The 115,343-nt window shown below is 41.6% G+C and carries 107 protein-coding genes, 2 tRNA genes and 1 pseudogene (1 of these 110 only partly in view); 59 read left to right on the top strand and 51 right to left on the bottom strand.

Annotated features, from left to right (window positions below; genetic code table 11):
* The first annotated feature begins 471 nt into the window (after positions 1-471).
* On the top strand, positions 472-999 hold the full coding sequence (locus tag ACR5KR_RS09975; protein ID WP_445626718.1) for a hypothetical protein: 528 nt from the start codon (positions 472-474) through the stop codon (positions 997-999).
* 103 nt (positions 1,000-1,102) lie between these two features.
* Here the strand turns inward: ACR5KR_RS09975 and ACR5KR_RS09970 are convergent, their stop codons facing one another.
* Positions 1,103-1,552 (bottom strand): YlqD family protein, encoded by a 450-nt coding sequence (locus ACR5KR_RS09970; RefSeq protein ID WP_322670207.1) that lies wholly within the window; start codon positions 1,550-1,552, stop codon positions 1,103-1,105.
* Positions 1,553-1,594: 42 nt separating this feature from the next.
* Entirely contained in the window at positions 1,595-3,571 is a 1,977-nt protein-coding gene (locus ACR5KR_RS09965; protein WP_448266380.1) for an AMP-dependent synthetase/ligase, read from the bottom strand.
* 273 nt (positions 3,572-3,844) lie between these two features.
* Here ACR5KR_RS09965 and ACR5KR_RS09960 point away from each other — a divergent pair, with 273 nt between their 5' ends.
* The gene (locus ACR5KR_RS09960; RefSeq protein WP_445626720.1) at positions 3,845-4,090 is read left to right on the top strand and encodes a hypothetical protein; all 246 of its coding nucleotides are present in this window, start codon (positions 3,845-3,847) and stop codon (positions 4,088-4,090) included.
* Positions 4,091-4,611: 521 nt separating this feature from the next.
* Here ACR5KR_RS09960 and ACR5KR_RS09955 read toward each other — a convergent pair.
* Positions 4,612-5,583 carry an RsmB/NOP family class I SAM-dependent RNA methyltransferase gene (locus ACR5KR_RS09955; protein ID WP_448266379.1) on the bottom strand — a complete coding sequence of 324 codons (972 nt, stop codon included), beginning with the start codon at positions 5,581-5,583 and terminating at the stop codon, positions 4,612-4,614.
* Between the two features lie 185 nt (positions 5,584-5,768).
* Between ACR5KR_RS09955 and ACR5KR_RS09950 the strand changes: the two genes are divergently transcribed.
* The 4 genes from ACR5KR_RS09950 (at position 5,769) to ACR5KR_RS09935 (ending at position 13,292) form a co-directional block, all read left to right on the top strand.
* Positions 5,769-7,187 (top strand): DUF2157 domain-containing protein, encoded by a 1,419-nt coding sequence (locus ACR5KR_RS09950; protein ID WP_448266378.1) that lies wholly within the window; start codon positions 5,769-5,771, stop codon positions 7,185-7,187.
* A 177-nt stretch (positions 7,188-7,364) separates the two neighbouring features.
* Complete coding sequence (locus ACR5KR_RS09945) at positions 7,365-8,075, top strand: GDYXXLXY domain-containing protein (protein ID WP_445626723.1); 711 nt, start codon at positions 7,365-7,367, stop codon at positions 8,073-8,075.
* Between the two features lie 816 nt (positions 8,076-8,891).
* Positions 8,892-10,256 carry a hypothetical protein gene (locus tag ACR5KR_RS09940; protein WP_448266376.1) on the top strand — a complete coding sequence of 455 codons (1,365 nt, stop codon included), beginning with the start codon at positions 8,892-8,894 and terminating at the stop codon, positions 10,254-10,256.
* A gap of 495 nt (positions 10,257-10,751) precedes the next feature.
* Complete coding sequence (locus tag ACR5KR_RS09935; RefSeq protein WP_448266374.1) at positions 10,752-13,292, top strand: CPBP family glutamic-type intramembrane protease; 2,541 nt, start codon at positions 10,752-10,754, stop codon at positions 13,290-13,292.
* A gap of 170 nt (positions 13,293-13,462) precedes the next feature.
* Here ACR5KR_RS09935 and ACR5KR_RS09930 read toward each other — a convergent pair whose 3' ends face one another.
* Positions 13,463-13,873, bottom strand: a complete 411-nt coding sequence (locus tag ACR5KR_RS09930; RefSeq protein WP_322732803.1) for a universal stress protein — start codon at positions 13,871-13,873, stop codon at positions 13,463-13,465.
* A gap of 89 nt (positions 13,874-13,962) precedes the next feature.
* Between ACR5KR_RS09930 and ACR5KR_RS09925 the strand changes: the two genes are divergently transcribed.
* The 3 genes from ACR5KR_RS09925 to ACR5KR_RS09915 all read left to right on the top strand — a co-directional run bounded on the left by ACR5KR_RS09925 (position 13,963) and on the right by ACR5KR_RS09915 (position 16,894).
* Complete coding sequence (locus tag ACR5KR_RS09925) at positions 13,963-15,165, top strand: phosphoglycerate kinase (RefSeq protein ID WP_448266372.1); 1,203 nt, start codon at positions 13,963-13,965, stop codon at positions 15,163-15,165.
* A 103-nt stretch (positions 15,166-15,268) separates the two neighbouring features.
* Entirely contained in the window at positions 15,269-15,886 is a 618-nt protein-coding gene (locus ACR5KR_RS09920; protein ID WP_448266370.1) for an NUDIX hydrolase, read from the top strand.
* Positions 15,887-16,015: 129 nt separating this feature from the next.
* A complete protein-coding gene (locus ACR5KR_RS09915) occupies positions 16,016-16,894 on the top strand; it encodes a TauD/TfdA dioxygenase family protein (protein WP_448266368.1) in 879 nt (292 codons plus the stop codon).
* Positions 16,895-17,224: 330 nt separating this feature from the next.
* On the opposite strand, the gene ACR5KR_RS09910 is transcribed toward ACR5KR_RS09915, so the two are convergent.
* Both ACR5KR_RS09910 and ACR5KR_RS09905 read right to left on the bottom strand, forming a co-directional pair.
* Positions 17,225-19,399 carry a protein kinase domain-containing protein gene (locus ACR5KR_RS09910; protein WP_448266367.1) on the bottom strand — a complete coding sequence of 725 codons (2,175 nt, stop codon included), beginning with the start codon at positions 19,397-19,399 and terminating at the stop codon, positions 17,225-17,227.
* Positions 19,400-19,443: 44 nt separating this feature from the next.
* Positions 19,444-21,144, bottom strand: coding sequence for a protein kinase domain-containing protein (locus tag ACR5KR_RS09905; RefSeq protein ID WP_448266365.1), 1,701 nt, complete (start codon positions 21,142-21,144; stop codon positions 19,444-19,446).
* Positions 21,145-21,313: 169 nt separating this feature from the next.
* Between ACR5KR_RS09905 and ACR5KR_RS09900 the strand changes: the two genes are divergently transcribed.
* The gene (locus ACR5KR_RS09900) at positions 21,314-22,828 is read left to right on the top strand and encodes a phenylacetate--CoA ligase family protein (protein ID WP_448266364.1); all 1,515 of its coding nucleotides are present in this window, start codon (positions 21,314-21,316) and stop codon (positions 22,826-22,828) included.
* Between the two features lie 24 nt (positions 22,829-22,852).
* Here the strand turns inward: ACR5KR_RS09900 and ACR5KR_RS09895 are convergent, their stop codons facing one another.
* Entirely contained in the window at positions 22,853-23,554 is a 702-nt protein-coding gene (locus tag ACR5KR_RS09895) for a transposase (protein WP_448266363.1), read from the bottom strand.
* Positions 23,555-23,798: 244 nt separating this feature from the next.
* On the opposite strand from ACR5KR_RS09895, the gene ACR5KR_RS09890 reads away from it, so the two are divergent.
* Positions 23,799-24,077 (top strand): hypothetical protein, encoded by a 279-nt coding sequence (locus ACR5KR_RS09890; RefSeq protein WP_448266361.1) that lies wholly within the window; start codon positions 23,799-23,801, stop codon positions 24,075-24,077.
* Positions 24,078-24,192: 115 nt separating this feature from the next.
* Complete coding sequence (locus tag ACR5KR_RS09885) at positions 24,193-24,333, top strand: type II toxin-antitoxin system RelE family toxin (RefSeq protein ID WP_448270151.1); 141 nt, start codon at positions 24,193-24,195, stop codon at positions 24,331-24,333.
* A 19-nt stretch (positions 24,334-24,352) separates the two neighbouring features.
* On the opposite strand, the gene ACR5KR_RS09880 is transcribed toward ACR5KR_RS09885, so the two are convergent.
* From ACR5KR_RS09880 to ACR5KR_RS09870, 3 genes are all read right to left on the bottom strand, one after another.
* Positions 24,353-24,550 carry a hypothetical protein gene (locus tag ACR5KR_RS09880; protein ID WP_448266360.1) on the bottom strand — a complete coding sequence of 66 codons (198 nt, stop codon included), beginning with the start codon at positions 24,548-24,550 and terminating at the stop codon, positions 24,353-24,355.
* A 58-nt stretch (positions 24,551-24,608) separates the two neighbouring features.
* A complete protein-coding gene (locus ACR5KR_RS09875; RefSeq protein ID WP_448266359.1) occupies positions 24,609-26,531 on the bottom strand; it encodes a HEAT repeat domain-containing protein in 1,923 nt (640 codons plus the stop codon).
* A gap of 71 nt (positions 26,532-26,602) precedes the next feature.
* On the bottom strand, positions 26,603-28,135 hold the full coding sequence (locus ACR5KR_RS09870) for an NACHT domain-containing protein (protein WP_448266358.1): 1,533 nt from the start codon (positions 28,133-28,135) through the stop codon (positions 26,603-26,605).
* A gap of 178 nt (positions 28,136-28,313) precedes the next feature.
* Between ACR5KR_RS09870 and ACR5KR_RS09865 the strand changes: the two genes are divergently transcribed.
* The gene (locus ACR5KR_RS09865) at positions 28,314-28,568 is read left to right on the top strand and encodes a hypothetical protein (protein ID WP_448266357.1); all 255 of its coding nucleotides are present in this window, start codon (positions 28,314-28,316) and stop codon (positions 28,566-28,568) included.
* 426 nt (positions 28,569-28,994) lie between these two features.
* Here the strand turns inward: ACR5KR_RS09865 and ACR5KR_RS09860 are convergent, their stop codons facing one another.
* The gene (locus tag ACR5KR_RS09860) at positions 28,995-29,363 is read right to left on the bottom strand and encodes a hypothetical protein (protein WP_448266356.1); all 369 of its coding nucleotides are present in this window, start codon (positions 29,361-29,363) and stop codon (positions 28,995-28,997) included.
* A 176-nt stretch (positions 29,364-29,539) separates the two neighbouring features.
* Between ACR5KR_RS09860 and ACR5KR_RS09855 the strand changes: the two genes are divergently transcribed.
* The 4 genes from ACR5KR_RS09855 (at position 29,540) to ACR5KR_RS09840 (ending at position 34,031) form a co-directional block, all read left to right on the top strand.
* A complete protein-coding gene (locus ACR5KR_RS09855; RefSeq protein ID WP_448266355.1) occupies positions 29,540-29,773 on the top strand; it encodes a hypothetical protein in 234 nt (77 codons plus the stop codon).
* Between the two features lie 501 nt (positions 29,774-30,274).
* Entirely contained in the window at positions 30,275-31,567 is a 1,293-nt protein-coding gene (locus tag ACR5KR_RS09850; RefSeq protein ID WP_448266354.1) for an ATP-binding protein, read from the top strand.
* Complete coding sequence (locus tag ACR5KR_RS09845; protein WP_448266353.1) at positions 31,557-33,320, top strand: tetratricopeptide repeat protein; 1,764 nt, start codon at positions 31,557-31,559, stop codon at positions 33,318-33,320. The genes ACR5KR_RS09850 and ACR5KR_RS09845 overlap by 11 nt, the downstream gene beginning before the upstream one ends.
* Positions 33,321-33,410: 90 nt before the next feature.
* Complete coding sequence (locus ACR5KR_RS09840) at positions 33,411-34,031, top strand: Uma2 family endonuclease (RefSeq protein ID WP_448266352.1); 621 nt, start codon at positions 33,411-33,413, stop codon at positions 34,029-34,031.
* Between the two features lie 97 nt (positions 34,032-34,128).
* Here the strand turns inward: ACR5KR_RS09840 and ACR5KR_RS09835 are convergent, their stop codons facing one another.
* Positions 34,129-35,202, bottom strand: a complete 1,074-nt coding sequence (locus ACR5KR_RS09835) for a PstS family phosphate ABC transporter substrate-binding protein (RefSeq protein ID WP_448266351.1) — start codon at positions 35,200-35,202, stop codon at positions 34,129-34,131.
* A gap of 257 nt (positions 35,203-35,459) precedes the next feature.
* Positions 35,460-36,617 (bottom strand): protein kinase domain-containing protein, encoded by a 1,158-nt coding sequence (locus tag ACR5KR_RS09830; RefSeq protein WP_448266350.1) that lies wholly within the window; start codon positions 36,615-36,617, stop codon positions 35,460-35,462.
* Here ACR5KR_RS09830 and ACR5KR_RS09825 point away from each other — a divergent pair.
* Positions 36,616-36,756, top strand: a complete 141-nt coding sequence (locus tag ACR5KR_RS09825; protein ID WP_448266349.1) for a hypothetical protein — start codon at positions 36,616-36,618, stop codon at positions 36,754-36,756. The genes ACR5KR_RS09830 and ACR5KR_RS09825 overlap by 2 nt on opposite strands.
* A 1,689-nt stretch (positions 36,757-38,445) precedes the next feature.
* Here ACR5KR_RS09825 and ACR5KR_RS09820 read toward each other — a convergent pair.
* The 3 genes from ACR5KR_RS09820 to ACR5KR_RS09810 form a co-directional block, all read right to left on the bottom strand.
* Positions 38,446-39,072: a cytochrome c oxidase subunit 3 gene (locus tag ACR5KR_RS09820; RefSeq protein WP_104909637.1), complete on the bottom strand. Its 627-nt coding sequence runs from the start codon at positions 39,070-39,072 to the stop codon at positions 38,446-38,448.
* A gap of 130 nt (positions 39,073-39,202) precedes the next feature.
* On the bottom strand, positions 39,203-40,939 hold the full coding sequence (gene ctaD, locus ACR5KR_RS09815; RefSeq protein WP_445626742.1) for a cytochrome c oxidase subunit I: 1,737 nt from the start codon (positions 40,937-40,939) through the stop codon (positions 39,203-39,205).
* 137 nt (positions 40,940-41,076) lie between these two features.
* Positions 41,077-42,168: a cytochrome c oxidase subunit II gene (locus ACR5KR_RS09810; RefSeq protein ID WP_448266348.1), complete on the bottom strand. Its 1,092-nt coding sequence runs from the start codon at positions 42,166-42,168 to the stop codon at positions 41,077-41,079.
* Positions 42,169-42,572: 404 nt separating this feature from the next.
* Between ACR5KR_RS09810 and ACR5KR_RS09805 the strand changes: the two genes are divergently transcribed.
* The 4 genes from ACR5KR_RS09805 to ACR5KR_RS09790 all read left to right on the top strand — a co-directional run bounded on the left by ACR5KR_RS09805 (position 42,573) and on the right by ACR5KR_RS09790 (position 45,371).
* Positions 42,573-43,508, top strand: a complete 936-nt coding sequence (locus ACR5KR_RS09805; RefSeq protein ID WP_448266347.1) for a COX15/CtaA family protein — start codon at positions 42,573-42,575, stop codon at positions 43,506-43,508.
* Between the two features lie 307 nt (positions 43,509-43,815).
* Complete coding sequence (locus tag ACR5KR_RS09800) at positions 43,816-44,769, top strand: heme o synthase (protein WP_445626745.1); 954 nt, start codon at positions 43,816-43,818, stop codon at positions 44,767-44,769.
* Positions 44,770-44,910: 141 nt separating this feature from the next.
* Positions 44,911-45,153 (top strand): type II toxin-antitoxin system HicB family antitoxin, encoded by a 243-nt coding sequence (locus ACR5KR_RS09795; protein ID WP_322670242.1) that lies wholly within the window; start codon positions 44,911-44,913, stop codon positions 45,151-45,153.
* Positions 45,153-45,371: a type II toxin-antitoxin system HicA family toxin gene (locus tag ACR5KR_RS09790; RefSeq protein ID WP_448266346.1), complete on the top strand. Its 219-nt coding sequence runs from the start codon at positions 45,153-45,155 to the stop codon at positions 45,369-45,371. The genes ACR5KR_RS09795 and ACR5KR_RS09790 overlap by 1 nt, the downstream gene beginning before the upstream one ends.
* Before the next feature lie 17 nt (positions 45,372-45,388).
* Here ACR5KR_RS09790 and ACR5KR_RS09785 read toward each other — a convergent pair whose 3' ends face one another.
* From ACR5KR_RS09785 to ACR5KR_RS09765, 5 genes and pseudogenes are all read right to left on the bottom strand, one after another.
* Positions 45,389-45,592 (bottom strand): type II toxin-antitoxin system HicB family antitoxin, encoded by a 204-nt coding sequence (locus tag ACR5KR_RS09785; RefSeq protein ID WP_445626746.1) that lies wholly within the window; start codon positions 45,590-45,592, stop codon positions 45,389-45,391.
* An 85-nt stretch (positions 45,593-45,677) separates the two neighbouring features.
* Positions 45,678-47,567: a glycoside hydrolase family 15 protein gene (locus ACR5KR_RS09780; RefSeq protein ID WP_445626747.1), complete on the bottom strand. Its 1,890-nt coding sequence runs from the start codon at positions 47,565-47,567 to the stop codon at positions 45,678-45,680.
* 489 nt (positions 47,568-48,056) lie between these two features.
* A complete protein-coding gene (locus ACR5KR_RS09775) occupies positions 48,057-48,299 on the bottom strand; it encodes a type II toxin-antitoxin system HicA family toxin (RefSeq protein WP_445626748.1) in 243 nt (80 codons plus the stop codon).
* Positions 48,296-48,505, bottom strand: coding sequence for a type II toxin-antitoxin system HicB family antitoxin (locus tag ACR5KR_RS09770; protein WP_322719525.1), 210 nt, complete (start codon positions 48,503-48,505; stop codon positions 48,296-48,298). Before ACR5KR_RS09770 ends, ACR5KR_RS09775 begins: the two co-directional genes overlap by 4 nt.
* 17 nt (positions 48,506-48,522) lie before the next feature.
* Positions 48,523-49,884 (bottom strand): annotated as a pseudogene (locus tag ACR5KR_RS09765) (GUN4 domain-containing protein).
* Between the two features lie 190 nt (positions 49,885-50,074).
* On the opposite strand from ACR5KR_RS09765, the gene ACR5KR_RS09760 reads away from it, so the two are divergent.
* From ACR5KR_RS09760 to ACR5KR_RS09740, 5 genes are all read left to right on the top strand, one after another.
* Positions 50,075-50,950 (top strand): MBL fold metallo-hydrolase, encoded by an 876-nt coding sequence (locus ACR5KR_RS09760; RefSeq protein WP_445626750.1) that lies wholly within the window; start codon positions 50,075-50,077, stop codon positions 50,948-50,950.
* A 332-nt stretch (positions 50,951-51,282) separates the two neighbouring features.
* Positions 51,283-51,615, top strand: coding sequence for a hypothetical protein (locus tag ACR5KR_RS09755; protein ID WP_448266345.1), 333 nt, complete (start codon positions 51,283-51,285; stop codon positions 51,613-51,615).
* 265 nt (positions 51,616-51,880) lie between these two features.
* On the top strand, positions 51,881-52,957 hold the full coding sequence (gene dhaK / locus ACR5KR_RS09750) for a dihydroxyacetone kinase subunit DhaK (protein ID WP_448266344.1): 1,077 nt from the start codon (positions 51,881-51,883) through the stop codon (positions 52,955-52,957).
* A 48-nt stretch (positions 52,958-53,005) separates the two neighbouring features.
* Entirely contained in the window at positions 53,006-53,644 is a 639-nt protein-coding gene (gene dhaL / locus ACR5KR_RS09745) for a dihydroxyacetone kinase subunit DhaL (protein ID WP_448266343.1), read from the top strand.
* A gap of 611 nt (positions 53,645-54,255) precedes the next feature.
* On the top strand, positions 54,256-54,789 hold the full coding sequence (locus ACR5KR_RS09740; protein ID WP_448266341.1) for a DUF3421 domain-containing protein: 534 nt from the start codon (positions 54,256-54,258) through the stop codon (positions 54,787-54,789).
* Positions 54,790-55,105: 316 nt separating this feature from the next.
* On the opposite strand, the gene ACR5KR_RS09735 is transcribed toward ACR5KR_RS09740, so the two are convergent.
* Complete coding sequence (locus ACR5KR_RS09735) at positions 55,106-57,400, bottom strand: IMS domain-containing protein (RefSeq protein WP_445626754.1); 2,295 nt, start codon at positions 57,398-57,400, stop codon at positions 55,106-55,108.
* Positions 57,401-58,341: 941 nt separating this feature from the next.
* On the opposite strand from ACR5KR_RS09735, the gene pdhA reads away from it, so the two are divergent.
* The 4 genes from pdhA to fba all read left to right on the top strand — a co-directional run bounded on the left by pdhA (position 58,342) and on the right by fba (position 61,887).
* A complete protein-coding gene (gene pdhA, locus ACR5KR_RS09730; protein ID WP_445626755.1) occupies positions 58,342-59,376 on the top strand; it encodes a pyruvate dehydrogenase (acetyl-transferring) E1 component subunit alpha in 1,035 nt (344 codons plus the stop codon).
* Between the two features lie 112 nt (positions 59,377-59,488).
* Entirely contained in the window at positions 59,489-60,358 is an 870-nt protein-coding gene (locus tag ACR5KR_RS09725) for an aldose epimerase family protein (protein ID WP_448270149.1), read from the top strand.
* Positions 60,359-60,419: 61 nt separating this feature from the next.
* A tRNA-Lys gene (locus ACR5KR_RS09720) sits at positions 60,420-60,491 on the top strand.
* Between the two features lie 316 nt (positions 60,492-60,807).
* Positions 60,808-61,887 carry a class II fructose-bisphosphate aldolase gene (gene fba, locus ACR5KR_RS09715; RefSeq protein ID WP_445626756.1) on the top strand — a complete coding sequence of 360 codons (1,080 nt, stop codon included), beginning with the start codon at positions 60,808-60,810 and terminating at the stop codon, positions 61,885-61,887.
* Between the two features lie 317 nt (positions 61,888-62,204).
* Here the strand turns inward: fba and ACR5KR_RS09710 are convergent, their stop codons facing one another.
* The gene (locus ACR5KR_RS09710; RefSeq protein WP_448266339.1) at positions 62,205-63,017 is read right to left on the bottom strand and encodes a carbon-nitrogen hydrolase family protein; all 813 of its coding nucleotides are present in this window, start codon (positions 63,015-63,017) and stop codon (positions 62,205-62,207) included.
* A gap of 210 nt (positions 63,018-63,227) precedes the next feature.
* Here ACR5KR_RS09710 and ACR5KR_RS09705 point away from each other — a divergent pair, with 210 nt between their 5' ends.
* The gene (locus ACR5KR_RS09705) at positions 63,228-63,821 is read left to right on the top strand and encodes a MarC family protein (RefSeq protein WP_448266337.1); all 594 of its coding nucleotides are present in this window, start codon (positions 63,228-63,230) and stop codon (positions 63,819-63,821) included.
* A 299-nt stretch (positions 63,822-64,120) separates the two neighbouring features.
* Here ACR5KR_RS09705 and trxA read toward each other — a convergent pair whose 3' ends face one another.
* The 5 genes from trxA to ACR5KR_RS09680 all read right to left on the bottom strand — a co-directional run bounded on the left by trxA (position 64,121) and on the right by ACR5KR_RS09680 (position 68,232).
* On the bottom strand, positions 64,121-64,444 hold the full coding sequence (trxA, locus tag ACR5KR_RS09700) for a thioredoxin (protein ID WP_104909616.1): 324 nt from the start codon (positions 64,442-64,444) through the stop codon (positions 64,121-64,123).
* A gap of 339 nt (positions 64,445-64,783) precedes the next feature.
* On the bottom strand, positions 64,784-65,947 hold the full coding sequence (locus tag ACR5KR_RS09695) for a GuaB3 family IMP dehydrogenase-related protein (protein WP_322670253.1): 1,164 nt from the start codon (positions 65,945-65,947) through the stop codon (positions 64,784-64,786).
* 148 nt (positions 65,948-66,095) lie between these two features.
* Positions 66,096-66,626: a YdcF family protein gene (locus tag ACR5KR_RS09690; protein ID WP_445626759.1), complete on the bottom strand. Its 531-nt coding sequence runs from the start codon at positions 66,624-66,626 to the stop codon at positions 66,096-66,098.
* Between the two features lie 410 nt (positions 66,627-67,036).
* Positions 67,037-67,110 (bottom strand) — tRNA-Arg (locus tag ACR5KR_RS09685).
* Positions 67,111-67,143: 33 nt separating this feature from the next.
* Entirely contained in the window at positions 67,144-68,232 is a 1,089-nt protein-coding gene (locus tag ACR5KR_RS09680) for a tocopherol cyclase family protein (protein ID WP_448266335.1), read from the bottom strand.
* A gap of 29 nt (positions 68,233-68,261) precedes the next feature.
* Here ACR5KR_RS09680 and ACR5KR_RS09675 point away from each other — a divergent pair, with 29 nt between their 5' ends.
* Together ACR5KR_RS09675 and ACR5KR_RS09670 are read left to right on the top strand one after the other, a co-directional pair.
* Complete coding sequence (locus ACR5KR_RS09675; RefSeq protein WP_448266334.1) at positions 68,262-68,879, top strand: DnaJ domain-containing protein; 618 nt, start codon at positions 68,262-68,264, stop codon at positions 68,877-68,879.
* Positions 68,880-68,983: 104 nt separating this feature from the next.
* Positions 68,984-69,991 carry a DnaJ domain-containing protein gene (locus ACR5KR_RS09670; RefSeq protein ID WP_448266333.1) on the top strand — a complete coding sequence of 336 codons (1,008 nt, stop codon included), beginning with the start codon at positions 68,984-68,986 and terminating at the stop codon, positions 69,989-69,991.
* Here ACR5KR_RS09670 and ACR5KR_RS09665 read toward each other — a convergent pair.
* Positions 69,921-70,875 (bottom strand): IS630 family transposase gene (locus tag ACR5KR_RS09665; protein ID WP_448270148.1). Its coding sequence is split into 2 segments (ribosomal slippage): positions 69,921-70,533 and positions 70,532-70,875, totalling 957 coding nucleotides; the frame shifts between segments, so codons are not numbered across the junction. The genes ACR5KR_RS09670 and ACR5KR_RS09665 overlap by 71 nt on opposite strands.
* Before the next feature lie 53 nt (positions 70,876-70,928).
* Here ACR5KR_RS09665 and ACR5KR_RS09660 point away from each other — a divergent pair.
* Entirely contained in the window at positions 70,929-71,474 is a 546-nt protein-coding gene (locus tag ACR5KR_RS09660; RefSeq protein ID WP_448270146.1) for a WD40 repeat domain-containing protein, read from the top strand.
* A gap of 446 nt (positions 71,475-71,920) precedes the next feature.
* Entirely contained in the window at positions 71,921-72,673 is a 753-nt protein-coding gene (locus ACR5KR_RS09655) for a hypothetical protein (RefSeq protein ID WP_448266332.1), read from the top strand.
* Between the two features lie 531 nt (positions 72,674-73,204).
* On the opposite strand, the gene ACR5KR_RS09650 is transcribed toward ACR5KR_RS09655, so the two are convergent.
* Both ACR5KR_RS09650 and ACR5KR_RS09645 read right to left on the bottom strand, forming a co-directional pair.
* The gene (locus tag ACR5KR_RS09650) at positions 73,205-74,038 is read right to left on the bottom strand and encodes a metallophosphoesterase (RefSeq protein WP_445626764.1); all 834 of its coding nucleotides are present in this window, start codon (positions 74,036-74,038) and stop codon (positions 73,205-73,207) included.
* Between the two features lie 232 nt (positions 74,039-74,270).
* Positions 74,271-75,098, bottom strand: coding sequence for a metallophosphoesterase (locus ACR5KR_RS09645; protein WP_448266331.1), 828 nt, complete (start codon positions 75,096-75,098; stop codon positions 74,271-74,273).
* A 305-nt stretch (positions 75,099-75,403) separates the two neighbouring features.
* On the opposite strand from ACR5KR_RS09645, the gene ACR5KR_RS09640 reads away from it, so the two are divergent.
* Complete coding sequence (locus ACR5KR_RS09640) at positions 75,404-76,549, top strand: nucleotide-binding protein (protein WP_448266329.1); 1,146 nt, start codon at positions 75,404-75,406, stop codon at positions 76,547-76,549.
* Between the two features lie 290 nt (positions 76,550-76,839).
* Here ACR5KR_RS09640 and ACR5KR_RS09635 read toward each other — a convergent pair whose 3' ends face one another.
* Positions 76,840-77,112: a GlsB/YeaQ/YmgE family stress response membrane protein gene (locus tag ACR5KR_RS09635; protein ID WP_445626767.1), complete on the bottom strand. Its 273-nt coding sequence runs from the start codon at positions 77,110-77,112 to the stop codon at positions 76,840-76,842.
* A gap of 453 nt (positions 77,113-77,565) precedes the next feature.
* Positions 77,566-77,835: a hypothetical protein gene (locus ACR5KR_RS09630; protein ID WP_448266327.1), complete on the bottom strand. Its 270-nt coding sequence runs from the start codon at positions 77,833-77,835 to the stop codon at positions 77,566-77,568.
* A 268-nt stretch (positions 77,836-78,103) separates the two neighbouring features.
* Between ACR5KR_RS09630 and ACR5KR_RS09625 the strand changes: the two genes are divergently transcribed.
* The 5 genes from ACR5KR_RS09625 (at position 78,104) to ACR5KR_RS09605 (ending at position 81,445) form a co-directional block, all read left to right on the top strand.
* Entirely contained in the window at positions 78,104-78,736 is a 633-nt protein-coding gene (locus tag ACR5KR_RS09625; protein ID WP_448266325.1) for a bifunctional 4-hydroxy-2-oxoglutarate aldolase/2-dehydro-3-deoxy-phosphogluconate aldolase, read from the top strand.
* A gap of 112 nt (positions 78,737-78,848) precedes the next feature.
* The gene (locus ACR5KR_RS09620) at positions 78,849-79,364 is read left to right on the top strand and encodes a L,D-transpeptidase (RefSeq protein WP_448266324.1); all 516 of its coding nucleotides are present in this window, start codon (positions 78,849-78,851) and stop codon (positions 79,362-79,364) included.
* A 435-nt stretch (positions 79,365-79,799) separates the two neighbouring features.
* Positions 79,800-80,324 (top strand): L,D-transpeptidase, encoded by a 525-nt coding sequence (locus ACR5KR_RS09615; protein WP_445626771.1) that lies wholly within the window; start codon positions 79,800-79,802, stop codon positions 80,322-80,324.
* Positions 80,325-80,775: 451 nt separating this feature from the next.
* Positions 80,776-81,066, top strand: a complete 291-nt coding sequence (locus tag ACR5KR_RS09610; RefSeq protein ID WP_445626772.1) for a type II toxin-antitoxin system prevent-host-death family antitoxin — start codon at positions 80,776-80,778, stop codon at positions 81,064-81,066.
* Positions 81,041-81,445: a PIN domain-containing protein gene (locus ACR5KR_RS09605; RefSeq protein WP_448266322.1), complete on the top strand. Its 405-nt coding sequence runs from the start codon at positions 81,041-81,043 to the stop codon at positions 81,443-81,445. Before ACR5KR_RS09610 ends, ACR5KR_RS09605 begins: the two co-directional genes overlap by 26 nt.
* Here the strand turns inward: ACR5KR_RS09605 and ACR5KR_RS09600 are convergent, their stop codons facing one another.
* Positions 81,446-83,044: an Hsp70 family protein gene (locus ACR5KR_RS09600; protein WP_448266321.1), complete on the bottom strand. Its 1,599-nt coding sequence runs from the start codon at positions 83,042-83,044 to the stop codon at positions 81,446-81,448.
* Between the two features lie 102 nt (positions 83,045-83,146).
* Between ACR5KR_RS09600 and ACR5KR_RS09595 the strand changes: the two genes are divergently transcribed.
* Entirely contained in the window at positions 83,147-83,344 is a 198-nt protein-coding gene (locus ACR5KR_RS09595; RefSeq protein ID WP_448266320.1) for a hypothetical protein, read from the top strand.
* Positions 83,345-83,505: 161 nt separating this feature from the next.
* Here ACR5KR_RS09595 and ACR5KR_RS09590 read toward each other — a convergent pair whose 3' ends face one another.
* The 3 genes from ACR5KR_RS09590 to fni form a co-directional block, all read right to left on the bottom strand.
* On the bottom strand, positions 83,506-83,745 hold the full coding sequence (locus ACR5KR_RS09590; protein ID WP_104909601.1) for a hypothetical protein: 240 nt from the start codon (positions 83,743-83,745) through the stop codon (positions 83,506-83,508).
* 405 nt (positions 83,746-84,150) lie between these two features.
* Positions 84,151-85,986: a signal peptide peptidase SppA gene (sppA, locus tag ACR5KR_RS09585; protein ID WP_448266319.1), complete on the bottom strand. Its 1,836-nt coding sequence runs from the start codon at positions 85,984-85,986 to the stop codon at positions 84,151-84,153.
* Between the two features lie 110 nt (positions 85,987-86,096).
* Positions 86,097-87,191, bottom strand: coding sequence for a type 2 isopentenyl-diphosphate Delta-isomerase (gene fni / locus ACR5KR_RS09580; RefSeq protein WP_448266318.1), 1,095 nt, complete (start codon positions 87,189-87,191; stop codon positions 86,097-86,099).
* A gap of 153 nt (positions 87,192-87,344) precedes the next feature.
* Between fni and ACR5KR_RS09575 the strand changes: the two genes are divergently transcribed.
* Positions 87,345-87,929, top strand: a complete 585-nt coding sequence (locus tag ACR5KR_RS09575) for a Uma2 family endonuclease (protein ID WP_448266317.1) — start codon at positions 87,345-87,347, stop codon at positions 87,927-87,929.
* Between the two features lie 395 nt (positions 87,930-88,324).
* On the opposite strand, the gene ACR5KR_RS09570 is transcribed toward ACR5KR_RS09575, so the two are convergent.
* Genes ACR5KR_RS09570 through ndhC form a run of 3 tightly spaced genes read right to left on the bottom strand, consistent with a single transcriptional unit; the run spans position 88,325 to position 89,938 of the window.
* Positions 88,325-88,855 carry an NAD(P)H-quinone oxidoreductase subunit J gene (locus tag ACR5KR_RS09570; protein ID WP_322693831.1) on the bottom strand — a complete coding sequence of 177 codons (531 nt, stop codon included), beginning with the start codon at positions 88,853-88,855 and terminating at the stop codon, positions 88,325-88,327.
* Positions 88,848-89,585 (bottom strand): photosynthetic/respiratory NAD(P)H-quinone oxidoreductase subunit K, encoded by a 738-nt coding sequence (gene ndhK, locus ACR5KR_RS09565; RefSeq protein ID WP_445626780.1) that lies wholly within the window; start codon positions 89,583-89,585, stop codon positions 88,848-88,850. The genes ACR5KR_RS09570 and ndhK overlap by 8 nt, the downstream gene beginning before the upstream one ends.
* Positions 89,576-89,938, bottom strand: coding sequence for a photosynthetic/respiratory NAD(P)H-quinone oxidoreductase subunit C (gene ndhC, locus ACR5KR_RS09560; protein ID WP_012411797.1), 363 nt, complete (start codon positions 89,936-89,938; stop codon positions 89,576-89,578). The genes ndhK and ndhC overlap by 10 nt, the downstream gene beginning before the upstream one ends.
* 324 nt (positions 89,939-90,262) lie before the next feature.
* On the opposite strand from ndhC, the gene ACR5KR_RS09555 reads away from it, so the two are divergent.
* From ACR5KR_RS09555 to ACR5KR_RS09530, 6 genes are all read left to right on the top strand, one after another.
* Entirely contained in the window at positions 90,263-90,598 is a 336-nt protein-coding gene (locus ACR5KR_RS09555; RefSeq protein WP_094348032.1) for a rubredoxin, read from the top strand.
* A gap of 141 nt (positions 90,599-90,739) precedes the next feature.
* Positions 90,740-91,759 carry a photosynthesis system II assembly factor Ycf48 gene (locus ACR5KR_RS09550; RefSeq protein WP_448266316.1) on the top strand — a complete coding sequence of 340 codons (1,020 nt, stop codon included), beginning with the start codon at positions 90,740-90,742 and terminating at the stop codon, positions 91,757-91,759.
* Between the two features lie 262 nt (positions 91,760-92,021).
* A complete protein-coding gene (gene psbE / locus ACR5KR_RS09545; RefSeq protein WP_012411800.1) occupies positions 92,022-92,270 on the top strand; it encodes a cytochrome b559 subunit alpha in 249 nt (82 codons plus the stop codon).
* Between the two features lie 9 nt (positions 92,271-92,279).
* Positions 92,280-92,417 carry a cytochrome b559 subunit beta gene (gene psbF, locus ACR5KR_RS09540; protein ID WP_015115279.1) on the top strand — a complete coding sequence of 46 codons (138 nt, stop codon included), beginning with the start codon at positions 92,280-92,282 and terminating at the stop codon, positions 92,415-92,417.
* Between the two features lie 8 nt (positions 92,418-92,425).
* Entirely contained in the window at positions 92,426-92,548 is a 123-nt protein-coding gene (locus ACR5KR_RS09535) for a photosystem II reaction center protein L (protein ID WP_015127970.1), read from the top strand.
* 69 nt (positions 92,549-92,617) lie between these two features.
* Positions 92,618-92,737, top strand: coding sequence for a photosystem II reaction center protein J (locus ACR5KR_RS09530; protein WP_012411803.1), 120 nt, complete (start codon positions 92,618-92,620; stop codon positions 92,735-92,737).
* Between the two features lie 219 nt (positions 92,738-92,956).
* Here the strand turns inward: ACR5KR_RS09530 and psaI are convergent, their stop codons facing one another.
* Together psaI and ACR5KR_RS09520 are read right to left on the bottom strand one after the other, a co-directional pair.
* Positions 92,957-93,106: a photosystem I reaction center subunit VIII gene (gene psaI / locus ACR5KR_RS09525; RefSeq protein ID WP_322693829.1), complete on the bottom strand. Its 150-nt coding sequence runs from the start codon at positions 93,104-93,106 to the stop codon at positions 92,957-92,959.
* 253 nt (positions 93,107-93,359) lie between these two features.
* Positions 93,360-97,064, bottom strand: coding sequence for a hypothetical protein (locus ACR5KR_RS09520; RefSeq protein ID WP_448266314.1), 3,705 nt, complete (start codon positions 97,062-97,064; stop codon positions 93,360-93,362).
* Between the two features lie 603 nt (positions 97,065-97,667).
* On the opposite strand from ACR5KR_RS09520, the gene ACR5KR_RS09515 reads away from it, so the two are divergent.
* Positions 97,668-97,865, top strand: coding sequence for a hypothetical protein (locus ACR5KR_RS09515; protein ID WP_445626783.1), 198 nt, complete (start codon positions 97,668-97,670; stop codon positions 97,863-97,865).
* 80 nt (positions 97,866-97,945) lie between these two features.
* Complete coding sequence (locus ACR5KR_RS09510) at positions 97,946-98,422, top strand: Tic20 family protein (RefSeq protein ID WP_094348027.1); 477 nt, start codon at positions 97,946-97,948, stop codon at positions 98,420-98,422.
* Between the two features lie 3 nt (positions 98,423-98,425).
* Here the strand turns inward: ACR5KR_RS09510 and ACR5KR_RS09505 are convergent, their stop codons facing one another.
* Positions 98,426-99,199 (bottom strand): fumarylacetoacetate hydrolase family protein, encoded by a 774-nt coding sequence (locus ACR5KR_RS09505; RefSeq protein ID WP_448266313.1) that lies wholly within the window; start codon positions 99,197-99,199, stop codon positions 98,426-98,428.
* Between the two features lie 386 nt (positions 99,200-99,585).
* On the opposite strand from ACR5KR_RS09505, the gene rpsF reads away from it, so the two are divergent.
* Both rpsF and ACR5KR_RS09495 read left to right on the top strand, forming a co-directional pair.
* The gene (rpsF, locus tag ACR5KR_RS09500) at positions 99,586-99,942 is read left to right on the top strand and encodes a 30S ribosomal protein S6 (RefSeq protein WP_445626785.1); all 357 of its coding nucleotides are present in this window, start codon (positions 99,586-99,588) and stop codon (positions 99,940-99,942) included.
* Between the two features lie 218 nt (positions 99,943-100,160).
* Positions 100,161-100,721: an Npun_F5560 family protein gene (locus tag ACR5KR_RS09495; protein ID WP_445626786.1), complete on the top strand. Its 561-nt coding sequence runs from the start codon at positions 100,161-100,163 to the stop codon at positions 100,719-100,721.
* 468 nt (positions 100,722-101,189) lie between these two features.
* On the opposite strand, the gene ACR5KR_RS09490 is transcribed toward ACR5KR_RS09495, so the two are convergent.
* Positions 101,190-101,543: an STAS domain-containing protein gene (locus tag ACR5KR_RS09490; RefSeq protein WP_322700624.1), complete on the bottom strand. Its 354-nt coding sequence runs from the start codon at positions 101,541-101,543 to the stop codon at positions 101,190-101,192.
* A gap of 468 nt (positions 101,544-102,011) precedes the next feature.
* Here ACR5KR_RS09490 and ACR5KR_RS09485 point away from each other — a divergent pair, with 468 nt between their 5' ends.
* Positions 102,012-102,641: a DedA family protein gene (locus ACR5KR_RS09485; RefSeq protein ID WP_445626788.1), complete on the top strand. Its 630-nt coding sequence runs from the start codon at positions 102,012-102,014 to the stop codon at positions 102,639-102,641.
* Positions 102,642-102,774: 133 nt separating this feature from the next.
* Here the strand turns inward: ACR5KR_RS09485 and ACR5KR_RS09480 are convergent, their stop codons facing one another.
* The gene (locus tag ACR5KR_RS09480; RefSeq protein WP_448266312.1) at positions 102,775-103,977 is read right to left on the bottom strand and encodes an argininosuccinate synthase; all 1,203 of its coding nucleotides are present in this window, start codon (positions 103,975-103,977) and stop codon (positions 102,775-102,777) included.
* A 445-nt stretch (positions 103,978-104,422) separates the two neighbouring features.
* Positions 104,423-105,184, bottom strand: coding sequence for an Npun_F0296 family exosortase-dependent surface protein (locus ACR5KR_RS09475; RefSeq protein WP_445626790.1), 762 nt, complete (start codon positions 105,182-105,184; stop codon positions 104,423-104,425).
* 494 nt (positions 105,185-105,678) lie between these two features.
* Here ACR5KR_RS09475 and ACR5KR_RS09470 point away from each other — a divergent pair, with 494 nt between their 5' ends.
* The 4 genes from ACR5KR_RS09470 to ACR5KR_RS09455 all read left to right on the top strand — a co-directional run bounded on the left by ACR5KR_RS09470 (position 105,679) and on the right by ACR5KR_RS09455 (position 110,870).
* On the top strand, positions 105,679-106,986 hold the full coding sequence (locus tag ACR5KR_RS09470; RefSeq protein ID WP_448270144.1) for an anhydro-N-acetylmuramic acid kinase: 1,308 nt from the start codon (positions 105,679-105,681) through the stop codon (positions 106,984-106,986).
* Positions 106,987-107,105: 119 nt separating this feature from the next.
* Positions 107,106-107,552 carry a hypothetical protein gene (locus ACR5KR_RS09465; RefSeq protein WP_094348018.1) on the top strand — a complete coding sequence of 149 codons (447 nt, stop codon included), beginning with the start codon at positions 107,106-107,108 and terminating at the stop codon, positions 107,550-107,552.
* A gap of 224 nt (positions 107,553-107,776) precedes the next feature.
* The gene (locus ACR5KR_RS09460; protein WP_448266311.1) at positions 107,777-108,790 is read left to right on the top strand and encodes a glycosyltransferase family 2 protein; all 1,014 of its coding nucleotides are present in this window, start codon (positions 107,777-107,779) and stop codon (positions 108,788-108,790) included.
* 526 nt (positions 108,791-109,316) lie between these two features.
* A complete protein-coding gene (locus ACR5KR_RS09455) occupies positions 109,317-110,870 on the top strand; it encodes a serine/threonine-protein kinase (RefSeq protein WP_448266310.1) in 1,554 nt (517 codons plus the stop codon).
* Positions 110,871-111,328: 458 nt separating this feature from the next.
* Here the strand turns inward: ACR5KR_RS09455 and ACR5KR_RS09450 are convergent, their stop codons facing one another.
* The 5 genes from ACR5KR_RS09450 to abc-f all read right to left on the bottom strand — a co-directional run.
* Positions 111,329-111,526, bottom strand: coding sequence for an NblA/ycf18 family protein (locus ACR5KR_RS09450; protein WP_041565841.1), 198 nt, complete (start codon positions 111,524-111,526; stop codon positions 111,329-111,331).
* A 647-nt stretch (positions 111,527-112,173) separates the two neighbouring features.
* Positions 112,174-112,911 carry a Stp1/IreP family PP2C-type Ser/Thr phosphatase gene (locus tag ACR5KR_RS09445; RefSeq protein ID WP_445626794.1) on the bottom strand — a complete coding sequence of 246 codons (738 nt, stop codon included), beginning with the start codon at positions 112,909-112,911 and terminating at the stop codon, positions 112,174-112,176.
* A 16-nt stretch (positions 112,912-112,927) separates the two neighbouring features.
* A complete protein-coding gene (locus ACR5KR_RS09440) occupies positions 112,928-114,613 on the bottom strand; it encodes an ABC1 kinase family protein (protein WP_448266309.1) in 1,686 nt (561 codons plus the stop codon).
* Between the two features lie 160 nt (positions 114,614-114,773).
* On the bottom strand, positions 114,774-115,100 hold the full coding sequence (locus tag ACR5KR_RS09435; RefSeq protein ID WP_445626796.1) for a DUF6825 family protein: 327 nt from the start codon (positions 115,098-115,100) through the stop codon (positions 114,774-114,776).
* A gap of 107 nt (positions 115,101-115,207) precedes the next feature.
* Positions 115,208-115,343, bottom strand: partial view of a ribosomal protection-like ABC-F family protein gene (gene abc-f / locus ACR5KR_RS09430; protein WP_448266308.1) — the 3' portion only. It continues 1,478 nt past the right edge of the window; only the last 136 of its 1,614 coding nucleotides appear in the window; its start codon lies off the right edge, out of view — the gene reads right to left on this strand; it ends in the stop codon at positions 115,208-115,210.

Raw genomic sequence — 115,343 nt, 5'->3', positions numbered from 1 at the left:
CTTTAACAGTTTTTATCAGATCGAATTGTATCTTGGTGGGAGAGTTTTAGACTGTTTATATTTTAGTTGGGGATTGGGCAAAACAGTTCCGTTAGCGGATAGCTAAGGTTTAGCCCGTGCTGAGTAAGGAAGTGAGATTCGCCACTCAGAACTGGGCACTCAGCACTGGGCACTCTTGAGGGGCATTGGTTATTCACTAATGACTAATAACTTTAGGAACCTAAATATAGCTTAGAGGTCTATAATACAGAACTATCCTCAATCGGTTAGCCAAAATCTCGATCTCGTTTTAGTCATTGACTTGCAAAAACCAGCACGAGTTTCTCACAGATAAAATGGGATTGCTATTTAATATTTTTGATAACCACTACTTAAGATACACGAGCTTCTCACGGATAGAGGATATGGGATGTAGTTCAATCTAGAATTCAAAATTGGTAATAAACCTATTTGAAATTCCTGTTTACTTTTATGTCGGCAAAGCTGAAATTCTTTTTGATTGTGATATTAAGTATCTCTGCCACGGCTGGTGCTGGAGTTTATATTATCCAGCACCAGCAATCTGCACCGATTGTTGAGACTAGTGATGAGCAAACCCAGCACATGGGAGGAATACATCAGTCTCAGGAAGTTGCAGCATTCTCAGAGCGTTCCGATTATCAAACTATACCTTTAGAAAAACTTAACTCTTCTCTTCAAGGCAGTAATCCTACTACCCTCGCCCTGAATGCCTTTGAGGAGATAGCAGTGGGAGGATCGCAAAAGATAGAGGTAGTTTATCCCCAACCAAATCAGGCGTTAGTGACGATTACGCAAATCAAGCGGGGTAATAATTCAGTTGGGACGGTTAAATATCGAGCAAAGATGACAACCTTTGGGCGATCGCTTTTTATTAGCTCACCTCCAGTGTGGCAAATCGTTTGGGCTGGCTCCCAGGTGGAATGTTGGGCTGGGAGCCGCTCTCACACTAACACTAAGTTAAATCATATCTGTCATTAGTCACTTGTACTGAGCGTCTTGCCCTGAGCGAAGTCGAAGGGAGTCGAAGTATTGGTCATTGGTCAGAAAACAAATGACAAAGGACAAATGACAAATGACAAATTTAAATGTCGCCGCGAATTTCTTCGACAACGCCATCGCGCAGAACGATTTCGACTTGCATTTTGCTAATTAGGTTATCACCGATTTCCACCCGAAAAAAGCCTTCCATTTGGAATTGGTTGACTTCTTGATCTTGCTGGAGAAACTGCACTTGCTGGAGGTTTTGCAGCAATTGATTTTTTTGCTCTAAAAATTCACTTTTCTTTTGATTGACTTGGAGTTGGATATTGTCAATTTGTTGGAGGGTCTGGGGGCCAGGTGGTTGCAGACTCTGCTTTTGAATTGCTGCGATCGCTCTTTGTCCTTCAACGTCTAGCTGTTGCAGTTGCTGATCGAGTTGATTGATTTGCGCTTGCAGCTGCTGTTGTACTTCCTCTTTCCAGAGGGGAGTCACAATAACTTTGACGTTAACGACGCGTTTGAGAAGCAAATTAGATTTGGAGACATCCATAAATATTTCACGTTCACTCTTTACAGTTAGCAGGTGGAATGATCAGGCAAACATGCCGTCAATAATATCGCGATAGCGTTCCGTGACGACATGTCGGCGAACTTTTAGTGTTTGTGTCATCAAGCCATTTTCGATGGAAAACGGTTCCAGGATGAGTTTAAACGTTCCGATGCGGTCATCCGGTCGATAGCCTGGACGATTTTGGACTTCCCGATTCAATTCTTGGCGAAATAAATCCTGGATCATTCTACTCTCCAAGTCAATTTTTTGACTATCTGAGGAAGTCACTTGATTATTGGGCGTATCCAGCGTTAAATTCTGACTTGCTGCCCATTTTTCTAAGGCTTCGACATTGGGGACTATTAAGGCTCCCAAGCTGCGCCGATCTTGACCGATGAGCATAATTTGATCGATGTATGGCGATCGCAAACACGCATCTTCAATCGGCTGTGGCTCGATGTTTTCCCCGTTAGTCAATACAATCGTATCCTTAGACCTGCCAGTCAGCACTAAATCGTCTTGTGGTGTCAGCCAACCCAAATCGCCGCTATCAAACCAACCCTCAGCGTCAATTGCTTTGGCTGTCGCTTCCGGATTTTGGTAATAGCCTTGCATAATCTGCGGGCCTCTCAACAATACTAAGCCTCGCTTCTCTATTGGTAAAGGCGCTTTTGTCTCCGGATCGACGATTTTAGCTTCTGTCGCCGGGAGTGGTAGCCCTGATGCGCCAATCAAATTCCGCCAAGGACGCCGTACATGGGTGACAGGAGAAGTTTCTGTCAAGCCATACCCTTGTAAAATCTGCACGCCAATAATTTCAAAGAAATTATCTATGTGTTTGGGAAGTGCGCCACCACCGCTAATCATCTGCTTAACTTGTCCTCCTGTGGCTTCCCGAACTTTGGCGTAAACCAGTCGTTCTCCCAAGGCATGGAGGGGTAATAAAGCTGATGCTTGGATCTTAGCTGCTAATCGTTCGGCGGCTGAAGCATGAAGATTATTTAAATCCAATCCCTGAGCAGTTCGCTGCGCTTTGATATATTTGTCGCTAATGCCTAATAAAAATTTAATTAGGCGTTGCTTGTTGGCTGGTTGTTCCCGGAACTGCTTTTGCACTCCTTCATAAATCGACTCCCACAGGCGGGGTACACCGACCATGTAATTGGGTTTAAATTGTCTCAAATCCCCTTTTACAGAGCGCAAGTTGGTATAAACTTGCGTACAACCTTGAGATAGTAGGTAATATTCTACAGTTCGTTCATAACTGTGCCACGAAGGCAAAATACTGAGAACTATATCGCCAGGGTTTGGTTGCAATACTGTGCCAAAAGTGATCACTTGGTGCATCAAGTTACTATAAGACAGCATTACACCCTTGGGTTTACCCGTAGTGCCAGAGGTATAAATTAGAGTTGCCAGAGCGTCACGATTTTGCTTGACTGGCACAAAATTATGATTTTTCCCGATTTCGAGCAACTGTGAAAAGTTGAGTACCTTTAGGGTTTCGTCTGTTGGTGGTGCTTCATCGGAAAGTAAGATGACTACTTGAATTGGTAAATCTTTGAGACGATCTTGGAGTTTTTTAAGTGTTTTTAAATCTTCAACGACGATCGCTGTACTGCCGCTATTAGTGATAATAAACAGCAATTCTTCTTTTTCGGCTTGGGAACTACGCACCGCATCAACGCCTCCAGCAGTCATGATGCCTTGATCGGCAATGAACCACCGAGGACTGTTGTCAGCAATTAAGGAAATGCGATCGCCTACCTTTACTCCCAACGCTTGTAACCCAGCAGCAAATAGTTGCATTTGCTCTACCAACTGGGTATAAGTAATCACTACTTCTGGTTTAGCATGAGGATTGCGGAGAGCGACAATATCACCAAATCGTTGAGCTGCCAAAGGCCAAATTTCTGGTAATGATTCCACATTTGTGTAATCTACCAACCGCTTTAATGCCTCACGTTCTCGCTCACTGATGTTAGATAAAAAAGAAGACGCGGTTTGGGTTGTTGACATAACACCTTACTTAAAGATTTTAAACTGATTATTTTCCAGCTTATTTTGTTATTTTGCTACAATAACCAACCTTATTATCCACATACCTTTCTGTGTACGATCATTCCAGGAATTCCACGTTTATATTTACAAAAATTTATGTTAAAGTTAATTTACATAGAGTGCAAGCAATGATTGGTTTGCATCTAAAAAGAGCGATGTCTATGACGGGTGGTTCCTGAGCGCAGCCGAAGGACTACGCCTACGCCTATGTTTCAAAGGAGATGATTACCTATGAATTTTATCGACGGTATAATGCTAACGTTGCTCAATATTGTTGCTTGCATAACGTTCCCGAAGATTTTAGCTATCTTTTTGGCTGAGAAAACCAAACTTACTGAAACATTGGCGAATGGTTCCAAATTACAAACAGCCAAAATTCAACTTACAAGTTTTCCTTATTGTACAGCTTACCAATTGACAGGTAGCCAATACTGCAAATTCAGTCCTGATTTTTGTGCTAGCTGTTCTCCAAATTGATGGACTATTCGCGAGGAATTTTTCCTCGGTACTTCCGAAAACCAGCAATTCAATTAATTCTTCAACACATATTCATTCTCATTTCGACAGCTTGAAATCCCCGACTTCTTGAAGAAGTCGGGGATATTTTTGTTCGTAACTCCTGGAAGGATTACTAAACCTCGTTTATATTTAGATTTTCTTGGTTACATTTGTCTGTGTAACAGACTCTTTAAGAGGTTGTTTGAAAAGTGGTTGGCTGTGATTAAAATCACATTATTACCCCCCTTGGAAAGGGGGAAAACTAGAAAATCTAGTTCCCTCCCCTTTATAAGGGGAGGGTTAGGGTGGGGTAAAAAAATATTTGATACATCAATCATGACTTTTCAAACATGCTCTAAGAAACTCGCAGCGATTTGCTTCAACATCAAACATTAAACCAGCTGGATATAGTATTAGTCGATAACTATAAGGCGCATATTGATACAAGGTATTAAGATTTTCAAAGTTTACATATTGTTACAATTTAAATGCGTAACAGCTTAACTTGACTTTTTCAAGTTTTGGTAGATATACACCGAAGAAATTGTATTTATATCTACTTGTTTAAGCTCAAATTTATCTTCATTAGTATTTTGAAACAGAACTGTAAATGCACCCGCACCTAACCTATCTTGAGGAAACATCCGATAACAAGGAATTGTAGTTAAATGCGATTGATATTCGGCTAAATTACTAATTTCTATCGCTTGAAACTGAGGAAATCGTTCTAAAAACCATTCGCAAACTTGCTCATTTTCTTCAGACGAATACGTGCAAGTCATATAAGCAAGATAGCCTTGCGATGAAACAATTTTAGCAGAGTTAGCTATAATGCGCTTTTGCCGATTTGCACTCTTGTTAATAGCAGTTGGGTGAAAACATCCGGGTGCTTTTTCACCTTTGGCAAGTAAAGATTGTCCAGTACACGGAGCATCTACTATGACTAGATTGCTAGAGCCAGGAAACATTTCGGCAAATATGCTCGAATCTCGATTAACTACCGCGCTAGGGCTAACCTGGCAACGCTTCAAATTAGAAATTAGCATTCCCAGACGTTTGCCAATTACTTCATTGCTGATGAGCAATTCAGGTTTTAAAGCTCTCCAAGCAAAGATACTTTTACCTCCTGGTGCGGCACACATATCAAAAACTAAACGCACAGACTCAGGAATAGCTAACAAAGTACTAGCTGCAAACACCGAAGAAAAATCTAAACAATAGAAATATCCTTTTTCATGCAAAGGATGTTTACCAGGTTTTTCTCCCAGAGATAAGCGGTCTATAAATTGTGGTTGCCAAGCGGTTGGTGTTTCCACTGCAAAAGGCGAGATATCTGGTTTTTCATAACACCAAAGAATAGTAGGTGAAAAAGGCTGAGGATTCATTAAAGCCTCAATAAATTTTTCTTGCTCATCTAGATTAGCGAACAAACGCCGCGAGAGTTTAAGTAATAAATTAGAAGGTTTTTCCATGTAGATGATGAATTATCAATTACAAATTACAAATTACGAATTACGAATTAGTACGTTGTATCTAAATCAAAATCAAACTGTTACACAAGAACAATGTAATTAAGGCTTTTGGCTTCATACTCAAAATATAATGACCGCCATTGGGAACGCAATGGCCAAGCTACCCCACTGCACCGGAGAAGGTCATGTTTTTAGATAGTTTTCAGGAAAAATTACGCAAAGAAGCACAACTATGGAGGGATGAAGGATTAATTAGTTCTTCGCAGTATGAGCAGATAGCAGAACGTTATCAATTTAAAAACCTGGAAGCTGCTGCACGCGATCGCAATAAGGCAATAGCGATCGCTATCGGTAGCATACTTTTATGCTTAGGCATAATTACCTTTGTATCAGGAAACTGGCAGGGAGGATCGCGAGAAGTCAAAATTATTTTGATGATGAGTTTGTTTTTTGCGATCGCCATCACTGGATTTTACAGTTGGAGGCCACCTGAAGGAAAGAAACCAGAACGAAGCAAACGCCTACTGGGAGAAGGGTTGCTTATTTTAAGCGCCTTCATCTTCGGTGCAAATTTACTGCTGATGGCCCAGATGTTCAATATCATCGGTTCAGTTTCCCAACTGTTTCTCGCCTGGGGATTTGGTGTTGTGGTCATGGCCTTCAGTTTGTCTTTAAATTCTTTAGGAATTCTGTCAATTATCCTTGTGGAAATCGGCTACTGGACTGGACTAGAAGACTTATGGTACGCTTCAGGAGAGTTAACTTGGTCGCGGTTAGTAGTGCAGCATCTGCCTTTGTTGGCATGGCTGGTATTTGTACCCTTAGCCTACTTCTGTCGTTCCCGTTGGATTTTTGGTCTAGCAGCTTTTGTTTTTGCTAGTTCCTTACAAGCTAACCTTAATCCACTGCCATTGCTGAATTATGCTGATATAGCCCCTTGGGTGGCATCTTTTGCTTTTGCACTGCCACCTGCATTATTCTGGAGTTATGATGATTTACTCTTTCCAACCATAAATTACAGGTTGTTTCAATATCTAGCCCGTAATTTAGCGTTGTTAAGCTTTGGCATCGTCTTTTACGTTTTGTCTTTTCGTTGGGTCTGGGAATCTCCAGATTATAGTTATAATCAGCCAACGAATTTGACAAACTTATTCGAGTCTCTGCCAATCATCGATTTGGGGATTCTCAGCGGCTTGGCGGTATTACAATGGTTGTTTCTACTGCGCCAAAGAAATAATCCTCCGCGCCGCGAAGTGATTTTCACAACTGCTGTCATTAGTACATTTCTTGTCTTTATTGCAATAGTACCTTTTTGGCATCAAACTATCAGCCGGATTGATGAACTTGGCATTTTTATTTTCAATGTACTTCTTGCAACACTAGCCTGGGGACTAATTCAAGAAGGATTGAAATTAAGCAACAGAATTTCCTTTTGGGGCGGTATGCTGTTAGTAACACTGCAAATTATCAGTCGCGTGCAGGAGTACGACACCGACTTACTTTTTAGGTCGCTAGTCTATGTCCTGTGCGGTTCTGCTTTAATTAGCGCTGGACTCTGGTTTGAACGCCGCCTACCTGGTGGTAGCTCTGCAAGTAAAAAGTAGGGCAAATTTTAGATTTTGAATTTTAAATTTTAGATTGAATAAAAAATCTAAAATCCAAAATCCAAAATCCAAAATTGAGAACTCTCTGTGCGTCAAAATTTTTAAAGTTTCTCTGCGTTAGTCCTAATCTCGTTACTTTTAACCTCTTCAAGACCTCTGCTTTTTAGGACTACGCTCATGACTAATACTTCTTCTGAATCTAAGAATAAACCCTTGTCTCCGGAAGCTGAATTTTCCAGTAAGGTGACTTTTCGGGATTACTTGATTGCTACTGAACAAAAATCGAATAAGCCCTTACCTTTTTGGCGGTTACTTGCTCCCCTAGCGCTGCAAACAGGGTTAATTATGGCAGTACCAGCCCAAGCAGTTTATACAGATGTAACAGGTAAGACGGTGATTTTGCAAACCGTACCTGTAGACCCTAATAATGCGATCGCAGGTAACACCTTAGCCTTAGATTACAACATATCCCGTACCTCAAATTTGAGCAGACTACCTGGCTGGCAAACATTAGTCAGCAAAGGTCGGGGAAGTGGCAGAAGATTGCCTGAAGGAACTAATATATATGTGACTTTGCAAGAGCAATTCTCTTCTGGTCGCGGTGTTCCTAGAGCTTGGAGACCATTACGAGTAAGTAGCGATCGCCCCACAACTCTTAGAGCTAATCAGGCAGCCTTAAAAGGTGTTTATCAGGATGGTTCCGTTAACTACGGCTTAGAAACATATTACATCCCAGAAAACCAACGGCAACAGATTCGCAACGACTTACAAACCCAACGCGCCCGCAGAGGACAAGTACCACCGATTGTGGTCAAGGCAAAAGTAGACCCACAAGGAAAGGCAGTGCCAGTTAGTATGTGGGTGCGCGATCGCAACTATCGCTTTTAAGCTGTTAGGTAAAGCGTGTAAATATGCAAGCTTTGTCTCTAAAGTTCTGAGCGCCCCAAGTCAGCGCTCAGAATTTTCTGTTTGTCATTTGTAAATACAAATGACAAACAAAGAAGTTAATTTTAATACTTGAAGCTGAGTTAACTCTAAGTTATAGTTGCACTTCAAGACCGTCAACTTTTTATGTACAATCACTTACGCCGAGAGTTACAAAACATCCATAATTTTATAGTCTGCACATTAGATTGTCACGCGATCGTTAAAATATAAAGAATACGTAAGTAACACTACTCTTATATAAATTTTTCAACAACAAACATGAAAATAATATAAAGATTTTTATTAAATTATAGAAATCTAAGTAAATTTTCGCTATGTAAGTACTATCAGGTTATGATTTGGTTTCTATTTTCAAATATCGAATAAAAGATTATTTTTTGTCATTAACAATCTTAGAGGATGTTTGAAAAGTCGCAAAGTATGCTAAAGATCCCTCTCAAAACCTCTCCCCGATATGGAGAGGGGCTTTGAAACTCCCCTTTCCCTACAAGAAAATGGGGTTAGGTTTGGGAAGTTTTGGTGTTAGGAATAATACTTTTCAAGCATCCTCTTAGAGGTTGTTGAGATCGTGACAAAAAATTCGTCAATTAATACTTGTTAAGTTTGCAACTTTCTAGTTCTGACTCTGTGAACTTCCGATCGAATAAAGCCCGATCTCAGAGTTATCTGTGAATTCTGACTTAAAGAATTCTTATTGAAAGAGCAAGACTTTCAGGGATTAAAGCTTTATCACACTCAATTGAGGAAAGTTATATTATGTCCAGACTAATTGTTTCTGTTCCCCCGCTCGTAGGCACCTCTGGCTCGGATCTAGTGGTGGGCCAAGAGGATAATGGATTCCCAGCAGAGGATAATGCATTCCCAGCAATTGGAATTGAGGTTCTAAAAAATGGAGTCATTAATACTCAAGCAGGCAACGACACTATCGAGGGTAGTGGCACAGGCGGCAGCAGCAGCTTTGACGCAGGCACTGGCACAGGCATTGCTAACAGTGGCATCATTAATACAGGGATAGGAGATGATACAATCTTTGGCACAGGTACTGGTGGTAGTGGGTATCGATCCATCTATGAAGCTGGTATAGGTATCTCCAATACTCAGGGTGGCTATATCAATGGAGGAGATGGAAAAGATTTGATCTCCGGTTTGGGGACATCCTTTAGTACAGGCATCCAAAACACTAAGGATAGCCGTATTGATGGAGGAAAGGGGGACGACTCTATCTCTGGAAGTAGAATTGGAACATTTATATTTAGCGGGTTTGCTATAGGAATCTCTAACACTGAGAGCAGCGATATTAATGGAGGAGAAGGGAACGATTCTATCTCCGGAACTGGAACTGGTGGAATTGCTTACAATGGAGGAGATGGTACAGGCATCTTCAACAGTGGTGGCAGCGACATTAATGGAGGAGACGGAAACGATTTTATTACTGGTATCGGCAAGGGCAGTGATGCAGAAGAAGGAGATCCGTTCCACAGTGACTACTATTCGGGTAAGGGTACAGGCATCTCCAACGGTGAGGGTAGCACGATCAGTGGAGGCAAGGGAAACGACTTCCTCTCTGGCACAGGCACAGGCGGTAGAGGACTGTCCGATGACCCTTTTTACACAATTGCACCTAGTGTAGGTATAGGTGTTGTTAACAGTGGCACGATCAGTTTAGGCGATGGCAACGATAGCATCATTGGTACTGGCATTAGTAAAGGCATAGGTATTGTTAATACTAATGGCATTATCTATGGAGGAGAAGGAAATGATACCCTTACTGGGTATGGCGCTAATACTGGCATCCAAGGTGGCACAATTGATGGCGAAAACGGTAACGATTACTTCAAAGCCCGTCGAATTGATGATAGCGGTAAAGCCATTTCAAACCAAGAGGGCGCGATCGCCAATGTCTTGCTTAAGGGTGGATGTGGAGCCGACACATTTGATGTTGGTTACGGTAATGCCACAATCAATGGTGGATCGGGATGGGATAAACTAATTCTGTCTGATTTAAAAACTGATTACACCATTCTAGGCAGCTCCAATAATTACACCATTAAACGTGATGAGTTCACCCTTAATGTCTTGAATGTTGAGGAAATCGTCTTTTTTGGCACTGCTCCACTGTAAACTGTGTTTGGTAATTACCTGATTGAAAAAGCTAGAAATAGGCATCTAGAACAAAAAACCTATAGCTACACAGAAGTCTTATTCTCGTTACTTTAGACCTCTGCTTTTTACGACTACGCTCATGGCTAAAATACAGCAGTTTTATTTTGCATAAAGTATAAAGCTATGGATTTTTAGGCGAGAGACAGAAGATTGCCTGAAGAAAGTAACATCTACGTGATTTTGCAAGAGCAACTATCCTCTATTCACGGTGTTCCTAGAGCTTGGAGACTGTTACGAGTAAATAGCGATCTTTTATTAGATATTTGGTGAAAAATAATATAGAGACATAGTAATGCTACCTCTCTACAAAGGTTATAGGTAAAGCATATTTAATTTCACCAGATGTCTTATATATCGCTTACATTTAGAATCAAATAATCCTGGATTACAGCAGAGACTCAAAACAGTGTATTTATAGTAAGATAATCGGCAACTAAAACTTACTGATTATATATGATTTTCGGTGGATTGAATCAAAAAACAAGGCTACTATTTACGAGATTTTTACTGCTAGTGTTCATTGCAGTAATTGCGTTGTGCCAACTTTCCCCAAGCCAAAGCCAGTTAGTACAACAAGAAAGCAATTACGCGAGCCATATTCGACAAAACTTTAATCAATCTAGTTTTTATCCCATTGCACAAATTCCATCTGCAAACCTTTATAAACCTATTGGCGACTGGGTAGGAAGGTTAATTTTACCAACAAAACAGCAATTACAAGATGGTTTAGATTGGGTATGGATGGAAGTGCAATATGCACCACCCAATGCACAAGAATTAGTAGGTAAAATTGTGCGTTTGGAGTGGAAAAAGAATAAAGATTTGCTTGCTTTAGAACGAGCCGTAACGCGAGATATAAATTTCACTCCTGAAGTGATTAAAAGTCAAAAACAAGGAAATATTCATCCTTTTCGACTAAATAGAGTTCGTCAGGTAGGGATTTTACGCTCTTTGGCTGGTGCAAATCCTGATGATGAAGCAATTGTGGCTTTAGATTCAAGTACAATCATTGATGCAAGTCAAGAAAAACCTATTTTGCAAATTGAACGCGAACCTATTTTAGCAACGGGTAGGTTTTATGGGTTAGTAAAAATAATTAAACCGATTCAATCTAGCGAGAAAACTATTTTATCTTCTAACGCAAAGCAGTATAACGGTTATTTTTTAGTACAGCATTATAATGCTAATTCAAATAAATTTGATGGTTTTCAAGAAACTATTCGTATTCCCCAACAATTAATAGATAAGCGAAATTTTGCTCCTTCAAGTTTGCGGCAAATCGAGCGATCGCCTGCGGGTGAAGATGGGTGGTATATTTATGGCGCTGCCGATGCAAAGGGCGTATTTACGGTACGCGCACTTGCACCTCGTTCTCTGTTGCAAATTCAACCCCGTCAAATTATTACTGGTAAAGAATTAGGTCTAAATTACATCCAAGAGGTAAATTGGCAAAATACTGAAAACAATAAAGGTAAATTCAATACTGTATTATTAACACCTGGAGAAACACAAAATTCACTTAATCAATCTATATCAACATGGCAAGAAGGGAATAAAGCTATTGTTTTACACCTATTTGGTGGAATTGGCGGACGTAAAGCTGAAGCATTGGGAGTACCTTATACTATCACCGGACATTTCGCTTTTGGAATTGCAGAAGTTGTCCGCGATGAGTTTACTAAGGAATTACGCTTCGAGACTAAATACCACCAAATTTATGCCCATAACCCCGATGGAATTATTGCCGGAACGCATACATGGGCTGATTACATGGGTAATTTACAACGTGGTTGGCTAGCAACACGTCCAGTATCAGATATTCTGATTCAATTCGACCCTGTAACGCAGGATTATGATTTTGATGGTGTCAAACTTTCGCCTTTAGAGCAATTCCAGCAACAATTACAGGTAACAATGGCACGTTATCGAGTTGGTGATGGAACTGGTGGCGCAATGGTATCACCTGCTACCTCATGCGTCCAAGACGCAAGCCAAGCACTTTATGCGGCAATACTGGCAATTAAAAACCAAGTTGCTATAACTCCTCAAATTCAAACTTGGATACGCGCCAACCCCAATCACCCGCAAACATTACGCTTTCAGCAGCTAGTTAAATTAGGTCAATCTTTAGAACAACAGTTAGCACCCTTGGGTATAGTTCGCGCTGATTGGCAAAGTCAAGCAGGTATACTCGCAGGTACGGGCAGAGGAAAAACGACGGAACCATTTCAAGATCGTAGTATTTGGGCTGGTTTGACAACATGGCGAACAATAATGCCTAGACTCGCACACGACGACCTGGCCGCAATATTTTTAAAACATGGCGCAACTATGCAAGTATTGCGAACTAATCAAGTCGGTGGTTGGGAACCTAATATTACACCCATTGCACCAACAGTAATTTTGGGGCAAATCAAGATTCCCTTTACTAATATTTCACCAATTTCAATTCTTTTAAACCGCACTTTAGCGTCCTTAGTATTTCCAAGGTTCAAAGATTGGCTAGTTATTGTTGTATTGCTGATAATTTATAGTATTCTTGCTCTACCTTATGGTTGGAAATTTGGATTTTTACAGATAGAACTTTGGTCTGCAAATTGGATTGATAAATGTTTGTTAATATTGCGTTGTTTATTTTTCCCTGCAATTGTTGAAGAACTCTTTTTTCGCGTTTTTTTGCTTCCTCATCCTAGCGAAATCACCAATTGGCTTCAATGGTCTTTGTGGGCAATAGTGAGTTTATCATTATTTGTTTTGTATCATCCATTGAATGCTAAAACTTTTTTTAAAGCTGGAATTACTACATTTTTTGAGCGTGTTTTTCTTGTTTTAGCAGCATTTTTGGGAATTATCTGTACTGTTGCATATAATCTCACAGGATCTTTATTTGCGATCGTTTTAATTCACTGGATTGTAGTAGTAGTTTGGTTAATCGTTTTTGGAGGAATCAGAAAATTAGAGAATAATCAAAAAATTCCGAATGCTAAGGTTTAAGAAGGCAGGAGGCAGGAGGTAGGAGTCAATAATGCTTGCTTAAGGCTAAAACTTGATGTCTTTATTTAGCACTATTAAATCTAGGACAACCTTCCTCAGCCCCCTTTTTACAACAACCGCAGAACTTTTTATTAGCGATCGCACTACAACTAGTATTGAGCAACACGCTGCTAAGGCACAATCAGCACTGGGCAAGGAGAAAGGTTAATTACGCGAGTAGTAACACTATCATCGGCTCCCTCTTCAGTCAAGCCTAGCCCCCGACAGCCCATGATAATTAAATCTGCCCCAATTTCATCAGCAACATCGCAGATCGTAAAAGCTGGTTTGCCTTGCCTTTCTAAGGTTTCAGATTGAATTCCTTGCCCAGAAAATAAAGATTGGGCATTTTCCAGCAGTTTTGCAACTACCTCTGGCGACACCATCGGATCGTCTGCACTAGGCGCGTCTGGAGGTGGTTCTTCTACCACAGACAGCAGCACCAAGCGACTGCTGTACTTTTTGACTACGTTGGTGACAACATCAGCAGCTTCCCGCGTTTCCCGGCTTTGATCGATAGGAAATAATACCGTCTTAAATATATCTGTCACTTGGGTACCCCTGACTCCGGTAAAATCTTGATGGTTCTACTTTCAAAACAATAACAAAAAGGCAATCAGGAGAGTTTGGTGTGTCCAAAAAAAGTTTAGCAAGTTTATCTTCGGCTGATATCTCTGGGAAACGTGCCTTAGTGCGGGTTGACTTTAATGTGCCTGTGGACGACCAAGGCAACATTACCGACGATACTCGCATTCGCGCCGCTTTACCAACCATCCAAGATTTGACGCAGAAGGGAGCTAAGGTCATTCTCGCCAGCCATTTTGGCCGTCCCAAGGGTGTGGATGACAAATTACGCCTAACTCCCGTTGCCAAGCGTCTGTCTGAGTTACTGGGGCAAGAAGTGGTTAAAACTGATGATTCCATTGGTGATGAAGTCGCAGCGAAAGTTGGCGCGTTGCAAAATGGCCAAGTGCTGTTACTCGAAAATGTCCGTTTTTACCCAGAAGAAGAGAAAAACGACCCAGAATTTGCCAAAAAGTTGGCAGCTAATGCTGATTTTTATGTAAATGATGCTTTTGGTACTGCACACCGCGCCCATGCTTCCACTGAAGGTGTGACAAAATTCCTCAGTCCTTCTGTGGCTGGATATTTGGTTGAAAAGGAATTGGAATATCTGCAAAACGCCATTGAAAATCCCCAACGTCCTTTGGCGGCAATTATTGGCGGTTCCAAAGTTTCCAGTAAAATTGGCGTAATTGAAACTTTGCTGGAGAAGTGCGACAAGCTGATCATCGGCGGTGGGATGATTTTCACATTCTACAAAGCCCGTGGTTTGAGTGTTGGTAAGTCATTGGTGGAAGAAGACAAGCTAGAACTAGCAAAATCTTTGGAAGCTAAGGCTAAAGAACGGGGTGTTACCTTCTTGTTACCCACAGATATTGTCTCAGCAGATAAGTTTGCTCCCGATGCTAATGCGACAACCGTCAGCATTGAGAACATCCCCGATGATGGTATGGGTTTGGATATTGGCCCAGACTCAGTAAAAGTTTTCCAAGATGCCCTTGCAGATACCAAAACGGTAATTTGGAACGGGCCAATGGGTGTGTTTGAGTTTGATAAGTTTGCCGCAGGTACAGAAGCGATCGCTCATACTCTCGCTGAAATCGGCAAAACTGGCACAACTACCATTATCGGCGGTGGTGACTCGGTAGCGGCTGTGGAAAAAGTTGGTTTAGCCGACCAAATGAGCCACATCTCCACCGGCGGCGGCGCTAGCTTGGAGTTACTTGAAGGCAAGGAACTGCCTGGAATTACAGCTTTAGATGATGCGTAATTAGGAATTGGGGAAGGGAATAGGTTACAGGGTACAGATTATTCCCTATTACCTGTCACCTGTCACCTTTTCCCAATTCCTAACCCACTACAAAAAAAAATATATGCAATCTAAATGGCTGGAATGGGCACAGAAGTTACAAGCGATCGCTCAAAATGGTTTGACTTATTCTGAGAATGTTTATGATATAGAACGTTACAAACAGTTACGAGCGATCGCCACAGAAATCATGGCGAGTTACTCAAATGTAGAACATAGCTATGTCCTCGATTTATTTAACGGTGAACTAGGATATGCAACTCCTAAAGTTGATGTCCGGGCAGCTATTTTCCGTGACGATACTATATTGTTAGTCAAGGAACGAGTAGACGGCTGCTGGACTTTACCTGGTGGATGGGCTGATGTTGGTGAGTCGCCCAGTGAGGCAGTTGTGAAAGAAGTATATGAAGAATCGGGATATCAAGCACGCGCTATCAAACTCCTAGCAGTCTATGACAGAAACAAACAGGGACATCCACCATTGCCGTTTTATGTCTACAAGCTGTTTTTTCACTGCGAACTTATTGGTGGTTCTCCATCATCTAGTATTGAAACTGAAGAAGTAGGTTTTTTCCCTGAAGATGCGTTACCAGAACTTTCTCTCGGACGTGTGACACCAGCACAAATAAATCGACTTTTTCAACATTATCGCCAACCAAATTTACCGACAGACTTTGATTAGTAGCCTTTTCAATATTTAATATACTTGGGCAGCTTTTTTAGATAAGATACTACTACAGAAATTTCCTATCTACACTAATTAACTATATAGTTTTATCCGATAGTTTGCTACTAAAATAAATGCATAACAATGATTCAAATTACTCAACAACAAACAATCCAGCACCACCCAAGACTCGGAATTGAAGTTCTGCACGGTTGCAATCTTAACTGCCTCACAGAAATAGAGTCGCGTGAATTAAAAGAATCACTTTGGAAACATGGCGTTATAGTCGTTAGACAGCAACAGCTTACCGCAGAACAATTAAAAGAATTTGCCAAGCAGACCTTTGGCGATTTTATGTTTGGCGGCCCTCCGAAAACATTAGATCCTGAGATTAGTCCAGACTTACAAAGCCAATATGTATATATATTGGGCAATCCAAAGGGGCCGGTTGCCGATCCAGCCGGGAAATATGCGTGGCAATGGCATCATGATAAAGATGGTCTACCCAGTACAGAGGGACTGGATATGAACGCACTATATGTTGTGATGCTTTATGGGATACAAGTGCCGGAAGGTGTAGATGGGCAACCTCACACTACTGAGTTCCTCGATATGGTAGAAGCTTACAATAATCTAGATCCTCAACATCAGCAGCAATTAGAGCAGATGTCGATGTATCACTCGCCACCAAGGTTTTCTCAAAAAGCCAATGCAGATACTGATATACCGAAGAAACTGCATCCCATTGTGTCCACTCACAAAGTCACTGGTAAAAAGGGATTATATTTAGGTTCGGACACTGCGATCGCAGTTGGTATGGAAGATCGACCAGAGGAAGCAAAACGTTTCTGGGAGGATTTGTTTGCAACTGTTCTAGACTGCACGCCAGTCTACTCCCATGTTTGGCAGCCAGGAGATATTATTTTTTGGGACAACTCACAAGTGATGCACAGAGGTAGACCTTACGATCCAACCAAACACCAGCGAATTGCGTTGCGTTTAGGTGTAGTACAGACAGATTGAAAGACGCTACTACAATAGACATCTTGGCATTGTGGGGAAAAGGGTAAAGGGAAAAGGGTAAAGGTATGGAATTTTCCCAAACCCAGTAATCTTTAACATGTACCCCAACATTTGTCTAAGCTAGTAAAGAAAAGTTTGTAGTAAGCACTTTAGTGCTTAGAAAATTAAAGACTAAAGTCTTTACTACGAACTTGCTTACTATCAAATTAAATTTGACAGACCACTAGTACTACACAGCGGAAATAAACCAATCATTCCAAATCAACGAAACCCTTATGCTGTATTCATTTTTAATTTTTAATTTTTAATTTTTAATTTTGCCTTGCAGTACTAGGGCGTTGTCTCAGGTGTTGGTGTTGGTGTAGGTTCAGGTTCAGGTGTGGAGGTTTCTGTAGGCGTGGGTGTTTGGGTAGGTGTCGGCGTTGGCGTGGGAGTTGGTGCAGGTGTGGATGTTTCCGTGGGCGTGGGTGTTGGTGGTGGGGGAGCGATGGGATTTTCCGCTGTAATAGTGAGTTGATAATCTACTGGTTTCGTTGCTGTGGAAACTACGACAAACTCATAAAATCCATTTTCTGGTAATTTAGTTGACAAACTACGCTTGGTAGAATCTTCTAAAAATCGAATTTTGCCAGAGGGTGAATAGACTGATAACAAAACTTGGGAATTTGCTTCTAGCTTCAAATCCAGAGATTGGTCTTTGGCAAGTCCAGCAATGAATACTTTACCACTACCAGATTGGAGAGTACCATTGACTGTTTTGCCAGTAGCTCCCGGAGCGAAGACAAGTTTCTGGAAAGCGCTACCGTCAAGGATTGCACTGAGTCGATCGCTAACAAATCCATACCAAACTTGTCCTATGGGCTGACCTTGAAAACTTTTACCCCGTTGCTCAGGAAATACACGTAAGAATGCAGCATCTCCCAAATCATATAAAGAACGACTACCAACGTTAATTTTGTTGACTTCCACTTTCCAGCGATCGCGTTCAGCAGTTGTGTAAGTTCCTAGTTTTTGGCGGGCATTATTACTCAGTGGTGCAAGCTTTTCTAGTAATTCCGAAGCTGTTTTATCCCACTCTGCGCGCAAACTTTCATCTTCAGGGCCATTACTGAGAGTACGTCCCCGTAAACTGGGATTTCTGTCCCAAAAAACTTGATTCACTAAGTTCACGTAGAAGTTAGAGTCAATACCCAACTGTTGACGGCGATCGCTTAATCTTTCTTTGCGTTCTCGTTCTGCTGGCGAATATTGCGCTAAAGGATCGGTTGGTTGTTCGCTGGTTGGAATGGGGCTGGCTGTAGGATTAGGATCGACTTGCCCGACATCTCGCCTGCCATTCAATCCCCACCAAATTAATCCCACACTCCCAACTACTAGCGCCGCCACAATAAAGGTTTTTGTTGGCGTCCACCAGGAGGAAGAGGGGGAAGATGAGGGATATGAGGGATATGGAGGGGTTGGGGAAGCTGGGGGAGGTGGAGAGACGGCGACGGTGGCGGCTGTGGGTTGTGGTGGAGTGGGATATTGAGTTGGCGGATAATTCGCTGGGGGTGAGTTGAGGGCTTGGAGTACTTGACGGGCTGATTGATAGCGATCGCTGGGTCTAGCAGATAGCATTTTATCTAATACTTGTGCCAAATCTTGACTCAGATTAACTTCCCGTCGCCATTGCCAACTGAGAGTATAGGTATCAATTAATTCTTGGGGTTGTTTCCCTGTCAGTAAAACCAACATTGTTGCGGCCAATGCATACAAGTCGCTGTGGGGAGATACTAACCCAGTTTGCATTTGTTCTGGGGGCGCAAATCCGATTTTACCTAATAAGGTTGGTGCTGGCGGAGGTGCAACCATACCGGGTTGGTAATATTCGGAAGCCACGGTTGCTATTACTTGTTTGACACCGCCAAAATCAATTAAAACTGGCAGTTTGTCAACAGTCCGAAGAATTAAATTATCTGGGGAAATATCTCGATGAATTACTCCTAGTGAGTGAATGTATTCCAACACTGGCAAAATTTGCTGGAACAATTGGCGTATTTCTACTTCTGTAAAACGCAAACCCTGTTGTAGTCGGGTATTTAACAAAGAATTGTAAGTTTCCCCTTCTACATAATCTTGCACCAAAAATAGATATTCTTTGCCCCCTAAATTCAGCCGCAGCAGTTCCCGGAAACGGGGAATTTGGGGATGTTGCAGTTTATAAAGAACACTCGCTTCTCTCTCAAAAAGTTCTTCAGCTTTTTGGACAACGTAAGCGGTTTGAACTTGGGGGGAAAATTCTTTTAAAACGCAAAGTTCGCGGAAACGGTTGACATCTTCAGCCAAATAAGTGCGTCCGAAGCCACCTTGGCCAATTTGACGCACGATCGCATAGCGATCGCCTAAAGTCATTCCTGGTTGGATACTATAACTCATGGGCGTATCCAACAAATTCTCACCACACTGGAGACAAAAGCGGCTACCTGGGGAATTTTCATGTCCTTTAGAACAATATATTTTTGTCATTTGTCACTTGTCATTTGTTATTAAGTTATTTCTCCCCAGTCGCCTTATTTGCCAGATTGTACTTTACTGACTCGATCGGCTGCGATCGCATACCAAATTTGACCAAAAGTCTGTTGATTTAGTTTCTTACGCTGTTGATCGGGAAACAAGCGATCGAATTTTTCATTGGTGTCTTTGGTCAGTTGATCGATTGTATAGTTGCCAAACTGCCCCGATCGCGCTTCTCGTCTCCATGTATCGTAATCTTTTTGACTATAATTCCCTAATTTCCGACGAGCTGCTGTACTGAGGTCAGCCTGTTCTAGTTTATCCAATAAATTATCGGCGATATCAGACCATTCATCTCGTAAACCAGCATCTTCAGGCTTAGATGTCAGGCTACGTCCCTTTAATTCTGGTTTTTTTGTATAAAATAAATCGTCTACTGTGCGAATAAAAAATCCTTCAGTAATTTCTAACTCTTGACGACGAGTGATAATTTTCTGGAGGTCGCTATTTTTTCCTTTGTCGCCTGTTGGTTTACCGCTAGGATTGGGAAACTGGGGGATTTGCGGTAATGAAATTGACGGGATAGTAATTGAAGTTACACTCTTAATCACTGCATTTACTACCGCCCAAGCACCTGCGCCAGTTAACACAACTAAAGCCGTTCCCCCTAAACTCATCACAAAAGGGCGAATCCAAACAGGGAAAGATGCGGGTTTAGCAATCGCTTGCGTTTGCCTCTGGAATCTACTCACAACAGCACTGGCGCGTTGTCTTCCTGGAGCAACGACCATCGTCTTGATCTTGGTGGTAATATAATTACCTGGAGATTTAGTTGCAGTTGGCGATGGTAAATCTCTGAGGACTTGCTCGGCTCGTTGGTAGCGATCGCTCGGTCGATAAGCCAGCATCTTTTTTAACACTGCTTCTAGTTTGGGACTAACTTGAATTTCTTTTCCCCACCTCCAAATTCCCTGATAGCTGTCGTATAGTTTCTGCGGTTCTTGACCTGTGAGTAACACCAGTGATGTTACCGCTAAAGAATATAGATCGCTACTAAAAAATGCCTTTCCCTGCCGTAGCTGTTCTTCGGGAGCGTAACCTTTTTTACCCAGCAAAGTATTATTTTCAGCCAACTTGGTACGCCAAAAACCTTGAGAAGCTGGCAATTGCTTGACGCCACCAAAATCAATTAGCACTGGTAAATTATCAGAACGCCGCCAGATGAGATTATCGGGAGAGATATCACGGTGAATTACATCTCGTGAGTGGATGTAGGATAATACAGGTAAAATTTGTTGCAAGAGGATGATTACTTCCTCTTCGCTAAAGGTTTTTCCTTGACTTTCACGCTGTTCTAATAACTGGTAGTAGTTATCACCATCCACATAATCTTGCACTAAAAAGAAAAAATCTTTAGTGCCTATCTTCACTTGTAACGAGGCGTGAAAACGGGGAATCTGTGGATGCTGGAGTTTTTTTAGGACATTAGCTTCTCTCTCAAATAACTCTTTAGCTTTTTGTAAATCTTGATTTTCTTGTACTTGGGGTGCAAATTCCTTCAGCACACAGGTTTGATGGGATTTATTGATATCTTCCGCCAAATAGGTGCGTCCAAAACCACCCTGTCCTAGATGACGGATAATCTGATAGCGATTATCCACAACCTGTCCCACAGCAAGAGGTAATGGTTCGCCACAATGGGTGCAAAAGCGGTTACTACCATTATTTGTGTGTTGTTTACTGCAATAGAGCTGCATGGTGCTGAAGGATAAATTAAGGTTTTATTTAATGACTACAACGCACATACCTTCATTTTCGGATATTCTACGAATTACGTAGCTTGCTTCTCGCATGAAGGCGAGTATTACGAATTACGAATTATTTTAAACGGTGTTGGTTCTACTTCAGGATAAATAAGCAAGTGTCATGAACGGCAAATCAAGACAGCAGCAAGTAATTAAAGCATTTGAAGATTTTTTGTCTACCCCCCTAGAAACTCTACTGCAAAGGCATCTCAACACTCAAACTTCAGCAGCTTTGAGTTTATTTCACGATGTGGCGGCGAATGTACCAGCCTACAAGGCGTTTTTAGCAGAAAGGGAAATTAATCCCGCGACTATTCAAACCTTAGAGCAGTTTCAAAAACTACCAGCGATCGCTAAACAAAATTATATACTGCGTTATCCTCTAGCTGACTTGTGCCGCAACGGACAACTCCAAGCGTGCGACATGATAGCTGCTTCATCAGGTTCCAGTGGGAAACCGACATTTTGGCCTCGTTTTTTCACAGATGAACTCCAAATCGCCACACGCTTTGAACAGATTTTTCACGATAGTTTCTATGCAGATACCAGACGTACCCTAGCAGTGATTTGTTTCACTTTAGGCACTTGGGTAGGTGGAATGTTTACCACTAATTGCTGTCGTTATCTTGCTAGCAAAGGTTATCCCATCACTGTAATTACTCCTGGTAACAACAAAGAAGAAATCTTGCGAGTTGTCCAAGAACTTGGTTCAGGTTTTGAGCAAGTCGTGTTATTAGGATACCCGCCATTTTTAAAAGATGTGATTGACACTGGTATCGCTCGTGGGGTGGAGTGGCAGCAATATCAGATTAAATTAGTCATGGCGGGAGAAGTATTTAGTGAAGAATGGCGGAGTTTAGTTGGCGAAAGAGTTGGTTCGCGAAATCCTTGTTATGATTTTGCATCACTTTACGGCACTGCGGATGCGGGAGTTTTGGGTAATGAAACCCCGTTAAGTATCTGTATTCGCCGTTTTTTGGCAGAAAATCCCGATGCAGCTAGAACTTTATTTGGGGAATCGCGTTTACCCACGCTAGTACAATACGATCCTTTCACTCGCTTTTTTGAAGTTCAAGATGGCGGATTGCTGTTTTCGGGAGATAATGGTATTCCCTTAGTGCGTTATGACATCTTGGATACTGGTGGGATAATTAGTTATGATGCCATGCTGCAATTTTTAGCAGAATGGGGATTTAACCCGTTGGAAAATCTCCGTTTCGATACTCAAGAATCACCAAGAGGTATTCATCAGCTACCTTTTGTTTATGTCTTTGGACGTTCTAACTTTACAGTTTCCTACTTTGGCGCAAATATCTATCCCGAAAATGTGACGGTGGGATTAGAACAACCAGGAATTCAAGAATGGGTGACGGGTAAATTCGTGTTGCAGGTGAAAGAAGATGCTGATAAAAACCGATTTTTATCTGTAGTTGTGGAATTAGCTGTAGGGGTAGAGGGTAATGAAGCCCAAAGACTTGCGATCGCTTCTTCTATTCTTTCACAATTGTTACGTCTCAATAGTGAGTTTGCTAATTATGTTCCCGTAGAATATCAAACACCACAGGTTACATTAGCTCCAATGGGGGATTTTGAATATTTCCCGATTGGGGTGAAACATCGTTATACCCGTCAATAGAAGAAGACGCGATGAATCGCGTCTCTACAAGAGGGGATGGGGTGGTTGTTCGCGTAGGCGTAGCCCGCCGTAGGCATCGTGTTCCCAATTGATTGGGTTATTGATAATATATTGTCTAATTTTATCGAGGGCGAATTCATTACGAATTATATTGTCATGGAACCTTTCTTGCCATCCAAAACCTTGATAAATTTGATTAATTTCAAATGTACATCGTCCTTTGTACCACCTAATAATTTTAGAAAGGGAATTTTTAGACAACATTGGATTAAATAACCCAGTAACCCCACCCCGTTGCCCATCCCCCCCCTTTGTAGAGACGCGATTCATCGCGTCTTCTTCTTGTGTTCGTGGATTCATCACGTCCTCTTCTCGTATTTGATTAATAATCAAAATTCCATGAATATGATTAGGCATGACGCAAAACGAATCTATCTGGCAATTAGAAAAATGATTAGGAATCTCGTACCACAATTTCTGAGCAATTTCTCCAATTGGCGATCGCTGCATTTCACCCTGCACAACCTCACCAAAAAAGCATTTTTTCCCGTGGGTGCAAATAGTAATGAAATATCCAGCATTGCTAGCATAACTCCATGCTGGCAAGCGTGTTGAATCAATTCGATATTTACCTTTGTATTTAGGTTTGTTATTTTGTGGTTGAGGATCGTAATGATTCATAATTACATCTTTGATATCAAAATTTATGCAATTATTGCTTTGCATTGATGTAATTGCCAACCCAAAAAACTCGGAATTGTTCGCGTTATGTAAATGATGGGAAGGAAGAAGACGCGATGAATCGCGTCTCTACAAGGGGCGATCGTTTTTGCGATCGCATTTTCATTCTGTTTACGATATCTGTCTTATTAGGGGCGATGCCTCTGCCGCAGTTTCCCCTAAGATAACCAAAGCACCTGGAAGATTTGATGCATAATAAAAACTAAACCTTGAAATTATGAAGTAGGCAATGAATACTACCGATAATTCTCCGATGGATGATGGGTCATCAGCAGATTTGATCTCTGTCGCAGAGTTACAGCAACAGCTTAATGACTTACTCCAGCAACTATCTCCAGAGCGATTACGGGTGCTGACTGATTTTGCTGCTTATTTGGCAAATGCTGAAAGCGAAGCTGCAACCCAAGAACTTTTGGCAATTCCTGGATTGTTAGAGCGAGTTAAGCAAAATCAAGCAACACCTAAAGCCCAATACACCGCCTGGAGAACTCTTCGCTCTGATGTATGAAGTTATTCTTCATCCCGATGTCCAAGAAGTTTATGTCAATGCTGACAAAGCTTTTGCTAAGAAAATTGCCCGATGTTTGCAGCAGCTAGAACAAACTCCTTGATCGCACCCCAACATTAAAGCCCTGAAGGGAGATTATACAGGTTACTATCGCTACCGAATTGGGGATTACAGGGTCATTTATTCCATAGACGATGAACTTGTGCAGGTACTTGTTGTGGCGATCACTCATCGCAGTGAGGTATATAAACCGTAAAGGCGATCGCTTAATCAATTCATCGCAGCGATCGCAAAAATGATGGCATTTCCATTTTGTTTACAATATCTGTTTTATTAGGGGCGATCGCATTCCCTAGATTGCGGAAATATCGAACACACCAAAACGCTTGTAGAGACGGCGATTTATCGCGTCTCAAAAACCCAATCGTATTGACACCCGATTTATCGCGTTTGTATAAAGGTGGATTGTTCAAAATAATCGCTGTTTACACATTTCGCTTATGTTTTGGCTGGAGGAAGTATTTTTATTTTCTACTCTCCATCTTTCACTTTCTCTTGTTGATGCCAAGCTTGATAAAAAGCGGGGTAGGGCATACTTTGGGCGCACTTCCAGATAACTTCGTAGCATTTATCAAATTGCTCAAAGTCATTTTTGTAAGTTTCAGGTGATAAGTAATCCTTCAACGCGGTGACAACACTCGGCATCTGTTCCTCTGACAGAATTTTTTCTAAGCTTGATGCCGCTCGCCTTCGGGTAACATTATTTAGTTGTGGGTTGCCGCTTAACTCCACCAAAGCAGCGATCCCTTTTTGGTTTACAGGGTCAATTTGTCCTAAGCTTTCTGCCGCTAGCCTTCGGGTAGAATCATCCAGTTGTGGTTTGCCGATTAACTCCACTAAAGCATCAATCGCTTTTTGGTTGCCAGAGTCAATTTGCCCTAAGCTGTCTGCCGCTAGCCATCGATCATAATCATCTAATTGTGGTTTATCAATTAACTCCACCAAAGCATCAATCGCTTTTTGGTTGCCAGAGCCAATCTTCTCTAAGCTTTCTGCTGCTTGCCATCGGGTATTATCATCCACTTGTGGTTTGCCGATTAACTCCACTAAAGCATCAATCGCTTTTTGGTTGCCAAAGCCAATTTCTCCTAAGCTTTCTGCTGCTTGCCATTGGGTATTATCATCCACTTGTGCTTTACCGATTAACTCCACCAAAGCATCAATCGCTTTTTGGTTGCCAGAGCCAATTTCCCCTAAGCTTTCTGCTGCTCGCCTTCGGGTATCATCATTCAGTTGTGGTTTACCGATTAACTCTACCAAAGCATCAATCGCTTTTTGGTTGCCAGAGCCAATTTTTCCTAAGCTATATGCCGCTAGTTGTTGGGTAGAATCATCCGGTTGTAGTTTGCTGATTAATTCCACCAAAGCATCAATCGCTTTTTGGTTGCCGGAGCCAATTTCCCTTAAGCAACATGCAATATGTCTTCGGATATCATCATCCAGTTGTGGTTTGCCAATTAACTCCACCAAAGCATCAATCACTTTTTGATTGCCAGAGCCAATTTCTCCTAAGCTTTCTGCTGCTAGCCATAGGGTATGATTATCCAGTTGTGGTTTGCCGATTAACTCCAACAAAGCATCAATCGCTTTTTGGTTGCCAGAGCCAATCTCCCCTAACCTTTTTGCCGCTAGGCTTCGGGTAAAATCATCCAGTTGTGATTTGCCGATTAACTCTACCAAAGCATCAATCGCTTTTTGGTTGCCAGAGCCAATTTCCCCTAAGCTATATGCCGCTTGCCATCGGGTAAAATCATCCAGTTGTAGTTTACCGATTAACTCCACCAAAGCATCGATCGCTTTTATGCGATTTGTTTGAGACAGTGCTGTTCTTGCTCCCTCTTCGATTGGTTCAAGAAATCTCACCCACTCGTTTTGTTCAATTTTAAACTCGCCAAAGCCCCATTTAACGATTTCCGCCACAATAGCATCTGCGTTGCAATAATCTTTCCACTCATCAACCGCCGCAGCAGCGAGAAAATAAGCGCGAAACTCGTAAAATCCCTTTGTGACTCTATCAATAGCTCTCCATTCTCCGCACCCATCATCAAATTCCACCAACGCCTGAATAAATTCTTCCTTCTCCGTTTCCACATCCTCACGTCCCAACCACAGCAAAATCACCTCTTTCCACTGCGGTGCAAAAATGCGATAAACGCCTAGCGCGGGGTTGTCGGGAACATGATTCAGAAACTCGTCCCAATCATCAACCGCCAACGCTGCAAAATATTCCTCAAATGTGGGATGGTAGAAAGCGTAAACTTTTTCTTTTGTTGCTGATTCCGCAGCCAGTCCAACTTCATTTAGCCATCCCAACTTTAACGCTAACCAAAATAAAGAATTTTGCTGTTTTGCATCACCTAAGGGACTTCCAAATAAAAAAACATCCCATCGCATTTAGGCAGGGGGGCAGGGAGCAGGGGGCAGGGGGCAGAAACAGTCGTGTTGAGTCCAGAAATTGGAATAATTTATTTCTTGGAAGTCCCTAATTCCTCACGCACAAACTTATGTCGTAGCCGAAACTGTGACGTTTCTTGATCAATTGCTCGTTTTGCCAAACGTCCCAAGGCTGCGTTTAATTCTTCTTGCTGCTGTTCGGTGGTAGGGAAGCGGTTTTCTTTCCACTTGTAAAACTCTTCCACAAAATGCTGATAAAGTCCGGCTTTAGTTTCCGGTAAACCTTTATCGGAACTTTGCCAAGTGCTACACAACAGCGCCAACCGCAAAGGATTTTTAACTAAATCTTGGATGCGCTGACGTTCAGCTTTATCTAATTCCTGCCATAATCTTTCCCCTTTGTTTGCATCCCTGTTGTGAAACCAACGCCGAATAAACTCTTGCACATCTTTCGGATATGCAAAATTGAGTAACCGATACGTCTCAAAATTTTCTAAAGCGTTGGCGTTGGCTTCCCAAACATTCACCCGACAAGTCAGCACAACCCGCGCATTTTTCACCCATCCCGTCAACTGCTGAGAAATCTCAGTTAATGCTTGGGGTGAAGACATTTCATCTGCTGCATCTAACAACAACCACACAGAATTATTCTTGAATAAATCTGCAAAAGTGTTTTCCTGTTCTTCTGTTACACGCACCACTTCTAAAGCATTCTTCAGCCAATCTTGCAGCAGATAATTTTCTACACTCTTTCCTTGCAAGTCTGCCAAAGAAATCCAAATTGGTAAACCCAGATTTTTGTTTAATATCCAAAAAGCTATAGTTTGCAACTGAGTAGTTTTTCCCGCGCCTGGTTCTCCAATTAAAGCGATGCGGTGTCCTTGAGTTTTACCAACACCATCACGGATAATTTGCTCTAAAAAAGCCTGATGTTCAAATCGCTGCTTCTCTTCATAACTCGGTTCGTAAAGTTGCGAACCTTGTTCTGCGGAAATATCTTCGCTGCACTTGTTCGGTTTGTTACGCTCCACCAATGCTAAAGGGACATGAATTTCCTCTAGCTCAAATTTCATCTCATCATCAGCAAACAGCCACTCATTTGTGGTGAGACGCTTGTGCTTTTGGAGCATAGCGCGGCAGATTTCTTGCCAGTCACCACCCTGAGATTTTTCTTTCAGAGTCTTGGGAACTTTAGCAGAGTTGTTTTTTTCAGCTTCTCGGCGTTTATCCCATTCTCCACCTTGCTTAAACAACCAATTGAGGTTTTTTTCTTTATCGATGCTAGGAAACTTGAGCGCAAAACGCCAAACTTTTGAGTTTGTTCTAGTTCTGGCGTTGGTTTGTTCTCGTTTATCCTCCAGAATTTTCAAGCTTATCAGACAGTTAAGCGCATTCCTAATTTCTTGAGCATTTAAGCTCTTTGTCAGTTCTGCCAGCCCTTCTAGTGTAGAATGCGTTACCCATAACTCAGTACCCGCTTGCCAATCGGCTTTACAGTCCTTTGATTCTTCTGATTTTTCAACAAAGGATAGTAAGGCAAACAGCAATATTTTTGCATGTTCTCTACCAGCATTGTAGCTAAGATGCCGCCCCTTCCGCTCCATGTAAGTACCGTCATCGAAAAGAAAAAAATTTTCCAAAAAGTTCTGTGCTTTCCCAAGCCAGACATCTTTCCCAAGCACCCTATGTAGATTCTAAACTGTTTTTAATCAACGCTTGGGAAATTTACTTGTCAATTAATCCCAACCTTAACCTCGATTTGAAATTGAGGTTAAGTAAAAAATGAAAACTCAGCGCAAGCAAAGCCAAAGCACACGTCAAAAGCTTTATCGCCAAATCATTACGGTGTTGTTATTCATGCAAACAGTATTAATTGGCGTAAATGCCGAAAACCGTCTTCAGCAAGGAGACTCCCCAATCGAAGTTTTAATCTGGATGATTAAACAATCTATCCCAGTCCTCCAACAAGCCAGCAGTTTGCAAGAAAAACCGAAAAAGAGCCTGTTACCCAAACATCGCCGTTTTAAGGATCGATAATATTACAAGCCTCTCTTTGCTTGCCGAATTACCCTCCTTAATCCCTGCTTTCCAAGGGGGGAAACAAAAAAATCTAGTTCCCTCTCCAATACATACGGGGAGGGTTAGCTTGCTAGGTTGCAAAACCGAACAGTTGTTCGACTCAATTAATTCTGCGAGATTGCGACTTTTTGAAAAAATAATTTGTAGGTTGGGTTGAGGCTTTGCGAAACCCAACATTACCCTTCATAATACCCAAGGCTGATGTTGGGTTAAGCGAAGCGCAACCCAACCTACAATTAAGTCTAATTTGGGGTTTGACAATACCTTTAGCCATGTCAAAAGTCACTAGAGACGCTCAGAAGTTAAGCGGTAGAATGTAGGATCGTGGTGCGTTGTCACAAAGGTCAACGCACCCTTATTTAAAGAAGGGACGAGTCAAAACAATCACTTCACAGATGTGACTGTTTGGTTTACTACTGGGCGTGGTTTCTTGCGGTCTGACCTGCGCGTTCCACCAGCCATCTCATATTCATCACTATTTTTGCCATAGTGAGATGCAACGTTTAACAGCATTTGCTCAGAATAAGTATTCAACTCACGTTCTGCTTCTATTAATGCGTTGTGTGTCTTATTTACTACTGTTTGTGCTTGATTATAAGCGGCTAGCTTCTCTCTTAACTCAACTACTTTAGTGTTGTAAGTAGCAATTGAAAACCCATTACTAAAGTCTAACTCAGGGTTAATTGTCTGCATTCCTTCAATCCGTCGTTCAGCTTTGGTCAGCGACATGGAGTTTCGTTTGCGTTGCGTCATATAGTTTTCCTGTTTCGATTAATTTATAAATAACCCGGATGTTATACACTGAGTTATTTATATATCATCAAAATACGCAACAAGCGGATGCAGCAGCCACAGTGAAGTTACAGAATTATAAAAGCATGGATGGCATTAGCTAACTAGATAGATGCGGGTATATTTGCTGAAATTCGTTGAGAAAAGCAGGTTTTGGAGTCACAAAAGCTAGTTTTGAAGTCGCAAAAGCTGGTTTTGAAGTCGCAAAAGCTAGTTTTGATGTTGCAAAAGCTAGTTTTGATGTCGCAAAAGCTAGTTTTGATGTCGCAAAAGCTGGTTTTGAAGTTGCAAAAGCTAGTTTTGATGTCGCAAAAGCTGGTTTTGATGTCGCAAAAGCTGGTTTTGATGTTGCAAAGCTTTATCTCATGTAGAGATGCGATTTATCGCGTCTAAAAAACTGACACGTTAGAGAGACGCGATAAATCGCCGTCTCTACAAAGAATGTACTCGTCAATTATTCTTTGACAGACTACTAACTAATAGTAACAACAGCTACCCATTGCATCGGCTAGAGAGGAATGAGACAAAACACACTAAAAATTTATTTTTATAACTGAAAATTTTATTTTATTTATATGTTAAGTAGCTTTTAGGATGTTATCTGTATAATCTATCATTCAGTCTGAATTATCGAATGTATAATCTATCATTCAGTCTGATTGATTATTAATCTCTGTTACTCATTGATAGGTTGAAATTTTAGAATTAGGGTATCTCTTTTTAAGACATAACATACCACTCACTTAGTAGTTATTTATTAACGAAATTTGAGAAGTTATGTAGGCATACTGTATCCTAGACATGACCTAAACTTGTGCTTCAAAAATCATGAGCCATTATATGAATAGTTAGCACGTTAACAGCACTATCCAATGTCTCAAGACTTATTAAACTCCTTTCAAGAAGCATACAGCAATCTCGAACTGTTTCCGTTAATGGAACGGAACGAAATGGAAAGATTTCGAGTCGAATATGGTGATGATTTGATTGCAGACCTGAACCAATTAGTAGAAGATAGTCCTAATGGAGATGGCAAAATTGTCTTTACAGGACATCGGGGATGTGGTAAGTCTACTTTGTTAGCTGAATTTAGCCGACAAATTCAAAATAAATATTTTGTAGTTCTGTTTTCTATTGCCGATAAAATTGAAATGTCGGCGGTTAATCATATTAATATACTGTTTGCGATCGCAGTTAATTTAATGACAGAGGCAGAAGCCCGCAAAGTTGATATTCCGCAATCTACTAAAGAAGCTCTTTATAAGTGGTTCGCTACCCGCACTCGTACTGAAGAATCCAATTTGCAAGCAGAAGTAAGTATAGGTTTTGACCTTTTAAAGTTGATTAGCTCTAAATTAAAAGCTGATGCTAGCGTTCGGGATGAAATCAAGCAAGAATTTGAACGCAAGTTATCAGATTTAGTTGCCAGAATTAATGAAATTGCTGCCCTAATTCAAGCTGCAACTAAACAAAACGTTTTAGTAATTATTGATGATTTAGATAAACTTGACTTGGGCAGAGTGAACGAAATTTATCGAGATAACATTAAAGCTCTTTGCCAACCTAATTTTCAAATCATCTACACTATCCCGATCGCAGTCCTTCGAGAAACATTTATTAGTACAATAATTGCTACTGAAACCAACGATCAAGTTGTGGCAATGCCTGTCTTAAAGATTTTTGATAAAGGTAAAAATCGCTTACCAAATGCCCAACCTCGCCCGGAAGCAACAAAGATTCTCGGTGAAGTTTTACAAAAGCGGATTCCTAATGAATTAATCGCAGCAGAGACGGCTGAAAAAATCGTAATTTATAGTGGTGGCGTACTACGAGAATTAATTCGGATTTCTAAGGAATGTTGCCGTATATGTTTGCGAACTATCCGGCGAAATCCTTCAACCAAAGTTATTATAGATGATAAAATTCTTTTGCAAGCAATCAATAAAATTCGCAATGATTTTTCGATCCGGTTAGGAAAAACTGATATCGATATTTTGCAGAGTGTGTATGAACAATTTATGCCCAACGACCCCAAACAAGCAGAGTTTTTGGATTTGCTACATGGGCTATATGTTCTAGAATATCGCACTGATGAAACTTGGTATGATGTTCATCCCATTATTATCGAAAGCTTGAGAAGACAGGGAGCCATTAATGTTAAATGAAGAATTATTAGATGATGAAGGAGCAAATCAGGATGCCTATGATGATTTAATTGTTTCTATTGAAGCTCAAAAGCGGGGATTAAATTTACTGATTGCGGTTTGCGATGATGCTAGCTTTCGCGATGAGATAATTACTCAATATGAAGCTGAATTACAACCAGCCTTCGGTGCATATCGAGTAACTTTAGCACGTCATGAACCTAGCCTGAAAGCTGCTCTTAACCAACTGGTACAACAAGAAGAATATCTCCGTCAGCAAAACCCGGCGGTAATCACTGTGACGGGTGCTGAACAATTGTATTTTCTCAGGTTAGGAAATGAGCAATCGGAACAGGAGAAGTTTTTTGGTTACTTACAGTGGACAAGGGAAGGATTGCGCGAATTTCAATTTGCGATCGTGCTTTGGGTAACTAATCAAATTTTAGTCAACTTAATTAAAAAAGCTCCTGATTTTTGGAGTTGGCGCAACGGTGTATTTCGGTTTGAATCTCAAAAGACAAATGCTATTCCTGGTAAAGAATTAGAAAATATCCGCTTTGTTTTTCGAGATACAGAATTAGCTAGCACAGATACTAATGAAACTAATCGCTTTTTCTTACCGATTCAAGATTTACAAAGGTTAATTGAGAAAGTAGAACAAGAACGGGGAACTAAAGACCCCACCTTGGCTACGTTATACTCAAGATTGGGCGATATTTACCACAGCAGATTAGATCGGGGTGAATCTCAAAATTATCAAGAAGAACAGGAATTAGCAATTAAATATTGGCGAAAAGCGAGTGAGTTACAAAATGAATTAGGTTTGCAGATAGACTTAGCTAATAGCCTCAACAATTTAGCAGGAATATATCGTGCAACAGGAAACTACAGTGAAGCCGAACCCTTATATAAACAAGCTTTAGAACTGAGAAAACGCCTGTTAGGAGAAAATCATCCTGCTTTTGCTACTAGCCTGAATAATTTGGCAGGACTTTACAAATCTACTGGACAATATAGTAAAGCAGAACTCTTATATCAACAAGCTTTAGAACTGAGGAAAGGATTGTTAGGAGAAAACCATGCCGATGTAGCTGCCAGTCTGAACAATTTGGCATTACTATATGATGAACAAGGACGTTATGACGAAGCAGAACCTCTGTATTTGCAATCATTAGAACTCGAAAAACGTCTGCTGGGTGAAAATCATCTTTCTTTTGCTCTGATACTAAATAATTTAGCGCTACTTTATTATCATCAAGGACGCTACAGTGAAGCTGAACCTTTATCGCAACAAGCAATAGAATTAGATAAGCGATTTTTGGGAGAAGAAAATCCTGATGTTGCCACAGATTTGCACAATTTAGGTTTAATATACCGCGCTCAAGGACGCTACAGTGAAGCGGAATCTTTGTTTTTGCAATCATTAGAACTCAAGGAGCGTGTATTACAAAAAGCGCATCCGCTATTAGCAGATACGATCTATGCTTTGGGTTATATGTACAGAGAGCAGGGACGTTACAATGAAGCGGAACCCTTATGTATAAAAGCCTTAGAGCTTGATAAGCACCTATTGGGAGAAAATCATCCCAATGTTGCCGAAAGTCTGAATAATCTGGCAGAAATTTATCGTGAAACAGGACGTTACGGTGAAGCAGAACCGCTGTATTTGCAAGCTTTAGATATTTGCGAACGAGTGTGGGGTGTGAATCATATTCGCAGTGTCAATATTCGTCAAAATTTAGATAAACTTACTACAGCAATCCAGAATAATTAAAAGAAAGTAGCGATTTGAATAATCTGTAATGAAAAACCTAATAACAATGACTAGAAATGTTCGCAATATATCAGCTAAGATAAACAATTTATGACTCAAGCTATACCCAAATTAGTAACCTTTGAAGATTTTACAGCCTGCCGCCCTGAAGGTGGAAGGTATGAATTACATGATGGCGTGATTGTTGAAATGGCACAACCAGTAGGAGACCATGAAGATATCGTCGGGTTTTTGGTTGAAAAAATTGCAGTTGAGTACGTTCGCAATGGTCTACCTTATTTCATCCCAAAAACAGCATTAGTTAAATCTGCTATTAGTCAGTCTTGCTATTCTCCAGACTTGCTATTACTCAACCGCCCTGCTTTAAAATTAGAGCCACTTTGGCAGAAATATTCTACGGTTGAGTTTGCCGATTCTATCCCTTTAGTAATTGAAGTTGTTAGTACTAACTGGCGGGATGATTATTATAAAAAGCTAGGTGAATATGAACAAATAGGGATAAAAGAATATTGGATTGTTGATTATTTAGCTATCGGTGGTAAAAAGTTTATCGGTAATCCTAAACAACCCACTATCTCTATCTACCAATTAGTTGACGGTGAATACCGAGTTACCCAATTTAGAGGCGATGACCACATCGTATCACCTATTTTTCCCGAACTAAACCTGATTGCTCAACAGATTCTGCAAGCTGGTAGTTCCCAGTTCTAGCCGCGATCGCACACAAGTCATACTTATAGATACCCGACCTCTGAAACAAGTCGGGTATCTCTGGAAAGCTTGCTCAATTGTCCTTCAAATAAATCTACTAGCGAACGCCAACAAAACCAGCTTGCTCAATTGCTTTTTGCCCTTGGTCAGTTAATAAAAGATTGGCATAAGCATTTCCAATCTGCTGTTCCCGTCCTTTATTCTGCTTAATAATCACAAACAAATTAGCAATCATCGGATAGCTGCCATTTTCGATCGCCTGAGTATTTAGCTGGTTGCGCTGACGCGGACACTTTTCAGGCGAAACCATCGGCGTTTGATAGGGGGTAATTAGCCGATCGGAAGTCTGACCCAATGGTAAAGCCTTCACGCTACATTGAAAGACTACCGAACGGGCAGAAGCATAATACACACCACCAGGGGTTTTACTGACTTGGCGCACTGCCTCTGTAGCCGAGTAGACATATTGCACATTAGAGCCAAATGCTTGTCCTTTTAAGTCACTATTGTTAGGAAATATTACTGTATCTGCGTCTTCTGGTCGTTGCGAAAAAGCTGTGATCGGTAGATTTGGCCCGCCGACTTGATTCCAGTTAGTAATTTTGCCTAAATAAATTTGCTGCAATTGGTCAACAGTTAAACCAGGCACATTGAGTGATGGGTTCACTACCACTGCTATCCCATCTTTACCCACCTGACGTTCCTCAAGGGTAAAGCCTCGCTCTTTTGCCGTAGCTTTTTCTTCATCCGTCAGGGGACGGGAGGACTGAGCAAAGTCTATTTTCCCATCAAGCAACATCCGAATGCCGGAGCTAGAACCAGGACTACCATTAACAGGGTTTACGTAACGTAATCGTAGTTCCGGGCGATCGCTCTGGATCTGAGAATCTACCAATTGCCGAATAGATGCCCAAGCGGTACTACCTCCGTAGTTAAATGATGCAGTGGGAACATCAGCAACTGTCTGAAAAGTTGATTCATTCTTAGAGATGCGATTTAAATTTTGATTAGAGGAATTAACGCTGTTAGAGGACGGTAAATTTGGCTTCAATAACCACCAAAGTAATCCGCCAATAACCATAAGTGTGAGAACTTTACCAATAATCAAACCTCTCAGAAAGAGGGAGATTTCACTGTTAATTAAAGCTTTTCTTTGATTTGTATTGTCCATATTTTTAAATATTGTTTCATTGTATTTATCTTACAGGAATATCTAAGTATTTATCCTACAGTCATCATGAAATATTTAAATTCAAACTAAATTTGTAATAGCTAGTTAATAGACAGTCTGATGATTGCTGCTAGATAATTAATTTTTCTAATTTAATGAAATTAAATTTATTTTTTGGTAGTTTTTGCAATGGTGCAATTGCTTTGAGAGATTCTTCTGTTATGTGCTGATTTTAGCTAGTAGACTACTTATATTAGTTAATGACGGGAACTCAACCTTTCTATAAAACTCTTTAGTGGAGTAGGTTGGTTTGGAAGCGATGTCCCCGTATTAATGAATGTATAGATTAAAACTATTACTATCAAACTCGTAGTTGCACCAAGACCAATGCCCAGTAGCAAAATAAAGTTTCTATAAGTTAGCAAATAAATATCATCAGCCTTGTGGTTGATGTCAGTAGATTGTGAAGACTGTGATAACGCTACATCAGAATTAAGCGCTTGTAAAGCTTCTGTGGCAGACTGATAACGCTGGTTGTAGCGATCGCGAACCATTGTATCTAAAATATTTGCCAGAGCATCACTTACCTCTGCCTTGTCGCGCCAGATAACTTCTCCAGTAGTGGGATCTTCTGGTAATTGCTCAGGCATTAAACCTGTTAAAGCTTGGATGCCAATCATCCCGACTGCATAAACATCGCTGCAAAGTTTTGGCTTTCCCTTAGCCTGTTCGCTTGGCATATAGCCAGGAGTGCCAACCGCAATTGTTAAGCCTGCTCCCAAAGCACCAATTTTCTTAATACTGCCAAAATCAATTAGCACAATCTTTTGATCGGAGTACCGCCGCATTAAGTTTTGAGGCTTAATATCTCGGTGAATAATATCGTGCTGGTGGACGAAAGCCAGTACTTCTAGGATATCTTGTAATAAATTTACGACTGTATTCTCGTTCAGACGCTGACCTGGGACAATTTCTTGAGTCAAGGCATGACCGTCAATATATTCCTGAACTAAATAGAAATCTCCGTTTTCATTAAAATGAGCAAACAGTCTCGGAATTTGCTCGTGGTTGTTGCCTAGCTGGTATAAAACTTCTGCTTCCCGATCGAATAGCTTTTTAGCAATGGGTAGAACAGCAGGGTTAGAATCTTTTGGATGGAAATGTTTGACCACACAATGAGGTTGTCCTGGTAAATCCAAGTCAATGGCCAAGTAGGTATCACCAGAACCGCCACTTCCTAACTGTTTGACAATCTCAAAGCGATTCCGAAGTGTTTTTTTGTTGAAAGAGGAGCGATGTCTGTTACCTATAGCACCCCCTACTAAGTAAGTGTTACCAGATTCTCCGCTTCCCATCACTTTGACAGTTTCAAAGCGACTTCGGAGTGTTTTTCTGACTAGAGGGTTCTGGCTCATGTGGCGTATACTACTTCTTAATTTACTGACCATTCAGAGCTTGAGTGAGGTTATCAATAACTGCTTGCCCTTAGATTTGCCGATCTTTGCGGCAGTTAGCCATCGCGCGACCTATGCTTTGGATACCTTTGGTGGTTAGTTGCTTGACTGCTTTGTTGAATACCCTTACAAATATCTTAATACAAAATTAATTTATGAAATACTTCTGTAATAATATTACCACTTAAGTAAATTTAACACTAGTCCACAATTTAACTACTGTGGACAGAGAATAATATTTATGAGTTAAGATGGTTAATTCTTTTAACTGCTAAGTCTGATTACTGACGAAACCTTGAGCAGTGAAATTTAAAGGCACAAATAGCAATTAAAGTGTTCGCTAGAATTTTTGATCGGATTGTAGTCGTTACTAACTGCGATCGCGTTGTCAGATCGATGTGAGTTTGACGAAAAAACTAAAAAAGATTGGGTAAGTTTTTGAGATAGTTAGGTGCAACTTTTCAATCACTCACACATTTTACGATCTCGATCTACTAATGATTCTGGCAAATCTTTAATGCGTATTCGCTTCCATAAAATGCCACAATTAATATGTGTCATACCAATTGTTAAAAAAATCCATCCCTACCTATTCTTAGCAAGGGGAGGGTGCGCATCAGCGCAGGTTGGGTTATCTGTCGTAAACATTTTTTGAATTGGTATCAAATACTTCAATAGACCCCCCTTAATCCCCCCTATATATTAGGGGAAAACCTAAAACATTGCCCCTTCCCCTTATGAAGGGGAGGGTTGGGGAGAGGTGATTCAAGGGTTTTTGCAAAAGGTCTAATGAAAAAGCAAAATTACGAATTACAATACTTGCAATCTCTCGAATAACTTCAAATTATTCTACTTTTATGACTAGAAGAAATATTAGAACTGTATTTTATTAAATTAAATCCGTATAAATTTGCTAACTTTCTTTATTTATTGGTTTACTTAGTCCTTATAACATTAATTTACAGTATATTAACTGGTTCTTCAATACTTTCTTTAAAACATCCTACTTTTCCGACTTTTCCCACCTTTGACTTCACTTAATTTTTGTATCACTTCCAATCACTCAGTTGCATCTAGCAAAAGTAATAGTTGGAATAAATAGTCGAAGCTGATTTTTATATATTTTTATTTAATACCAATTCGTAATTAAGAAAGTTTTATATGGCATGGCTTTCGGGTTTTGAAAGTGTTGCCTCATTTTAGAGAATTGATATAACTTTTTTTTTAGGCAGCCAATAAATATACCTTATTTATGTTTCTAACCTTTGTATAAGGCAATACAATAAAAATTTACTAGTGCGGCAAGCTGAATTTATTGGGTTGAATAATTCTGTTAATGATTAGATTTTGGTTTTTCTAAATTTTTTAAACCCAACATTTTAAGCATTTCACGCTAGTAGGTTGGATTAAGAAAAGCGCAACCCAACAAAGTCCTGCAAATGTTAGGTTACTCTTCGAGAAGTCCCTTCGGGTCTACGTTTCTCAAACGCCACTTGCTACCCGAAGGGAACGCTAAAAGCGTAGCTTGCTTCCCCGTAGGGGTAAAAATCGGGAAACCGGGCGCAGTGGCTCCCCAACCTACATAGTTTAAGGGACATCTTGCAAAAGTCAGAAATGCCAAGAAGTCTAAGGTTTTTGGGGCTAACCCAAGCGTATTGTTGTATGAGGGTAGCACTTCTACGTCTTTATACTCATTTTCACAAAGATTTTTATTCTGTTAATTAAAAAAGCCCCCTAGTGGGGGCTTATTAAGTTGTCCGCGTGGATTAAACAACTAGTTAATTAATACTTACAGTAGATACAGTAATCCGAACAAAATAATCCAAATTACGTCAACGAAGTGCCAATAGATTTCGGCTGCTTCAATGCCAAAGTGCTTTTCGTTACTATAGTGACCCGGAAGGCGCGATCGCCACAACACAGCAACAATCGCCAAAACGCCGATAGTCACGTGCAATCCGTGGAAACCAGTTAAAACGTAAAATGCACTAGCAAATAAATTGGTAGTTAAACCAAATTCTAAATGGGTATATTCATATACTTGACCAACCAAGAAGATAGCACCCATTGCAGCGGTAATTGCTAACCAGATTTGCGCACCCCGCGCATCGTTCTTTTTGATAGCAGTATCGGCATTGTGCATGACAAAACTACTAGAAATTAGATTGATGGTGTTGACTCCAGGTAACAAAAGTTCTAATTCTGGAGTACCTGCTGGCGGCCATGCAGGTAAGGTAGCACGGAAAGCCAAATAGGCTCCGAACAACCCCATAAAAATCATCCCTTCAGCAATTAGGAAGACAATTAGCCCAAACATCCGATGGTCTGGATGTTCTTCATGATGACCGACGGACGCTTCCGCTGCATGGTGATGATTTAGTTCGGTTTTAGCTGGGTCAATAGTTTGACTTTGCATGAATTTTTATCAGTGGGGAATGGGGAATGGGGAGTTAGAAGTTAGGAGTTAAAAGTTAGGAGTTAAAAATTTTGAACTAACAACTTTATTAAAGTCATAACTCATTATTCATAACTCATAACTCCTAACTCTATTTCCGGTCTTCGGAATTAGCAGCAACCGCCGAGTCGGGTTCTGCTCTTAGTACTGAGTTGGGCCCGCCAGATAAGACGGGATTGGGATCGGATAAAGGTACACCTTCATTAGTATTTTCCAAACCGTAGTCGTAGGGGCCTGTAGCTAGTACTGGGGTTCGATCGAAATTCTCGATCGCAGGTGGTGATGTAGTCATCCACTCTAAGGTAAGTGCCCTCCAAGGATTATTACCAGCTTTTTCGCCGTATAACCAACTCCAAATCGCATTAATGATGAAGGGAAATGTTGAAACTGCTAGTATGTAAGCGCCGTAAGTGCAGATTTCGTTGATAAAGGTAAATTTGGGGTCATACTGAGCGACGCGGCGGTTCATGCCCATTAATCCCAGTTTGTGCATTGGTAAGAAGGTCATATTTAGACCAACTATTGTTAAGGCAAAGTGAACTTTACCCCAAAATTCGTTCACCATTCGTCCCGTCATTTTTGGGAACCAGTGGTAAATGCCTGCATAAATCCCTAACACGCTACCGCCAAAGAGCACGTAGTGTAAGTGTGCTACCACAAAATAGGTGTCGTGGACATGAATATCAAAAGGCACTGCTGCCAACATTACGCCACTGATCCCGCCGATGACAAAGGTGCCGACAAAGCCAATAGCGAACAACATGGCAGTATTAAGCTGGATTTTTCCGCCCCACATGGTTGCTAGCCAACTGAATATTTTAATTCCCGTAGGTACGGCAATGATCATCGTGGTGATCATAAAGAACATCCGCAACCAACCGGGGATACCGCTGGTAAACATGTGGTGCGCCCAAACAATTAGCCCCAGAAAGCTAATGGCAAGAGACGAATAAGCGATCGCTTTATAGCCAAAAATCGGCTTGCGGGAATGCACCGGGATAATTTCTGAAATTGCCCCAAAGAAAGGCAAAATCATGATGTAAACGGCTGGGTGGGAATAAAACCAGAACATGTGCTGGTACACAACTGGGTCGCCACCCCCAGTCGGGTTAAAAAATGTCGTTCCTGCGAATAAGTCAAAAGCCAGCAAAATTAAACCAGCTGCTAACACTGGTGTAGATACCAAAGTCAGCGCCGAGGTAGCAAACATCGCCCAGCAGAACAACGGCATTTGATGAACCCCCATACCGGGGATACGCATCCTGAGCAATGTCACCAAGAAATTGATTGCTCCTAGAATCGATGACGTACCTAGTAAGAGAACGCTCATAATCCAAATTCCCTCACCGACTTGACCTGTCACCAAGCTCAGGGGAGGGTAGGAAGTCCAACCCGCATCCGGTGCATCGCCTACCACTAAACTGACGATCAACAATAAACCCGCAGGGGGAATCATCCAAAAGGCAACAGCATTCAAGCGCGGAAATGCCATATCCTTTGCCCCAATCATCAAAGGGATGAGGAAGTTAGCAAAACCCGCACCAGCTGGCACGATCCACAAGAAAATCATGATCGTGGCGTGCAGCGTAAATAAGCTGTTGTAGACTTCAGGGGTGACGAAATCGACTTCTGGGGTTCGCAGTTCTGTACGAACCAAGTCAGCCATTACGCCACCGATACAGTAAAAAATGAATGTAGTGACTAGGTATTGAATCCCAATCACCTTATGGTCGGTGTTGAAACTAAAGTAGTCTTGCCATTTTCTGATCCCTGGCTCCTCAACAAGAGCAGGGGTGTTGGCAGTTTCTTGCACTTGAGCTTGGGTCATTTGTCATTTGTCCTTTGTCACTTGTCCTTTGTCACTTGTCTTTTGTCCTTTGTCATTTGTCCTTTGTCATTGGTATGAGTACTAATGACCAGTGACTAATGATTAATGACCAATGACTAATGACTAATAACTAATGACTATTTGTGAACTTGATGGAGGATTTCTGGCTGAATTCCCATGTCCTTGGTGTAAGGGGCGAGAAATTCATTTGGGGATAGATCGGCAGGATTAACCGCAACGGCTTGATTTAGTGTTTCTTTGCTGGCAACTAGTTGTTCTTGCACCCATTTGTCAAAGGCTTCTTGTGGCTCAACGACTATTGGCGCTCTCATCGCACCGTGGTAGGGGCCACAAAGTTCAGCACAGATTAGGGTATAGTCTCCTGCTGTTTTGGGGGTGAAGCGAATCTCGCTTTGCCTACCGGGGATCGCATCTTGTTTCAAGCGGAATTCTGGAACCCAAAAGGCGTGGATGACATCGTTGGCGGTCATATTGATTTCCACTTCTCGCCCGATGGGGACGTGCATTTCACCTGTAGTTATACCAGTTTCAGGATAGGTGAAAATCCAGGCATATTGTAGACCAGTGACGTTGACTTGTAATTGTGCTGGTTTGCCTGCTTTATCAGGAGTTCCCCCAATCGTCGGGGCAACACTACCGACACCTGGGGCATTCCGCTTTTGCGGAATTTGGTCAGCATTACGAACTGCTGCCGTAGCTGGATCTTGCATTGCCTCATCAGATTTTTCTTGATTGAGGTTGGGTTCGGTGCTGGGAGGAGTATCGTTTAAAGTTGCAGCCATTGCACTCCCATGCCCTGGCATTTTCATCGACTCCTGATTCATCATCGGCGCTTCATGAATAGCATGGGGATCAAAGCCACCGATTTCGTTGTAGACATCAAAGCTGTAAACAGAAATACCGATAACGATAATTGCTGGGATCGCCGTCCAGAGAATTTCTAAAGGTATATTGCCTTCAACTGGTGGGCCGTCTTCATTATCACCTGCACGCCGACGATATTTAAATGCAGAGTAAATTAAAACACCTTCGACGATTAGGAATATACCTGTAGAAACGACCATCATCGCGTTGAACAGACCATCCACTAAGACGGCTTCATCTGTGGCTGCTGCTGGCAACAGACCGTGATTTTGACCGTACCAAAGGCTGGCGAGCGTTAGCACGATGCCAATGAGTAATGTCCAGATTGAACTTGGAATCTTCACGGCTTACTTAATTGAATTTACTACGTTATCTTAAAGCTGCTCACTTACTAAGGTAGTCTAGGCTGTCAGACATGGGCGAGAAAGGTCTGAAATTTTTATTAATTTTTTTGGCTATTTCACTAATTTTGAGTATGAGTTTACTATCATACAACGCCAAAAATAGATGCAAATCAGTAAAAAAATTTAAGGAAAAATTTAGGATGTTTAAATTAATTGCCATTCATCAATTTCTCACATCTTGAAAAATACCTAAAGCTTCAGGCAAAACCTTGTTGGAGTGATTCAAAGTATAAGTGAGTGCTAATCTATAAAACCTTAGCCTATACGCTAGGGTGAAGATAGGACGCTAAAAGAAAATTGAAAATTTTAAGAGAGCCACCAAGAACGGGCAGAAGGTATCATTGATGAGCGAATTTGTCCTACAACAACAAAATGAAGCGGCGCTTCAGCAGCAAAAGCCCAAGGAAATGATTCGTCGCTTGGTGTGGAAAATATGCATAGCCACCTTAATTTTGATGGCAATAGGCAGCGCCACCCGGGTGATGAATGCTGGGCTGGCTTGCCCAGACTGGCCCTTATGCTATGGCGAACTCGTGCCAGCCAAACAAATGAATCTCCAAGTGTTTTTGGAGTGGTTTCACAGATTGGATGCGGCTTTAATTGGTGTAAGCGCGATCGCACTCTTTGGTTTGTCCTGGTGGCATCGTCGTTTCTTACCCAGATGGCTGCCTTGGGCATCTACATTCGCCCTGTTTTTAATTGTCTTCCAAGGCATCTTGGGGGGACTCACCGTTACCGAACTGTTGCGGTTTGATATCGTTACCGCTCATTTAGGAACGGCGCTGTTGTTTTTTACCACCCTCCTGATTATCGGCACAGCACTCACACCCTATCAGGGGACTGGAACTGTTGGTAAGTTGCCTTGGGTCGGTTTAACTGCCGCTGTTCTGGTTTACCTGCAAAGTCTCTTGGGTGCTTTGGTAGGCTCTCGCTGGGCGCTACACCAATGTCTCGGCGGTTCTCAACTTTGTACGGTAATGTACAGCCATATTGCTGGTTTGGTGCCGCCTTCCTTGGCAACCTTGGCAATGGTATTTATCTGTTGGCGGACACCAGCACTACATCCAGCCTTACGGCGACTGGCAAATATGGCTGGTGCGTTGTTAACCTTACAAATCTTGTTGGGATTCGCCACCTTCAAATTACACCTCCAAGTCGAGCCTCTCACAGTCTCTCACCAAGCTATAGGAGCTACTTTGCTGGGTACTTTGGTGGCTTTCACAGTTCTCGCACTGCGTGACTCAGTTAGTGCTGAGTCACGAGTGCTGAGTGCTGAGTAGGGAATGGAGGAGATGAGGGAGCAGGGGGAGTAGGGGGAGCAGGGGGAGCAGGGGGAGAAATAACTCCTAACTCCTAACTCCTAACTCTTGTACAGACGCGATTAATCGCGTCTCTACTGTTAACTCCTAACTCCTAACTCAGCACGGGCTAAACGCCCCGCTTCCGCTAACAGCACTGATGGAAAGCGCAACGGCGAGTATTGCGACCCACGCAGGTGCAGAAAATCTGTGTTTTCGTTTGCCTGAAAGAGCCACCTTGAGCGGGGGCTGCATATAAGTTGTTGAAAAATAAGGAACCAGAGCCAAAATGATTGAGACTAATGTCTCTCGCCACCACGGAACATTTTTACAGGTAATTCAAAGTTACTACCAGCTAACCAAGCCTCGGATTATTCCGTTGCTTTTAATTACCACGGCTGGAAGTATGTGGATTGCTGCGAAGGGAGAAGTAGACCCATTGTTGTTGCTAGTAACTCTCACTGGTGGCACAATGGCTGCTGCAAGCGCCCAGACGATCAACTGTGTCTATGACCGGGATATTGATTATGACATGGAGCGGACGCGTCATCGTCCGATGCCTTCCGGTAAGGTGCAGCCACGCGATGCTCTAATTTTTGCGATCGCACTGGCAACACTTTCCTTTACACTCCTAGCAGTATTTGCCAATTTATTAGCCGCCTCGCTAGCCTTTTCTGGCATCGTCTTTTATATTTTGGTCTATACCCACTGGCTAAAACGCCACACCCCTCAGAATATCGTGGTTGGTGGTGCGGCTGGGGCAATTCCGGCTTTAGTGGGTTGGGCTGCTGTCACGGGGACATTAAGCTGGTCAGCATGGCTGATTTTTGCCATCGTCTTTTTATGGACACCACCCCATTTCTGGGCGCTAGCTCTGATGATTAAAGATGACTACGCAAAAGTTGGGATACCAATGTTACCTGTGATTGAAGGTACTACGGCAACTGTAAAGCAGATTTGGTACTACACGCTGGTAACAGTATTTGCAACCGTGTTATTGGTATATCCCTTGGGCGCGAGTGGAATTCTTTATGCTGCGATCGCCCTCAGTCTGGGAGGATTATTTATCCACAAATCTTGGCGGTTGTTGCAAAATCCAGAGGATCGCACTGTCGCTAGAGAGTTGTTTCTCTATTCGATCTCCTACATGATGCTGTTGTGTCTGGGGATGGTAGTTGATAGTCTTCCCGTTACCCATAATTTAATTAATGCAGCGATCGATCGTCTGCATTTTATTGTTTAGGGGATAGAAAATTTAGCGATCGCGTTTGGTAAAGGGGCGCGATCGCATTTTCGGAAATTAAAAAATATACATAATTAGAGTTTTGCGTATTTGCGATTAAAAATAAAATTTTAGTTATAACCAAATTGATTAAAAAGCTGAATGTTGACAAATTACATTCGTACAGCAATGCACAAAGCAACTTATGAGTTGCTTGAGGATGGAACTTTCTACGGCGAAATTCTAGAATGTCAAGGTGTGTGGGCAAACGCTACAACACTAGAAGCTTGCCGGGAGGATTTGCAAGATACTCTTGAAGGATGGATTGTACTAGGATTGCGTTTGGGTCATACTCTACCAATACTTAATGATGTTGACCTGAATCTTACCAAAGAGGTCGCCTAATGCCACTCTTTGGATCGATTAATCGGCGGGATCTGATTCGTTATCTAAAAGATGCAGGTTTTGATGGGCCTTACCCAGGTGGTAAGCATCAATACATGGTAAAAGATGAATTAAAGCTGACAATTCCCAATCCACATCAGGGAGACATCAGCCCAAGCTTATTAAATAGAATATTACGTCAAGCTAATATCAGCAGAGATGAATGGGAGACGTTATGAATTATATGCGCGATCGCTCACGATACGATAATCTCTCGTGCGATCGCGCCAGGGGCTAACTCAATTGATTCTGGCTGTAAATACAATTGAATTGCTTCTTTAATATTTTCCAAAGCTTCTTCTTCAGTTTCTCCTGCTGAAGTACAACCAGGTAATTCTGGACACCATACAGCCCCATCGCCTGTTTCTAGGTCTGATTCTTGAATCACGCGCCATTTCATAGCTAATCCTCTGGTTTGTCTTTGAACAGTGACATCTCTTACACTGATCTGAGTACAGGTTCAGTATAGGCTTCTTACATCAAACTCAGGTTTGAATACCACCGCCACCTCTTCTGGCAGCATTTGCTGCATCAATATGCTGAGGCTCAACTGTTCCGGTATTACATGCGTGTGCTAAGGAAACGGCAACGTTAATGACGCCAATGTGCGAAAAGGCTTGAGGAAAGTTACCAAGATGCGCCCCTGTCTCCAAGTCGATTTCTTCTGCAAACAGTCCCAGCGAACTGCTTCGTCCCAACATTTGCTCAAACCAAACACGAGCCTCTGTTGTCCTTTGAGCCAAGATCAGTGCGTCGATCAGCCAGAAGGTACAAAGAACAAAGGATGCCTCTTTACCGCTCACTCCTTCTGGTGCATCCCGGTAACGATAACACAGTCCATTGTCAACTAAATGCTTAATAGTAGCATCAATAGTTGACACCATACGCGGGTCAGTTCCATCAATGAAGCCGACACTAGACATGAGCAAATTCGAGGCATCAAGAGTTTCGTCCTCGTAGGATTGCTTGAACGCACCAAGTTTTTCGCTCCATCCTTTTTCAAACACCTGATTGCGGATTAGTTCGCGCTCCTGTCGCCAACGGCTAGTATCACCAGCTAGCTCAAGCGCTTCAGCCATTTCGATCCCACAGTCTAACGCCACCCACAGCATAACTTTACCGTAAACAAAATGCCGCAACCCCCCACGCACTTCCCAGATGCCGCTATCCGGTTCGCGCCAGTGTTCAGCAGCCCAATCTACTAGTGGGCAAATGTGTTCCCAAATTGCAGTTGGATCGTACTTCCCAATTTTCCAAGCAAAATGTAAGGCACTAAGCACCTCACCATAGACATCAAGCTGAACTTGCCCAGATGCACCATTGCCAATCCGAACTGGCTGCGATTCCCGGTATCCCCGCAAGCGATCTAAGGTTTGCTCAACCACCTGTCCACTTGATGCGATCGGGTAAAGGATTTTGATGCCAGTTCCTTCTATCTTCAGAGTCTGCGCCAGCCAATTAAAGTATTGATACTCATCATCAATGTAACCTGCTAATAGCAATGCATAAAGAGTAAATGATGAGTCGCGAATCCAGGTGAAGCGATAATCCCAGTTCCGCTCTCCACCAATTTCTTCAGGTAACGAGGTTGTAGGTGCAGCCACAATTGCTCCTGAAGGAGCGTAAGTCATCAACTGTAAGGTGAGCGCGCTGCGGACAACTACATCTCGGTACGCTCCTTGATAAGTACACTTATTCGCCCAACGCCGCCAGAAGGCGATCGTTGATGCCAGGGCATCGGTAGGGGCTAGGTTCGGCAGTTGTGCATCCTCCTCAGTCAAAAGCGTGAATACGGCTTGCTCTCCAGCGTGGAGGATAATCTGGCACATAAATGTATTGCTTGTTGTGTCTAGATGCCATTCAACGGGGCCAGTAACTGTGAATGAACCAAACCTGACTTCGTTACCAAATTTGAGTAAATCGGGAATTGTATACCCATAATCAGGGCGAGGAGAGCAAGTGCTAATAATTTCAACTGTTCCTTCGCTAACCTCGACAATTCGGATCAGTCTACCAGGCGCAGGAAGGCGTTGCTGCTGCTCATTATTAGTGATATCCATAAAATCCAGCAGCGAAATTCGTCCTGACTCACACGTAAAAATAGTTTCTAGTACATTAGTTTCGTTCAAGTACTGATGATCGCTTTCCCAAGCAGTGGCTGGCTGAATACTCCAGCTCCCACCACGTTCGAGATCCAAAATCTGAGCAAACAAAGATGGAGAATCGAACCGAGGTAGGCAAAGCCAGTCAATCGAACCACAACTACTGACAAGAGCTGCGGTATGGCAGTTGCCAATCACCCCATAATCTTCTATAGGGAGAAAGGATCGGGTAGGAACTGTTGGGTTGCTATTGGGATCGGATGTAATACTCATTACCGTCTTTAGTTGCTGATAACCTTTTACAAAAATATTATTTGGAGTTACAAATTTTTGACAAACTTTATTCCTTTAAATGTTAATCGTTAAATTACAATCTTGAAAGTTATTTGGCAGAAGTAAATTTTTCCAGTTAATCTATCTAGAGGAATAGGAAAACATATATCTTGGGTTTATCTAATTAGGACGGCAAACACTTTAAAATTTCTAAATTTATTGTCTTTAAGCTAGCCTTCATAGTATTGATATAGGTATGTAAGAGTTTTTATTACCTAAGCAATCAGGCGGGGAATTTGGAGTGTTGCAGTTTCACCACTCTCTATTTTTGACTAGATTTATTTTTAGAGTGTCTACAATCTCAAGCCACTTTTGCTAGCGGCGAATTTGCGATGTCTACGATGGGTTACGCCTACGCGAGTAAAGTTTCGATCGCAAGTGAATTTATTAAACATTAATTACACTTACCTATTTATCTATTTTTAATAGCTATGGAAAAAGCAACGCAAGTAATTCGTCACGAGTGAAACCAGCATGAGCGGCAACATCTATCAGTATGGCGTTAAGAGTACCAATTTTAATCGGGTCATGGGCGGGAACTGTGATATTATGCTCACCATTCTGTTGAGTAGTTAACCGAATGTGGCTACCCTTTTGATGACTGACCTCGTATCCTAAACGAGCAAGAGCATTAACTAATTCTGAACTAGATAAGTCTCGTGGGAGCTTCAAGAAGCTATTACCTCATCACGAACTATGTGTAACCGAATGATTTTTGGACGGTTTTGTTCATTAGGAAAATGACAGTGAACCGCATCACGTATCATTTCGCGTAGTGTTTCTATATCGTCAGCCTGAGTAAAAATTGACTCGGTTAAAGCTCTAGCTGTATAACCACCATCTGGATCATCTTCAACGATAAATACAATTTCAGTCATAGTGAATTTTTCCTTAACTAATAAATTTTACAATTCACAAGCCTTGATGTAAGGGCAGAAAGTCTTTTTCTTCTTTCATCTAATCTCATACTCCACACTGCTCTGGGTAGTTGTCCAGCCGGAGCAGTTAATGTAAATGATAGAAAATCATAAGGCTTCCAATTATTTTTAATCCGCCAACCTAGACACTCTCCAAAATATTTCCAAGTTTGCAAATCTAAGTCAGGTTTTCCCCCAACGCTGTCCCATATTTGCTTCTGGATACTAAAACCAAAGCGCCCATTACTGTATTTTACCCACAAGCGATCAATAGTTAAGAGGCCTTGACAGGGAAACTTTTCGATATCTTGTACTCTGAGATAACCTTCTTTTTCTCGATGAGATATTTTAAGCATAAACTTCCAAGTTTCTCGATCGGCTTCTCGCCATTTACCAGATGCTAGTAACTTTTGCAAAATTGTATAATCTATTCCTACTGCTGAATTTAGATTCTCAGAATTAAGAGCTTGTATAACCTCATCAGCAGATTGATAGCGTTCCTTCACAAAATCCTGAATTAACTTATCTAAAACTTGCCCAAAGTCAGGATTAATACTTTGTGGTAAATATTTTCTCCAAATCCAGGAACCCCTGAGCGCATCATAAAGTTCATCAGAACCATTTGCTTTTGGTAAACATTGGGTTAATAAGCGAATACAAGTTACACCCAAACTATAAAGGTCACTTGCAGGGAAAACTTGACCGCGCATTTGCTCTAGTGGCGTATATCCAGGTGTTCCCACTGTTGTACCAACACCTACAAAAGTTTTTGTAATTTGTTTAGAAACACCAAAATCAATTAATATTAACTTGCCATCTAGACGGCGCATGATATTTTCTGGCTTGATATCTCGATGAATTACACCGCGTTCATGGATAAACTTCAGGATAGGCAATAAATCAGTTAAAATCTGTTTGATCTTTTCTTCGCTAAAAGCTCCCTGCTGCTGCAATTCTTATAATAAATTCTGCCCTTGAATCAATTCTTGTACCAAATAAAGCCGTTTATCCTGTTCAAAATAAGCAATCAGACAGGGAATTTGTGGGTGTTTTCCTAAGTCATACAGACGCTTCGCTTCTTGCTTAAATAACTCTGTGGCTTTCTCAAGTGCAGCCGTTCCTTCAAATTGAGGGACAAATTGCTTAATTACGCAAGGTTCATCTATCTTATCTGCATCCCTGGCTTCATAAGTTCTGCTAAATCCACCCTCACCCAAAAGCCGTATTACCCGAAAACGGTTTCTAAATAATGGTGTGAGTGTTTTTCCACACTTAATGCAAAACTTATTGTTATCAGGATTAAAAGGATTTGAGCAATTGGAATTAGAACAGTAAAGCATATTTAGGAATATATCAGCAGATAGTGTCTATGTTCAGTTTTCCCAATTTATGCTTACTGGGTTTCACAAGTCTTTATATTTTTGAGCAGATTTATTTCTAGCGGCGTCTACAGTCTCAAGTTACTTTTGCTAGCGTAGTGATATAGAGTTTATCGCTCCCCAGTAAGTGGCTGGAAGCGAAAGGATTAATATGGCTCATTTAAATCAGCGTCGCTCTCAAAATGTCAACGGCGATTTTTATGTAGATACTACCTGTATTGATTGTGATACCTGTCGCTGGATGGCTCCTGAAGTTTTTTATGATGTAGACGATCAATCGGCTGTTTATCATCAACCAACCAATGAAGCGGAAAGATTAGCCGCGCTAGAAGCACTTTTAGCTTGTCCTACTAGTTCTATTGGTACTGTTGAGAAACCAAAAGATATCAAAGTTGCTCAAGAAAAGTTTCCTCTATTAGTAGCGGAAAATGTTTACCACTGCGGCTATCATTCGGAAAAATCTTATGGTGCTGCTAGCTATTTAATTCAACTTCCAGAAGGTAACATTTTGGTGGATTCTCCCCGGTTTACACCGCCTTTAGTCAAGCGTTTAGAAGAACTGGGGCCAATTCGTTATATGTACCTCACTCATAAGGATGATGTGGCAGATCATCAAAAGTTTGCCGAGCATTTTCAGTGCGATCGCATCCTTCATGCTGATGATATTACTGCGGATACTCGCAATGTAGAAATACAGCTAACTGGTTCTGAACCATTTACTTTGACACCAGATTTATTAATTATCCCAGTTCCCGGTCACACCAAAGGACACACAGTTTTACTTTATAAAAATCAGTTCCTCTTCACTGGGGATCATCTCGCTTGGTCAGAAAGCTTCCACCAATTGGCTGCATTCCGCAATGCCTGCTGGTATTCTTGGTCAGAACAGACTAAATCGATGCGTAACTTGGCTAATTACTCTTTTGAGTGGGTGCTACCAGGTCATGGACGAAGGTTTCATGCTGATAAAGAAACCATACGCCAGCAGATGCACAAGTGTATCGAGTGGATGGAATCTGTGAATTAACATTAGATAACTCACTTTTCTCACGCGATAGGGAAAAACCTAACCCCCTAACCCCCAACTCGTGGCGGGAAGGGGGAAAATTCAAAGTCTCTCCTTTTAGGCTACGATGTACACACAAGTCCGCCCACCGTTAAAACGGCGGTCTAATAAACCCAAGTCCATTAAAATGGACTGTAATCTTTAGTCCTCTGAGTGAGGACTTTTGCTATGAGACAGGGATTTTAATCCCTGACTGGCGGACGTTCGGTTTCACGTTAAGTTGACACCAATGGCAGGATGCCTACCCCACAAAAAATTTTATTGCAACATTTAAAGCTTGACACGCCAGTAGGGTGCGTTATGGACACGCCGAAATAGCAATTGAGTACTCCGAAATAGCAAATGCGTTCGCCGAAATAGCAATTGAGTACGCCGAAATAGCAAATGCGTTCGCCGAAATAGCAAATGAGTACGCCGAAATAGCAATTGAGTACTCCGAAATAGCAATTGAGTACTCCGAAATAGCAATTGAGTACTCCGAAATAGCAATTGAGTACGCCGAAATAGCAAATGAGTACGTCGAAATAGCAAATGAGTACGCCGAAATAGCAAATGAGTTCGCCGAAATAGCAAATGAGTTCGCCGAAATAACAAATGAGTACGCCGAAATAGCAAATGCGTTTTAGCTTTGTCAGCCAGCGTAACGCACCGCAAATCTTTGGTGGATGAAGTTTTTTGACTTGTGTGTACACCATTGCTCCTTTTAGGAGAGAGGTCAGCCTCTATTGCATACAAACCAGCGATCGCTATAATACCAATTTGAAAAAAGAATGCGACAGATAGGCAGCCCTAAACCCTTGTCCTGTCTGAATTCTTAATTTTGAATTTTGAATTTTGAATTTTGAATTGGTATAACCTGGGTTTTAGCACCCTTTTAACCAAACACGGATTATGAAAAAGCTGATCAACAAGCCAGAAGACTTTGTGCAAGAAAGTCTAGAAGGTATGGCGGCGGCTCATTCCGATTTAATTAAACTGAACTACGATCCGACTTTTGTCTATCGAGCCAATGCACTTATTCCGGGTAAAGTAGCAATTATTTCAGGTGGTGGCAGTGGACATGAACCAATGCACGCTGGCTTCGTGGGCAAAGGAATGCTTGATGCAGCTTGTCCTGGTGAGGTTTTCACTTCACCGACTCCCGACCAAATGCTAGAAGCAGCAAAGCTTGTAGATGGAGGTTCAGGTATCCTTTATATCGTCAAAAATTACAGTGGCGATGTGATGAACTTTGAGATAGCAACAGAGTTAGCCCGTAGTGAGGGCATTCGATCGCTAAATATTTTGATTGATGACGATGTAGCAGTCAAAGATAGTCTCTATACCCAAGGACGGCGAGGTGTAGGAACAACAATACTGGCAGAAAAAATTTGTGGTGCGGCGGCTGAGGCAGGGTATGATTTGCCACAAATAGCAAATTTGTGTCGCCGAGTAAATTTGAATGGGCGGAGTATGGGAATTGCTCTAACATCTTGTACAGTGCCCGCTAATGGAACGCCGACATTTGAATTGAGCGATCGCGAAATTGAATTAGGTATCGGTATCCACGGTGAGCCAGGAACAGAACGCACAAGCATAAAATCAGTAGATGAGATTACCGAAATTTTAACGCGATCGCTCATTGAAGATGCAGCATACACCCGCACGCTCCGCGAATGGGACGAAGACAAAGGAGAATGGGTAGATGTAGAACTAACAAGTCTACCATTTGCCAAAGGCGATCGCCTCTTAGCTTTCGTCAATAGTATGGGTGGAACTCCGATTTCAGAACTATATATTGTTTATCGCAAACTCGCCCAAATCTGCGAACAGCAAGGATTGCAAATTGTGCGAAACTTGATAGGCCCTTACATTACATCTTTAGAAATGCAAGGTTGCTCCATTACCCTGCTGAAATTAGATGACGAGACGATCCGCCTATGGGATGCACCAGTCAAAACACCAAGTTGGCGCTGGGGAATTTCATAATTACGAATTACGTAGCTTGCTTCTCGCCTTTGGCGAGTATTACGAATTATGTTAAGTCAGTCGCAGATACTACAATGGTTGCAGGCTTATGCAACCGAGATAGAGCAGAATAAAGCATATTTGACAGAATTAGATGCTGCGATCGGAGATGCTGACCACGGGATCAATATGGATCGTGGCTTCAAAAAAGTAAGCGCTCAGTTACCAACTCAAAAAGACAAGGATATCAGCAGCATTCTCAAAGCTGTAAGTATGACTTTGATTTCTTCTATTGGCGGTGCTAGTGGCCCTCTTTATGGCACTTGGTTTTTACGAGCCAGTACAGCAGTAGTTGGTAAGCAAGAATTAACAGACCAAGATGTTTTAGGAATACTCCAAGCAGGTTTAGACGGCGTGCTGCAACGTGGTAAAGCGCAACCAGGAGACAAAACAATGGTGGATGTGCTGTCTCCAGCTGTAGCCGCTTTTGGGCAAGCTGTAGAAGAAAGTAAGGGAACGCTGGAAGCTATGCAACAAGCTGTAGCAGCAGCCCACAAAGGGTTGCAGGAAACTATACCAATGCAGGCGAAAAAGGGACGGGCTAGCTACCTGGGGGAACGGAGTATCGGACATCCAGACCCAGGAGGAACTTCTGCTTATTTGATGTTGAAAAGTTTACTAGGGGTGTTGGAAAGTTCTGGGGAATAACGCTGGCTGTATCAAAGGAGAAATGATTTAACGTCAGGTCTATCGAGCAAGGTCAAAAAGCCGATGCAACTCAAAAAATTGGCGATCGCAGCATTACTAATCACATTAGGCGCAGCTTGTAAATCTATACTTGATGAAACTAGTTAAAAAAAGGGCGTTGCAGAACAGTGGGATGAATCAGGGCAAGCAGGGGAGGCAGGGGAAGCAAGGGGAGAATTTTGGAAGTTACTAAATCATCCCGCAACTATGCAACGCCAAAAAAGGTTATTTTTTGGCGATCAAAGGACGACTATCGCTACTAAGTTACAAAGCGCTTAGGCGTAGTCCGCCGCAGGCATCGCTTGACAATAATCAACCTTTACTAAACCGGATAAAGCTCCCTTAAGCTCTTATCAGGATAGTTTCTGAGTATAAATGTAACTTTTTATTTTTCTTTTACGAATACATAATAAAAAATGAAAATATTAAATTGGGTTTTTAATAAGTTGAATATTTTCAAATATTAATTTATTATTCACCACTCTCCGAAAACTTGAGTTTTCATATTCTTACGTCATTTTGTGTTTTGTATAAATTCACTAAAAACTATAAAAATTGGGAGTTTATCAAATATGCAATTGAAAGCTATCGCAGCAAATTTAATAAAATTTAATCGGATCGCTACACTCCTAGCAGTTGGAATAGCAGTTTCTATAGGAGTACCTGCATTAGCGGGTGTTTTATGGACTCCGGGAAAAAGCGGAACTTTACCTCGTAGTGCTGTTGTAGGTGGCAGTCAGAATGGAACTAAACTGTATGTTTGTCAAGCTATACATGATGGTGAGTATACACCTGGAAAGATGGCAGCACCAAGTTATAAATATTGCTACATCCCGTGGGGAGGTAAAGAATATCATTATACAAAATATCGTGTACTAACAGGAAATAACTGGAAATGGATAAATTTTTCGGGGAAGTTGCCTAACGATCGAGTTTGGGGGGGCAATGAAGATAATGGTAAAAACACATTATATGTTTGCAGAGCCATCCTTTCTACGGGATATGCACCTGGAAAATACTATCCACCAAACAAAATCTGCTACGTTTCATATGGAGGACTAGAATACCAATACAAAAGCTATTTCCAAATTCTAACTGCAAAATAAACTGGTACTTGACAACTTTTGGTGAAGATGGAGAGAGATGGCATGAGTGGATTGTCAAGAGGTCAATTTTAAAACTCATGCCAGCAAGAATCATCAACTCAGTAATGCTATTCCAGTCCCTACCAACATTTAGGGACTGGAAAATCCGTGAATTCTGTACGCTACAAACTGGCTACGTATTTGTAGATGAGAAGTCAGTAAATAAGATTTTGATGACATAGGGTGAAACGAATAAATCAAATAATTTTATTCCCAAACTGGAATTAGCGAACTTGATATTATTGAATTTTCGTAGACATCGCCTAAAAATTCAAACTTATCTAATTATCTGATTCACAACAGATGTACTCTGAATACGCCATTTACCTCGTTGTCGAATCAAATCATACCGAACTCGCAATTTATCGTCAGAAGAATTTTTATACTGACCATTTTCATATAACTGCGTCGCTTCCTTCACCGTAGCTACCACTGCGGCACGATCTGCGAATAAATCAATTTTCTCTACAGATTCCACCTTTACGCTATGGTCGTACTTGCGGTAGCGGTTGTCTGACCTAGCCTGTTGAGCAATCAGCCGCCATTGAGACAAAGCTGAACCAGTTAAAATCTGCTCTAAATTATTAATCTCATGATTCGGCCCTAAAGCTTCGGCTTTAGTAGATAGCCAAGTACGAATGATTTCCTCTGCCGCAGTATCTGTTAAAGGGCCATCTAGTCCTTGTGGTGGACTATTTGGAGGAGGAATAGATATTGGTGGTTGATTTATTTGTACAAACAACTGTGAAACAGGTGCAGGTCGTGTCGGAAAAAACAGATTTTTTAACCATCCAAAAGTTGTTGTGGCTAACACCCAAAAAACTAAAATACTCACTAAAGAAATAAACACTCTCCATACCAGCCGTGTTTTTCCTTCAATGGTGTTAGCAAAAGTTCGCCGCCGCCGAGGACGACGAGAATGGGGGCGATTGTCCGGTACACGCTCCCGGATAGCAGATGGAGTAGATTTTCTTCTTTGCCGACGCTTTTGGTTATGAGCAGGTGTAGCATTTTTAGCTGAACCGTTCAAATACTCCTTTGTGCCTCTGCTCGTTCGTTCAGCAGCAGGAACCTCTGATTTTACACTTCCAGATAAATTCCACGTAGGTGGTGAGAAGTTTGAATATTCTGATGTGTCTGGCAAATTTAAGTCAGGTGTTCTGCTGTGGTTAAATTGCGTTGGAGTTTTAGTTGAATTCTTAGGAAAAGGCGAATTATTTGTCTGCGGCTGAGGAAAATTTTGGGGGTTAATTACAGCCCACTCATTAGTTGTTTCTGCATCCGTTGGCAGTGCTTCTAAATAAGCTTGTACCTGTTGGTTAGCAAAGTAATCTTTTAGAAAAGCTTGCTGGTTTGCTAAATCTCGAAAATGGGGAAATACTTCGTGTTGTAACCATTGTTCTGCATATAGACACAGCCCTGGTAACAAATCTGGAGAGTCTTGAGATTTTTCTCTAATAAAAGCTAAAGCTTCGTACTCCTGACTAAGTTCTAAAACCCGAGTTGCTTCTTCAGTTTGTCCCAAAAGTAAAGCACATAACGACTGTTCTAAATGTACGTCTTGGCGTTTGGCCAGACGCATAAGCATTTGCCTTGCTTGACGAATTAAAGCAGGTTGCCGTTGAGCAAATCCCCGCGCTATTAAGGCATAAACAGCTAAGTAAGTGGCAACAGCAGAAGGACGTTTGCTTTGGGCTTCAAATAACTTGTGCTGTTCGGCGACTGTTAAGTGGTTACGTAGCTGCTGGATAAAACGCAGGAAGTCATCTATGTTTAAACCAGAATCATCATTGTTTGTGCCATCAATCCCGCCACGATCTTCTAAGAGATTTTGCAATAATTCCAAACCTTGGCTTCGTTCGGCAGTCTTTTCTTGAGGTAGTGCCAACAACTCCAAAATTCGATATGGTCGCAATTTATAAAGATCCGCCTGAATTTCCGCCTGGACACTGGCGAACAACCCTTCGCGTACTAACAGTTCTTGACCAGTTTCTAGGGATATGGCGGCATTTTCATAGTGACCTTGTTGCCACTGTTCGCGACCTAATTCTAGACAAGCAAGGGCAACAGTGAGAACAACATCTGGGTATTCAGCACTTTCGTGTATTTCTTCCTCTGCTAAATTATTACCCTTTCTTGCACTTGTAGCATTATTTTTATTTACCAGATACGGACGACCTAGTTTTAATACAAGTTCGTATTCCCCTAACTCTTGCAAAATTAATAAAGCACCTACTAATTCGTCTTGAGTAATTTCGATACCCAAACTCTGAGTGTCACTACCCCTTTTGGTGCTTTCTGGAGGATTTTCCAGTGCTACCGTGGCAGCAGCAAGGTTATCAGGATCGTAGGCGTGAGCAAGATAGAGATGATCGTAGGTACTGCGTTGTTTTGGATCTGATAAAACCACGTAAGCTTCTTCTATGAGTTGTTTACGAGAAGAAATTGCTGCCTGAGAATACTCGCGTCGCGGCAATTGTACAATGCGATCGCTATATGCCTGCCGCAATTGTTCATCACTTGCCGCCAACGGTAGTCCTAAAATTCGGTAGTAATCTAGCGGAATTCGCACAGCCTACTTCCCCTGCACCGCGATCAACATAATTTACCTAGAGCGTTCCAGGCCGTAAAACCGTGCCATAAAAATGCCGTATAGAATTTACTCTACAAGTGTATATTGCAACAACTTGTTTTGTACCTTCCCGAAATTTTGAGTCACATTTTAGTACTAATTTTTTGCTTTCGCCTAGAAAGCCTCAATTGTTTGTTTTAATTCTTAGTATTTTTGTTTAACACAACTATTATCAGCCTTCGATACCACAAACCACAACTACCGTTTTTAATCGCGGCATAATTGTTGTGGCTGGAAGAATCTATATGATGATTGATTTTTTTGGTACTTTCCTACTAGGCAGTAACAAAAATACCACTATTGAGGGTTTTACCCTGATAACAGGAGACAAAAATCATATCATAATTTACCCTTCATTACAATTACCTATTTCGGTATTATAGATTTTTGCCTGCTTTTTTTTAAATTGTTAATGGATATGCAGAAAGCAGTCTATCTTGATTGCTAGTCTGTGAAGGGGAATATTCAGGAGTGCTGAGTTTTGAGTAAGAAGTAATGAGTAAGACGTAGTACTTGTGAATCTTTTGCTAAGTACTCACTACTCGTAACTGATTTGATGCCTAATCGGTCTAATTTTACTTTTTACTCAGCACGGGCTAAACCTTAGCTATCCGCTAACGCTACTCAGCACTGTTTTGGTGAGGGAGAAAACCGAAAGCGCTAGATATTGCCCTTAGAGTCAAATCCTCACGGGGCATCAGCTGAAAAGTTAAAAATCAAAAATTAAAAATTCAGCTATTCCCTAAGACCCTTTTTTGGTGCATAAATAAAGTTTGATTGTTGAGTCTTACAAACGCTAGCCTGTTAAAAGCTGAGGTGTTATCAGACCAACTTATTTAAGACCGTAACTTTAAGTTGTACAACAGGGATACTCAAAAATAATGGTTCAAGAGCGTACTTTACCCACTTTTAATGCTGCTACTACGCAAATTACAAAAGAAGAAGGGTTACGGTTGTATGAGGATATGGTGTTAGGGCGCTTGTTTGAAGACAAATGCGCTGAAATGTACTACAGAGGTAAAATGTTTGGTTTTGTCCATTTGTACAACGGTCAAGAAGCCGTTTGCAGTGGTGTTGTGCAGTCAATGCGACCGGGTGAAGATTACGTTTGTAGTACTTACCGCGACCACGTTCATGCTCTCAGTGCAGGCGTACCAGCAAAAGAGGTAATGGCAGAATTATTTGGTAAAGCCACAGGTTGCAGCAAAGGGCGCGGTGGTTCCATGCATATGTTTTCTGCTCAACATCGCTTGTTGGGTGGCTATGCTTTTGTGGCTGAGGGAATTCCTGTAGCAGCTGGGGCGGCTTTTCAAACCAAATACCGCCGCGAAGTGCTGGGAGATAAAAACGCTGACCAAGTGACAGCTTGCTTTTTTGGCGACGGTGCAGCTAATAACGGTCAGTTTTTCGAGACACTAAATATGGCAGCCCTATGGAAACTGCCAATTATTTTCGTAGTCGAAAATAATAAGTGGGCCATTGGGATGTCTCACGAACGCGCTACTTCCCAGCCAGAGATTTATAAAAAAGCCAGCGTATTTAACATGGTGGGTGTGGAAGTAGATGGCATGGATGTACTAGCAGTTCGAGCCGTCGCTCAAGAAGCTGTAGCCCGTGCCCGTGCAGGTGAAGGCCCAACATTAATTGAGGCGCTTACCTACCGCTTCCGGGGTCACTCCTTGGCAGACCCAGATGAAATGCGAAGCAAAGCGGAGAAAGAATTTTGGTTCGCCCGCGACCCAATTAAGAAGTTGGCAGCTTATTTGCTAGAGCAAAACCTAGCGGATGAGGGAGAAATTAAAGCAATCGATCGTAAAATTCAGGATGTAATCGACGAAGCCGTTAAGTTCGCCGAAAGCAGTCCCGAACCAGACCCCAGCGAGTTATATCGTTTCGTGTTTGCAGAAGACGAATAAATTTTAGGGAATAGGGTATGGGGCATGGAGGTAAGGGTGACAAAGAGAATAACCAATGCCCAATCCCCAATCCCCAATTCCCAATCCCCAATCCCCAATTAGGACTAAATTTGTGTTTACCATTGCACTTCAACAGCAACAATACAAAACCTACATCCTTTCAGATGAAAACGGTGGTTCTCAACTGGAAGTTGTTCCAGAACGTGGTGGTATCATCACTCGCTGGCGTATACAGGGGCAAGAAATTTTCTATTTAGATACTGAACGCTTTGCTAATCCTGATTTGAGTGTCAGAGGTGGGAATCCTATTTTGTTTCCCATCTGCGGCAATATACCTGATAATACTTATACTCATAATGGTCAGCAATATACTTTGAAACAACACGGCTTTGCGCGTGACTTGCCGTGGGAAGTAACTGACCAAGTAACTGAAGATAAAGCTAGCCTCACCCTCGTCCTCAACAGCAACGAGAAAACACGGGCTGTTTATCCTTTTGACTTTCAAGTGCAGTTCACTTACGAACTCCAAGGTAATACCTTAGAAATTCGGCAACAGTATAAAAATCTTTCATCCACATCACTGCCCTTTTCTACAGGTTTCCATCCTTATTTTCTGACAAATGATAAAGCTGCCCTAAAGTTTGAAATTCCTTCCCAACAGTATCAAGACCAGATAAGCAAGGAAATTCACCCCTTTGATGGTAATTTTGACTTTAACCGCGATGAAATTGACGTTGCCTTTAAGCAGCTAACCAGTCAATCAGCCGCAGTCATAGACAACAGCCGCAAGTTAAAACTAACTCTAGATTACGGGAATAAATATCCGATTTTGGTGTTTTGGACGCTCAAAGGCAAAGATTTCTACTGCCTTGAACCGTGGAGCGCTCCCCGTAACTCCCTGAACACTGGTGAAAACCTGACTGTATTAGAACCAGGAAGCAACTATACGGCATCTGTAAGGTTTACGGCAAATTTTTTCTAAACCTATTTACAAATCTATAGATGTCTATGCTATGATGGCAAAGTTGCGAAATGCAAAGAAAGGGTCGCTAACTCAACGGTAGAGTACTCGGCTTTTAACCGATTAGTTCCGGGTTCGAATCCCGGGCGACCCATATAAAAGTTTATTAAATGATGTAAAGAAGCCTTAGTAATTGCACAAAGAAGCATTTGGGATAATAAGCTACCAAAGCTAGTAATTCTAGGGTAGCTAAATGTACAGCAATACAGAGCAACTATAGGACATAGTACAGCAGTAGAAAGCAAGTATAGAACATATTTATAATAACTATGGCGTAAACTTTTTCAACATAGATACACCACACTAGTTATAATTTCCTATAAGTAAGTTGAAAAAACTCTTAAGATTTAGCGTAATGATTACGCTTCTCTCAGACCGACTAGCTGACAACCACATTAGGAGGACTATCTATGGCGCTTGTACCACTGCGGCTGCTGTTGGATCACGCAGCTGAAAACGGTTACGGCATCCCAGCTTTCAACGTTAACAATTTGGAGCAGATTCAGGCGATCCTGAAGGCTGCTGTCGAGACAGATAGCCCTGTAATTTTACAAGCTTCACGCGGCGCTCGTAATTATGCAGGAGAAAACTTCCTCCGCCACCTGATTTTGGCTGCGGTAGAAACCTATCCTCACATTCCCATTGTCATGCACCAAGATCATGGTAATGCGCCTGCTACCTGCTACTCAGCGATTAAGAACAACTTCACTAGTGTGATGATGGATGGTTCTTTAGAAGCTGATGCGAAAACTCCTGCTAGCTTCGAGTACAACGTTAGTGTTACCCGCGAAGTTGTAAATGTAGCTCATGCTTTAGGTGTCAGCGTTGAAGGTGAACTTGGTTGTTTGGGTTCTCTAGAAACTGGTGCTGGTGAAGCTGAAGATGGTCACGGGTTTGAAGGTACACTCGACCACTCCCAATTGCTAACCGACCCCGATGAAGCTGTTGACTTCGTAGAAGCAACTCAAGTAGATGCTTTGGCTGTTGCCATTGGCACAAGCCACGGTGCTTACAAGTTTACTCGCAAGCCGACTGGTGAAATTTTGGCTATCAGCCGCATTGAAGAAATTCACCGCCGTCTGCCTAACACCCACTTGGTAATGCACGGTTCTTCTTCTGTACCTGAAGATTTGCTTGCATTGATTAACGAGTATGGTGGTGCAATTCCTGAAACCTACGGTGTACCTGTAGAAGAAATCCAAAAAGGCATCAAGAGTGGTGTACGTAAAGTAAACATCGACACCGACAACCGTTTGGCTATTACTGCTGCTGTACGTGAAGCTTTGGCTAAAAAACCAGAGGAGTTTGACCCCCGTCACTTCCTCAAGCCTTCTATTACATACATGCAGAAGGTTTGTGCTGAACGCTATCAACAATTTGGCACAGCCGGCAATGCAAGCAAGATTAAGCAAATTTCTTTGGAAGATTTTGCTGCTAAGTATGCTAAAGGTGAACTTAACGTTGTTACCAAATCAGCTGCTAAAGTTTAATTTTGACAGCAAATAAATAGCAGCATAGGAAAACTATGCTGCTAAAAAACTGAGGATTTTAATGTTGTCAGAAACCGGGTAAACACCCGGTTTTTTGTTTTATTTATCAAGGTTGGGCATTGGGCGTTAGAAGTGCTGTTAGCGATAGCGGGGCGTTTAGCCCGTGCTGAGTTAGGAGTTAAGAGTTAAGAGTTAAGAGTTAGGAGTTTTGTTTATCTCCTTGTCCCCTAACTCCCTCACTCCCTCACTCCCTGCTCCCAGCTAAGAGTTCCCTTGCTTCTTCCCCTGCTCCCCTTGCCTCCCCTGCTCTCTACTCCCTAGAACACGCGATGCTGTAAAGATGGCATTTGACGCCGGACTTGTTCTAGCCTTGTGGGCTTGATTTCTGCGATCGCAATTCCCGGTTTCTCTCCAGCATCGGCTAAAATTACACCCCAAGGGTCGATAATAACGGCGTGGCCGTGGGTTAGACGACGGGCGTAGTTATTCCCCGTTTGGGCGGGAGCAATGACGTAGGCGGTGTTTTCGATGGCTCTGGCTTGTAGTAGTACTTGCCAGTGGTCTTTACCTGTAAAGGCGGTAAAAGCGGCGGGAATAAAGATAACATCCGCTCCCTTATCTGCTAGATGACGATACAGTTCTGGGAATCGGACATCATAACAAATAGAAAGCCCTAAATTACCGAGTTTTTCTGAAAAATGGACGGGTGGTAGTTGCGTACCAGCCACAACCGTGCTGGATTCGCGATAGGTGTTGCCGTCAGGAACATCAACATCAAATAGGTGTACTTTGTAGTAGCGGGAAAGTTCTTGACCGTTTGGGTCAATGAGTAAAGTAGTGTTATAAACTTTGCCTGTATTGTCTACCGGAAGTGGAAAACTGCCGCCCAAGATGGTAATTTGAAAGCGTTGAGCCATTTTTTTGAGAAATTTTTCACTTTCAAGAGCGATCGCATCACCTTGTGCGAGTTTATCTTTTTCTTCTCCCATATAAGAAAAGTTTTCTGGCAAACCTACCAATTCAGCACCTTGACGCACGGCAAGCTCTATTAATTCTTCTGCCTGCGCCAAATTTTTGTGTAAATCGGACACACTGGTCAATTGAATAGCGGCGGCTAAATAAGACTTCATAGATTCAACAATGAATAGTTGATTTATGGAAGATAGATTATCAAAATATATCGCTACTTCCAAATCTGTGGAACTTAATTAGAAATCCATCAGCCAAGATTTTCTTTAACAGACTTGTTTTATTGTCGATCTTAATCTTCCTCTGGGTTCTAGCAAACTGAGCAAGATAAAGATTAGATTGCGATCAAACCTTGATAAAAACTGTCTACTGTGGATATTTCTATTCTCATTCAAACATTTATCGCTGTGTTTGTCTTGGCGGATGCTGTGGGCAATATACCGATTGTTTTAGTTTTGACTAAGGGCATGATGCCAGACCAAAGAAACAAAGTTATAGATAAAGCAATTATCATTGCGATCGCAGTTCTTTTGCTATTTGCCTTTGCAGGACAAATAATTTTAAATTACTTGGAAATCAGTATCGGCTCTTTGCAAATAGCAGGAGGAATATTGTTGCTGTTAATTGCTTTGCAAATGCTGCGGGGAGAATTAGATAGGCCAATTCTTGAAGAAGGACGCGATGTCGCAATTACTCCACTAGCTTTACCGCTGCTAGCAGGGCCGGGGACTTTGACGACGGTAATGTTGCTGATGTCGAAATCACAGAGTCCGCATATTGCTGTGGTGGTGGGTATCTTAGGGGCAATGTTTATCACTTGGTTGATTTTGCGTTTAGCAAATCTGATTGACCATTGGATTGGTGCAGAAGGTGGAGTAATTGTGACTCAACTTTTGGGTTTTCTGTTGGCGGCGTTAGCGGTGGAAATTGGTAGTACAGGAATTAGGGAGTTGTTTTTGAGGTAGAAAACTCCTAAAATAACGTGAGTTCGATGAACTTCTCCCGAACAACCTCCCTCTCCCACGGGTCAAGGGAGGAGCAACGATAAATTAGGGTTTTGGCTCTCCTCTCCGTGTTGGAGAGGGGTTGGGGGAGAGGTGAAAAAAGGGCTTGTAGAACTCACACTAAAGTATTCAGAAACTGTATACAAATGTAAACAAGTTTGAGAAACGAGAAATTCGCGGCTCTCAAACTTGTTTATGAAAATTAACTTAAAGTTAGAACAAAATGGATAACTCAAGAGGATTTTATTACCGATTGAGTTTCAAAGATGCTTTTCGAGAGTGGAAGCTAATGTAGTTTTAGGCACAGCGCCGACCACCATATCCACTTTTTGCCCACCCTTAAAAATCATTAATGTGGGAATGCTGCGGATGCCGTACTGACTAGCAACATTCGGATTTTCATCTGTGTTGACTTTTACGACCTTTATTTGACCTTTGTACTGTTCGGAGATTTCATCGACAACAGGAGCTACCATACGGCATGGTCCGCACCAGGGTGCCCAAAAGTCAACTAAAACTGGTACATCGCTGTCGAGTACTTCTTGCTTGAAACTAGAATCGGTAACTTGTGCGGCTGTTGACATGCCTAAAACCTTCGCCAATAATATCTGAGCTTGGTGAAAATTCTACCATAGCAAAAACCTCAGCTTGGGAGTGCGAGGATGTACATTTGCAAAGAAGCTCTCTTATTTTATTTACAAACATAAGGAACCGCCCGAACAGTAGTCCGGGCGGAGTGTGGTGTGAGGAGTGAACGGAAACATGCGTCTCCGCTATCTCTATTGTAAGCGACATATCGGATTTTTCCAGCAATTGTTTTAGGGGCCAGAAAAATTTATTGAAGGATTAGGGATTAGGGAAGAGGTGACAGGTGATAGGAAATAATCTGTAGCCTGTAACCTCTAACCTGTACCCTACTCCCTTCACTTACCCATACCTAATTGTTGAGCTTTTTGGTAAACTTTGCCTTCGGTTAATAAAGAAGGTGCAATCACAACTTCCACCTGCTGCATTTCTTTAATATTTTTCGCTCCCAAAGTGCCCATACTGGTTTTTAAGGCTCCTAAAAGATTGTGAGTACCATCATCTAATCCTGCTGGACCAATCAGTATTTGCTCTAGGCTACCAGTGGTGGCAACGCGAATGCGGGTGCCACGGGGCAAAACTGGGCTAGGAGTCGCCATACCCCAATGATAACCTCGTCCTGGGGCTTCTGCGGCTCTGGCAAAGGGGGAGCCAATCATCACACCATCAGCGCCACAGGCGATACATTTGCAAATGTCGCCACCAGTGATTAAACCGCCATCAGCAATAATGGGGATATAGTTGCCAGTTTCGTTATAGTAATCATCTCGTGCTGCGGCACAATCTGCGATCGCAGTCGCCTGTGGCACACCCACACCCAACACTCCACGAGAAGTACAAGCAGCACCCGGCCCAATTCCCACCAGTACCCCAGCCGCCCCAGCTTTCAACAAATTCAACGTAACTTCGTAAGTCACGCAATTCCCCAACACCACAGGGATGGGCATGGAACGGCAAAATTCTGCTAAATCGAGTGGTACTAAAGACTCTGGTGACAGATGTGCAGTAGAAACTACCGTAGCCTGGACAAAAAATAAATCTGCCCCAGCTTTTGCCACTGCCTCACCGTATTTACTTGCACCGGCTGGAGTCGCACTCACCGCTGCAATGCCGCCTTGTTGTTTAATTTCCTGAATACGTTGTTCAATTAATTCAGGCTTTATTGGTTCGGCATAGAGTTCTTGCATGAGGGCAACAAATTCATCTTTTCCCACAGAGGTAATCCGATCTAATATTGGCTCTGGGTCGGCATAACGAGTTTGAATACCCTCTAAGTTGAGGACACCTAATGCTCCTAACTGTGACAAACGTACAGCCATACGAACATCTACTACGCCATCCATAGCACTAGCAATAATCGGGATTTCTCGCTCAATATTGCCAATACGCCACTTAGTATCTGCCAAACTGGGGTCTAGCGTTCTATTACCAGGGGCTAGAGCAATTTCATCTATTCCGTAAGCTCTGCGAGCTGTTTTTCCCCGCCCAAGTTGAATTTCCACGCTTTAACTTTACTCAAATCTGTTTAAGCTAGGGTATCAAATTGTGGGGAAATTTGGGGCGTTTTTTCCCTAACCATATAAGTGACTAGTGATGGTTGTCATTAGTCATTTGGATTTTGACCGATTAAAAATCCAAAATCAGTTTGATTTACCGTTTATTTTTAGCGGCATCCACACCAGTGTAACCAGTTGCTAACCAAATTATCGCTCTAGCTCCATCACGAATAGATTTTTCGATAGATTCAGGGGGTTTTTCGGAAGGAACTGGCACTGGTTTTAAATAAATACCCCGACTACCCAAAATAATTTCGCCAATGACACAAGCCCGACGCATGTGAAAATCTGAAGTAATCAAATAAACGCTCTTAATGCCGCGAGCTTGCAAATCATCTACCAAAGTAGTAAAATTAGTAACTGTATCTACTGCTTCATAATCCAAGTGTAAACGTTGAGGATCGACACCAGCTTTGGTAAACACTCTTTGGGTGAATGTACGTGGACTGCCGCCTGTAATCCAAATCGGTATATTTGGATGCTCGCGAACGAATTTGGCTGTAAACTTTTCTCGCTCTAAATGTCTCGTTGAACCACCTAAGACTAGGACTGCTTGCGGCTGCACAAATTGGTTTTGTACTTCTTTGTATCCTAACCACATAAATATTGGTAGGACAAAAGCCATAAAACGAAAAGATTTATTTGTAAAGAGTAGCTTATTCAAGGCTCAATAACTTAATTTACTTGGTACACAATTTTCTCTGGCTATAAGAAAAAACAATTGATAGTAGAGTAGCAAACTTCCCAAGAATCTGCCCAAATACTGCCCAAATATAAATTTGGTTAGTTTTTGTGTAACAGCGCGATTAAGCGTGCCTGGAGTTTTTCCTCTAATTGATGGATTATCCTAACCGATATCGGACGATTCATCAAAGGGTTTTAACCACTTTATATAGTTGTTCTCAATTGCACGGAATACTGGAGCCAATCGCATGGGCGGATATCCCGACTTGTGAGAACTGGCGTACCACTTTTATAGGTACAGCAATGCTCTTACCATATTAATTGCTGTATATATGAATTGTCTAAACATAACGGGACTGGTGCGACTTGAACGCACGACCTGACGCTTAGGAGGCGTCCGCTCTATCCAACTGAGCTACAACCCCAACTGCGAAGCATATATAATTATAGCAGTAGTTTTAGGTAGACTGCCAAAAATTATCCCAAGAGCCACCGCCTACTTCTAAACCACAAAGAAAACTTTTTGCTTTTAAAATTACTTTAGATTTTCTGCCATTTAGTTCTCGTAACTCTAAATTCAGTTTTCCTTGCATAGTATCCCGACAACAGTATCTTAAACCTTCTACTGTCGGCGCACGTAGAGGTGTACCAGATAAATCTGTGGTTCCTGTTAATTCAATTTCATAATTAGAGTTGCTAGCTTTCATTTGCCACCTACCCCAAGGCTGAATTTCCCACTCAACTTGGGAATTCCAGGGAACAAATTCATAAAACTTGCCTTGATAGTGCAGTCCAATCATCGCTACAGATTCCATCCACCACAGCACACCCCGCCGTCCACCACCAGCAGTTAATGCTAAGTCGGGTTCGCCCTCGAAGCAATTACAGTTTATCCAAAACCATTTCTGAGGAAAAGCACCACCCCAATTTTTCTCGCCGTAGGCTGGGGCGTTAGTGAATTCGTAGATTTTGCCATTCCAGTCAATCTTTCCACTGGCTAAACCGTGAGCCATCAAAATTTGCCATCCAGGTTCAAAAATCTGCAAGAATGACAGCCAGCCTGCGGTTGATTGCTGAATGCCATTTTGATTGCCCCAACCGTATACTGGTTGAATTTCATACTGCCAACGGCAATAATTATTGGTGGCGCGATCGCGAATTATTCCCTGATTCAAGGTGGCTGTAGCTTGATATCCTTCTTGGACGTGATACTCAAACTCTGCTGGGAGTAAGTATAGGGGAGAAACTTGCAAATTATTTTTACCCCAATGACCTAAAGCCAAAACATCCCGACTACCCCAAAATTTGTTGACATCAGGAAAAGTACGGCAGAGATACTCATCATCCGGGCCGAGGATTTGGGCTGCACCACCACTGTGAGGTTTACCGCCGATGGGATCTTCAATAGAGTACATAAAGGCAAATGTTTGCCTAATTTCCGGTAGTGTGACGCGATAATACCAACCTTCAAAGAAGCGGCGGCTACTGCCATCCCAGTGATAGCCAGAATGGGGCGTTTGGAGAGAATTTAGGGGAATAGTTAACATAGATTTATCTAATTGCCGATTTTTTCAGTATGCGCGACGATCGCTTCGATATTAATGATGCTTATGAAATTCTTGGGCTGAAACCCGGTGCCTCTCAAGCACAGGTGAAGCGAACTTACCGTAAACTGGTTAAAATTTGGCATCCCGATCGCTTTGTCGAGCAAAGACAAAAACAGGAAGCTGAGGAAAAAATCAAATCAATCAACGCAGCTTACAACAGGCTCAAATCCGAAATTCCATCTGAGCCTCCTATTCCTAAAAATCCATCTTCATCTTCGCCTAAAAATCCCCCAAAAATATCTGTCAATCGTTGGGATGCAGAAACTTTTTACACTTTAGGAGTAGAAAATGCTACACAAGGAAGATATGAGGATGCGATCGCAGATTTTACCCACGCAATTCGTCTCAATCCTGATTATATTGACGCGTATAAATATCGTGGGCTAGTTTGCTCACAACTGGGATACGAATATAGAGCCGCTTCAGATTTAAATAAAGCTGCACAAATAGAAGAAGAGTTAAGAAATCCGGGGAGTACGCAAAGATCGCGATCGCCCAGATATGATGCATCAAAACCTAGACCTCTAGTAGAAAGATTTTGTCAAAAGATAAAAAGTTTACTGCGGCTAAATCGGCGTTGGAGATAAGGAGCGAATATAGTTGAAGACATTAGAGATGGAGTTAGATAATACTTATACTTGGGAATACTAAGTGTAGTAAGAATTGCTGCCGATTTCTTAGTATTCATCGTATGAGCGATCGCTTTGATATAAATCATGTTTACGATATTCTTGGGTTGAAACCAGGTGCATCTGCTGATGAGGTCAAGCAAGCTTACCGCCAGATGGCTAAGACTTGGCATCCAGATTGTTTTATTGAACCGCAGCAAAAGCTAGAAGCAGAAAAAAAAATCAAAGAAATCAATCAAGCTTATGCAAGATTAAAGTCTTATCAGCCAAATCAGACAAATCAATCTGCTTCCACTTTTACCAAAATTGATTTCACTGCATCTAATGCTGAAAGTTTCTACAAATTGGGCATGGAGAAAGCTCAAAAAGGAAAATATACTGAAGCAATTGAAAACTTTACCCAAGCGATTCGTCTCAACCCCAACTATTTTGAAGCCTACAAATACCGAGGGCTTGCTTGCTCGAAACTAGGATATGAAAATAGAGCCAAGTCAGATTTTAAAAATGCCAGAGAACTGGAACTGAAACAGAAAAAAGCATCGCCAAAGCCACCAACGCCGCCACCACCACCCCAACCGATATCGCAACCGCCAAAGCCACCAACGCCACCACCTGAATCACAGTCTCAACCTTCACCCTGGAAATGTGTACACACCCTAACTCATCTAAACTGGGTTTTTACAACTGCAATCAGTCCAGATGGACAAACTTTGGCTAGTGGAAGTAGTGATAATACTATCAAGATTTGGCATCTCGACACAGGGAAATTACTACATACTCTCACTAGTCATACCAAATGGGTAAGATGCCTAGCCTTTAGCCCAGATAGCCAAACTCTGGTTAGTGGCAGTGATGATAGCAGCATAGTCATTTGGCAAGTATCTACAGGTAAATTACTCAAGACCCTGAAAGTACATTCAACCCCAGTTTTTTCTGTAATCTTTAGTCCAGATGGTCAAACTATCTTGAGTGGCGGTACAGACACTACTATACCGTTTCTCAGTCTAGTGAAGTACAGTAACAACAGTGGGTATACCAATTATGAATATCATTCAAAGAAACTTGGTTAAAAGCAGTTTCAATGGCTTCTGCTAAATCTGGATAACTTCTAGCACCAAGAGAACGTAGTATGTTCTTAACCTTAGACCAACAATTTTCAATCGGGGAGAAATCAGGAGAGTATGGTGGTAAATAAATCAATTTAGCTCCGGCAGCCTCAATTAATTGTTCAATATCTCCGCCTTTATGAATTGAGCAATTGTCCATAATTACATAATTACCTTTTTTAAGTTTTGGGATTAATTTTTGAGAAATATAAGCCTGAAATGTCAGACCATCAGTTGCGCCTAAAATGCTATATTGGCTAATTACGCCTTGAAGACCAATTGCACCGATTATCGAGACATTTTTACTACGTTTTTGAGGTCGAGTACCATGCGCTCTTTTACCTTTTTGGGAACGAGCGGAGTGCCTTATCAAAGATAGATTAGCTCCGGCTTCGTCGAGAAATATCAATTTCCCCGCAGGTATTAAGTGAATTTGCAGCCAGAACTGGACTCTTAATAATTGAACTCTTTCAGTTTCTTTTTCCGTGGCGTGCAATGTTTTTTTTTAAGCTGATTTCCATCTTCTGTAACATTCTATCTACTGTAGAAATACCAATGGTTATCCCTGTCTTTTCTTTGAGTTCTGACCGAATCTCTTTTAAGGTGGCATCATTCTTGGCTTCTACTATTTCTTTAAGAACATTAAATTGTTCTTCGTTTAGCTTTGGTGGAGTTTGTTGCGTCCTGATTTTAGGCGCGATACTTCCTGTTTCTCTATATCGTTTAAGTAGTTTCTCAATAAAGCCTAAAGTTACACAAAATCTTTTTGCTAACTGACGTTGTGATATTCCACCTGACAAATATGTATCAAGTATTTTTTGACGTAAATCGAGGGAATATGCTTTCACTTTCATCCTTAACTAAGATACACAGCTTTATTTGATTAAGTGTACTTCATTAGATAGGGAAACGCTATATAAAGGTTTCCCATATAGAAATAGGACAATTACTGCAAGTCCTCAAAGGTCATTCTTCCTTCATTTATTCCCTTACCACTTGCCCAAAACAACAGATTTTTGTCAGTGGCGGTGCGGATAATACCATTAAGCTGTGGAATTTGAAGAGTAACAAACTGCTGCAAACTCTCAACGGACATTCAGGTTGGGTGATGTGTGTTGCTATTAACCCTGATGGGCAAATTTTAGCTAGTGGCAGTTATGACCAAACTATCAAGCTATGGGACATTAGTACAGGTAAGCTAATTAACACTCTTGCCGGACATCGCAGCTATATTTGTGCGATCGCTTTTAGTCCCGATGGTCAGCATCTTGTTAGCGGTAGTGCAGATCGTACTGTGAAGATATGGGATGTTAACACGGGACAAGAACTTTACACTTTGGATAACCATTCAGATTGGGTTAACTCTGTTGCTTTCAGTCCTGATGGCAAAACTTTGGTTAGCGGTAGTCGAGATATGACTATCAAGCTTTGGCGATGCGATATCTAACAATAAATTAAAAATTTAAGTAGGTAGACATAATTAAACATAAAGTAAAATCCTAGTTCGTAGTGAGCGATTCATCGCTCAAAGAAAGGATTATAGGACTAAAGTCTTTACTACAAACTTTAATTTATTTACGTCTAGCTACTTAGAGAATTGAAGCAAATTGCTAGATTTTTCGATCGATCCATTAACTGACAGTTAAATAACATCCATCTTTGGGATACTCTTTCTGTTGATTAAGTATTAACTCTCTAAAGATTAAGTATTAACTCCCTGGAGATAGAGCCATTTGTTTGAGGGCAGAGGTTATTCTGAGATTACCAACAGTTGAGTAGCAAATAAAACTCAATATTTATCAGCAACATATATTTTTCAGTTCATTAAAACCTTTTGTTTTCACAAAGCTTTAGTTCGTCAATATCTTAATCTGAGGAGTTAAATCAACGGCTATGTCTATTCCCAATGAACGCGAAATCAAAAATAGTGAAGTTAGACAAGAATCTTACACTGATATTAATGGCAATACTCAAACCCATTTGACACAAACTAGTGAAACAGTCAAGAACAATACAACTAATCCCAGCTCTTACACTAGCGGTTACGTACATGGTCGAAATGTTGAGCGTAGCTACCAGCAAGCAGATTTAGCCCAACGTGATGAAAACAATGCTAGTGGTGGGTTGCTGTTGGGTATTATCATTACTTCCCTGCTTGGTTTAGTTATAGGTGGGGTTTGGTACTTCAACCAGCAGAATAATGCAGCAGTTAACAATGCTGTGCCGGTCGTGGTTCCTGTACCAAGTAAGAGCGAGCCAACTCCCAGTGCATCTCCTCAACCACAAAAGACGATAATCGAAGAAAGAACTAGGGAAGTACCTGTACCTGTTGCTGTTCCTGTTCCCCAACAGCAAGTTACACCTCCGTCTGCACCTCGCCAACCGGATATTAACATTACTATTCCACCCCAGCAGCCTGCGGCAGAAAAAGCACCTTCTGTAACCCAGTCAGCCCCTAAAGCGACACAAAGTCCGGCGACGAGTTCAACTACTAATACTCCGGCTTCGCAGAACGATAGTTCTACTAATACTGTTGCTCCTAGTACAAAAAGTGACACCTCTAAAAGTACTACACCTCAAGGAGTAGACCAGTCAAACAGTACATCTAATAGCGATTCTTCTACCGCAGGCGGTTCTGGCCAATAACGCCTTCTGAACTTTCAGCCCACTTGGTAATGTTGGCGTGAATGCCAATATTACCAAGTGGGACAAATTTTAAGCAATATTTCTGAATTGTTGCGATAAATTAATGGGATTCAAGTTTAGTAAAGGTGTCTTGTAGCTAAACAAACACAATGCTAGATTAAGACCAAGGTACAAACAGGTTAAAAGTTAAACAAAAAGTTTCAAGTTAGAGCCTGTGCCTCCTGCTCTAATCTTATTGCGATCGCTATCCTTGGTTGTGACATCCGTTGAATGTGTTTTTGCCTTAAGTTCAATGAGTTGTTTTGGAGGTTTTAGAACGCACAGCCAGAAAATGCCTGCCTAGTTGGAATATAAGGATGTGCAATTTTGAATAAAGCGATCGCGAATACTGTCCACCTTATTTTGAGTTAGTCATTTCTGAATTCTTCAATCTTCAAGAAACCGCCGCAAGCTATTGAGATTTATCCATCGTAGCTTCAGGCGGTTTCTGTCATTTGTCATTTGTCCTTTATTTAGACCAATGCCCAATGACTAATGACTAATTAAAGTAATTACAGTCACTTCAGGCGGACAAAATAAACGTCCTGGTTTATAAGTTCCTAAACCACGATTGACATATAGTTGATTTTCTTCCACCTTGTGAAACCCTTGCGCCCACTCCCAATATCGAACTACTTTCGAGCAGTCTCCTAATAAAAATGTCACCCAACGCCGCAATTTTTTGGGAATTTGTTTAAGTAGCTTTTTGTAATAGAGTACTAGAGGGCCAATGCCCGGAATGACGATGTGACCACCGTGGGTATGACCAGATAGTTGCAAATCTACGCGCCATTGTTGCAATATCTTGGCTGTATCTGGGTTATGAGATAAAACGATGCGCGGTGTAAGCGAATCTAGTTGATTCATTACTGGTGCAGGGTAAAATTCCTGCGACCAATAATCAGCTAGTCCTATCAATGGTAATTCTTTTCCTAGTGGATAAGCGATTTCATTCCAAAGCACATGTACCCCAATGCTGGTTAACGCTTGTGTAACTTCTGCTTTGGAGTGGCTGTAATAGATATCGTGGTTCCCAAGTACGGCGTAGATACCACAGCGACTTTGCAGATGTTTGAGTCGAAGCACCAATTGATGGATTGGTGTGGGATTGTCAGTTACGTAGTCACCAGTTAATAGAATTAAATCTGGTTCAGCTTCATTAGTAAGTGCGATCGCTTTTTCTAACATCTCTTCCGACAGTCGCAAACCATCGTAATGAAAATCTGACAACTGTACTAATGTTGTACCTTGTAAAGATGCAGGAAGTTCTGCAATCTTAACCGTTATTTTATCTACTCTTAAATGTCCCGTAAACAACCAATGCATAAGTTAACCGATACTCCTCATACCAGCGCTTACAGCTTACCAAAAATCAAAATGTAACTTGATAAAATGCAATAATTTATGTCATCTACTTCAGATACAATTAATTCATTGATTTAATTTTGCTGATTTAATTTTGGCGATGAGAGTAGCAGGTTATGTCTAAGTTTGCAGGCACTCATTAGCCAGAATACCTGCTGAAATTGCGTTCTTTTTTGTTAAATTTGGTAATTACCTACTCACCTTGTAGCGTGATTATAGTAACTTCTGGGCGGCAAAATAAGCGTCCTGGGAGGTAAGTTCCCAAACCACGATTGACATATAGTTGATTTTTTCCTAGCCGATGCAAACCCTGTGCCCATTCCCAATGTCTGACTACAGAAACATTTTCTTCCAAAAATGGGACTCGACGCCGCACTTTTCTAGGTATTTTTTCTACAAGCTTTTCGTAAAACAACGCCGCAGGGCCAATTCCGGGAATCAAGATTTGACCACCGTGAGTATGACCAGATAATTGTAAATCGACTCGCCATGCTTGTAATATCTCCGCAGTATCTGGGTTATGGGATAAAACTATGCAGGGTGTGTCGGGATTTAGCTGGTTCATAACTGGTGCGGGGTGAAACTCCCGTGACCAATAATCAGCCAGTCCAACGAGTGGTAATTCTTTTCCTAGTGGATAGGCAATTTCGTTCCAAAGGACGTGAATTCCAATGCTAGTAAGGGTTTCTGTAACTTCTGCTTTTGCGTGTTTATATATATCGTGATTGCCAAGGATAGCATAGATACCACTGCGACTTTGCAAATGTTTGAGTCGAAGTACCAGTTGGTGAATTGGTGTGGGATCGTCAGTTACGTAGTCACCAGTTAATAAAATTAAATCTGGTTCAGCTTTGTTAGTAAGTGCGATCGCTTTTTCCAGCATATCTTCCGACAGCCGCAAACCATCGTAGTGAAAATCTGACAACTGCACCAGCTTCTTACCTTGTAACGATGCAGGCAAACCTGCAATGTTAACCGTCAATGCTTCTATACTTAACGGCCCAGATAATAACCAATGCATAAGACGTTCAATAAAGCTCAATCATAGCGCTTACAGCTTAACTGAACATTGTTTATTTGTGTGTAGCGACCAGTGCAACTTATTGGAAATTTTATGAAAGCTGTATATTTTAGAGTATTTATACTCAGTTAAAATCAGACGTAACTTTGCTGTTAATTTATGTCAGAGTATGGTTTTTTCTTTCAAAGACAGAGAGATAGTGATTCATGTTACGTATATAAATCAACTATACGGTCAGGGTTGATTTTGGTAGAGTATACTGTATTACATATTACCACATTTAACCAAAACACCTAAAGCTGTTTATGTCGTCATTATTAGAGCCACAATTTATCCAGGATTTTACCCACTTTGAGCAGCACGTAGCAAAATTGATCCATAAAGCAGATTGGACAGTTGAAACTGCAAAGACTAATCAACCTGGCTACGATCTAGTGGTTAAAAAAGGAAACCTAGTTGGTGTTGTTCAGGTAAAATGGCTAAAAAGCAACGTGACAGCGCCACAGCTTTTAAAGTTTGCTGACTTTTTAGATTCTGATGAAGGCAAAAAATTTAATTTTGGTTGGTTCATAACTACAAAAGGATTTGGTGGCCCAGCATTGGCATTAATTAGAACTTGGGGTAAAGATACTAAAGTTCGCTGTGGGATTGCCCATGAAAATAAGCTGGTTGGGATTGATGGCCCAATTAATCCTGACCCTCCGCCAGAACCTCAAAAAAAAGTTTACTTTGGAGTTTTTACCTGTAAAGGCGGAGTAGGAAAAACAACTGTAGCAGGTCATTTAGCAGGAGCATTAGCACTGCAAGGATTTAATGTAGCACTTGTGGATTTAGACCCGGAACAAAATCTGCAAAAATTAGTAGGTGATGGGGTTTTTGTTCCCAATCCTAAAGGAGTAGGTACAACTATTCAAGTTTTTGATGGAAATGATTGGGATGAAGATGCTGCCCGTGACTGTCAAATAGTAATTTGTGATTGCTCACCAGCATTAGAGCGTAATCCCTCAGAGCTAGTTAAGCGATTAGATTATTGTATTATCCCAACAACCTTCAATCCATTGGGAATAAGTAAGCACGGTAAAGTTATTCAAGATACTGTTAAAGAAATACGTGAAATCAATAATTTAGCTCATTTATTTGTATTAGTTAACAACTTTAAAGACCCTGGTATTAAGCGCTTAAAACTTCTAAAACAAGTCTATTCTAATGCTTATAAAGAAATTAGTAAGATAGATAATAAATTTCATTGTATAGATCCAGAAGAAGTTTGTATTCGGACTAGCGATCTACTTTACTACTGGGGTATACATATACTCGAAAATCCAGAAAATCCTGCCAGTAGATTAGCCTTTGATCTAGTTGGCGGAAGATGCTACCCGCGTGAAGATTTTATCAACTTAGCAGATTACATTGAAAGAGAAGCTGGTATAGGAATTCTTAGAGCTAATTAAGACTGTTTAAGATAAGTTTGCACTTAGCGATCGCTAGTCTTCCTATATAATTTTTAGCAAAACCTGTGTTGAAACTGAGGGCTTTTCTTACATACCTAATGGATTTTTCAAACCCCTTCTAAGCCAGAATACCCATTACTAAGGCTAATTTTGACTATTTTATTGCAAAATAATCAAAAAAATAACGCCTACCTGTAATTTTTTGGTGACGTTATTTTTTGAATTTAATTCACAGTTAAAAATAGTTAAATGAATTTGTTAAATCTTTGTCATTGATTGACCGCAATTTTTTATACAGCACTGCGGTTAGTTAATAAATTCCACAAGAAGACTGCAACAATTGCACCAAGAACTGCTACTGCAATACCTGGAATGCTCAGACTAGGAGCTGCTAGGGTTAAAGTTCCCGTACTGAAAAATACACCTAAACTACCGCCAACAAAAGCACCGATAATTCCTAATAATATAGTTCCTAGAATTCCGCCACCTTGATGACCGGGGTAGATAGCTTTTGCGATCGCACCAGCAATTAGACCTAAAACAATCCAAGCAAGAATATTCATTGTTGTTAAGTTGGTAAACGTTTTTGACTTACAAGTACATATTAACGATCTTCATTTTTGACTTAATCTACCATCAGAATTAATTATGAATATCCATTAGGAATAGTTTAATTGCTACTAGATTTTTATATTGCGCCTACCATCCTGCTTAGGACAAGTCGGCTATGAATAGGTGTGACATGCCAATGTCCTAAGTTGTCCGATCGCTGCTATGTGACCCATTTGAGGTAGATAGTCAATTAAAAAAAAGCTCCTAGTAGGTCTTTAACTAGGGGCTTACATAAACTATTGCTTGGTAATTGCAGTATATGCATTTTTAATTAGCTCTCTCCTCTACTAGAAGAATTAAGCTGAGTTTTTAGGGACTGTCTCTAAAGTAATGTAAAGGAAGCGAAATCAGGCGATTGAGACGATCGCCTATCCCTTTGCAAGTTCATGTCTAGTTTTTAACTTTTAATTGCTTATCCCGCGATCGCTACCAATAACTTGATGGTTGATAAAAGGCAACAATCTGCGGTAAGACCAATGCATACTTAGAAAAATCAGACTTACTAAGATTAGCAGCATAACGCCCAGAATCGTTGTATATGCCTTAGTGCGCCACCAAAAGCCATTCGCACCTAGTCGCACAACCTTCCATAAATTAGCTGCTATATCAGCACTTTCAGAATCGTGAATCGTGATGGGTAAGAATGCTGCTGTGTTTTGTCGCGCAATTGTCATTTTTATTACTCCTTTAAACCTAAATGCTGAAGTATTAATTATAAACTACGGTAACACTATAGGTTTTGTGTTATTTGTATTTAATATCTCATAGCTTGATGCAATAAGCAAGTTTTCAGGGCATTGGGAATAGGGCAAAACAGTTGTGCTAATATTACTCAGCACTCTTGAGGGGCATTGGGCATTAGTATTAAAAATTAGTATTTACTAGATTGAAAACTATTCTCTAGTCTCAATCCCTACTCCTAGTCTCCAATCTTTAGTCAAAATGCCTAATCAAATTTGGTTATCACAGTTGGAAAAACACCGAGCGATCGCAGTTATCCGCGCCCCTCAAATGGAACTGGGACAACAAATGGCAATGGCTGTAGCATCTGGGGGAGTGCAGCTAATTGAGATTACCTGGAATAGCGATCGCGCTGGGGAATTAATCAGTCAACTACGTTCGCAATTACCAGCCTGTATTATTGGCACTGGTACGCTATTTAATGTGCAGCAGTTACAAGATGCGATCGCATCTGGGGCGCAATTCCTCTTTACACCCCACGTTGATTCGGCAATGATTCAAGCAGCACAAGAAAAAAATGTGCCTATCATACCAGGAGCGCTGACTCCTACAGAAATTGTTACCGCTTGGAGTCAAGGCGCTAGTTGTGTAAAAGTGTTTCCCGTGCAGGCAGTGGGAGGGGCTGATTATATCAAAAGTTTGCAAGGGCCGCTGGGTGAGATTCCCTTAATTCCTACTGGCGGCGTGACTCTAGAAAATGCCAAAGAATTTTTGCAAGCTGGAGCGATCGCTGTCGGTTTGAGCGGAGAATTATTTCCCCAAAAGCTTGTCATAGAGAGAAATTGGTCAGCGATCGCAACTCAGGCAAAAAACCTGATGCAACAGTTAGGTTAACTTAGAATCAAATCATCAAAATTCACGTCTATTAAAGTAATAGATAGGGAAATAAAGGTGAAACCCGATCGGTTTCTCAAGACCCCATGATTTGAGTGTGAGTGTATCTAAAATGAAAAGACAAATTTCTCCTGACTGGGTGCGTCGCTTACAAATAATTCTCACTGGTACAGTACTGTCCCTAAGTGTTTTTACTACTACTGGAACCAGTGAAGTTTGGGCGAATTCCAAAAATCAAGTGATTGCACAAAAAATTCAGACATTACAACAATCAAATCAGCGCTGGATTCAAATTGATCTTTCCAAGCAAAGATTAATAGCTTGGCAAGGTGACAAAGTGGTTTATGGAAGTGCTATTTCCTCTGGCAAAAAAGCTACTCCTACTCTTGTCGGTACTTTTAAAGTTCAATCTAAGTTTAAAACTACCCGGATGCAGGGAGAAGACTACAATGTTCCCAACGTTCCTTATGCAATGTTTTACCAAGGTAATTACGCTATTCACGGAGCTTATTGGCATAAAAAATTTGGCACTCCAGTGAGCCACGGCTGTGTGAATGTTGCACCTAAACATGCTAAATGGCTATTCGAGTGGGCATCCGTAGGGACACCAATAGTCATTCATAAATAATATGTGAAGCAGCCAAAAGGCAATTTAGGTAAAATCATAAATAACAACAAATCAAGACAATTAAGTGATTCCCAGCATAAAATCATGCTGGGAATATTCGGAGTCGTAATTACGGAAATTGAAATAAAATATAGAAAAGGGCATTAAATATTTGCCTAAAAAATAAGCGGAAATCCTGACAATTACTGTGTGAAATTACAAATGCAAATATGAATTCGGGGAAAGTTTGCATTTAGACATTTAAATGACAGATTCTTTGTAAAGGTTGTCCTTTGTAATTGGTCATCGGTCATCATTTAACAAATGACAAATGACAAATAAAAGATGAACTGCGTAAATCCTCGACAGGAAGTTAGAAGTCACTTTGGAAATTTGTAGTTTTCCAGAAAATTACTTCACTTGATGATTTTTGCGTAGTTTAGAAGATAAGGCATAATGCAAACTTGGATTCGCCGCAGTGGGATTCGTTCTTCAGCAACTTTTTGTACTGGCGTGGCATTGATGGTAATGACTTTATTCTCTTGGTCATCGCCGTTAACAGGTACACCAAACTCGACTACAGCAACAGCCACCTCAGTAGATCAAAACAGCACTAATAATATTAGCCAACCTCGCTGGATTGAAATTGACTTGTCAGAACAACGTTTACGTGCATGGGAAGGTAATAAACTTGTTCATTCATACCGCATTTCGGGAGGTAAGCGATCGACTCCTACACCCATAGGTAGATTTCGGATTAATTCTAAGTATCGTACTCATCGGATGCGAGGCAGAGGCTACAACATTCCTGACGTTCCTTACACAATGTATTTCTACAGAGGCTATGCCATCCACGGAGCTTATTGGCATAACCGTTTTGGCACTCCAGTCAGCCACGGTTGCGTAAATTTACCTGTTAAGCAAGCTGGCAATCTTTACAGATGGGCTTCAACGGGAACTTTAGTAGTAGTGCATAAATGATCGTGAATCGATCGTTGCTGCAATCATTACCTTGATGTATGGACAGGTGGGTTATGCGTCAGCGCACCTGTTCATATATACTAGACCTCTTGGCATTTGTGCCTTTTGCAAGAGGTCGGGAAATGGGGAAAGGTTAAAGGGGAATGTTAATTCTATCCCTTTTCCCTTTAACCCTTACCCTTTACCCGACAAATGTCAAGAAGTCTACTGCCCTGATGACCTTAGTATTTTGGTATTTCTACCAAAGCAGCAGCCAGTGCTACTCCAGGGAGAAGATTTTTTACCTGTATTACCAGAAATTGAACTTGCATTAACTGTCAATCAAGTTTTTGGATGATTAAAAATGGGCAATTAAAAATATACATTTGTCGTTAAGTGTATGCTTTTTGATGAGAATATAGACATTAGTTATGTCTATAATAGACATGATTATGAATAAAAGAGGTTTTAGATGAACTGGAGAATTGCAGAAGCGAAACAGAGGTTCTCCGAACTAATTCATGCTGTCACCAAAGAACCGCAACTCATCTACAACCGAAATCAACTGGTGGCTGTAGTTGTTGAAGCTGAGATGTTTGAAGAATTTTTGACGTGGCGCAAGCAGCGCGAAAAGATTTCTTTAGCTGAGGTTTTCAAAGAACTACGTCAGATAGCTGCTGAGGAAGATTATATTCTCGAAGTACCCTCCCGCCAAGACCGTCCTAACCCTTTCGCTGATGCCATCGATGACTTTTCTTTGTGACACCAATATTATCAGCGAATTAGTAAAACTTCAACCTAACTCTGGTGTACTGAAATGGGCAGAAAGAGATTTTTCAATAGTTCTGAGTGCCATCACCGTTGAAGAAATATTTTACGGACTGACATCCAAGCCCAACCCTAGAATTCAAATATGGTTTGAGAACTTTTTGGGAAATAATTGTCAAGTATTGCCTATCACCATTGAAATTGCCAAGCGCTCCGGTGAATTGCGAGGTCAACTAAGATTAAGTGGGAAAACACACACCCAAGCAGATATGATGATTGCTGCTACTGCTCAAATTCATCAATTGACTTTAGTAACGCGCAACATCCGGGATTTCGATGGCTGCGGTATCCCACTTTTAAATCCTTTTAGTTAATTAACTCAACTGTGCCACAAGTTGATTTTCCAACAGCGTGTCATTAGTTAACAAGTCTTCAACAGTGATTCGCAAAAAGCGTTGCTCATCAACTTGAAAGAGGATTTTGATGCGATCGCTTCCAGGATATCCGGTTGGTGTCAGTTGGGCAATTGTCTTCGCACCTTCTCGATCGTTGAGGGGTTTGACGCTGGTTTCACTATTGTCCAGACGGCGAGTAATTAAGCGATCGCCATCAAAATAAACTTCAGTACTACCCGTATCTGCTCCCAATTCTCCCATAATTAGTTCAATACTGGGCTGATTTTCTACAGAAGCACCTAAGACTAATTCCACTGGCTGAGTCATTGGATATGCTTGTCCAGCTTTAATTAAAGAATGCCATTTGTGACGCTGATTGCGGCGATCCCAGTAGCGGATACCATAACTATGGTAGAGAAAGTCTTTGATTTGTATCCCTTGTGCTAACTGTAATGCACCTTGAGCGATCGCTTCAAAAGGACGTTCGCAACGGATTTTTTCTGGCTCAAAATACTGTTTAATCCATGTCTGCACTGCGGGTAATTGCACTGTGCCACCAACTAACAAAACTGCACTAATATCTGGAAGTTCTATCCCTTGCCGTCTTGCTTGCTGCAACAGTGTGGTCATCGAATCATCCAATAACTCAAAAAAGGCGTGTTCTTTGAGGATATCGTCAAAAGTATCGCGGTTTAGTTCCAGTTCATAACTTTCAAATGTCTCATCGTCAAAATAAACTTCACTAGCTTGGTTTTGAGTTGATAGCTGAATTTTTACCCGTTCTGCCAATCGTGTTGTCAAGGGACTTACCGCCAACTCTTGAGTTTTAGCAAAGTAATCTACTAACCAATTATCAATATCAGTACCACCCAAATTTTGCCCAGCTTTCGCCAGGACACGGGCAGTTTTGACTTTTTGTTTTGAATCTTCAGCCAGGGACTTATTACCCCATTTGAGGAGAAATCCCAAGGGCTTTGTGCTTGCCTGCACGCTTTGATCCAACCGGACAAGGGATAAATCCAAAGTACCACCACCGAAGTCAATTACCAAAAGATTTTCTCGATCTGCCAAGCCATAACCCAAGGCGGCGGCTGTGGGTTCATCCAGCATTCGCACCTGTTCGACCGGGAGGGCTTGACAAACTTTTCCCAACCAGTGACGATAGGCTTCAAAACTGTCTACAGGTACGGTTAACACCAGAGAATCTAACCCACCTTCTAGGGGCGCTAGTTCTTCAATTACTTGAGTAAGGAACCATTGCCCTACTTGTTCAAAGGTGACAATTTGTCCATCTAGTTCGGGTAAGAAACCTTGAATATCTGCACCAATACCGCGTTTGAAGCTACGGAAAAATCGCGTTTCGCCTTTGAGGTCAAAACCGCGATCGCGTACTTGTTGCCCGACTAAGACTTTATTTTGGGCTGCGTCTTCAACATAAACCAAGCTGGGAATCAGTGGCGGATTGAGACTTTGTTTAATTGATAAGCCTGGTAGAGTCAGGGTTTCTGGCTGCTGGGTTACAGGGTTCCAACGAGCAATGACTGTGTTGCTAGTACCAAAATCGATTGCGATCGCCATATTTTATATTTATTCTCTCGCACGAAGATGCCAAAGCTGCTTTATTTGTGATTATTCTCTATAAGTTACCAAGAAAGCAAATGCGCCCATAGGCATAGTTCTTTGCATCCCAATCCAGATATCGATTCAGTCTGTTGCAGCGAAGTGTTAGCTGCAACGCATAGCATAGTTAGACAACGATCCTGGGTTTTGACGCAATACTGTTCGGTTAAGGCAAGAGACACGATGAATCGCCGTCTCTACAATAATCAGTCTTTTGTAGAGACGGCGATTTATCGCATCTTTGGCGATCGATATTAAAGCAGTAGATATCAGATGGCTATTGGGGAGAGTTTCAGCCGTTTCTGGTGTAAAAAGGGTAGTTAAGACCTTATGCTGGGCGAAAGTAAAATTGGAGGCACTGGCTAATTAGTACAAAAACCTAATCTAACCCGGAGTTCCGGGTTAGTCGTAGTTCATGCTCAATCTTCATTGCGTAACTGCCAGACTGCACCAAAAGCAGCCCCAGCCCCAGCTAACAATCCAGTACTCATTCCTTGGATAGTTTTTTGGAATGGATCTTGAGTTAGGCACTCACTTGTAACCTTACTGTCTTCCAAGCAGAGACTACTTTCTGCCCAACCAGCAGTACCTCCTAAAATTACACCAGTGATACTACAAGAAACAATTAGCAGTAAAAGACGTTGTGTTTTTCTAGCCATAGATGGATGTTTTACTCAATTTTGTATTTTAGACTTTAAATTGGATTCCTATGTAAATACACTTGGGTCTAGATAAAAAATTTTAGATTTTTCCATACTTGAGCCACTGTTTAACCAGGCTGCTTCAGCAAAATTCCAAATCTAAAATTCTGTCAAAGGTTAGAAATTGTAGTTGACTTTAAACTACTTTACACATCCGAGCAGCAAATGTCAGCTGGTTTATGGCTGGCGAGGTAAACTCATGTGCTTCGTCCTAGTAATCTATCTTTAAATTGATTGGTACACAATTTCGTAGCAAAGACTTTAGCTCTGAGAAAACAAGGACTAAAATCCTTACTACAAATCCTCAAAACTAGTTTGACGTAGTATTCGGTCAGTTGTTGCCCACTGATACTCAAAAAATATCTACTCAATCTTCAAGTTGAAAGGCAAGCGGGCATAAACCCCTTGTGGATCGTTCATCTTTTGTAAAATCTCTACTTCCTGTTGCAATTTTTGGAATTCGGTGGTGAGGGGATTGGATTGTTTGAGTTGCGTCCCTTCAATCCCTAAAGCAGTCCGCACCTCTTCTGTTGCACGCCCAAAAAAGCGTTCTCCGAAGCTGCTAGTGCGAGGATATTCTTGTACTTCCCAATCGTCTCCTAATTTCGCCTGCTTGGCAGTGTATGCGATCGCAGTATTCAAACCACCAATTTCATCCACCAAACCAATTTCTTTAGCCGCTTCACCCGACCAAACCCTTCCTTGGGCAATTTCTGCTACTTTTTGTTCTGGGAGTTTCCGACCTTGAGAAACTTTATTCAGAAACATATTATAAATCCGGTTAACACTGCGCTGATAAATTTCTAACTCTTGAGGCGATTTCGGACGCGAAACTGTTTGACTATCAGCATAGCGTGCGGTTTTCACTGAATCCCAAGTAATACCATTATTACTGGCCAGCTTTTCCCCATTGAATAAGATCCCAAACACTCCTATAGAACCTGTAATAGTATTTGGTTCTGCAAAAATGCGATTAGAGTCGCTAGCAATCCAATAACCTCCAGAGGCGGCGACATCACCCATTGACACCACAACTGGTTTTACTTCACGAGTTAATTTCACTTCTCGCTGCATGACTTCGGCTGCGGTAGCGCTACCACCGGGACTATTAATTCGTAATACAACAGCTTTCACATCTTTATCTTGTCGCAGCTTGTTGAAGATTTTCGCAAAGCGATCGCCTCCTACTTGTCCATCTTCTCCTTTACCATCGACAATCTCGCCCTCAGCATAAACAACAGCAATTTGATTTTTGGAGTTACGTTCTACACCCAAAGATTTACCAGAAACTTGGGCGTAGCTATTCAAGCTAATTTGTCGGAATGTTTTATCTTCTTTATCGCTATTTGTCAACTTTTTCAGGTCAGCGACAACTTCATCGGGGTATTGTACTAGATCGACTAAACCGTTAGTTTTAGCTTGTGTGGCTTCTAGTAAAGACTGATTATCTGCGATCGCTTGCAACTTATTGGGTTCAATTTTCCGACTTGCGCCTATAGCAGTGCGCCACTCTCCCCAAACGTCATCTAACAATTTCTGAGTTTGTTCGCGGTTTTCTGGACTCAACTTGTTGAGAATAAATGGTTCAACGGCTCCTTTAAATTTCCCTACTCGCACGACTTGAACGCCAATGCCATACTTCTGCAATGCTCCCGCTAAAAACATTGGTTGTGAACTCAAACCGTTGACTTCCATCATTCCTAGAGGGTTAAGGACAATGGAATCTGCCACTGAACTAACGTAATATTCCTTTTCACTCCAATCACTGCCATAGGCAACAATCTTTTTCCCCGCAGCGCGAAACTCTTCAAGCGCTTTCCGAATTTCTTTCAGGGAGGCATAGCCGACATTACCAGTTTGGCTTGTGTTGGTTGCATCCAGATAGATCCCGACAATGCGCGGATCGCGCCGCGCCTTTTCCAAAGTTTCCACAACTTTGCGGAGTGCCATTCTATCTTCATCGACACCTGAGATTGTGTTCTGAAACAGTTGGTCTGAACTAGGTTCGCCATCAGTAATTTTCATTGACAAGTCAAAAACCAACACTGACTTATTTTTCACATAAGGCCCAGTATCTTTAGACAAGCTAGCAGCAAAAATCAGCAAGAATAGTCCAGTAGTTCCTAGACCAGCGAAAATAATTAGTCCTAGTAAAGTGCCAACTAAACTAGCAAAAGTTTGTTTGATAAAATTACGCATTAGTTATTAGTCATTGGGCATGGGGCATGGGGCATTGGGCATTGGGCATTGGGCATTGGGCATTTATAAATGACAAAGGACAAATGACTAATGACTAATGACCTATTTACTTATTCTATGCGCTGTAAACAGCCAGAGTGCTTTAACTGATACAAGGTAGCATTGCCAGTACAAAATAAGACTGTGGTGATTTCAGCGATTAATACCTCAGCGAGTTCGGCTACTGCTGTCTCTGATATTGCTGCTGCTTGCAAGAAAGGCATTGCTAAACCAGCTATATCTGCTCCCAAGGCGATCGCAGCTGCAATATCCAATCCATGACGCAAACCTCCCGAAGCAATTAAAGGCACATCTTTGGCGTAGGCGTAGCCCGCACTTCGACAAGGCTCAGTGACCATCGTAGACATCGCTCTAATAGTTGTAATGCACTCTGCCGTCGGTAAACCCCAATCGGCAAAAGTTCTCCCTAAACGACGTTGTAAGGGATTTTCTGCCCGTTCGCTTTCTACTTTTGCCCAAGAAGTACCTCCCGCACCCGCGACATCAATTGCTGCTACCCCAGCGGCAAGAAGTTTTTGGGCGATCGCTGCTGAAATGCCGTTACCAACTTCCTTCGCAATCACTGGTACTGGCAATTTTGAGCATAATATAGAAATTTTGTCAAGCAAACCTCTAAAATTAGTATCACCTTTGGGTTGAATGCACTCTTGTAAAGGGTTAATGTGTAAAATTAAGGCATCAGCTTCTAAAATATCAACTACGCGCAAACATTCATCTAAGCCGTACTTGTAATTAAGTTGCACAGCCCCCAAGTTTGCAAGTAGCAGAACATCAGGGGCATACTTGCGGACAGCAAAAGTATCAGCCACCTGGGGTTTTTCCACTGCTACTCGCTGAGAACCAACACCCATTGCAATTTTGTAGTGTTGTGCGACTTGGGCCAAACGTTGGTTAATGATTGCGGCTTGTTCTGTTCCGCCAGTCATGGAAGAAATTAATAAAGGTGCGCCAAGGTGCTTCCCCAGGAAAGTTGTACTGATATCAATATCGTTGTAATTGAGTTCGGGTAAGCAAGAATGGGTGAAACGATAACGTTCTAATCCATTGGTGATGCGATCGCACTGAACATCTTCTTCTAAGCAGATGCGAATGTGATCGGCTTTGCGATTCTGAGTTTGTGCAGAGATATTGGTAGGGGCGTTCACTGGTGGGTATGGCTAAAAGTATTGGCTTGCGATCGCTATTGTTACATTGTCTGCAACCGTATTTGTATAACAAAAATATTTATTTTGCCTATCAATAGGGTACGTTACGCTATTGATAACAGAATCATTCCTCCATTTTATCAGTTAATTAATATGGTTTTACAAACAGAAAAGCGCTACACCCCAGAAGAATATTTGGAATTAGAAGAGAAGGCTGAATATAAAAATGAATACAGAGATAGAGAGATTATACCTATGACAGGGGGGACAACTAACCACAATAAGATTGCACTTAATTTTTGTCGCAAGTTTCCCCTGACTGTGCAAGGACAAGATTATGAGATTTACATAGGGGATGTAAAATTATCAATACCTCGTCATCGCATTTATACTTATCCTGATGTAATCGTCATCAAAGGTAAGCCTATTTATGAGGGAACAGGTACAACAATTATTACTAATCCCTTGTTAATTGTTGAAGTCTTATCAAATTCAACTAAAAATTATGACAAAACAGATAAATTTAAATATTATCGCTCAATTCCTGGTTTTCAGGAATATATTATGATTGACCAGTATAGTTTTGCTGTAGAACAATTTGCAAAGCAAGCAGAAGGTCAATGGATTTTTAAGGAATATGAAGGTGAAGATGCAGTTTTAGTCTTAGATTCTATCGAATTTCAAATTACCTTGCGTGATATTTACGAACGGGTGAATTTTGAGTTGATTGAGGAATAATATCATATCCGCTTGCTGACGGGGCGACAAAATGGGCTAAAAAGCTTATCAAATAAAGAGTGCAGCAATATATGGTAAAAAAAGATAGGTCTACTTTTGTCAATAAGACCAATAAGATTGATGATTTTACTAAACACATCTGAAAAGTTAACTGAGTCTTGCCGAATATCTCTTACTGCAAATTTTGATTAATGTGCTGCAATCGATTAAATTGGGACTTCCAGAAAATAAACTATGCCACTAACAATTTGTTCAATTAGTCACTCAAACCTATGAAACTGGGGTCAAGCTGACAAAAAAATTTATTCTTTGGAAATCCCTGACATGAAACACCAAAAACATAACCCCTCTCCGACACCGGAAAGGGGTTAATTACTGCTAAAACTCAGCAATCTCTAATAAGCGTCTTGCAACTCGTAGAAATCGGGTGAGACGTAATCCTTCCGCAAAGGCCAACCCACCCAATCTTCCGGCATCAAAAGCCGCTTGAGATTTGGATGCCCTTCGTAGATAATGCCGAACATATCGTAAGACTCGCGTTCTTGCCAATCTGCGGTCTTCCAAATCCAGTACACAGAAGGCACTACAGGATTTTCCCGTGGTAAGAACACTTTAACTCGAACTTCTTCGGGGCGATCGCTATTATCACCGACTTTAATCAAGTGATACATACTCACTAATTCTTGTCCTGGACCAAGGTCAATACCACCTTGACACTGGAGATAATTAAACCCATAAGCATAAAGGGCTGTAGCGGTAGGAAGCAAAAAATCTGCCGCTACCTTAATTATCTCTACACCATTTTTGTCTGGTGCTAAAAACTCATGGTCAAAACCATTTTCCGTCAACCATTGGGAAACTTTACCCGCTTGTACCAATGCTTCTTCTTTCGCTGCTGGTACTGGTTTAGATTCTTCTTCAGCCACGGGGTTGTTCCTCCTTTTGCGCCTTTTCTGTCAGCAGTGCAGGTGGTATTGGCATACCTATTGCTTCCGCCAATTCCTTCGGTGGTGCAGAGCGAGTTGCTGACTGCAAATACTTACCAGTTAAGATTTCCTCTACTGGCTTCAGGTTATGAGTCGTGCTGTAATAGCGGTGAGTTTGCTTAATTTTACCCCGCTCTTGCATCGACTCGTTGGAGATTTTCTTCCGCAACTTAATGATTGCGTCGATAATTGCTTCGGGACGGGGAGGACAACCAGGCAAATACACATCCACAGGAATCAGTTTATCGACTCCGCGCACTGCCGTGGTAGAGTCAACGCTAAACATACCGCCAGTAATTGTGCAAGCACCCATCGCAATTACATACTTCGGCTCTGGCATTTGTTCGTAAAGACGCACCAGTTGCGGAGCCATCTTCATCGTGATAGTCCCTGCCGTAATAATTAAATCAGCTTGGCGGGGGCTAGAACGGGGAATTAGCCCAAAACGGTCAAAGTCAAACCGGGAACCAATTAAAGCTGCAAACTCAATAAAGCAGCAAGCAGTACCAAATAACAACGGCCACAAACTAGAAAGCCGCGCCCAGTCGTAGAGGTCATCAACCGTCGTCAAAATGACGTTTTCTGAAAGGTCTTGAGTGACATTAGTACGCTCAATGGGGTTGATGATTCGTTCTTTACCCTGGGTTGTTAAGTTAGAATTCAAGACCATTCCAAAGCTCCTTTACGCCATGCGTAAACTAAAGCGACTACAAGAATTGCAATAAAGACTAACGCTTCAATAAAAGCCAATAGCCCTAAACGGTGAAAAGCTACCGCCCAAGGATACAAGAAAACAGTCTCCACATCAAAGACGACGAAGACCAGAGCAAACATGTAGTAGCGGATGTTGAACTGAATCCAGGCTCCCCCGATGGGTTCCATGCCAGATTCATAAGTGGTGCGACGTTCTGGGGCGTAACCACTGGGTCGTAGGAGCTTGGAAGCTGAGAGCGCTAAGGCAGGTACTAGGCTACAGATGATGAAGAAACCTAGAAGGTACTCGTAACCGCTGAGGACAAACACAATGAGTATCTACCGCTTATGGAGTATTTTAAGTAGTGAGTTTTGAGTGCTGAGTGCTGAGTGCTGAGTGCTGAGTGCTGAGTGCTGAGTAGGGAATCTCACTTCTTTACTCAGAACTTTCGGAACTCGGAACTGTTTTACCCAACGCCCAATCCCTTAACTGCGTAACTTTCTTTTACATTATATCTGTTTGGTTTTTCTGAAATCTGGGAAACAGACGGACTTCAGGTATTTGATTCGCTTTTGCTAGTGATAGAAAAGTCTAACAATTATGTCATAATTTTTAACGTATATTTAAGATTTCTCCTTTGCGAGGCCTTAGCCATGAGCGAACCAGCTGTTGAGACTACGGTGTTAGACCGCTACGAGTGTCGCGCCTGCGGTTATGTTTACGAACCCGAAAAGGGAGACGACAAAGATGATATTGCTTCAGGGACAAGCTTTGCAGAACTGCCCATAAATTGGCGCTGTCCAGTTTGTTCTGCAAAAAAGACTGCTTTTGCCAACATCGGCCCTGCCGGTACTGCATCCGGCTTTAAAGAAAATCTCGGTTATGGTTTGGGTGTTAACAACCTAACGCCAACCCAAAAAAATATCCTAATTTTTGGTGCTTTGGCTCTTGGCTTCTTGTTTTTTATCAGTCTTTACGGCTTACAATGACAGCCTTTAAGCAATTTCAAATAACGCTCTCAACCAGAGGGTTGACACTGCGCTAACAAAATTCAAAATGAAAAAGCCAGGATTTTCCAGTATCCTGGCTGCCAACTCCTACAAAAATTTAGAAATAACTAAGAAATACTGATGCATTCAATTGTCAAAGGTTGGCAACGAATATTTGCCTTGTTAATAGTAGTCCTGATGTGCATAGGTTGTAGCCAAGTTCCCTCTGTTAGCTACAACCCTTGGAAAGTCATTTCTGTGCCAACAGACTCAAATTTATTGGATATTGCTTTTACTGATAACCTTGAGCATGGTTATTTAGTTGGTAGCAATGCCACCCTATTGGAAACCAATGACGGTGGTAATACCTGGAAACCAATAACACTGCAACTGGATGAGCAGAAGTATCGCTTTGACTCAGTAAGTTTTGCAGGTAAAGAAGGCTGGATTGCCGGAGAGCCTGGACTATTACTACACACAACCGATGAAGGTGCTTCTTGGTCGCGTATCCCCCTGAGCGAAAAGTTACCAGGTAGTCCGATCGCAGTTAAGGCGCTAGCAAACAATACAGCGGAAATGGCTACTAATGTGGGAGCCATATATAAGACCACAGACGGCGGCAAAAACTGGAAAGCCCAGGTGGAATCAGCAGTGGGTGTGGTGCGTAACTTAGAGCGTTCTGCTGATGGTAAGTATGTTGCAGTTTCGGCTAAAGGTAGTTTCTACTCGACTTGGGAACCAGGCCAAGATGCTTGGGTTCCCCATAATCGCAATAGTTCTCGGCGAGTAGAAAACATGGGCTTTGGTGATAATGGGCAATTGTGGTTGCTAGCTAGAGGAGGTCAAGTTCAGTTTAGTGACCCAACTAAACCTGAAGAATGGCAAGAGGCACAATATCCAGAGTTATCTACCAGTTGGGGTTTACTGGATTTGGCATATCGCACACCCAATGAAATTTGGGTAGGTGGCGGTAGTGGTAATTTGCTACGCAGTGCCGACGGTGGCAAAACCTGGGAAAAAGACCGTGAAGTGGAAGAAGTTGCGGCTAATTTGTACAAGATTGTGTTCTTAGAGCCAGAGCGGGGATTTATAATTGGCGATCGCGGCGTTTTGCTCAAATATCTACCAAATCCTGAAACAGCTTCCCCAGAGGCGGCTTAGTGAGTAGGGGGAGATGAGGGGACAAGGGGACAAGGGGACAAGGGGACAAGGGGGTAAACAAAACTCCTAACTCCTAACTCTTAACTCCTAACTCTTAACTCAGCACTCAGCACGGGCTAAACGCCCCGCTATCGCTAACAGCACTCCTAATGCCCCATTCCCAACGTACAATTTCTGAGAAGAACGTTGCAACTTGTAACTCTTTCTTAACTTTGTAGGATAATAAACTCAATAACACTCTATGTATAAGGTAGGGATCTAAATGTCAGGTACCACTGGAGAACGTCCATTTTCGGACATCATTACTAGCGTTCGTTACTGGGTAATTCACAGTATCACCATCCCGGCATTATTTATTGCTGGTTGGTTATTTGTCAGCACCGGACTGGCTTATGATGCTTTTGGTACACCCCGTCCCAACGAGTATTTCACACCAGCGCGGCAAGAAGTGCCCATTGTGAAGAACCGTTTTGAAGCTAAAAAACAAGTTGAACAATTTATTGGAAAGTAGTTTGAGATCATGACTAGCGGCAACAACATCAATCAACCAGTTACCTATCCAATTTTTACCGTTAGATGGCTGGCAGTTCACACTTTAGGTGTACCAACTGTATTCTTTTTGGGCGCGATCGCCGCAATGCAATTTATTCAACGTTAGGAGCAATTATGGTAGAAAGATCGCCCAATCCCAATAATCAACCGGTTGAACTAAACCGGACTTCGTTATACCTGGGATTACTACTAATTTTCGTTCTGGGTATTCTGTTTTCCAGTTACTTCTTTAACTAATTAGAAGTACTGTTGTTAATCTTGGTTTATGAACGTGTGTTGATTTGTTGTTAAGGGAGGAGAGAAGCTGTGTCTGGAAGTGGGAGAATTCCCCTGTGGGTCGTCGCTACGATCGCAGGTTTAGGTATAATTACAGTCTTGGGCATTTTCTTTTATGGTGCCTACGCCGGACTCGGTTCTTCGATTTAACATTAGTTAGTTTGAACCGAATACTATAAGTTAGAACTTTCTAGCATTTGTTGAGAAATCAACGTTAAAAAAACCGCCTGTCTCTATGAGATGGGCGGTATTAATTTTGGTCATTTGTCCTTTGTCCTTTGTCATTTGTCCTTTGTCATTTGTTTTTTACAAATGACTAATGACCAATAACCAATGACTAATGACTAATGACTAATGACTACATCAGTATCAGCTGATATCGCTGATATCGTCGCTTTCAATGTATAAAAACAGAAATGCGAAGACCACACCTGGCAAAATCCAACCAATTATGGGCACGAAGATCGCAGACAAGTACGAAGTACTAGCCAAGACAGTAGGCAAAAAAGATGCTGCCATAGTTAAAGGTTCCTATGAAATCACACTACAATTCAAGATGAGCTTACTGCAAATTCTGCCAGATTTTTGAAATTCTTTCATATTTTTAACACAGGGGAAATTAGAGATGGGGAGCAGGGGGACAGAGGAGACAAGGGGAAAAGGGGGACAAGCGGGACAAAGGGGAAATTATTGAACAAGTCTCTCCCAAGTCTCCCCTCTCTTCCTGGTCTACCTTGTCTCTTCTCCATACCCAATGTCCCTCATACCTGAGTTACATACCCAGGAGCTCATCTAGTTGCAAGCTTGGCAAGTCTGGAGGAATCACGGTTCGTACTATTGTGACTTTGTGACTTTCCTGTTGGGTTGTTAGATCGAGTGCGATCGCTCCTAAGCGAATTTCCAAACAGCCAAAGGGAATGTTTAATTGTGTCATCACTTCCAACCCTCCTGATGCATTAGGAAGTAAATTTGTCAATAAATGAGGCCCATCTAGTAAGTAGCGAGTTTGATAATCTTCAAGCCATAACTTGACAACAACTTGCAGAGGTACTTCCGGCAGTACTACGCGCACTATGACAGACTTGCCAGCAATTAATTCGCCTTCTGGCACATACAAATGTGGAGTTGGCAAAGGCTCAGTGGCTGCCGCAATTAGAGGTAAGGAAGAAGATGAATATAAAAGTGGTTGCTCCTTTTCTTCAAAGGTGTCACTCTCCTTTGCATCGCCTTCCAGTTCGGTATCTGTATCATCTACAACGATTTCTTGCGCCAACCAAGCTGACGCTATATTTATTTTTATCGGAGGAGGAGGGGGCGGTAGTTGTGTTAACAGAGCCGATGAGATTGTTGGTTCTAGTACTTTTTCTATTTCCGTATTTTTTCCAATCCCCTGTTCTATTTCCTGCGCTGTGTCTATATCTTCCCCAAAGTTCTCCTGTTCAGGAGCCAATCCTTCGACTTCTTGCCATGTTTCTTGTCCCTTGGGCGTTTCAGCCAAGAGAAGTTGTGAACTGCTCCAATCTTGGTTCAGATTTTTCTCCGTGTTGGCATCTAGGTCTAATGACAACAAGTTAACATCAACATTCGCATTTTCTGCACTAGGAGGAAGGGGTATCTGTTGTGGTGGAACATAGTTATTGTAATCTTGAGGTTGCAGATCGTTGATAGATTCAGGCAAAGAGTATCCTTGGCTCTGCATCCACTTCCTGAGCAGGGGAGATGAATAAAGGTTTCCTGTTGTAATTAATTGTGCATTTTGTGGGGCTTCAACTTCAGCAATAGATTCTTCCTGAAGTTGTGAATTTTGTGGGGCTTCGATTTCAGCAATAGATTCTTCCTGAAGTTGTGAATTTTGCGGGGCTTCGATTTCAGCAACAGATTCTTCCTGGAATTGTGAATTTTGCGGGGCTTCAACTTCAGCAACAGATTCTTCCTGAAATTGTGCGTCATCTACTCCTAATTCAGGTATATTTTCATCTTCAGCCACAGTTGCGTCCAACTTTGGTAAGTCTTCAGCCGCTTTAACTTCTAATGTATCTGGAAGAACATTATTTTCTACTTTTTCTTCGGCATCATCTGGTAAAGCTTGTAGCCGTTTCAAGTATGGCAAAGTAGTCTCGATTATTGGCATTCGACGTTGCTTGATGACCAACTGCTCCAAATTGATGGTGGCTATAGTAGCATCCTTTTCTACAAGCTTCTCTGGTGTCTGTGGTTCTGCAACAACATCTGAGGGAATGTTGGCATCACTTTGAATAGGGGGCAGTTTCGGTAATTGAGGCAACGAAATACTTGAATTCTTGAGCTTAGATGTCCGCAAGTTAGCTTCTCGCAAAACTTGCAGGTTAATTTGCGGTGGTAAAGGTGTGTTTGGGGATGGATTAACTATCTGAGACTGCTCTGTTTTTGGAGTTTTGACCAGATTTAATAGTTTCAAATCGAGTTTAACAGGTGTCTCTGTTTCTGTGAAAGCAGCAGATGAGTCCGATGGTGTTATGAGATCATTTAAAAATATGTTGGATTTTGCTGCGGCTGTAATTGCCAGTAATTCTGTTACATCTGCTGTAATGGTGAAGGACTGGGTGGCTAACGGCATGACTTCACCAGCATCGGCGAATTTACCATACAAACTGATATCTGCCAAAATTAGCTTAGATTCACAATCAGCAGGAATATCAATTGAGGTATTGATGGTAAAGGGCAACACTTTATCTGATAAGGTTTGCCGTACTTTGGTCAATATTTTCGAGTTCTTGGGCGATCGCAGTTCAATTTCTACTGCAAGCGCCCGCAAGCTTTTTGAAGATGATGTTTCATCCCAATCTAGATTTGTCTTTTCTTGGAATTCTATGTACCCGTTGATTATAAGAGCTTGTCCCCAACGAGCAATATAATTATCCTGACTTAAAATTAGCAGTAATGGTGGCGGTAGTTGTGTTGCCGAAGAATCTGTAACTTTTTCATCTTGCGGCAGTAGTTCAGAGGTGGGTAAAGCTAAATCTATTAAATTTTGTAAAATCTGCTCTGCCGTCTCTCCTTTGAGCCATACAGGACTTACAGGCCGATCGATAACTATATCTTCATCTTCTTCCGTTTCATCTGAGGCAACAGTGGTAACAAGGTTGCTATCTGTAGTAATTGCCAGTCCTTCAGAAACTGCGATCGGATTATCTAGCGCAATTGCAGTTTCTGCTGGGGCATTAGATTCCAAGTTCCCTTCATCTGGTGCAACAGTGGTAACAAGGTTGCTATCTGTAGTAATTGCCAGTTCTTCAGAAACTGCGATCGCATTATCTAGCTCAATTGCAGTTTCTGCTGGGGCATTAGATTCCAAGTTCTCTTCATTTGGTGCAACAGTGGTAACAAGGTTGCTATCTGTAGTAATTGCCAGTCCTTCAGAAACTGCGATCGCATTATCTAGCTCAATTGCAGTTTCTGCTGGGGCATTAGATTCTAAGTTCTCTTCATCTGCTGCAACAGTGAGGTTGCTATCTTTAGTAATTGCCAGTTCTTCAGAAACTGCGATCGCATTATCTAGCTCAATTGCAGTTTCTGCTGGGGCATTAGATTTCAAGTTCTCTTCATCTGAGGCAACAGTGAGGTTGTTATCTGTAGTAATTGCCAGTCCTTCAGAAACTGCGATCGCATTATCTAGCGCAATTGCAGTTTCTGCTGGGGCATTAGATTCCAAGTTCTCTTCATCTGGTGCAACAGTGAGGTTGTTATCTGTAGTAATTGCCAGTCCTTCAGAAACTGCGATCGCATTATCTAGCGCAATTGCAGTTTCTGCTGAGGCATTAGATTCCAAGTTCTCTTCATCTGGTGCAACAGTGAGGTTGCTATCTGTAGTAATTGCCAGTCCTTCAGAAACTGCGATCGCATTATCATCTAGCGCAATTGCAGTTTCTGCTGGGGCATTAGATTCCAAGTTCTCTTCATCTGGTGCAACAGTGAGGTTGCTATCTGTAGTAATTGCCAGTCCTTCAGAAACTGCGATCGCTTTCTCAAACGTAAATAACGTGATTGCAGTTTCTGCTGAAGCACTATATTCCAAGTTTCCAGAAACAGGATCTGGGCGATCGTTGGATGAACTTGAGTCTAAATTTTTCCTCGGTTCTCTCTCTGCTAACAGCGAGAAGACTTGTACTTGCACGCTGTATTGCCAAGATTTACCGAGCAGATCCGACATCAAATCGCCGGAACACCGCAACTCCCAAACTCCCGGTTGGAAGTAGGTAAAAGGAATTACCGCCATTATGCCTTCTGAATTAGTGCGACGCGATCGCTTGAAAATTCGCCGCGTTGGTTGAACTTCCTCAGTTGAAGAGTGAGTTACTCGCACTTCCACGTCTGTATTAAGAAGGTTAGAACGAGCCAAAACTCTATACTGCCCTTCCAAGATTTCCAAATTTGGCGATTCTAGGATATGCCACGAGCGAGCGCCTTGTTTCTGTATCAGAAATTGCCAGTGTTCCATTGTAAGTGATGCCCAGACCGACGAGCCGCTGAGTAATATTGTGTATTAACTTGCTTGCAAGTTTACCTCAGTATTTTAGAAATGCCTCACTTAAATAACTATCAAGTTAACTCAGTTTTACTGACTTGACTTCACACACTTTAACTACTCACCTCAAGGGAATTTCAATAAGTCGCCGTGTTGCTTGTGCGTAAAGCTTTTGTTGTTTTCTGAATATTAAGTTTGACACATCCTAGTGCTAAATTAACAGAGATACAATGGATACCGTTAGTTGTCTTTGCTCAACTTAGTGCAAAAATTTTTGTATTATTTTTTACTAGAATTTCCACTTTGCAATAGACACAACGTACAATAAATTTAAATTCACTTGAGAATTGTTATTGAATCATAATTACCCACATTTTTGCTGCAAAGAGGTAGGATGTGGTTCTTAAGTGTCCTCTGCGATCGCCCAAGTTAGGCGCAAAGCGAGATTGCAAATCACAACACTTAACCACGCAAAACGCATCCAATCTATCTGAAGTGGCTATTTGAACCGTTACAAAACACGTCTTCCCTTGAGTGAAATGTGGGTTGACAATGAGGATTTACAGGAGGGATTCGATGCTAGTCATTTTAATGGACGAGCAAATCCTTGCCCCTGAGCAAGTTTGCCAGTCTTGTTTACTTGCTGACGGGAGCGGTCAACCCCGTTGGCGTAAAGGTCAACTGCGCTGTGGTCAAGCCATTCGCAAACTTACTCAACAGCAGCCAGACCAATATGAATGTATGATGGGCTTTCGCATCGCCCATATAGAATAGTTGAATTTCTCAGCAAGACCAGTAACTGCGTTATCCTAAGCTCAAGTAACTATTAAAATTTAACCACAGGAGAACGCATAATGTCTTGGCGCGGGTCTACAACAGTTTCAGATCGGATTTTTGCTTCCTTGCCTTATTTGCTTCCTCTAATTGAAGTTTTTGTATTTGGTAGATATTTACTCTCAGAGTTTCCACCGTTACAACTACTGTTTTTACCGCTTCTGCCATTATTGAGAATTTACTACGGCGTGCGTTATGCAGGAATGATTATTTTCTTTGCTTTATTTTTGCTGGTAGTAAGAAACGAAAAAATTAGTCACTTTATTCGTTTCAACACCATGCAAGCAATCCTTTTGGATATCATTATCTTTTTGTTTAGCATCCTAACTGATGTTGTGGGACTAGTTCCTTCCGGTGGTTTTGCAATCCAAACTCTATCCACAACCATTTTTATCGGCATAGTGGGAGCAGTCGCATATTCAGTCATCCAGTCTGTGAGCGGACGTTATGCAGAAATTCCAGCGATTTCCGATGCAGTGTATATGCAAGTGCGTTAGAAGTTAACGGGTCGCTACGGTGTTTTCCAGGCGACCGATACCTTCAATTTCTACGCGGACGCGATCGCCTGGATGCAAAGCACTTACACCCTCAGGCGTACCTGTAAGCACCAAATCACCAGGGAGTAGCGTCATCACCTGACTGATATAGGAAACTAAAACATCGGGGGAAAACACCATCCGATCGATACAGGCAGATTGGACTGGATTAGCATCGTCATTCACAAAAGTCTGCAATCTCGCTCCTGGATTTAATTCCCGCACAATCCAAGGTCCCAAAGGACAGAAAGTATCAAAACCTTTAGCTCGCGTCCACTGACCATCCTGTTTTTGTAAATCCCGCGCTGTTACGTCATTGGCGATGGTGTAGCCCCAAATTTTGGTTTGGGCTACCTCTGGCGTGCATTCAAAAGCGTAATCGCCAATCACTAGAGCTAACTCTCCTTCATAGTCAACTCTCTGTGACTGCGGAGGATACTTAATTTCTCTTTCAGATGGAATGATCGACGTAGGTGGCTTCAGAAAGATTAATGGCTCAGAAGGTACTGGGGTTCCCATTTCAGCTGCATGATCCGCATAATTCTTACCCACGGCCACAATTTTTGAGGGGGCGCAGGGAGCCAGAATTTGGTAATTTTCTGGTGTCAAAGTTAAATCAGTGGGTTGTCCTTGTAACCAGGGTGGAGCATCTAGCACCTGTACATTCAGGGATAGCTGTAGTAACCCATAGTAAATCTGTCCTTCTGGATTTTGAATTCGCACGTAGCGCTGCGCCATAACCTTGATAAATACCTTTTTTCTGCTTTTTAGTTGCTGTGAGTACCTAGCAATCGTCAGTTAGCTGTTTAGCCAACCGATTGAGCCTTGAGCAAAAAAGCGATCGCTATTAAGATGCCCTTTAAAGAAAGATACCCCTTAGCGAAGCTGATAGCTCGATCTATCTTGTGAAAGAAATATCAGGATTGCCTCTCAACCTAGTTTTCATTAGGGACATCCAAAAAATCCAAACTTTCTTTGGCAATTTGGCTAATGATTCAAATTGAAAACTGGTAAGATTATAGTTCCTTGTTGCTTCAGATGTTGATTAATACTGGCATTTTAAATAAAGCTTAGGTATAAATTGATATCAGCAGCCACTTTTGTCCATGAGGAAACTGAAAAATATGACTACAAATTACGAAACAATGTACATCCTCCGTCCTGACTTGGGAGAGGAACAGGTAGAGCAAGCAGTTACTAAATATCAGAATTTGCTTCGCGAACAAGGCGCCCAGGACATCCAAATTCAAAATCGTGGTAAGCGCCGTCTGGCTTATGAAATCAAAAAACATCGGGATGGCATCTACATCCAGTTAAACTACAGCGCGCCTGCAACTGCGATCGCTCCTTTTGAACGCGCTATGCGTTTGAGTGAAGAAGTGATTCGCTATTTGACAATTAAGCAGGACATTGAAGAAGAAAAACCCCCTAAAGAGGAAAAAGAAAAACCTACTAAAGTAGCTGCACCTGCAACAGTGTAGGGAGATGAGGGAGATGAGAAAGTAGGGGAAGCAGGAGAAGAATTCCTAACTCCTAACTCCTAACTCTCCAATCCCCACTCCCATTCAATAAAATTTTGTCTTTTTCTTTTTTCGTCACTTGTTTGGGAATGCTAAATTAACAAATACTTGCCAAAGGTAGTACTCCCGCAGTTATACCTAAGAGTGGACAAGATTCTGAATGGGAGCTTTAAGCTACTGTGAGCCAATCTGAGACACCTAATATTCAAGTTCTCTCGACGGAAGTATCGCAGCTACGCCAGGAGTTGCAACTTCGCGATCAATTAGTGCAACAACTATCTCAAGAACTTTTCCGGCTGGTAAAGGGTAACACTAGTTTTATGCCACAGCAGCCGGAATTTGAGCGCGATCTGACCCAGTTACACGCTTTACAAGAACAACTCCAAGCTGTGGAACAGCAGGTGGCGTTCTACCAAGAGCAAATTACAACTCGTGACTCCGAAATTTATCAATTGCGACAGTCAGTTCAAGAACTTACCGATCGCACTCGGATGTTGGAGCAAGTAGTACAAGAGTTGCCTCAAATTTACCGTCGGAAGTTTGAGGAGCGGATGACGCCAGTCAGAGAAAAGGTAGCAACGCTACAACGGGAAAACCGCCAACTGCAAGCAGAACTGCAAAGTGTGAGTTACCGTTTAGCACTCAAAACTCGCAATGCTAGTCACAGCGGTATTGATTTACCAAATTTTCCCCGCCCAGCATCGGAACAAACTAATATTTCGACTCCCCAGAATGCCTAAAATTATCATTATGGTGGAATTTAAGAGGTAAGAAATTGGTGCATCAAAACATCTTGGAGGCATCCAAGTACTAGATCGAGGCAAAAATAACTATAAAGTTAGAAATAACCGAAAAGCCGAGATTCTAACCTTTCTTACCTCCTGCTTCCTTTCACTAGTTACGTCCCAGATAAAACAATTAGCTTAGAGTAATTTGCACAACCCTGGATTTAAAAGGCTGGGGAGTGTCACAAACAGTTGCATTTGCTTTGATCCATTTTGGCAATTTCTGACTTTACTGCTTTAGGTAGATGACTTCCAATAATGCGATTTATACTACCTAGCTCAAAGATATGAGTTTCCCTCAACATTCAACTCTTGCCAATAAAGAAAATCAGCCTGCTAGCACCAGACTGTTATTTTAAAGAGAATGTGAAAAAATGCAAATATTGCTTGACTCCGCCATCCTCCCGTAGGTAGATTTATTAGTTAGTCTGCTAGCATCAGACTGTTATCTTTAACGTTGGTAAAAATATCTTGGTAAGTGTGAAAAATTTCAAACACTGTATCGAGTTGGGTAAGTTCCAAAATCAACCGTACAGGAGCTTGTACGTTGCATAGAACTAAACGGCAACCACTCTGACGTGCAGCTTTTAAGCCTTTTACTAAAGGAACTAACCCAGAGCTGTCCATGAAGTTAACTTCTGCTAGATCGATAACCCAGAGTTGATAAGCTTGAGGGACTACTCCAGCCATCTGTTCGCTCAAAGCCTTACCGCCTTGCAAATCTATGCTTCCTTGGGGTTTAAACAAAATCACTTGAAGTTCTTGTGTGAAAGCCATGAATTTAACAGGGTAATTGGAACACTTGACAAAAAATTGAAAAAGACATCAATACTTCTTCTTTTTCAACGGTAAAATGACCTTTTACCCAGATATTTGGGCAATTTTAGTCCTACAGTTGAGAGAGATTATTTCAGTATTCATGTCGTATAATTTGTGATAACTTTCATCAATATAGGCATAAGCGCCTAACAATTTCGGTATCAACCGTATCTTTTACAAGATTTTCACAATTTAAACGGATATTTATAAATTTTCTATAAAATTTTTAATCTTTTTTTAATAGATTATGAACATGTGGTACTAATCCCAAAAATTGGATAGTTAATAGTCATAAGTTAATAGTTACCATAGCGTAGAAGTTATGTATTAGTTTGATTGACACTCCACCCAAAAACAAGCAAAAATATAGTAAAAATATAGTAAAAATATAGTAAAAGTAAAAATTTGTAAAGACGGCGGTGTGGAATGTCTTTAGAGTTGATTTCACTACAAAATATCCAGGAAATTGCTCATAATTACGGGTATTGGGCAATTTTTTTCGGAATTTTGCTAGAAAATTTAGGCATTCCCCTTCCTGGTGAAACCGTGACCTTAGTAGGCGGGTTTTTAGCTGGTAGCGATGAACTAAATTTCTGGCTGGTTCTCGGTGACGCAATTATGGGTGCTGTCATTGGTGGTACTTGTGGCTATTGGATTGGTAGAGTTAGCGGTTGGGCTTTTCTAGTAAAAGTTGGCAGCATATTTCGGATTTCTGAAGTGCGGCTGCTGAGTATTAAAGATCAATTTAGTCAAAACGCTGCTAAAGGAGTGTTTTTTGGGCGTTTTTTGGCATTGTTACGAGTTTTTGCTGCACCACTAGCTGGTATAGCTGAAATGCCCTTTAGAAAATTCTTTTTATACAACTTTTTAGGAGCAGTTGCTTGGGCTAGTTTGATGGTAACCTTAGCTTTTTTTGCTGGCAAAATAGTCTCTTTAGAACAATTGGTTGCTTGGGTGGGTCAATTTGCGATCGCAGCGTTACTAATCCTCGCTGCCTTAATTATTGTGCCCCTGTGGCTGGAATCTCGCCAGGTTAAAGGTGCAGCAGAAGAGTAAGTCAAGCATAAACTAAGTCAGGAGTCAGGAGTGAAAAGTAAAGTAAAAAGTGAATTTTTTTGACTTTTACTTTTGTATTTTGCTTTTTTAACTCCTAACTCCTGTACAGACGCGATTAATCGCGTCTCTACTTCTAACTCCTAATCTGCTTTGACCAAATGCGAGTCGGTAGTCCCCAAACATAGATAAAGCCTTCAGCGGCTTTGTGGTCAAATTTGTCTTCGGCTCCGTAGGTTGCCAAATCAGGAGTATAGAGAGAATTATCGCTCGAACGCCCAACTATCGTAGAGTTGCCCTTGAACAACTTCACTCGCACAGTTCCAAAGACTTGCTCTTGTGTCTTTTGAATAAAGGCATCGAGTGCAACTTTAAGTGGACTGTACCACAAACCGTTGTAAACTATTTGGCTGTAAGTTTCTTCAATCCCACGCTTGTAATGGGTGACATCTGCCGTTAAAGTCAAGCTTTCTAAATCTTTATGTGCTTGAATTAGCACCAACATTGCGGGTGATTCGTAGATTTCCCGCGATTTGATCCCCACCAGACGGTTTTCAATCATATCGATCCGGCCGATGCCGTGATTTCCTACCATCTGATTGAGTTCTTCAATTAGCTCAACTGGCTTTTTGGCTATACCGTTGAGGGTTATAGGAATACCACCCTGGAAACCAATTTCGATGTACTCTGGCTCGTTGGGAGTCTGAGCGATCGCTTTGGTCATCTCATAAATTTCTTCTGGTGGCTCAAATGACGGATCTTCGAGTAAACCAGCTTCAATACTCCGACCAAGCAAATTCTTGTCAATACTATAGGGAGAAGATTTTTTAACTGGTGAGGGAATACCAAACTTTTCCCCATAAGCGATCGTTTCCTCACGACTCATCCCCCATTCTCTGGCTGGTGCGAGGATCTTCAGGTTGGGGTTTAAGGCGGTGACAGAGACATCAAAGCGAACCTGATCGTTGCCTTTACCGGTGCAACCGTGAGCGATCGCATCAGCACCATATTTTTCGGCTGTTTCTACTAATATTTTGGCAATCAGTGGACGAGCTAGGGCGGTTCCTAGAGGATAACGATTTTCATAAAGGGCGTTGGCTTGAATCGCTCCAAAGGCGTAATCTTTAACGAAGCTGTCTTTGACATCTGCCACTAGGGATTCACTTGCACCCGATTTCAGAGCTTTTTCTCTGATTGGCTCTAATTCATCTCCCTGACCTAAATCTGCTGCTAGGGTAATCACCTCTTCCACACCCCACTCCTGCTTGAGGTAGGGGATGCAAACTGAGGTATCCACTCCGCCAGAATATGCCAGGACAACCTTTTTGGCGCGACCCATTAATTTCTCCAGTTAGGACAACAAAGAATGAGTCATTATTATATCTAAACTAATCCACGTATATTTTATTCATGCAATAACCTATAGGAGTCAAAATTACGGTTCACTCTCAATACAGTTTGGTTAAGCTCTAAGCAGTATTGAGTAGACCTCTTGCACAAATGAAATGTAAAATTTGCCCACCCTACCGGATCTTGCTACATCCCTCAACCCCTTCTCCCAATTTTGCATGAATAAAAAGTCTAGTTAAAGAAAATTTTCTCAGCTTGCTGCGCGTAGCATTGACCGTAGAAGAAGCCCTGATTATAAATGGCAAATGTATTAGGGCGAGTTTACCTAAGTAAACTCGCCCTGATTTGTATTTAATATTAACTAAGTTTTGAAATCCTTCTACAGGCTAAGGTTAGACTATAGAGAAAATCTTACTGAGCTCAGATTGATATATTTAATGAGATTGTCTTACAGTTTGTAACTTTTCGTTCTTGCGCTTGCGTAGAAACATACCACCTACAGCCAGCATACCTAATGTAATACTAGGCTCAGGAACAGACTTAGGATCAAAACCTGTAAATTTGTCAGTTCCTAGATGGAAAGAATGGTTGTCGCTTTCAAATCCACCACCACCTGTTTGGGTAATGACAATCTTGTTGAAAATGTCGTTGCTACTATCTGAGTAGAAGTGAAGGTAGCCATTTCCTTCACCGCCATGCTGTGATGCACGAATTGGAGCAACTGGGTTCACATCCTCTGTTGTAAATGATTTGATTAGATTATCGCCATTGTAGAAGGAAAAAACGTTACCAGAACTAATAGCTCCCCAGTCAATACCGAAATAATTGAGGGAACTTGCAAGGTTAATTGTGACTTTATCGCCGTTGAAAACTGCCAAATAATTCCCATTATTGACTTCACCATTTGCCCCAGCAGGTGCCCATACATCTGACCTCACACTGCTGGTTCCACTGTTATTCTCAAATGAGTATTTAGCAAAACCAGTGGTTGGTGCTTGACCATTATTGAAGTTAACAGTTGTCGTACCGGGAAGTTGAGTAAACTCAGAAAAAGCACCTTGGTCAGTTTCTCCATTAGGGCCTGCAATGCCAGTGGTTATTTGGAAGGAAATAGCCTGGGCAGAACCTGCATAGATAAATGAGGAGATTGCAGATAAGGATAGAGCAGCGATACAAGCAATTTTTGTAAGAGACATAATCTTGAAATTCTGTATTTTTAATTGTTGAAAAGTTCGTTTGCGACTTGGATTCATTATGTAGTGTCTTATAGAAGAAACAATAGGATGAAACTACTGGATTTGGATTTATTGAAAAATCCCTAGATTTAGCCAAGAATTTGCCCTATTTTTGAACAGAAATCAGTAGTTTCACTTGCAGGAAAAGTGGATAGGATATCTGTTATTTATCTGAAGGTAAAAAAGTTGTAAAGTTAGCCTGCATATATTAAGAATTTGTATATTCGGATGTTGTCCTGATTAAGGATCGATCAAGATAACAAACAAAATTGTTTTAAATTATTTGTTTGCTGGTCAATATAAATAGATTCGGGGTCATTGCTATTGATTTTGAGATTCTTCCGTCGCTCTATTTACTTTTTCTTCTGTAATCAACTATGCAACCTGAGTGTTTTGACATAGCTATTAACATGAATTAAACTAAACTCTTGCAATCAACAAAAGAATATCGAGCGATGCATCCAACTGAAAAAGCTGTTGTCCCTACTCGCGTTATTGGTTTAATTAGTGGCACATCCGTAGATGGCATAGACGCTGCGTTGGTAGAGGTTTCCGGTACAGAATTGGATCTCAAAGTTGAGTTGCTAGCCGGGGCAACATATCCTTATCCAGCCCAACTCAGAGAAAAAATATTAGCAGTTGGTGCAGGCGCTGCCATCTCAATGGCAGAATTAGCGGAAATAGATGATGCGATCGCCCAAGTCTTTGCCCAAGCCGCTCAAAATATTCAAATTGGTCATCAGCGCGCCACTCTCATTGGTTCCCACGGTCAAACGGTTTATCATCGACCACCCAAAGAGGGAGCAGGGGGAGCAGCACTTCTCTACGAGACGCGGCGCGAACGGCTACGCTCAGTGACCGAGGAGCAGGGGAGCAGGGGGAGAGAAACGATCGCTACCCACGGGCTAAACTCTAGCTATCCGTTAACAGCACTGGGCAGTCCCTTGGGTTACAGTCTTCAACTAGGGCGAGGTGCATTAATTGCCTATCTTACGAACATTGCGACTGTGAGCAACTTCCGCGTTGCTGATATTGCTATTGGTGGTCATGGTGCGCCTCTCGTGCCCAGAGTCGATGCTTATTTACTCAGTCATTCCCAGGAGGGGCGTTGTATTCAAAACATTGGTGGTATTGGCAATGTTGCTTATATTCCGCCTCGGTATGGAGACTGGCTCTCAAAAATTCGTGGTTGGGATACTGGCCCAGGAAATAGTCTGTTGGATCTAGCGGTGGAGCATTTAAGCGGTGGTGCTAAAACTTATGATGAAGATGGCAATTGGGCAGCAAGTGGTACTCCTTGCCATCAATTAGTAGAACAATGGCTCAACCAAGACTACTTTCATCTACCGCCACCCAAATCCACTGGACGCGAATTATTTGGTGTGACTTACTTGCATCAGTGTTTAAAAGATGCTCAAGCATACCAACTCAATCCGGCTGACGTACTGGCAACTCTCACAGAACTTACAGTTGCTTCAATTTTTCATAGTTACCGCACTTTTTTGCCAGAAATGCCACAACGAGTACTATTATGTGGTGGTGGTAGTCGCAATCTTTATTTGAAACAAAGGTTACAGTTGTTGTTAGGATCGATACCAGTCTCGACAACAGATGAAGTCGGCTTGAGTGCAGATTTTAAAGAAGCGATCGCTTTCGCAGTTTTAGCCTACTGGCGACATTTAGGTATTCCTGGCAACTTACCTACAGCCACAGGTGCACCTCAAGAAGTACTTTTGGGAGAAATTCACCAAGGTCAGTCTTGAGTCAAGAACAATAAACAAGATAAAAAATTTCTTCATTCTTTTCTCGAACTCATCACTGGTAACTTAGCACTGCTATAACTGTAGTTTTGGCGGCACTCAAGCAAGACAGGGAATAAAAGGTGGCTCATACTTTTTTATTGGAACCAGGACGCTGGGCAATGGAAGGAAATTGGCTAGAACGTAACGGTATGCCAATCAGCGTCAAGGGTATGACGTTGGTCGCTTGGAATCGAGATAACTGGTTTACTATGGCCACAAAACTGATATTCCCAGGCAGCGATCGCTCTGAAATCTCTCTGCAATATAAGGGGCGGTTGCATGATGGAGAGCGTCAGTATACTTTTTTACTACAACATAATATTTTGGGGCAGGTTGAAGGTGAAGGCTGGATTGGTCTGGATACGATCGTACAGCGTTACTGGGTACTAGGCGATCGTCAGCGTCGTAGTGGCTTTGAAACCCTACACCGGATTTCGCAAGATACATATTATCTCAGTAGTGGTATCTTAGCTGGTCATTTTTTAACTAACACAATGGAAGCTAGCCTAGAGCGTCAGTCAGCTTAAAAGCAGCCCTACCTCACCCTTTGCTGTTCTTCTAAGCCAAAAACCGCCGTTCAAAGAACTCTGACAACGCACTGGTTTACCAACGCCTAATATCTCCTGCCCAACTTTAACCACTCATTGTTTATTCTTACCGACCTACTGAGTTGTATAGTAAAAAAGAAACGATTAAATTATGGTCAGGATTTTAGTTTTTTACCTAACCATGTAGTCAGGAGTTCAGTTTCGTGAATCCTAAAGTCTCCGTTATTATCCCTGCTTACAATACTGAAACTTATATTGGGAAGGCAATAGAGTCAGCCTTAAAGCAAACACTCACTGACATTGAAGTTATCATAGTCGATGATGGCTCAAGTGATAAAACTGTAGAAGTCGCTAAAAGTTTCACCGATCGACGTCTCAAAGTGATAGTTAATCAGCAAAATCTTGGAGCTGCGGCGGCACGTAATCGCGCTTTCAGAGCAGCCCAAGGAGAATGGATTGCTGTACTTGATTCAGATGATTGGTATGCTCCCAAAAGATTAGAAAATCTTGTGTCTCTGGCAAATCAAACAAATGCAGATATGATTGCTGATGATGTTTATTTGATCAAAGACGGTACAACATCTCCTTGGAGTACATTGATTCAAGAAAGTGGAGAACGTATAGATAAAATCTTCCAAATTGATATCGTTTATTTTGTGGAAACTGATGTCTATGGGCAACCAGGGTTGCATCTTGGCTTAAGCAAGCCTCTATTCAAACGAGAATTCTTGATTAAGAACGGCATCGAGTACGATGAAGAAATTAGAATGGGTCAAGATTTTTGGATTGACATGAAATGCTTAATCAAAGGAGCTAGGTTTTTTATTGAGCCAAAACCCTATTATTTCTACCGTTCACGCCCTGGTTCTCTGGTATATCAAAGCCAATTACCACGTCTAATTCAATACTGCAAAACTACTACTTCTTTCATGCAACAAGACATTGTGAAAAAGAATCCTACTCTAATGCGTGCTCTATCTTATAATCTGTCAGTCTATAAGAAAAATCTAGCTTATCTTCAAGTTGTAGAACCTATAAAACAAAGAAAATGGTTAACAGCATTCACAGAAATCAGGAAATATCCGGGTTTCTTTTATGATTTTATGTCACGATTTAATGGTATTGTCGAACGTCGAATTCAATACTATTTGATGAATAATAAATCAAGTTTTGATATATATCCTAATCAGCACAAAAAACGAAAATATCACACTTAAAGTATTACAGATTACCTATAAATAATGCATCATTACATAGTAATAATTAGCTGGAAGGTTAAAAAGATTGTTAGGTAATCAGAAAATGTTTTAAAAGTATTGGATGAATATAATTCGTTATTACATAAACTAAGTCTACTTCGTAAAGTAATGCGAATTTCAGGGTTTGTTAACCTGTGAAAAATTTGCAGCAAGGGCTTGTATATCAAGTTATCAAATTAAACATGGTTTGTTGTCAAATTATTTAATTGGGCAGTTAAAACGTCCAGATATTGCTATGTCAATTGCTTAGTTTTTAGGCAGTCGGCGCGCTCCGCACGCTATTGCTTATGCCAGTTGCGTAAGTCTTGGTGTAGCCAAACTAATGCCGTCTTCTCTCAACACAAAGCAACGTCTCGTAGAGAAGAGGAGATGCCAAGAGTGATAGCGCATTAGTCAAAATTGGGCAAACTAAAACTACACTACAATTTTTGAATGCACTTGTCCTCCCAAACATTTACAACCTGCTTTTGGAGTCGAATTTTCTATGTCAGACCCCAACATTGGTCGCTTACTCAGCAAACGCTACCAACTCCAAGAGTTAATCGGTACTGGAGCAATGGGTCGGGTTTATCGTGCTAAAGATACATTGTTGGGAGGTGTACCTGTTGCAGTTAAGTTTCTGGCTCTATCAATCCAAAATGAAAAGATGCGATTGCAAGACCGTTTTGAGCGAGAAGCAAAAACCTGTGCTTTACTAGGGCAAAAAAGTATCCATATTGTCCGAGTTATGGACTACGGCGTAGATGACAATAACACCCCATTCTACGTTATGGAATACTTACAAGGACAAAGCCTGAACAATATTATTCGCAAGCAACGATTACCTTTAACAAGATTCCTCAGTATGGCGCGTCAACTCAGCCTGGGGTTACAGTGCGCCCATGATGGCATCCCAGTTGATGGCGCTATTTGCCCAATTATCCATCGCGATGTCAAGCCAAGCAATATGCTGGTGATTCAAGATCCCAGTTTTGGAGAATTGGTCAAGGTTCTAGATTTTGGTATTGCTAAGTTATTACAGTCAGATGGCGACCATACAAAATTTTATTTGGGGACATTGGCTTATTCTTCTCCCGAACAGATGGAGGGTAAAGAATTAGACAATCGTGCTGATATTTATAGTTTGGGTGTCATGATGTTTGAGATGCTCACAGGCAAAATGCCACTGGTGGCACCAACTCACTCTTTTGGTGCGTGGTATAAAACACATCATTATCAAAAACCACGTTCTTTTGCTGAGGCTGTGCCTGGATTAGAACTACCAAAAGAAATTGAAAATTTGGTGATGAGTTGTCTAGCTAAAGTAGCACGCGATCGCCCTCAAAGTATTACTGAAATCCTCAGAGTTTTAGCATCTTTAGAAAAGCCTGAGCATACACGCAAAATTCAGCAAGCCAGCCATTCTTTAGTTCCTACTACTACAGCTAGCAGCGAGCTTGAACAAAAGACCAAAGCCGATTTGCGGGCATCCTGGTCAAACGATGAAATTGCTCGTGCCATTTCCTGGCCCAAAAATAAACCAATTGCCGATATTGTGTTTCCCCAGCCCATTCATACCAATGGGGAGGTTTTACCAGCTTTGTGGGTGATGCTACCGCAAGAGGAAATTCAAAAACGCTTACTCTGTACCCGCTATAACCAATTTCTGTTCATCTCTATCCCCCATCCCATGCTGCTATGGATTACTGTCATCTACAATCGCAAGCATGGCGCTAAATGGTTGCCTTATTATATCGATTTCAAAACCAGCCTTGGTCAAGAAATTGCCCGGTTACTACAGCACACAGGTTACTACCGCCTCCTATTCTTTGCACGAGAAGCACCAAATCCCTGTACCCACATCTTACTTTCCAGCGTCGCTTCTGCCCAACGGCAACGACTGCAAGAGTGGGTCGCAATGAGCAATACGTTGATGTCCTCTGCCGACCCGCAAATTAGTAAAAGTTTACTCAAAAACGAGTACGAAAAGATTAAGCCTCAGATTATAACAAAACTGGAAAGTATAGATACAGATTCTCCATACGATCTTTCCAGCTAGGCATAATTTCTTAATGTTACGTGTTTCATAGGTGGTCGCTCTCAGAATGTAACGTTTTATAAACAAAATATATATAAATATCTAACTTCTAGTTATATGTATAAAGAGTGAAATCACTAGCTGCTGAAGCAGTGGTATACAAATTATCTCTGAATCTTCCTCTGCAAATATTCCAGTGGATTGTCAATTTGTGCAGGTTTGATTTCCTCACTAGACGAAACAACAATAAGTTTGGCTAAAGCAAACAACAGTTTTAGCCTGCAATGCTAAAGTTAGTCTAGACTCCATCAGATATGCCGTAGACAGTGTTTATTCATTCTTAATTAATTTCGGGAATTGAACTTTTGCGCCATCTTGTAGAATTAGTTATCGAAGTTGACGCCCCGGCATCCCCAGCTCTTTTCCTCCTTGGAACCAAGCAAGAGAAGGAGGTCGCCCACTGCGACATTAGAACGACTCTATGCCATAGTGGAACCTGAATCTAAGCCCCACTGATGCTTAAGAAGCTCTTGATAAGTTGCCTCGCGCACGACCATTTGCTCGTAGAGCTTGACTAAAAAATCTTTAGCTTGATCGTGGCTCATATTTTGCACCTGAGTAGCAAATGAGCAGATGCTGAATTGCTGTTCCAAGGATAGTTTCATTGGTTGATTCATAATTACTCCGAAAAAACAACGTGTAAAGGTGATATCGCTTACAGAAGTCCAAATGGGATAATATTTGGACTTATATCTGTCCAACATTTGTTCCTCCGTATTACGAAAGATAACAATTGTTTGACAGATTGCCCACATCCAAAGTGTGGACTTTTTTCTGCTTTGATATCTTGCATCTAATCCTACTGATATACCACCCAAGTCAGCTGAACCATATTCCGGAAAATAAGCTCTATTTGGTCTTAGATAAGTATAACTACCTCCCTCATTCATTCCTGCTTTGCACAAATATCCTTTAAAGAGAATATTTGGTGCTATGCAAAACCTGTCTTAGTCTTTGTGTTTAAAAAGCCTAAGATGCTGTCTCCGCAAGCGTGGAATAAGCTTCGGTGAGGGAAATTGTAAGGAGGTTGGGGAATTAATGGTAATAAGCGTGAATTATAGTCGCTTTACCTTATTAGGTGCAAGATGTCAATTTCCCAATTTATACAAATTTAGCCTCTTTGGGTGATTTTAGAGGCTAAAAATATTTGTATCAAATTGTAAAAAGGAAAAATGCTCACGCTGAACAAATTACTGAGTATATTTACCAGATTAGTTATTTGTCCTTTGTCATTTGTCCGTTACCAATGACCAATGACCAATGACTAATGACTATTTTCTTCAAGCGAGACGATGACAACTGTGATGTTATCGTGCCCTCCATGCTCTTTGGCAGCCTCAACAAGAGAGATGGCGGCTTTATCAAGCCAAGGACTATCTTGGAGGCAGTTAGCAATCTTTTGCTCGACAAGTTCTTCTGTAAGACCATCACTACATAAGAGCAAGCGATCGCCAACTTTTACATCTAGTGGTTGCACATCAATTTGATGCAAGTCTTCACGCCCCAAACAGCGCGATAATACATGGCGAAAAGGATGTAATCGTGCTTCATCTAAGGTGATGTCACCGATTTTGATTGCTCGTGCTACCCAAGTGTGGTCTTCCGTCACCTGTTCTAAGTGCGACTCGCGGAAGCGATACAGCCGTGAATCGCCAACATGAGCGCACCAAGGCGACTCTGGGGAGCGAAAAATTACTGCTACAACAGTTGTCCCCATATCGGCGCGTTCGGGATGATTTTGCTGGTCTTGCAAAATCGCTTCATTGGCAACCCACAAAGCTTGCTCTAGTAATTCTTGAGAAGATTTAGAAGTTTCCCAATTTGCTACCAAATACGCCTGAATTTCTCCAGTAGCAATCCGGCTTGCCTCTTCACCTCCGGCATGACCACCCATACCATCGGCGACAACGAAAAATCGTCCTTCTGGGTCGATATAGTAAGCATCCTGATTATTAGAACGAATAAGTCCCGGATCGCTAAAACCCGTGAAATTAAGTTTCATAAATTTTTTGCAACAATTAATACATACGATCGTAACGGTCGAGGCGTAAAAGTAATCGGATCAGAATCGCTGAAAGCGCCGCTGCAATTAAACCAGGCAGCAGTGCCAACCAGAGATAATCCTTAACCACTAAAATAGTAGCTGAAAGCGTGAAACCGCTGATTAACAGAGCATAACTTATTGAAAGCTGAATACTGCTCTGCCGCCGCAGCAGGCGTTCGGTTTCTATAGACCGAACGCGCAAGCGCATATCTCCCCGTTCTAGCTTTTCTAGCGTATCCTCTAACCTACGTGGTAAACCCAACGCAGTACTACTTACCTGAGCTGCTTGGCGACTTAATTCGTTAAGAAAGCTATTCCCCTCAGAACCATTCATATCGGTTATAAGCTGCATTGCATATGGTTGGGCAACTTCCATAAAGTTAAACTCTGGATCTAAGCCTTTACCTACTCCTTCTAAAGTAGAAAAGGCTCGCATCACGAAAGTGAAAGTTGCTGGAAATCTAAATGGCTGATTATAAGCTATTTCGTAAAGGTCGTCACTGATTGCTGCGACTGATTGATTTTCAAAGGGCTTATCCATAAAATGATCCAGCATATACTGCACGGAACGCCGTACTGGGCCCATATCATCAGTTGGGGCGATCGCACCTAAATTTATCAGAGATTGCACAACGCGATCGCCATCTTTTTGAGCAATGCCAAAAAGTGTTTCCATCAATCCTTCGCGGATGTTGGACTTAATCCGCCCCATCATGCCGAAATCATAAAATATCAGAGCGCCATTTGCACTGACGGCAATATTACCTGGGTGAGGATCGGCGTGGAAAAAGCCACTATTGAGTAATTGTAGTAAGTAGGCTTGAGCGCCTTGACGAGCGATCGCTTTTCGATCCAAACCCGCTGCTTCTAAAGCTTCGTATTGGCTAATTTTAATTCCAGGGAGATATTCCAAAGTCAGAACTCTGGAAGTAGCGTAACGCCAGTATATTCTGGGGACGCTCACCCAATCATAGCCGCGAAAGTTCCGGCGAAAAGTATCGGCGTTACGACCTTCGTTAAGATAATCAATTTCTTCCCAAAGAATCCGACAACATTCTTCGTAAATACCCAACCAATCTCGTCCACGTCCCCATTTAGGATGGTTTTGAAAGTAGCGGGTAATTCCTTTGAGAATCTGTAAATCTATTTCAAATAACTTCTTTAGCCCAGGACGTTGCACCTTAACAACAACTGATTCTCCAGTATGTAGTACAGCTTTGTGTACTTGCCCCAAGCTAGCAGCAGCTAAGGGAATAGGTTCAAAATTATGGAAAAGTTCAGGAATTTTCTTGCCTAGTTCTTTCTCAACGATCGCTTCTACTTGCTCATAACTAAATGCGGGTACTTTGTCTTGTAATTTGGCTAGTTCTTCTACATATTCACCAGGGAATATATCAGCACGGGTAGAAAACAGTTGCCCAACTTTGATGAAGGTTGGTCCTAAATCCAATAGAGTATTGCGAATCCAGACTGCTTGGGTTTTGCGTCTTGCAGCTTGCTTTACATCAGTTACACCACCTGCATAACTCCAAGATTTGTTGTATAGCCAAAGTTTGAACAATAAGGTCAAGACAAAAGACCAAATGTCCACAAAACGCCGTTTGCTAGAGTATTTTTCCCGATTCCAACGGTATGCCTTCTCTGAATAACCTTGTTCCATATACTTTGTTTACCGTTGGTTTGCGATCGAATCACTTGGAAGAAAAGACACTCTGACTCCTAAACTATTCTTTCTTAAGTGTCATTTGTCCAAAGTCCAATTGTCATTTGTGCATAATTCTTAGCCTAATGACTAATGACCAATGACCAATGACTAAAATTTATGCAGAAGTTCTACGATAATGTTGCAATTCTGTTCGTAACAGGGCAATTTCAGCTCGTAATTCATCAATCTCTGCTTGCAAATCACCTGAATCAGAACTGGCTTGCCCAGTACCTGGGGTAGTTTGACCTGCATTAGCTGCTTCTGCTGACCGATTTGCTCGCTCTAAAACTTCTTCTGTAAATTGGCGCAGTTGCTCTCTAGCTTCTGCATCAAATTTGCCCAGATCGCTCAAAGCATCGGTCAAGGCGACCTCTAAACGCTCATTAACTACTTCTGCTACCGCTCTGCCTACGAAAAAGGCTTGTACAAGGGGGTTACTCATAAATTTTTGTTACGTTGCACCGCAAGAGAATTATAACTTGCCTGTATGCTTTACGGCTTCTGTTGTTGAGGTAGAAATTTACTAGAAATTTACATCAGGCGATCGCTTTATTGAGCGTATTCCAGCAACTCTTGATAATATTGCTCTGGTGTACTTGGTAAATAAGTTGTCATTTGCAAAGTTTGTTCCCTCAACTTGAAACCTTGGGTAATGTTAATCTGGCTGAGGAAATCTATATCGTGG

It is taken from the genome of Nostoc sp. DSM 114159, assembly GCF_053470285.1.
Note: the sequence above shows the minus strand (reverse complement) of the source record. Positions and strands in the feature narration are given on the sequence as shown.

Excerpts from the sequence above, each read along its gene's own strand:
- ACR5KR_RS09975 (WP_445626718.1), top strand. The coding sequence starts at position 472 with ATGTCGGCAAAGCTGAAATTCTTTTTGATTGTGATATTAAGTATCTCT.
- ACR5KR_RS09970 (WP_322670207.1), bottom strand. The coding sequence starts at position 1,552 with ATGGATGTCTCCAAATCTAATTTGCTTCTCAAACGCGTCGTTAACGTC.
- ACR5KR_RS09965 (WP_448266380.1), bottom strand. The coding sequence starts at position 3,571 with ATGTCAACAACCCAAACCGCGTCTTCTTTTTTATCTAACATCAGTGAG.
- ACR5KR_RS09960 (WP_445626720.1), top strand. The coding sequence starts at position 3,845 with ATGAATTTTATCGACGGTATAATGCTAACGTTGCTCAATATTGTTGCT.
- ACR5KR_RS09955 (WP_448266379.1), bottom strand. The coding sequence starts at position 5,583 with ATGGAAAAACCTTCTAATTTATTACTTAAACTCTCGCGGCGTTTGTTC.
- ACR5KR_RS09950 (WP_448266378.1), top strand. The coding sequence starts at position 5,769 with ATGTTTTTAGATAGTTTTCAGGAAAAATTACGCAAAGAAGCACAACTA.
- ACR5KR_RS09945 (WP_445626723.1), top strand. The coding sequence starts at position 7,365 with ATGACTAATACTTCTTCTGAATCTAAGAATAAACCCTTGTCTCCGGAA.
- ACR5KR_RS09940 (WP_448266376.1), top strand. The coding sequence starts at position 8,892 with ATGTCCAGACTAATTGTTTCTGTTCCCCCGCTCGTAGGCACCTCTGGC.
- ACR5KR_RS09935 (WP_448266374.1), top strand. The coding sequence starts at position 10,752 with ATGATTTTCGGTGGATTGAATCAAAAAACAAGGCTACTATTTACGAGA.
- ACR5KR_RS09920 (WP_448266370.1), top strand. The coding sequence starts at position 15,269 with ATGCAATCTAAATGGCTGGAATGGGCACAGAAGTTACAAGCGATCGCT.
- ACR5KR_RS09915 (WP_448266368.1), top strand. The coding sequence starts at position 16,016 with ATGATTCAAATTACTCAACAACAAACAATCCAGCACCACCCAAGACTC.
- ACR5KR_RS09910 (WP_448266367.1), bottom strand. The coding sequence starts at position 19,399 with ATGACAAAAATATATTGTTCTAAAGGACATGAAAATTCCCCAGGTAGC.
- ACR5KR_RS09905 (WP_448266365.1), bottom strand. The coding sequence starts at position 21,144 with ATGCAGCTCTATTGCAGTAAACAACACACAAATAATGGTAGTAACCGC.
- ACR5KR_RS09900 (WP_448266364.1), top strand. The coding sequence starts at position 21,314 with ATGAACGGCAAATCAAGACAGCAGCAAGTAATTAAAGCATTTGAAGAT.
- ACR5KR_RS09895 (WP_448266363.1), bottom strand. The coding sequence starts at position 23,554 with ATGCAAAGCAATAATTGCATAAATTTTGATATCAAAGATGTAATTATG.
- ACR5KR_RS09890 (WP_448266361.1), top strand. The coding sequence starts at position 23,799 with ATGAATACTACCGATAATTCTCCGATGGATGATGGGTCATCAGCAGAT.
- ACR5KR_RS09875 (WP_448266359.1), bottom strand. The coding sequence starts at position 26,531 with ATGCGATGGGATGTTTTTTTATTTGGAAGTCCCTTAGGTGATGCAAAA.
- ACR5KR_RS09870 (WP_448266358.1), bottom strand. The coding sequence starts at position 28,135 with ATGGAGCGGAAGGGGCGGCATCTTAGCTACAATGCTGGTAGAGAACAT.
- ACR5KR_RS09865 (WP_448266357.1), top strand. The coding sequence starts at position 28,314 with ATGAAAACTCAGCGCAAGCAAAGCCAAAGCACACGTCAAAAGCTTTAT.
- ACR5KR_RS09860 (WP_448266356.1), bottom strand. The coding sequence starts at position 29,363 with ATGACGCAACGCAAACGAAACTCCATGTCGCTGACCAAAGCTGAACGA.
- ACR5KR_RS09850 (WP_448266354.1), top strand. The coding sequence starts at position 30,275 with ATGTCTCAAGACTTATTAAACTCCTTTCAAGAAGCATACAGCAATCTC.
- ACR5KR_RS09845 (WP_448266353.1), top strand. The coding sequence starts at position 31,557 with ATGTTAAATGAAGAATTATTAGATGATGAAGGAGCAAATCAGGATGCC.
- ACR5KR_RS09840 (WP_448266352.1), top strand. The coding sequence starts at position 33,411 with ATGACTCAAGCTATACCCAAATTAGTAACCTTTGAAGATTTTACAGCC.
- ACR5KR_RS09835 (WP_448266351.1), bottom strand. The coding sequence starts at position 35,202 with ATGGACAATACAAATCAAAGAAAAGCTTTAATTAACAGTGAAATCTCC.
- ACR5KR_RS09825 (WP_448266349.1), top strand. The coding sequence starts at position 36,616 with ATGTGGCGTATACTACTTCTTAATTTACTGACCATTCAGAGCTTGAGT.
- ACR5KR_RS09830 (WP_448266350.1), bottom strand. The coding sequence starts at position 36,617 with ATGAGCCAGAACCCTCTAGTCAGAAAAACACTCCGAAGTCGCTTTGAA.
- ACR5KR_RS09820 (WP_104909637.1), bottom strand. The coding sequence starts at position 39,072 with ATGCAAAGTCAAACTATTGACCCAGCTAAAACCGAACTAAATCATCAC.
- ctaD (WP_445626742.1), bottom strand. The coding sequence starts at position 40,939 with ATGACCCAAGCTCAAGTGCAAGAAACTGCCAACACCCCTGCTCTTGTT.
- ACR5KR_RS09805 (WP_448266347.1), top strand. The coding sequence starts at position 42,573 with ATGAGCGAATTTGTCCTACAACAACAAAATGAAGCGGCGCTTCAGCAG.
- ACR5KR_RS09800 (WP_445626745.1), top strand. The coding sequence starts at position 43,816 with ATGATTGAGACTAATGTCTCTCGCCACCACGGAACATTTTTACAGGTA.
- ACR5KR_RS09795 (WP_322670242.1), top strand. The coding sequence starts at position 44,911 with ATGTTGACAAATTACATTCGTACAGCAATGCACAAAGCAACTTATGAG.
- ACR5KR_RS09790 (WP_448266346.1), top strand. The coding sequence starts at position 45,153 with ATGCCACTCTTTGGATCGATTAATCGGCGGGATCTGATTCGTTATCTA.
- ACR5KR_RS09785 (WP_445626746.1), bottom strand. The coding sequence starts at position 45,592 with ATGAAATGGCGCGTGATTCAAGAATCAGACCTAGAAACAGGCGATGGG.
- ACR5KR_RS09780 (WP_445626747.1), bottom strand. The coding sequence starts at position 47,567 with ATGAGTATTACATCCGATCCCAATAGCAACCCAACAGTTCCTACCCGA.
- ACR5KR_RS09770 (WP_322719525.1), bottom strand. The coding sequence starts at position 48,505 with ATGACTGAAATTGTATTTATCGTTGAAGATGATCCAGATGGTGGTTAT.
- ACR5KR_RS09760 (WP_445626750.1), top strand. The coding sequence starts at position 50,075 with ATGGCTCATTTAAATCAGCGTCGCTCTCAAAATGTCAACGGCGATTTT.
- dhaK (WP_448266344.1), top strand. The coding sequence starts at position 51,881 with ATGAAAAAGCTGATCAACAAGCCAGAAGACTTTGTGCAAGAAAGTCTA.
- dhaL (WP_448266343.1), top strand. The coding sequence starts at position 53,006 with ATGTTAAGTCAGTCGCAGATACTACAATGGTTGCAGGCTTATGCAACC.
- ACR5KR_RS09740 (WP_448266341.1), top strand. The coding sequence starts at position 54,256 with ATGCAATTGAAAGCTATCGCAGCAAATTTAATAAAATTTAATCGGATC.
- pdhA (WP_445626755.1), top strand. The coding sequence starts at position 58,342 with ATGGTTCAAGAGCGTACTTTACCCACTTTTAATGCTGCTACTACGCAA.
- fba (WP_445626756.1), top strand. The coding sequence starts at position 60,808 with ATGGCGCTTGTACCACTGCGGCTGCTGTTGGATCACGCAGCTGAAAAC.
- ACR5KR_RS09710 (WP_448266339.1), bottom strand. The coding sequence starts at position 63,017 with ATGAAGTCTTATTTAGCCGCCGCTATTCAATTGACCAGTGTGTCCGAT.
- trxA (WP_104909616.1), bottom strand. The coding sequence starts at position 64,444 with ATGTCAACAGCCGCACAAGTTACCGATTCTAGTTTCAAGCAAGAAGTA.
- ACR5KR_RS09690 (WP_445626759.1), bottom strand. The coding sequence starts at position 66,626 with ATGGCTTTTGTCCTACCAATATTTATGTGGTTAGGATACAAAGAAGTA.
- ACR5KR_RS09680 (WP_448266335.1), bottom strand. The coding sequence starts at position 68,232 with ATGTTAACTATTCCCCTAAATTCTCTCCAAACGCCCCATTCTGGCTAT.
- ACR5KR_RS09675 (WP_448266334.1), top strand. The coding sequence starts at position 68,262 with ATGCGCGACGATCGCTTCGATATTAATGATGCTTATGAAATTCTTGGG.
- ACR5KR_RS09670 (WP_448266333.1), top strand. The coding sequence starts at position 68,984 with ATGAGCGATCGCTTTGATATAAATCATGTTTACGATATTCTTGGGTTG.
- ACR5KR_RS09655 (WP_448266332.1), top strand. The coding sequence starts at position 71,921 with ATGTCTATTCCCAATGAACGCGAAATCAAAAATAGTGAAGTTAGACAA.
- ACR5KR_RS09650 (WP_445626764.1), bottom strand. The coding sequence starts at position 74,038 with ATGCATTGGTTGTTTACGGGACATTTAAGAGTAGATAAAATAACGGTT.
- ACR5KR_RS09645 (WP_448266331.1), bottom strand. The coding sequence starts at position 75,098 with ATGCATTGGTTATTATCTGGGCCGTTAAGTATAGAAGCATTGACGGTT.
- ACR5KR_RS09640 (WP_448266329.1), top strand. The coding sequence starts at position 75,404 with ATGTCGTCATTATTAGAGCCACAATTTATCCAGGATTTTACCCACTTT.
- ACR5KR_RS09635 (WP_445626767.1), bottom strand. The coding sequence starts at position 77,112 with ATGAATATTCTTGCTTGGATTGTTTTAGGTCTAATTGCTGGTGCGATC.
- ACR5KR_RS09630 (WP_448266327.1), bottom strand. The coding sequence starts at position 77,835 with ATGACAATTGCGCGACAAAACACAGCAGCATTCTTACCCATCACGATT.
- ACR5KR_RS09625 (WP_448266325.1), top strand. The coding sequence starts at position 78,104 with ATGCCTAATCAAATTTGGTTATCACAGTTGGAAAAACACCGAGCGATC.
- ACR5KR_RS09620 (WP_448266324.1), top strand. The coding sequence starts at position 78,849 with ATGAAAAGACAAATTTCTCCTGACTGGGTGCGTCGCTTACAAATAATT.
- ACR5KR_RS09615 (WP_445626771.1), top strand. The coding sequence starts at position 79,800 with ATGCAAACTTGGATTCGCCGCAGTGGGATTCGTTCTTCAGCAACTTTT.
- ACR5KR_RS09610 (WP_445626772.1), top strand. The coding sequence starts at position 80,776 with ATGAACTGGAGAATTGCAGAAGCGAAACAGAGGTTCTCCGAACTAATT.
- ACR5KR_RS09605 (WP_448266322.1), top strand. The coding sequence starts at position 81,041 with ATGCCATCGATGACTTTTCTTTGTGACACCAATATTATCAGCGAATTA.
- ACR5KR_RS09600 (WP_448266321.1), bottom strand. The coding sequence starts at position 83,044 with ATGGCGATCGCAATCGATTTTGGTACTAGCAACACAGTCATTGCTCGT.
- ACR5KR_RS09590 (WP_104909601.1), bottom strand. The coding sequence starts at position 83,745 with ATGGCTAGAAAAACACAACGTCTTTTACTGCTAATTGTTTCTTGTAGT.
- sppA (WP_448266319.1), bottom strand. The coding sequence starts at position 85,986 with ATGCGTAATTTTATCAAACAAACTTTTGCTAGTTTAGTTGGCACTTTA.
- ACR5KR_RS09575 (WP_448266317.1), top strand. The coding sequence starts at position 87,345 with ATGGTTTTACAAACAGAAAAGCGCTACACCCCAGAAGAATATTTGGAA.
- ndhK (WP_445626780.1), bottom strand. The coding sequence starts at position 89,585 with ATGGTCTTGAATTCTAACTTAACAACCCAGGGTAAAGAACGAATCATC.
- ACR5KR_RS09555 (WP_094348032.1), top strand. The coding sequence starts at position 90,263 with ATGAGCGAACCAGCTGTTGAGACTACGGTGTTAGACCGCTACGAGTGT.
- ACR5KR_RS09550 (WP_448266316.1), top strand. The coding sequence starts at position 90,740 with ATGCATTCAATTGTCAAAGGTTGGCAACGAATATTTGCCTTGTTAATA.
- psbE (WP_012411800.1), top strand. The coding sequence starts at position 92,022 with ATGTCAGGTACCACTGGAGAACGTCCATTTTCGGACATCATTACTAGC.
- psbF (WP_015115279.1), top strand. The coding sequence starts at position 92,280 with ATGACTAGCGGCAACAACATCAATCAACCAGTTACCTATCCAATTTTT.
- ACR5KR_RS09535 (WP_015127970.1), top strand. The coding sequence starts at position 92,426 with ATGGTAGAAAGATCGCCCAATCCCAATAATCAACCGGTTGAACTAAAC.
- psaI (WP_322693829.1), bottom strand. The coding sequence starts at position 93,106 with ATGGCAGCATCTTTTTTGCCTACTGTCTTGGCTAGTACTTCGTACTTG.
- ACR5KR_RS09520 (WP_448266314.1), bottom strand. The coding sequence starts at position 97,064 with ATGGAACACTGGCAATTTCTGATACAGAAACAAGGCGCTCGCTCGTGG.
- ACR5KR_RS09515 (WP_445626783.1), top strand. The coding sequence starts at position 97,668 with ATGCTAGTCATTTTAATGGACGAGCAAATCCTTGCCCCTGAGCAAGTT.
- ACR5KR_RS09510 (WP_094348027.1), top strand. The coding sequence starts at position 97,946 with ATGTCTTGGCGCGGGTCTACAACAGTTTCAGATCGGATTTTTGCTTCC.
- ACR5KR_RS09505 (WP_448266313.1), bottom strand. The coding sequence starts at position 99,199 with ATGGCGCAGCGCTACGTGCGAATTCAAAATCCAGAAGGACAGATTTAC.
- rpsF (WP_445626785.1), top strand. The coding sequence starts at position 99,586 with ATGACTACAAATTACGAAACAATGTACATCCTCCGTCCTGACTTGGGA.
- ACR5KR_RS09490 (WP_322700624.1), bottom strand. The coding sequence starts at position 101,543 with ATGGCTTTCACACAAGAACTTCAAGTGATTTTGTTTAAACCCCAAGGA.
- ACR5KR_RS09485 (WP_445626788.1), top strand. The coding sequence starts at position 102,012 with ATGTCTTTAGAGTTGATTTCACTACAAAATATCCAGGAAATTGCTCAT.
- ACR5KR_RS09480 (WP_448266312.1), bottom strand. The coding sequence starts at position 103,977 with ATGGGTCGCGCCAAAAAGGTTGTCCTGGCATATTCTGGCGGAGTGGAT.
- ACR5KR_RS09475 (WP_445626790.1), bottom strand. The coding sequence starts at position 105,184 with ATGTCTCTTACAAAAATTGCTTGTATCGCTGCTCTATCCTTATCTGCA.
- ACR5KR_RS09470 (WP_448270144.1), top strand. The coding sequence starts at position 105,679 with ATGCATCCAACTGAAAAAGCTGTTGTCCCTACTCGCGTTATTGGTTTA.
- ACR5KR_RS09455 (WP_448266310.1), top strand. The coding sequence starts at position 109,317 with ATGTCAGACCCCAACATTGGTCGCTTACTCAGCAAACGCTACCAACTC.
- ACR5KR_RS09450 (WP_041565841.1), bottom strand. The coding sequence starts at position 111,526 with ATGAATCAACCAATGAAACTATCCTTGGAACAGCAATTCAGCATCTGC.
- ACR5KR_RS09445 (WP_445626794.1), bottom strand. The coding sequence starts at position 112,911 with ATGAAACTTAATTTCACGGGTTTTAGCGATCCGGGACTTATTCGTTCT.
- ACR5KR_RS09440 (WP_448266309.1), bottom strand. The coding sequence starts at position 114,613 with ATGGAACAAGGTTATTCAGAGAAGGCATACCGTTGGAATCGGGAAAAA.
- ACR5KR_RS09435 (WP_445626796.1), bottom strand. The coding sequence starts at position 115,100 with ATGAGTAACCCCCTTGTACAAGCCTTTTTCGTAGGCAGAGCGGTAGCA.